Raw genomic sequence first — 94142 nt, forward strand, 5'->3', positions numbered from 1 at the left:
TTTCGTGGATAACTGTTCTCTCCTAGCTGTTTTCCCCAATGTGAGGAAGTTTTTGCCTCTTCGTGTGATCCTGTGGAAAATTTCAACTATATCATTTGAAAGCAAAGGCTTATGGAAATTCTCATTGATGAACAAGTTCGGGGAGATACTGGGGAGCCGAGCGTATGGCCAAGGTTATCCCGCAAGCCAGGGTTATCCTTGTCCAGACGGGATGGAACTCGCGGGACTCGGGTGAGATATTCGCGTTTTCCCCGGACTTGCACGTCAAGGCGAAAAGCATGAAAACCCATACTTGAGCAATCACCAGATTTCCCACGGGGTTTTCCACATGACTGTCCCCCTCATCCTGGCATCGGGTTCCGCCATCCGGGCCCAGTTGCTGGAAAACGCGGCCGTCCCCTTTACCAAGGATGTACCGCGCGTCGATGAAGAAGCGGTAAAGGCAGCCTTGCTGGCCGAGGGCGCGCCACCGCGCGATATCGCCGATGCGCTGGCCGAGATGAAGGCACGCAAGATCAGCGATAAACATCCCGGCGCCATGGTGTTGGGATGCGATCAAGTGCTCGACTTTCAGGGCAGGCTGTTGTCCAAGCCTGACCGCCCCGAGACCGCACTGGCCGAGCTGAAACAGATGAGCGGTCAGCGGCACATGCTCTTGTCAGCAGCAGTGATCTATGAAAACGGGCAACCCGTCTGGCGCCATGTCGGGCAGGTCCGTCTGCGGATGCGGGCATTGTCCGACAGCTATCTGACAGGCTATGTCACCCGCAATTGGGACAGCATTCGCCACGCGGTCGGCGGCTACAAGCTTGAAGAAGAGGGCGTGCGCCTGTTCTCGGCCATTGACGGGGATCATTTTAACGTTTTGGGTATGCCCCTGTTGGAACTGCTCAATTTTCTGGCATTGCGCGGAGTGATTGACACATGACCGAGACCCGGATTCCGCTGGCTGGCGTGATCGGCCACCCGATTTCGCATTCGAAATCCCCCCGGCTGCATGGCCATTGGCTCAAGACCTATGGCATCAATGGCCACTATATCCCGATGGATGTCGCGCCACAGGATCTGGCTCAGGTGGTGCGCACCCTGCCCAAGGCCGGGTTCGTGGGTGTCAACATCACCATTCCGCATAAAGAGGCGGTGATGGCGGTTGCCGATCAGATCACCGACCGCGCCACGCTGATCGGCGCGGTCAATACGCTGATCTTTCGCGAAGACGGGCGGATCCTTGCCGACAACACCGATGGCTATGGTTTCATGGAGAACCTGCGTGCCGGGGCGCCTGACTGGGACCCGAAATCGGGGCCGGCGGTGGTGTTCGGCGCAGGTGGCGCGGCACGGGCGGTGATCTCGGCCCTGGCCGAAGCCGGTGTGCCAGAGGTGATCGTCACCAACCGCACGCGGGTGCGGGCCGACAAGCTCAAGGATGATTTCGGCCAGCGGGTCACAGTGGCGGACTGGGTTCAGGCCGGCAACGTGGTCGAGGACGCACGCCTGGTGGTGAACACAACATCTCTTGGGATGATCGGAAAGCCTGAGCTGCGGGTGCCGCTGGACGGGTTGCGCGCGGATGCGGTGGTGACCGATCTGGTCTATGCGCCGCTCAAGACCCGTCTTCTGGCCGAGGCCGAAGAGATGGGATGTACCACGGTCGACGGGCTGGGCATGCTGTTGCACCAGGCGGTGCCGGGATTCGAGCGCTGGTTCGGCGAGCGTCCGGTTGTCGATGCGGCCACGCGCGCGGCCGCGCTCAGATGACATTTCGACTTGGGTTGACCGGCTCCATCGGCATGGGCAAGTCGACCACGGCGCAGATGTTCGTGGACGAAGGTTGCGCGCTTTGGGACGCGGATGCGGCGGTGCACAGGCTCTATTCCAGCGGCGGCGCGGCAGTTGCGCCAATGCGGGCGGCCTTTCCGGATGCGGTGGTTGACGATCAGGTCAGCCGCCCGGCGCTGAAACGGGTCATTGCCGAGGATCCGCAGGCTCTGAAACGGATCGAGGCGATTGTGCATCCACTGGTGGCCGAGGACCGCGCCCGGTTTCGCGACAGCGCGACGGCGGATATCCTTGTTTTTGACATTCCGCTTCTGTTCGAAACCGGGGGTGAGGCTGCGATGGACGCGGTCGCCTGTGTCTCGATCCCGCCCGAGGAACAAAGGGCCCGTGTCATGGCGCGCGGCACCATGACCGAGGCACAGTTCGAACAGATCCGGGCCAAGCAGATGCCGAACGAAGAAAAATGTGCGCGATCCGATTTCGTGATCGTGACCGACACACTGGACCATGCCCGCGCCCAGGTGCAGGATATCGTCAGGCAGATACGGGCGGGGATGAACCATGCGTGAGATCGTACTCGACACTGAAACCACCGGATTCGACCCTGAAACCGGCGATCGTATTGTCGAGATTGGTGCAGTCGAGCTGTGGAACCACATCGCCACCGGCAACACCTATCACCAGTATATCAACCCCGAACGCATGATGCCCGCCGAGGCCTTTGGCGTGCACGGGATCGGACCCGACATCCTGGAGCCGCCGCAACAGCCCGAACCGGGTCAGGTGACCCTGCGGGACAAGCCGGTCTTTGCGAAGGTTGGTCAGGCGTTTCGCGATTTCGTGGCGGATTCCCATCTGATCATCCACAACGCGTCCTTTGACATGAAGTTCCTGAATGCCGAACTGCGCTGGATGGGTCTGCCTGAAATTCCGTTTGACCGGGCCATCGACACGCTGGGCATGGCGCGGCGCAAATTTCCGGGTTCGCCCGCCACGCTGGACGCGCTGTGCCGCCGGTTCGGTATCGACAACTCGAACCGGGTGTTGCACGGCGCCTTGCTGGATGCCGAGATATTGGCCGAGGTCTATCTGGAGCTGATTGGCGGCAAGCAGCCCGATTTCGGACTGTCGACTGTGGCAAGCAGCGGTGGCACCGGTGCAGAGACTGCCTGGCGCCCGATGCCACGGCCAACCCCCCTGCCCGCCCGGATCACCGAGGCAGAGCGCGCGGCGCATGCCGAGTTTGTCGAGAAACTGGGGGAAAACGCGGTGTGGAAACGCGCCTGACCGGGGTCAGGCGCGCGTTCCGGATCAGGCGTCGGCCTTTTGTTCGGCCTGCGCGGCTGCCTGCTGGCGGGCCAGTTCGGAGCGGTACAGCGCCATGAAGTCGATATTGTCGAGGTTTAGCGGCGGATAGCCACCGTCGCGGGTGATGTCGCTGACGATGCGGCGCAGGAACGGGAACAGCATCCGCGGGCACTCGATCAGCAAGAACGGGTGCAGCTGCTCGTTCGGCACACCCTCGACATGGAAGATGCCGCAATAGTCGATCTCGAACACGAACAGCACATCGTCCATGCCCTTGGCCTTGGAGGTGATGTTCAGCTTGATCGCAACTTCGTACTGATTGTCGGTGCTGCGCTTCTTGGCATCCAGATTGACCTGGACATTGACGTCGGGCTGCACGTCGCCCGAGGCGCCGCGCTGTGCCATGACGTTTTCAAACGACATGTCACGAATGAACTGACCCAATACACGCATCTGGATCTGGGGCGGCTGCTGTGCAGCGGCGGCGTCGGTCTCGGCCATGAAATCCTCCGGATTAGCAAATTCGCCACTGCTTAACAGCTTGGCGCGGTCGGCTCAATGGCGGTCGGGCCCCTCGACCCAGCCAGACGGCCCGGCACCTCTTTCGCGATGCGGGCGCACCTCTTCCCATTCGCCGTCGATCACGTCGCCAGTGTCATGAAGCGGTTGGCGCATGCCTGGCCCCGGACCCATCTGAAAGCTGGAAACCTGAACGCGGGCGCGAAGATAGCGATAGACGGCAACCCGCACGCCCGGCACCAGCAAGGCAAATCCAAGCGCATCGGTGAAGAAGCCCGGTGTCAGCAGCAAAGCACCGGAAAACAGGATCATCGCCCCATGGGCCAGCGGCTCTGTCGGGTCGTCCAACTGGTTGAAGGCACGGTTCAATTGACCCAGCGCCATGCGGCCTTGTGTCCGGACCAGCCATGTTCCCAGCACCGCGGTCAGTACCACGATGGCAAGGGTCGGCCACAGCCCGATCAACCCGCCAACCTGAATGAACAGGGCGATCTCGATGATCGGAACCAGCAGGAAGGCCAGAAACAGATACATGCAACGCGTCCTTTCGCCTATGGTCAATGGTGGACTTGCCCCCAACCGTTGCCTACATAGTGGTTCTAAGACCAGGTTACAAAGTTTCTGGCCCGAGACCGAGGACATAATGAACTCTCCCCTGATCCAGCTTCTTGTGCTGGCCGGCATTGCCATTTTCCTGATTCTGCGCCTGAAAAGCGTGCTTGGAACCCGTGAAGGGTTCGAAAAGCCGCCAGTGCCGAAGCAGCCGGAAAACCGCGCGCGGCGCGATTTCGAAGTGATCGAAGGCGGCCCCGATCGCGACATCACCGACCATGTTCCCGAGGACAGCCCGCAAGCCCAGGCGTTGGCAGCGATGAAACGGATCGAACCGGCCTTTTCGGTCAGTGAATTCGTACAGGGAGCGCGCGGCGCCTACGAGATGATCGTGATGGGGTTCGAGCGCGGCAATCTGGACGAGATCGAGCCGTTTCTGGCCGAAGACGTCTTTGAAACCTTTGTCGGTGTCGTTGCAGCCCGCGAGGATCAGGGTCTTACGATCGAGGCGGAATTCGTCGGTGTGCGGGAAACCGCAATTCAGGATGTGCATTTCGACAAGGATGGCAACCGGGCCGAAATCACCATGCGTTTCGTGGGCGAACTGACCTCGGTTGTCCGCGATCGCGGCGGCGATGTGGTCGAAGGTAGCCCCACGACGGTGAAACGGCAAAAGGACGTCTGGACCTTTGCCCGCGTCATGGGCACCGATGATCCGAACTGGCTGCTTGTCGCCACGGACGCATGATTGGCGCGCTCCGGTCGGCTGTTCTGGCAGGTGCCATGATGACCGCCTCGGCCGGAGCGGCAGAGATAACGCATACCGTCTTGTCCTTTGACCAGCTGGACGGTTGGGTGGAAGACGACCACGCGTCCGCGCTGTCGACATTCTTGAACACCTGCGACCAGTTCAATGATCCCGATTGGCGCAGCCTGTGCGCCATGGCGCGCGAGGCAACGCCCGAGACCGCGCGTGGGTTTTTCGAGCTGCTGTTTCGCCCCGTCCTGATCGAGGATGGCGAGGATGCGTTGTTCACCGGGTATTTCGAACCTGAACTTGAGGGCGCCCGGTTCCCTTCGTCCCGCTATCGGTATCCGGTTTACAAGATGCCGCCCGAGGCGCGCGCCAGCAATCCATGGCTGGACCGGCGCCAGATCCTGACCAGCGGCGTGATGGACAATCGCGGGTTGGAGATTGCCTGGGTCGATGATCCGGTCGAGCTGTTCTTTCTGCAAATCCAGGGGTCAGGCCGCATCCGCCTTCCGGATGGGCAAACCTTGCGGCTGGGATATGGTGGTGCCAACGGGCACCCCTATCGGTCTATCGGGGTCGAACTGGTGCGGCGCGGCATCTATTCCGCCCATCAGGTGAGCGCCCAGGTGATCAAGAACTGGGTTCGGCGCAATCCCGAGGCCGGGACCGAGTTGCTCTATCACAACCCGTCTTATGTTTTCTTTCGCGAGTTGAAGCATCTGCCTTCGGATCAAGGGCCAGTGGGCGCGATGAACCGGTCGGTGACGCCGCTGCGCTCGATCGCGGTCGATCCAGCCTATACGCCGCTTGGTGCGCCGGTCTGGGTCGAAAAGAACGGCGCCGGCCTGATGCGGCGACTGATGATCGCGCAGGATACCGGATCGGCCATCAAGGGAGCGCAGCGGGCCGATATCTTTTTTGGCACAGGCGATGCAGCGGGACAGGCGGCGGGTACGTTGCGTGATCCGGGCCGCATGGTGGTTCTGCTACCGATCCAGCGCGCCTATGCCCTGTTGCCGGACGGGTACTGATGACCCGGAGAAAGCTGACACGGGATGAAATCGACCTCTGGCGCAAGGTCGTCCGGCAGGCCGACCGCCTGCACCCGGAACGTGTCGACGGGGTTCACCCGCAGACGCTGCCCAAGCCGAAACCGACCAAACCGCTGCCGATGTCGCTGGAACCTTTCGAGCTAGGTCAAGCCGCGCGCGTCAATTCCGCACGCCATGTGTTGACACCCTCGGTCACAGACCGGTTGTCGCGGGCGCCGGTGCAGATGGATCCCAAGGCTTATACCCGGATGCGTCGGGGCAAGCTCAAACCTGAGGGAAAACTCGACCTGCACGGCATGCGCGTAGATACCGCTCACCCCGCCTTGACCCGCTTTATCCTGACTGCCCAGGCCCAGGGCAAGCGGCTGGTACTGGTGGTGACCGGAAAGGGCAAGTATCGCGACGAACCCGGACCCATCCCCACTCCGCGCGGGGTGTTGCGTCATCAGGTGCCTCAATGGCTGTCGCTACCTCCATTGGCGCAGGCGGTGCTTCAGGTGACGCCCGCCCATATCAGCCACGGCGGCGAAGGTGCCTATTACGTTTATCTCAGGCGCAACCGCGGCTAGCGGTCGTTGTTTTCCATTACGACGTCAAGGTTGTCACGCGCATAGGTGACAATACCGGGAAATGCGCGCTCCAGCGGCACATTTCCTGCCTCAAACAGATCTGTCATGTTGCGCGCCTCGGCGATCATTGCCAGCAGAGTGGGAGAGGTGGCGGCGACGAAATGGCCCGATTCAGCCTCGTCCGAAAACGTGCTGGTATCGATCACCGACACCGGCAAATCGGCGATCAACGCGGCCGAACTGATTTGACCCAGCCGCTCGCTGCTTTGCTTGCCGCGCAGCCGGCGCGAGAGGTTCAGCACATTGTCCTTTTCCGAGGCCATAACCACGAATGGTTGTGGCACGGTCTTGATCCGGCGCATCTGGCTGCGGAACACGTCGAGGTCCAGATCGGGCGAGATCAGGATAATTCCGTCCAGATGTTGCGCCGACCAGCCTGGGCTGGCGATCTCGATCTGGCGCAGCGCTTCCATCAACAGGAAAGACCCCATGGAATGCGCAACGACCGAGATCCGGTCGATCCGCTCATTTCCCAGACTGCGCAATAAGATTTCCAGACCATCGCGGGCAAACACCGTGCTGTCGGCATCATAGGCATAGCCCAAGGTATGGCCCTTGCTGGGCCAGGAATAGACCATCAGCGACCCGGACATGTCGATGTCATGCGCCAGTTGTGCTGCGCGATAGGCGGTTTCGGTCTGCGTGGAATTGAACCCATGCACAAAAAGGGTCAACTCGCGATTGCCGACCGATTGCTGGGACAGGTCTTGCCGTAGCCGGTCGCGAAACGCATCTGGGCTGGCGAACAGGGTCTGGCCCGCAAGGATAAACTGTTTTTCCGGGTTGGCCTGCCCATAGCCGAAATCGAGCCGACCGGGACGACGGTCGGGCGGGATCGAGACAGTCAGCTCCAACAGGCTCAGGCTCTCGCTCCGGTCGGGACCAAAAGAGCCATCGACCTGCTGCATCCGGGTGGTTGCGGCAAACACGGTGGCGGGGCTGCCAACCTTCAACGCATCCGGCGTGATCGGCGTGTAACTGCGGTCGGCACAGCCAGTGAGCAGCGCGATATACAAGATGATCGCAACCCGAATCCGCATCTCAGATCCTCTTGCTGGGTAAACCCGGGTCGCTACAGAACGTATCGACTCAGGTCGGTCGAGCGTGTCAGCTCACCGAGGTTGGTGTCGACAAACGCTGCATCCACTTTCACCGTCTCGCCCGAACGGTCGGGCGCGGTAAAGGAGAGTTCCTCGAACACCCGTTCCATCACCGTATAAAGGCGCCGCGCGCCGATATTCTCGACGCTTTGGTTCACCTCGGCGGCGATCCGGGCCAGCGCTTCGATGCCGTCCGGCGTAAAGGTGACCGTTACGCTTTCGGTGCCCATCAGCGCGGTATATTGCCGGGTGAGGGCATTGTCGGTCTCGGTCAGGATGCGCACGAAATCCTCTTCGGTCAGCGCGCGCAGCTCCACCCGGATCGGCAGCCGCCCCTGCAATTCGGGCAGCAGGTCGCTGGGTTTGGCGATGTGAAAGGCGCCACTCGCGATGAACAGGATATGGTCGGTCTTGATCGGCCCGTATTTGGTGCTGACGGTTGTGCCCTCGATCAGCGGCAGCAGGTCGCGCTGCACGCCCTCGCGGCTGACATCGGCCCCGCGCGCGTCCGAGCGGGCGCAGACCTTGTCGATCTCGTCCAGGAACACGATGCCGTTCTGCTCGACCGCTTCCAGCGCGGTCTTGTTGACCAGCTCGTCATCCAGCAGCTTGTCGGCCTCTTCCCCGATCAGGATATCATAGCTGTCGGCCACGCGCAGTTTCTTGCGGGTGGTGCGCCCGGCAAAGGCCTTGCCGAACAGGTCGCCCAGATTCATCATGCCCATATTACCGCCGGGCTGGCCCGGGATCTCGAACATCGACATCGGGTTCGAACCGTCGGCGACCTCAAGCTCGATCACGGTATCGTCCAGCTCGCCGGCTTTAAGCTTCTTGCGAAACATCTCGCGGGTGCCTTCGCGAGCGTCTTCGCCTGCAATGGCCGTGATTACTCGGTCTTCGGCCGCCTTGTGGGCGCGGGCACGTACCTCGTCCCGCATATACTCGCGGGTCTGTACGATGGCCGCATCGGCCAGATCGCGGATGATCTGTTCCACATCGCGCCCGACATAGCCGACCTCGGTGAACTTGGTTGCCTCGACCTTTATAAAGGGCGCGCGCGCCAGTTTCGCCAGGCGCCGGCTGATCTCGGTCTTGCCGACGCCGGTGGGGCCGATCATCAGGATGTTCTTCGGGTACACCTCGTCGCGCAGGTCGTCAGCCAGCTGCTTGCGCCGCCAGCGGTTGCGCAGCGCCACGGCGACGGCACGCTTGGCGTCTTTCTGGCCGATGATGAAACGGTCAAGCTCCGAGACGATCTCGCGCGGGGTCAGGTCGGTCATGTGCTCTCAATCTCGTTGTGTCGCCCCGGAACCTAAGCATGGGGGCTGAAAACACAAGCCGGTCACGCGACGTTCACCGCAGGACACGTGCTTTCAGCTATGCGTGAGGGCACCTTTCCGCCTGCCGGGCACCGGTCTATTTCTCGTCTTGCGCATCAGACGCAAAGTCCAACCAAGGGAATTCACCACTCATGATCACCCGTCGTTCTTTGTTTGCCACCGCCGCCGGCCTTGCCGTGACACTTGCTTCCAGTACCGCCACCTTTGCGGGCGGGGCAAACGGTCAGTTCGAAGGTCGCTCCAACCACGTCACCTCTGGCTCGGTGAAGCTGGTGAAAGTCGGCGAACGCTATGTTGTCGAACTGGGCGACGATTTCTCTCTCGATGGTGGTCCGGATCCGCGCGTCGCATTTGGCAAGGACGGCCACTACGATCCGGACACCAAGCTGGGTGCGTTGCTGTCGCTGACCGGAAAGCAGCGTTATGCGGTGCCGCCGACCTGGGACGTTTCCGCCTATAACGAGGTCTACATCTGGTGCGACGTGGCCGGTGTGCCGCTGGGCGTTGCCAAGATTTACTAACGGGCGCCACCACTCACTCTCTCCGCCCGCGAGGCCGCGCCTAAGGCGCGGTCTCACTTATTTTGTGATCTTCTCGACCGTCAGATTGCCGTTGGTATAGACGCAGATATCAGCGGCAATCGCCATTGCGGCGCGGGCCACCTCTTCTGCACTCTTGTCGCTGTCCATCATCGCCCGCGCGGCGGCCAGTGCGAAATTCCCGCCCGAGCCGATGGCGGCCACGTCATGTTCAGGCTCCAGCACGTCTCCCGCGCCGGTGATCACGAACATGTCCTGCCCGTCGCTGACGATCAGCATCGCTTCGAGCTTTTGCAGGTACTTGTCGGTGCGCCAGTCCTTGGCCAGCTCGACCGAGGCGCGGGCCAGTTGCCCGGGGGTCGCCTCCAGCTTGGCCTCCAGCCGTTCGAGCAGGGTAAAGGCATCTGCCGTCGATCCGGCAAACCCCGCGACCACGTGATAGCCACCCGGCGACAGGCGCCGCACCTTGCGGGCAGTGCCCTTGATCACGGTCTGGCCCAGACTGACCTGACCGTCGCCCGCGATCACCACTTCGCCGCCTTTCTTGACGCCGATGATCGTGGTGCCGTGCCAGCCCGGAAATTGATCGTCTGCCATGAATGCCTCCATCCTCTGTTGCGCCCGTATATGGGCCGTCGGGGGCGCAAGGGCAAGCTATGCATACTGCCTAGAAGTTATGCACGGATTGCATTTCGGGGCTGTCGAGCGGGCATTTGTAAGACTCGGACCCATCCCCTAGATGAGCCTCACAACCGACGCAGGGTCGGCTGTTTCATTCGAAGGAACGCGCAAATGGCATATACCACCAGCACCACAGCGCCGCTCGGAGCAGTCACCGTTCTCCGCGTGGTGGATTTCTTCTACTCGGCGAAAGAGGCCGTGGCATCCTGGAACGACTCGCGCCGCACCCGCAAGGCGCTGTCGGTTCTGACCGACGCCCAGCTGGACGACATCGGCCTGACCCGTGCCGACATCGCCAAGATCTGATCCAATCCCCACGGATCGACGTTAGAATGGCCGCTCGTGTTTCGGGCGGCTTTTTCTATTTCAGGGGGCCGCCCTGTTGGAAGTTGCAGCATGCAACTGTCCGGCGGCCAGCGCGCTGAGCGCGACCATCACCGCCGCAGTTCCCAAGCAAGCGGGTACTCCGCCCAATTGATAGGTCAGCCCGGACAGCAGTGTGCCCAACAGGCGCCCCGCCGCATTCGCCATGTAGTAGAACCCCACGTCCATGGTGACCCGTTCGTCCTTGGAAAAGGCGAGGATCAGATAGGAATGCAGCGAGGAATTGACGGCGAAAAGCGCACCAAACACCAGCAGGCCCGATACCAGAACCACCGTCAGCCAGGGCTGTGGCCCGCCGGCCATCAAGGTTGCGCCCGTCAGAAGTGCCGGAACGAGGGCCAGCCAGGCCGCCCAATGGCGGGCAGCGGCGATCAGATCACCCTCGCCCCGCGATGCGGCGCGCAGCAGGCGCGGGGCCGAGGCCTGAATCGCGCCGTAGAACACGATCCACCCCGCCATGAACCCGCCGATCATGAAAAACGCGGCGCGGTTGCCCGCTGCGCTGCCGTCGGAAAGGACCGCGTAGAAATAGACCGGGATGCCGACCACGAACCACACGTCGCGGGCGCCGAACAGGAACACCCGCGCCACCGAGAGCCAGTTGATATTGGTGGATTTCGAGAAGACCTCGGAGAATTTAGCACCCTTGCGGCCCTTGGGCAGGCCTGCGGGCATGGCGACCAGCACTGCCAGCAGGATTACGGCCAGGATGGCGGCCATACCCAGCGTTGCCGCTGAGAAGCCAGCCAGCGCCAGCAGGACAGCGCCGAGCAGAAAGCCGATCCCCTTGACCGCGTTCTTTGACCCGGTCAGCAGGGCGACCCAGCGAAACAGACCATCGCCTTCTTTCGGCGCCAGCAGCTTGACCGCCGATTTCGATGACATCTTGGCCAGGTCCTTTGCCACGCCGGACAGGCCTTGCACGATCATGACAAAGACCACCGATGTGGCGATCTGCCAGCCCGGATCCAGTTGCGCCAAGGCGACCAGCGCGCCCACCTGAAGCGCCAGCCCGGCATAGAGCGTCGCCGCCAGCCCGAACCGCGCCGCGATCCAGCCCGCCGACAGGTTGGTGACCATGCCCGCGACCTCGTAGAGCACAAACAGATAGGCCAGTTGCACCGGGCTGAAGCCCATCATGTGGAAATGGAGCAGCACCAGCATGCGCAGCGCGCCATCGGTCAGCATGAAAGCCCAATAGGCGGCGGTGACGGCGATATAGGCCGACAGCCCGCCGCGCTCGGACGGGGCCCGGGTCACAGGCTGTCACCCACCATACAGGCCACATCCACCAGCCGGTGGGCATATCCCATCTCGTTGTCATACCAGGCATAGACTTTGACCTGGGTGCCATTAATCACCATGGTCGAGGGCGCATCCACGATCGAAGAGCGCGGATCGTTGGTGTAATCGGCCGAGACCAGTGGCCGCTCCTCATATCCCAGGATACCGTCCAGCGGCCCTTCTGCCGCGGCCTTGAACAGCGCGTTGACTTCTTCGGCGCTGGTCTCACGGGCGACTTCGAACACGCAATCGGTGATCGAGGCATTCAGCAACGGCACCCGCACCGCATGGCCGTTCAGCTTGCCCTTGAGCTCGGGATAGATCAGCGTGATCGCGGTGGCGCTGCCGGTCGTGGTGGGGATCAGCGAATTCAGCGCCGAGCGCGCCCGGCGCAGGTCCTTGGCGGGGCGGTCGACGATGGTCTGGGTATTGGTGACATCGTGGATCGTGGTGATCGAGCCGTGCTTGATCCCGATCCCCTCGTGCAGGACCTTGACCACCGGCGCCAGGCAATTGGTGGTGCAGCTGGCGGCGGTAACGATCCGGTGGCGCGCGGGCTCGTAGATATCGTGGTTGACGCCATAGACGATGTTTGCCGCATCGCCGTCCTTGACCGGGGCCGAGACCACCACCTTTTTGACGCCCGCGTCGAAATAGGGGGCCAGTTTCGCGTCGGTCTTGAAGACGCCGGTACAGTCGATCACCACATCCACCCCATCCAGCGGCAGATCCTCGATCCGGCGGCTTGTGTGGACCGGCATCCGGGTGCCGTCGATGGTGATCGACTGGTCATCCCAGCCGAATTCGGCCTGCCAGCGACCATGTACGGTATCGAATTCCAACAGATGCGCGAACATCTCGGGGCTGCCCACAGCATCGTTGATCCACGCGATTTGCGCGCCACGTTCCAGCAACGGCTTAAGGGCCAGCTTGCCCATGCGGCCAAGTCCATTCAGGGCGTAAACGGTCATGATAATTCCTTTGTGAAAACAGGTCGGATCGGGTCAGGCCTCGCGGCCCAGATCATCGACCGCGCGTTGCAGGGAGATCCGGTCAAGCTGCTCGAAAGGCAGGTTGGCAAAGGCCTGAATGCGGTTCTTCAGCGTGCCATAGACCTGTTGAAAGGCGAGGTTTTTCTGTGCGTCGTTGCCTTCGGCGCGGACAGGGTCCGGCAGGCCCCAATGGGCCGAGATCGGTTGCCCCTGCCAGGCCGGGCATTCCTCGTTTGCGGCGCGGTCGCAGACCGTAAAGACGAAATCGAACTTCGGCGCGTCTGGCGTGGTGAACTCAGCGATGTTCTTGGCGCGCAATCCGGTCACGTCATGACCCTTGGCGCGCAGCACCTCGACCGCGCGCGGGTTGAGTTCTGAATAAGGCTTGGTCCCGGCGGAAAAGACGTTGAACCGGTCACCGCCTTCGGCCCGCAACAGGGTCTCGGCAAAGATCGAGCGGGCGGAATTGCCAGTGCATATGAACAGGACATTGTATACTGGATGGGTCATGACGGAACTCGTCGCAAGAAGAGAGAGATCGTTGGGCAGGCACAATTCAGGGCGACCCCGGCAGCAATCGAGGAACAGCGCATTCATCGTCTCGCGCATGCCGTCCATATCCACCTGGTAAAGCAGCGAGGTGCCCTCGCGGGTCTGGGTCACCAGCCCCACCTGCACCAAAGCAGAAAGATATGACGATAATGTGCTGGGTTTCACATCCAGCGCGGCGCCGATTTCACCGGCGGCGACGCGGCCCGGATAGCGGCGCATCAGCAGCCGGAACACGGCCAGCCGCTGCGGGTGCCCAAGGGTGGACAGGCGAAGGGGGATCGTTATTTCCATATTTCGCGTTTTATCGAAATAAAGGATTCGCGCAAGCCTCTTTATGCTGCCCTTCCTGTTTCCGCTTGGCTGGGGGTGCTCAGGCCGGATCGTCCGGTGTCAGCTGATATTTGCCCGCAAGGGAGGGCAGATATGCCTCGATTGCCGCAGTTGCCACGACATGGCGGGTTCCGGCATCCGGGTCCGCCACGTCCAGCCCGCCCAGCACCGCGCGCACCGTGGCAACCCCGCGCGGCAGCTCGGCGGCGACGGCCTCGCAATCGACCTCGTCGGGCTGCTGTACGCCGATGGTTACCTGCACCCGCATCTGCCCGTGATCGATCCGCAGCTTCGAAAACAGCGTGATCGAGGAATGGTGCAGCGCATCTTGCACCGCCCGCTGCGCCGCCTTGGTATAATCCTGACCATAGAGGTCATTGCCGGTGCCCATCTCAAGAATCATCCGATGATCGCTCATCCCGCCGCCTCCATGTCAAAGGACACGACCACCGCCGCATTGGCGATGACCGTGCGTCCGCCGCCCTGCGGCTTGTCGATGTCCAGCCCGCCTTGCCGGACCGTGATATTGGGCTGGCCGTAGGGAAACACCGCCGCCAGAACCGTCGTATCCACCGCCTCGGGCCGCTGCACGCCAATCTCGGCATCGACGATCATCGCCTCTTTCGGAAAGCCGAACAACTCGGCCATGTTGACCGAGTTGTGCCACAGCGCGTCCTTTAGTGCGCGCAGCGCCGCCTCGGTATAATCCTCGCGCCTGAGCGACGTGCCCATGCCGAATTCCACCAAAACCCGCGTCTTAGCCATTCTGCCTCTCCTGCCATCGCCCGTAATCGGAACGAAAAAGAGGCGCCCGATGCGGGGCGCCTCTTGGTTCATAGCGTGAAACCGGCTTCAGATCGAGCTGTCGATCCAGTTCTGCAGCGCCGCTTTCGGTGCGGCGCCGGCGCGGTTCGACACGACCTGACCGTCCTTGAAGATGAACAGCGCCGGAATGCCGCGCACGCCCATGGCCGCGGCGGCGTTGGGGTTGCTGTCCACATCGACCTTGGCAATCTTCACCTTGCCGGCATATTCGGTTGCCAGTTCTTCCAGGGCGGGGCCGATCTGTTTGCACGGGCCGCACCATTCGGCCCAGAAATCCACCACTACGGGGATGTCCGAGTTCTTGACTTCGGCGTCGAAGGTTGCGTCGGTGACGGCTACGGTGGACATGGTCTGTCTCCAAAAAGGGATGCGCTTGGGCCGGAAAGGTAGGTTCCCGATGGGGGGAGGTCAAGATATCTGGATGCGACCCAGGGCAGCGGCCACAAGATCGTGAGGCAACCACATGATCTGTGCAGTGCGAGTCCAGAGGATGCCGGTGCGGATGGTGCGTCCGGGATAGACCTGTTCCAGCGCATGTGCATAGGCGCCCATCTGCCGCAACAGCCCCTCGGGGCAGGCTTCGGGCCGGTCTGGCACCACCGCGTTGCTCTTGAAATCGACGACGCCGATCTCGTTCTCACCGATCAGCAACCGGTCGATCACTCCGTGCAAGCGCCTTGCCCCCAGCGGTGCCGAGATCGCCACCTCGGCCAGGGTGCCGGGGGCAAAGATGTCAGCCAGTGCCGTGGAGCTGAGCACGCCGCGTGCCTCGGCCAGCAGTTCGTCGCGCAAGGGGGCATCAAGGTCTGGTAACAGGCGCAACGCGTGATCGGTCCAAGCCGCCGGTTCGGTTCCGGGCAGATGCTCCAGCAACAGGTGCAACTGGCTGCCGCGCGCCTTGGCTGCCTCTTCATCTTGGCCGGCATCGCCGGGCAGGGCCTTGGCACCGCCCAGATCCGAGGGCGCAATGGTTTTGACTGTGGATACGGGATCGGGCGCCGGGCGGCTCGCCCAATCGGGCAAGGTCACGGCCATATGAGGCGGGGCCGTTTCCTCGACCAGCTCAGGTGCGGTCCAGTCGCCATGTTCCAGCCGCAGGATATCGCCCTCGACCCCGGTCGCGCCAGCTTCGGCCATGGCGTCTGCAACCGCCTGATACCAGCTGCTGCCATCGCTGCCAAGATCGCCCGCCGCCGCCACGATCAACCACTTTTCCGCACGCGTCAGCGCCACATACAAGAGCCGTAGCCGTTCGTTCATCTCGCGCGTCTGCGCTGCCTCGCGCGCGGTCGAGAGCAGCGCCGGAGAGCTGTCACGCGGCACCCGCCATAGTGGTGTGCCCTCGGCCAACATGATCTCGGCATCGCGTGGCGCGCGGCGCTGGGCGGTGTCGGGCAGGATCACGATGGGCGCCTCCAACCCCTTGGAACCATGTACCGTCATCACCCGGATCATGTCGCCCACCCCGGTCATCTGGCGCTTGATCTCCAGATCGTCGGTCTGCATCCAGACAAGGAACCCGGTGAGACTGGGAATGTCCGAGCGTTCATAGGCCAGCGCCTGGCTGAGCAGGGCGTTGATCCCGTCCTCTGCCTCGGCGCCCAGCCGGCCCAACAGCTTGCGCCGCCCGTCATGCCGGGTCAGGATCCGCTCGATCAGGTCATAGGGGCGCAGGAAATCGGTCTGCCCGCGCAGGTCGTCGAGAATGGCCAGTGTCTCGGGAAACTCGGTTCGCCGCGCCCTGAGCGTCGCCCACAGGTAGCGGTCGTTCCGGCGATGCGCCAGATCGAAGAGCTGCTGTTCGCTCCACCCGAACAGAGGCGATTTCAGCACTGTGGCCAGCGACAGATCATCCTCGGGCGTGGCCAGAAAGCTGAGCAGGGCGGCCAGATCCTTGACCGCCAGTTCGGCCCCGACCTTGAGCCGGTCGGCCCCCGCAATCGGCAGGCCCGCCGCCTTGCAGGCGCGGATGATCTCGGCAAACAGATCGGATCGGCGCTGAACCAGGATCAGGAAATCGCCGGGCCGCACCAGTCGCCGCGCGAATGTGCCAGGTGTTTCGCCATCGATCGGGATGGTTTCGCCCCGGTCGATCATCTCGCGGATCTGCCCGGCCACCTGCTCGGCCAGGATCACCGTGTGATGGCGCGCGCCGGGCCGGTCCACCGGGTCGGTCCAGTCGCCGTCTTCCTCTTCCTCGACCTTGTCGATCAGCGGCCAAAGGTCGACCCGCCCCGGCAGGTCGGATTTGAAGGCCCGGTGCAGGGACTCTTTGTGAAACCCCGCCTGCGCCCGGTCCCGGAACACCAGATCGACCAGCCCAAGGATCGCGCTGGACGAGCGGAACGAGAATTCCAGCGTCAGATCTTCCAGGTTAGAGCCTGAATCGTGCAGCTTGCGCCCGAATTCGGCCTGCATCCGGTCAAACGCGTCCGGGTCGGCGCCCTGAAAGGAATAGATCGACTGTTTCTTGTCGCCGACGACAAAAATAGTGCGCTCAACACCCGAGCGCGCGCCTTCGCCGCTGGTGAATTCCTGCGCCAGCTTCTCGATCACGTCCCATTGTTCGGGGCTGGTATCCTGTGCTTCGTCCACCAGGATATGATCGATGCCACCGTCGAGCCGGTAAAGCACCCAGGCCGCGACGCCCGGATCGGTCAGCAATTGCCGCGCCTTCAGGATCAGGTCGTCAAAGTCGAGCCAGCCGCGCAACTGTTTGCGCCGGGAATATTCCGGCAGAAACGCGGCCGCGAACCGGTGCAGCGCCAGAGATTTCTCAGCGGCAGCCAGCGCAAGGCGCTGGTCGCGCGCTGCCTCGACCCGCAGCATCAGCGCTTCGAGCTGGGGCATCTGTCCAGCCAGCACGCCTTGGCGCAGACCCTTGGTGGGAAAGCCGTCGATCTTGGCCGAGAACGGCGATTTCGCGCTGGCTCCCGTCAGCAGCACCTGTTCCAGCACGATCAGCCCGTCAAGTGTCGGCCGGGTAAAGGCAGCAAGCCGCGCGGCGGCTTTCTGGTCATTGGCGCCACTTGCCAACAACACGGGGAGAATGGATTGAACCATCTCGACCTCGCCCCCCAGAAAGACAGTGGCCAGCAGCGCTTGGGTATCGAACTCCTCGGGCAGGTCGAACAGGGTCAGTAGCCCGGCCCAGTCCAGCGGTTGCGCAAAGGCCGCGCGCCTTTGGCAGATGGCGGCGGTCAGGCTGGCGAAATCGGTATCGGTGATGTGGCGGGCCAAATTCGAGATCAGCGCAGCCTGCGGGCCGGCGGCCATGTCTTCGACGATCTCTTCGCGCAGCAGGGCGGCGGCGCGGTCCTCCATTTCCGAGAATTGCGGGCTGACCCCCGCTTCCAGCGGGAACCGGCGCAAGAGCGTGGCACAGAACGAGTGGATGGTCTGGATCTTGAGCCCGCCGGGCGTTTCGATGGCGCGGGCGAACAGGGTGCGGGCATGGGCCAGCCGCGCATTGTCAATCGCCCCCGGCACCCCCAGATCGGACAGTTGCGCCCTGAGCGGCGCATCCGCCAGCATCGCCCATTCGCCCAAACGCTTGAACAGGCGGTTCTGCATCTCGCTGGCCGCCGCCTTGGTATAGGTCAGGCACAGGATGTGCTGCGGCTGCACATCGCTGAGCAACAGCCGCGCCACCCGGTCGGTCAGCACCTTGGTCTTGCCCGACCCGGCATTTGCCGCCAGCCAGGTCGAGGCGTCGGGCCGCGCGGCCTGTACCTGACGTTCGGTCGCTGCGTTGCGGGTGCTCATGTCAGATCCTCGGGTTCGGGCGTGGCGCTGCGGTCCCATTCTCCGAACCGCGCCAGATGATCGTAATCGCCGATATCGCTGTCCTTGTGCAGCATCCGGCGCGAGGTGAAACCCTGATCTGGCTCGAAATAGGCGCCGATCAGCTGGTGCAGCTCGGCCCAGACTTTGACCGGGGGCTCGGCGTCGAGCGGGGCCGGCACCTCTTTGTAGCTGCCACCCATGCCGATAAAGACCGCGCGCGCCACCGGGGCCGGGTCGATCCCCTCGAAGCCGCCCTCTTCGGCCAGCGCAGCCTCGATCAACAGCTGCCGGTCGAATTTCGCCTGCTGCCTTTCGCTAGGCGGTGCCCCTGTCTTGTAGTCGTAAAGACACAGCGAGCCGCGTTCGGTGCGGTCGATCCGGTCGGCCCGCCCGGTCAGGGTGAAATCCAGCCCGTCGAGCTGTTTGCGCATCCGTGCCTCGAAGGCGATCGGGCCGGCATCGGCGCGCCGGGCCTCTTCGGACAGCAAAAAGGCATCGGCCACCCGGTCGAGCCGTGCCAGCCACAGCGCCCGCGCCGTGGGCCAGGCGACCAGCTCCTCCAGCATCGTGGCCGCACGTTTCAGGAAGGTGTCGCGGTTGAGCAGGGCCATGTCCAGCACGCTGTCGCGCACGAAACTCTCCAGGACCTCGTGGATCACGATCCCCCTCAACAGCGCGTCGGGTGCCTGCACCAGCGGGTCCAGCGGTTTGAGCCGCAGCACATGCCGGGCATAGATCGCGTAAGGATCGCGGATCAGTTTCTTGATCTCGGTCACCGACAATTGCCGGGGCCGCGCGGCCAACGGGGGTCGGGGCGAGGGGCGCGGGGCCGGGGCGCTGCGCGGCGCCTCCTCCAGCGCCTCGGCCATGGACAGCCAGCGACGGCCGCGCGCGCGCATCTCGGACAGCGCCACGGCGCCGCCCTGATCGAGCAGGCCCTGCAACAGGTTGGTCAGCCGGTTCAGCCAGCGCGAGGGCACGGTTTCGGCATCGTCCGAGCGTTTGGCGCGGGTCAGCCAGACCTCGGGCGCGCCGATGGCCTGCTGGAAATCATGCGCCGACAGGCCGATGCGACGTTCCGGCAGCAACAGGCCCGCATCGTGGCGCATGCGCCGGTTCAGCCAGGGGTCGGGGGCAGGGGACTCGGGCCAGCTGCCTTCGTTCAGCCCGCCCAGGATCAGCAGGTCAGCCCCCATCACCCGCGCCTCGAGCGTGCCCCAGATCATGATACCGGGATAGGGGGCGTCGCGGTCGCGCACCTCGCCCGTGGACAACAGCCCGCCCAGAAGGTCGGCGAAATCGCGGGCGCCCATCTCGCCGCCATGCGGGGCCTCGTCGGCCAGAGCGGTGACAATAGCCAACGCCTCTTGCCCGGCCTTCTGTTCCCAAAGGTTGCCGCTGCCGCCCTCGGCGCCTGCCGACAGCGCCTCGGCCAGCTGGCGCAGGCGGTCGACCCATTCGGACAGCGGCAAGACGCCGTTAACATGCTGGTCGCAGAAACAGCGGGCGACCCAGTTGGTCCAGCCTTCGGGCACCTCGCGGCGGGTGGCGAAAGCGGCCAGATCCTCGGCACCGGGAAAGGGCGGGCCGTTGCGGCGCAGGTCCAGCTCCAGATCGCGGGTGTGGAGCAGGTGTTCGTTGCGGCCCTCTCCGGTGTGACACAACGGGTGTTTCAGCAGCGTCAGCAGTGCTTCGCCATCCAGCCGGGACGAGAACAGCCCCGCGACATGGCGGAGGAACCGGCCCGGTGGTGACAAGTGCAGTGGCAGGCCGGCGCTGTCATCGGGCAGGATGTTCCAGCGATCAAGCGCGGCGCTGACCTGCCGTGTCAGCATCCGGTCGGGGGTGATCAGCGCCGCGCTTTGCCCATCCTCTGCCGCCTGACGCAGGCGCAGGGCGATGGCCAATGCCTCGTCCCGCGGACTGGACGCCTCGATCAGGGTGACGTCGCGGGTGGCGGTATCGATACCTTTCAGCTGCGGCCCCTCACTCATCCAGGCGTCGGTCACCGGTGCGGGGCGAAGTGCCAGCGACACCAGCCGGTTGCGGCAGGGGCAGGGGGCCACGTCATCCGACCAGGGTGAGATCTGATCCGGCGTCAGGCCCAGCCGCGCCATCAGTCGGGCAAAGCGGAACTGGGGATGATCTTCGGCGGTCAGCGCGTCCTCGAGCCCGTCCCAGACCCGCCCCGGCTGGTCGAAGTCAAAGCCGGGCAGTACCACCGCGCCTTGCGGCAGGCGGGCAACCGCCTCCATCAAGAGCATCGTGGTCCCGCGCGACCCGGTGGAGCCGGCCAGGATCACCGGATGTTCAGGCGGGTGCTGCGCCCATTCGGCGATCAGCGCCTCGACCACGCGCCTTTGCCGGGCCTGCACGTCCAGTTCGTCGTCACCGCTGCGCAAATAGCGCTCGGCTATGGCGATGAATTGCTGCGCACGCGCCCAATGCCCCGACTGGTCGCTGACATCCAGCGCCCGAATGGCAGCGGGTGTAACCCCTTCGCCCTGCATCTCGTCGATCAGAGCGGCCAGGCTATCGGAAAGGTCGAAAATCGAGGCCCGCGCTGCCAGATCGGGCTGCTGGTCCAAAAGGCGCGTGATCAGCTGCACCAGTTCCAGCCGCCGCCGCAATGGTGGAACGGCGGGTGGAAGATGGGTGGCCGCGCCCAGCGCCGTCAGGTCGGTGACCAGCGACACCCGCGGCAACAGTGCCGCCGGCCCGGCATCGAACAACGCGCGGATGCGCCGCTCCATCCGGTGGGTGTTGACCACCAGCTGCACCCCCGCCAGCACATGCGGTGGCTGCCCGGCAACACGTTGGTGCAGCCCCTGCACCAGCGCGCGCGGGAAATCGACGCCGGGCGGCAGGGCAAAGATACGGGGGTGCGGGCAGGGGTCAAACATCGCGCAGCATCTCCTCGGCCAGAGCGATCCCGCCTGGATGGCCGACATCGCACCAGCGCCCCGGATATTCCAGCGCAAAGAGCCGCCCGGCCGCCCCGATCCTGTTCCAGAGAAGGTTCAGCGAAAAAGCAGGCACGTCAAAACCATGCAACCCGCCCGTCTTGACGATCTGCACCCCGCCATAGACCAGCCCCGGCCCGCGTTCGATCCGCCCCTGCGCATCAAGGCTGAAATCGCCGGTCCCTGCATGTCCGATGGCCTGTTCCAACGGCACGCACATCAAAAGCGCATCCATATGTGCCGGATCCCAAGCCTCGGCCAACAGGGCAAAGGGATTCGGCCCCGACCAGATCGCATCGGTATTGCTTGTAAACACCGTTTCGGCCCCAAGCATCGGCAAGGCTTGCCGCAACCCCCCGCCGGTATCCAGGATATCGGGCTGCTCCTCGGACAAGAGCACCCCCCGTGGCGCCAGATGCGCCGCCAGCATCGGGGCAAGGTAATGCAGGTTCGCTACGATCCGAGGCGGGGAAACTGCGCGAGCCAGATCCAGCGTGTGATTGACCAGAGGGCGGCCCGCCACTTCGATCAGGGGTTTCGGGCGGGCACGGGTCAGGTCGCCCATGCGGGTGCCGAACCCGGCGGCGAACAGCATTACGGGCAGGTCGGTCTGTGTCATCTCGGGTGCAGTCGGGCCAGGTTTTCGGGTGAGGGAGGCGGCAGCGTTTCGCGCAGCAAGTCTGCGATACCCGCCATGGCCGGATGCTCCAGATCGCGCATCACATGGCGCCAGACCGCGGCCATCAGCGCCAGATACCGGGTCTTGCCCATCTCGCGCGACAGCCGGGCAAAGACGCCCAGAATGCGCAGATTCCGCTGTACGCCCAGCACGGCATAGGCGGTGCGGAATTCGTGGTCGTCCGCACCGGTCTCGGTTATGAACCGGTCGATCATGCGCATTTCGATCCGGGCCGGCACATCTCGCCGGATGTCCTGCAACAGGCTGACCAGATCATAGGCCGGGTGGCCCACGACCGCGTCCTGGAAATCGAGCAGCCCGACCCGGGCCGTCCCGGCGCGATCCGGCAGCCAGAGCAGGTTCTCGGCGTGATAGTCCCGCAGGATCAGCACTTTGGGTCCCTGGATCGTCCGGTGCAGGACGCCTCCGAACCGGTCGATAAAGCGATCCCGCATCTCGGTGCTGTCAGCGCCTGTGATCCCACTCACATAGTGATCAAAGGCGATATCGGTCTTTTCGGCCAGCGGCGCCGGGCCATAGCTGTCGAGACCGGCCATCAGCGGCATGTCGCGCAGCGCTACCAATAGATCGGTCGCGGCCTCGTAAAGCGGCACTTCTTGTGACGGGTCGCGGGTGATGACGCGGGTAAAGAGGTCGTCGCCCAGGTCTTCGATCAGTAAAAAGCCCTGCGCTGGATCCTCGGCCAGGATCTCGGGCGCGCTCAGGCCCTGGGCGCGCAGATGCCGCGCCGTTTCGACAAAGCGGTGTACCGTTTCGCCCTGCGCGGGCGGGGCGTCCATCAGCACGGCGGTCTGGCCGGTTTCCGGGTTGCTCAACCGCTCATAGCGGCGAGCCGAGGCATCGCCTGCCAGCGGCGTTCGCGAGGCGCCGGCCCAGTCGGTTTCGGCCAGGAAAGCGGTGGCAAGCGCGCTTCGGTCACTCATTTCAACGCCTCGATGCGCGTGGTCCATTTTGGATCGGTCCAAGACAGGGTCAGGCGGCGTTTCAACTCGTCCTGAGGGTCGGTTTCGAAATGCAGATGCAGGGCATGATCCGGTGTCAGAGGGCCCAGCCGGTCTGGCCATTCAACCAGCGTGATCGCGTCCGAGAAGGCTTCGGACAGGCCCAGTTCCTCGATCTCGTCCAGTCCGGTCAGGCGGTAGAGATCGCTGTGCCAGATCTCGCCCCGGGTGCTGTCATAGACCTGTACCAACGTGAAGGTGGGCGAGGGGATATCCTCGGCCACGGGTAGCAGGGACTGGATCATGTGACGGGCGAAATGGGTCTTGCCGCTGCCGATCTCGCCCGACAGCAACAGGCAATCCCCCGCTGTCAAAGCGGCACCGAGAACCACCGCCAAACGGGCGGTTTCATCGGGGCTGTCAGGGTGCAGGATCAGGGGCAAAGCGGTCATGGCGCCACAATGACCGCGGTGCATTCCGGCTGCAAGGCGGTATCACCCCCCGGCGTGGGCGGGGCCGCGCGCGGCTGTCTCTACGGGTGCAGAAAAGGATACCAGGGTAGAGCCGTTCTGGATCGGGCTGACAGTGCAGATCAGATGCGCGCCGCTGCGCAATTGCACGCGCCCCCCCCATTCGGCCCGGTTTTCGCGGCTTTCGACAAAGTCTCGGATCTCGCCCCAGAGCGGCGTCGCGGCGCAAAGGTCCTGCCAGGTTCGGGTCGCATCCACGATCGTCACCTGTGCAAAGCTGAGATCGGGATCGGATTTCCACAGCCGGTGATAGGCGGCGTTGGAAAAGGCCAGCGACCCGTCGGCGGCGAACACCGCTATCGCCGCATCCAGATGGTCCAGCACCGCCTGCCCCAGCTCCAGTTCCGAGCGGAACCGGCGGGTCAGGGTGATCTCGGCGGTGATGTCCTCGAACAGGAAGGCCACCGCGCCATCAGGATGGGGCCGCCCGCTGACCGAATAGACCGAGCCCGAGGGCAGCGACCAGGTTTCCTGATAATTGCCGCTCGATGCCGCTTGCAGCAGGTCGTTCATCTGCTGGCGCCAGCCACCGTAATTCTTTGGCTCCGGCATCATGTTGAGATTGCGCAGCCTGTCAAAGAAGCTCGACACCTCGGGTCGGCTGCTGAGGAAATCGGCGGGCAAACAGGTCAGGTCGATCAAGGCGGGATTGAACAGGGCCAGTTGCCGGTTGCGGTCAAATATCGCCAGCCCGATGGACAGTTGGGCAAAGGTCTTGGCAAGGGTCTGCACGAAATTGCGCTGGGCGACTTCGGCATCGACGACCGCGTTGATGTCCATCGCGTAGCAGAGACAGCCTTCGTCCTGCGGGACGATAACAACGTCGAACCATAGTTTGGTGCCGGTATCGCCGGTCGCGATGGAAATCCGGGTTTTCTTGCCCGGCGCGCCTATGTCCGAGACGTCGGGAAACAGCGGGTCGAACAGTTCCGGCGAGCGACCTCGAACCTTTCGGGCGAGAACCACATAGGCGGCGTTACACCATCGGATGCCGCCATCTCCGCCTAGATACCAGACCGGATAGGGAGCCTGGTCCATCGCAAGTCGCAGCGGGTCGGTATCGGGGTTCTGCCGTTTACCATCTTGTGTCTGGCAATGCCTGCGCAGTTCGACCCGAATGATGCCGTCGATCCATTCGCAAAAGACATCGCGGTCAGCCCGTCCATCGATCGCGGTGACGACCAATTCTCCTTGCTGTTCCACGTGCTCGGGATCCGATGGGAATCCAGGGAATTCGTCAGCAAGCCTGTCGCGCAGGCCGTGCCAGTCATGAATACCTCTGTCGGTGCCTGGATGCGAGGCACCGATCAGGTCGGTGCCGTCAAATAGAAACACATGCCCTTGCCCGCCGCCCGGTTCGAATATCCGTCCTATTGGTTTGCCCGCGCGCATCGAGACGATCAGGAACCGTCCTGTCAGACCCGCAGACAACAGGGCAATTGCCGCCAGAGCCAGCCAATCCGCCATATTCGCAACCCGCCTTGTCCCGTCCGAATGGATCGATCCTGAGGGTCAGAGGTTAACACAAGTTTAACTAAACTTGAAACTGCTCATTCAACCCTAGCGGGACAGGATTCTCGCCGGTCTGAGCGTCGATCTGCGACCGGGGCCACACGACCAGAACGATTGCACCACGGCGTTCGGACTGATCGGTAAGCGTCTGGTAGGGATCCGAACCATTGGCAAAGCTCAATTCGGCTCCGCTGCGTTCCAGCAGGGTCTTGGCGATGAACAGACCCAGGCCCATGCCTTCGTATTCCGGCCGGGTGCGGCGGTCGATCTCGGCACGGCGACGGCGCACGAAAGGATCGCCGATCCGGCCGATCATGTGGCCGGGATAGCCGCGACCGTCGTCCATGATTGAGACCGTGATCGTCTCGGCTGTCCATTCCGCCTCGACCCAGACATTGGCACGGGCAAAGTCGACCGCGTTCTGGATCAGGTTGCGCAGCCCGTGGATGACCTCGGGCTTGCGCAGGATCGAGGGCTGTTGCAGATCGCCACCCGCTCCGGGACCTTCGTCGAAATGCACGGTCTTGCCGCGGTGCACATGCGGTTCGGCGGCCTCGTGGATCACGGTAGACAGCGGAGCCTGGCGCAGATGCAGATCGTCCTTTCCCGCCCGGCCCATGTCACGCAGGATATCGCGGCAGCGATCCGCCTGCTCGCGGATGAGCGCCGCATCCTCGCGCAGGTCGGGGCGGTCATCCAGCTCTTCGACCAGCTCGGAACTGGCCAGTTTGATCGTCGCCAGCGGTGTTCCCAACTCATGTGCGGCGGCGGCCACCACGCCACCCAGATCGGTCAGCTTCTGTTCGCGCGACAGCGCCATCTGGGTCGCAGCCAACGCCTCGGACATCGATTGCACCTCGGAGCTGATCCTGTAGGAATAGGCGCCCAGAAAGATGATCGCGATTATGATCGCCGTCCAATGGCCAAAGACGAACACATCCGGAATGCGCAGGACAAAGCCCATCTCGGTTCTCAACGGAACGTGATAGAGGCCCAGCAGCGTAACCAGAACTATGGCCGTGGTGCCGATGAACAGGGTCGAGCGCAGGCCCATGACATTGGCCGAGATGATCACCGGCCCGACCAGAAGCAGCGCGAACGGGTTGTGCAATCCGCCGGTCAGATACAGCAGGAAGCCCAGCTGCAACAGGTCGAACAACACCATCAAAAAGTTCTCGAACTCTCCCAAGCGCTTGTTTTCAGGGAAAAGAAAGATCGCAAGCAGGTTGCCGACGGCCGAAATGCCGATGGCCAGGTAGCACAGGCCCAGGTTCAGTTGCAGGTGATAGCTGTGCTGTGCGACCAGAATCGCGGCGACCTGCCCGGCAATGGCCACCCATCTGAGCAGGATCATCGTGCGCAGACGGATCCAGCTGCTGCGCTCTTGTCCGAGCACGAGGTTCATGTTGGAGTCCGGCATCGCGCGCCTATGTCCAGTTGCAACGGCTGGCTATCTTGATAGGTGTCCGGGCCGAGACGATCAACATCTCTGACCTTGAGGCCGAAAATGACCCGACTCTATGCCTTTCTCGCCGCGGTGGTCGCTGCCACCGCACTGGGCGCCACCTGGATCGCCACCCGAGGCGGTGATGGAGATGATCGGTTCGCCCAATGTCGCGCCGGGCAGATTGCCGGCGGGGCCGAGACCATCGGCGGCCCGTTCGAACTGGTCAATGCCAAGGGCGAGACCGTGACCGACAAGGATGTGATCACAGAGCCGTCGTTGCTCTATTTCGGCTATACGTTCTGTCCTGATGTCTGCCCGCTGGATACCTCGCGCAATGCCGAGGCCGTGGACCTTCTGGAAGACCGGGGCCAGAGGGTGACCCCGATCTTTATCTCGATCGACCCCGACCGGGACACCCCCGAGGTGGTTGGCGATTTCGCCGCCAACCTGCACGAGCGCATGATCGGCCTGACCGGTTCGCCCGAGCAGGTCAAGGCCGCAAGTCAGGCGTACAAGACCTATTACCGGGCACAGGACAAGAGCGACGAGTACTACCTGGTCGACCATTCGACCTTCTCTTACCTGGTGCTGCCCGAGCATGGCTTTGTCGAGTTTTTCCGCCGCGACGAGACGGCAGAGCAGATGGCCGACCGGATCGGATGTTTTCTGGACGCCATGTGATCACGACAGAGGCGTTTGACCTTGCCGCAGTCGCTGTTAATACTCGCCCTTAGGCAAAAACACGAAAAACAGCGGAAAGAATGAGCATGGTCGACGCCCCCCAGCCCGATATCGGACCCGACAAGTCGCTGTTGCTGGTCGATGACGACGAGCCGTTTCTGCGCCGGTTGGCCAAGGCGATGGAAAAACGCGGCTTCGAGATCGAGACCGCCGGTTCGGTTGCCGCCGGGCGCGCCATTGCCACCGCCCGGCCACCGGCCTATGCGGTGGTCGATCTGCGGCTCGAGGATGGTAACGGGCTGGATGTGGTCGAGGTGCTGCGCGAAAAGCGGCCCGATTGCCGGGTCGTGGTTCTGACCGGTTACGGTGCCATCGCCACCGCGGTTGCGGCGGTCAAGATCGGGGCCACCGACTATCTGTCGAAACCCGCCGATGCCACCGACATCACCAACGCCTTGCTGGCCACCGGCGACGAATTGCCACCGCCGCCCGAAAACCCGATGAGCGCGGACCGGGTGCGGTGGGAACATATTCAGCGTGTCTATGAACTCTGTGATCGTAACGTTAGCGAAACCGCGCGCCGGCTAAATATGCACCGTCGGACCCTGCAAAGGATTCTGGCCAAGAGAAGCCCGCGCTGAGAGGTTCGTTATGGCGCAAGCGCCTGAACTCGACCCCAACGATCCAACGACACAACCGCAGCCCAATGGCGGCTGGTCCGAGGGGCTAGACACTCTGACCGGCGCAATAGTGGTACCGCCCGAGGTCAGCGGTTTCACCCAAGAGGCTGGCGTGCTGTACAGCGATGGCCGCTATTGTCCGCAGGGTGCGCTTTGGCGTCGTTATCGCCCTCTGACGACCGAACCCCCGATGCCTGAAAGTGTGTCGGAAACCCTGTCCGGTCGCTGGCTGTGGGGTGGGGTATTGTGGGCGCATTTCGGCCATTTCCTGGTGGAAAGCACCGCGCGGCTTTGGGCGCTGGATCATATCGAAGGGCCGATAGACGGCGTGCTGTTTATCCCCAAACGCCCGCGTGTTGGCGATCAGATTCGTGGATTTCAGCGCGATTTCATCGACCTGATGCGACCTGATCTGCCAATCCATGTGGCCACCGCGCCGACCCGCGTCGAAGAGTTGATCGTGCCCGGGCAGGGTTTTGGCCTGGGTCCGATCACGCAGGGCACGCAGAAATTCCGCAACGCGATCCATGCCGGGTTCGGCAAGTCGGTCGAACCGGACGGACCCAGCAAGATTTATATCTCGCGCTCGGCATTGGGCCTCGGCAAGGGTGGCATGTTGGGAGAGGAACGGCTGGAGGACCTGCTGCGGGCCGAAGGCTATGACGTCTTTCACCCCGAGAAATACAATCTTGAAACCCAGTTGGCCCGCTACAAGGCCGCGACCCATGTGATTGCCGCCGACGGCTCGGCGCTGCACCTTTACGCCATGGTCGGACGGCCCGATCAGAAAGTGGCGATGATCCTACGCCGCAAGGCCGGGGCCACCAACCTACTGGCCAAGAATGTCGCCCATTTCTGTCGCTGCAACCCGATGGTGATCGACGCGCTTTATACCGAATGGGTGCGGGGCGAGGGTGGCAAATCGAACCGGCTCTCCTTCGGCGAGCTCGATCATGCCGTGATCGGGCGCGGCCTGGCGATGGGCGGTTTCGTGCGCCCGGACGTGGACTGGCCGCGCGCAACCGACGAGGAGCGCGCCCAGATGTTCCGCGACAAGGGGCTGGATCAGGCCGGCGATTTTGTCGAGAGCGAGGAATATCAAAAGCGCCGGCGCCGGATCATGCGGCAGGAGCGGCGCGCACGCCGTGCCGCGCGCGATGACGCCGCAGCGGATCAGACTTCGGAAATCAAGGCCTCGTAGCGGGCGGTAAAGGCGGCGCGCGTTTCCAGCGGCGGTCGCAGGCAGATGTCCAGGCCCTGCATCAGCTCGGGTTTCTGCCTGCCAAAGAACTTGTTCGCCTCGGCCTCGGTAAACCCGGCGATCCGTGTGGCCTCCATCCAGGCGCTGACCCGGTCGGCGCGTTTGATCTGTTTCTTGATCTGCACCGGCAGCACGGCGGGCAGGCCGAACCGGATGTGGATTGCCGCTGTCAGCCGTGCGTCAAGCAGCCCGTAATCGGCCCCGACCGCTGCCTTGACCGGAGAGATCATGTCGCCGATCACATATTCGGGCGCGTCGTGCAGCAGCGCCGCCAGCCGCCACTTCGCCTCGGCGCCGGGGACGATGCGGGCAAAGATATCCTCGACCAGCAGCGAATGTTCAGCCACCGAATAGGCGAATTCCCCTCGTGTTTGCCCGTTCCAGCGCGCGACAAAGGCCAGCCCATGGGCGATATCCTCGATCTCGATGTCGACCGGCGTCGGGTCCAGCAGATCCAGCCGCCGCCCCGACAGCATCCTTTGCCAGGCTCTGGGTTGTGTTGCCATTGTGCCACGTCCCCTTTTGCGTGCCATGTTTTTGCCACATTCCGGGCGCAGCCTGATCCCTGTTCCGATCACATGCTGCCAGCCCAACGAACAGGTGTCGCGTTCGCGGCCCGGTGGCTTGATCGGTCTATCGAAGAGCGGGGGGCGTGTTATCTCCTCCCGGCACGTCCCCCTACAGATCCGTTCCTCTATGCGAAAGGAGCTTGCGATGATCAAGCCTCTGTTGGGAGCATTGGCCGGCTTTGGCCTGATCCTGTCCGCCGGGACGGCCACCGCGCAATCCTGTGCCGCGCGCGCGGCGATCGTCGACCGGTTGCAGCAGAAATACTCTGAACGACTCGCTGCCGGTGGCTTGCAGCCCTTGTCTGATGGCGCCTCGGTGATCGAGCTTTGGGCCTCGTCCGAGACCGGCACCTTTACCGTGCTGCTGACCCGGGCCTCCGGCATCAGTTGCATCGTCGCTGCGGGCACCGACTATTTCCAGACCCCCGACACCCAGCCGGTGCCCGATATCCCCAGCTGAGCCACAGCCGCGATCATTCCCCCTGATCCTCGTTGCCAGTCGAAGGCAGGGGTGATAGGGCCTCTGGCGACCGAATTTGCCGGAATGGAGTGACAGATGGCCGGGGATTATATCGTCAAGGACATTTCGCTGGCCGGGTTTGGCCGCAAGGAACTGGATATTGCCGAAACCGAGATGCCAGGCCTGATGGCGCTGCGCGAAGAATATGGCGAGGCGCAGCCGCTCAAGGGCGCGCGGATTGTCGGTTCGCTGCACATGACCATCCAGACCGCCGTCCTGATCGAGACGCTGGTGGCGCTGGGCGCCGATGTGCGCTGGGCTTCGTGCAACATCTTCTCGACCCAGGACCACGCTGCGGCAGCGATTGCGGCGGCAGGCATCCCCGTCTTTGCGATCAAGGGCCAGACGCTGGAAGAGCATTGGGATTACCTCGACAAATCCTTCCTGTTCGAGGACGGCCCCAACATGATCCTGGATGATGGCGGCGACGCGACGCTTTACATCCTGCTCGGCGCCCGCGCCGAGGCGGGTGAGGACATCATTCCGGTTCCGTCGTCGGAAGAGGAAACCGTGATCAAGGCCCAGATCAAGAAGCGCATGGCCGCCTCGCCGGGCTGGTTCACCAAGATGCGTGACCAGATCCAGGGCGTGTCCGAGGAAACCACCACCGGCGTCAACCGCCTGTATCAGCTGGTCAAGGACGGCCATCTGCCCTTCCCGGCGATCAATGTGAATGACAGCGTCACCAAGTCGAAATTCGACAACAAATACGGCTGCAAGGAATCGCTGGTCGACGGTATCCGCCGCGCCACCGACACCATGATGGCCGGCAAGGTCGCCGTGGTTTGCGGCTACGGCGATGTTGGCAAGGGTTCTGCCGCGTCCCTGCGTGGCGCCGGCGCCCGCGTGAAGGTGACCGAGGTCGACCCGATCTGCGCCCTTCAGGCCGCCATGGACGGGTTCGAGGTGACCACGCTGGAAGATGAGGTCGGCAGCGCCGATATCTTCATCACCACCACCGGCAACAAGGACGTGATCCGCATCGAGCATATGCGCGCGATGAAGAACATGGCCATCGTCGGCAATATCGGCCATTTCGACAACGAGATTCAGGTGGCCGCGCTCAAGAACCACAAATGGACCAACATCAAGGAACAGGTGGACATGATCGAAATGCCCTCGGGCAACAAGATCATCCTGCTCTCCGAGGGTCGTCTGCTGAACCTGGGCAACGCCACCGGCCACCCCTCGTTCGTGATGTCGGCCTCGTTCACCAACCAGGTTCTGGCGCAGATCGAACTGTTCACCAAGGGCGACCAGTACGAGAACAAGGTCTATATCCTGCCCAAGCATCTGGACGAGAAAGTCGCCCGCCTGCACCTGGCCCGGATCGGTGTCAAGCTGACCCAGCTGAGCCCCGATCAGGCCAGCTATATCGGGGTCAAGCCCGAAGGTCCGTTCAAGCCGGAACACTACCGCTATTGAGTGTCGGCGTCAGCCGATGCCCAACCGTTCTGACTGGCCGCCCCGATACGATCGGGGCGGCCTTTTGATACCGATCGCAGCGATCCGATAAAGCTTGACGCGTTAATCCCTAGTCCGCTTATCTCATGCAACTGAGCCGAGCCGTCAGGCGGCATGCACCTCTAGGAATGTGATATGCGTATGAAGTTTCTTTTCCCCCGCCGTTTGGTGACGATGCTGTGTGTGGCGGCGTTGGGGCTTTCGGTCGGGACAACGATGGCCGAGGCGAAACCCAAGGTAACCGTTGTGAACAAGACCTATGTGGTGAATGCCACCACAGCGCAGGACCTGATCCGGGAGATGGATGCGCGGGGACCCAACGGGTTCTGGGCCTATACGGACTGGTATGTGAAATGGTCCGGCAGTTGCGACCTGTCAGTCAGTATCACCTATACGATGCCCAAGCATAAGAACGAGGCCAAGCTGGATCCGGAGCTGCGCAAAAGCTGGAAATCCTTTGTCACGGCCCTGAAGAAACACGAGGAGTTGCACGGCGCGCATGGTGTTCAGGCCGCCCAGGAAATCGAGAAAACCAAATGTGCCAATGGTGACGCGGTGATTAAGAAATGGGCCAAACAGGACGAGGTCCTCGACAAGCGTACCGACCACGGCAAGAAGGATGGCGTGGTCTTGAAGTGAGGCGGCCCGTCGCGTTGTCTCTCGCCTCGGGGCTGACTTGACGCGATGACAAGGCCGATCACGGCGACTTACAGGGAAAACCGGCCAAGTTTTCCCTTTGTGCGCGACCCGGCTGCCGCTACGCTCTCGCCAGTGCCGGATAGACTGGCCGAAAACAGAAAAACTCGGGAGAGTGAAGAGATGGGAAAACGCGACGACCTGATCGCCCAATATGCAGACGATCTGAAGAACAAGTGCGGGATGGAACCCGACATGGACCTGCTGACCAAGGTTACCATTGGCTGCGGTCCGGCGATTTATGATGCCGATGCCTCGACCGTCGCGTCGAGCCAGCCGGGTGAGCTGGAAACCGTCAAGAACAATTTCCTGATCAAGAAACTGGGCCTCGCCGACGGGCCGGAACTGGATGCCGCCATTGCCAAGGTCGTGGACACCTATGGCAAGTCCGAGCGCAACAAGTATCGCGCCGTCGTCTATTACATGCTGACCAAGCATTTCGGCAAGGAATCCGTCTACGGCTGAGCCAACGGCATGCTGTACACGCAAGCGCCCGCATTGGCGGGCGTTTCGCATTTTACGAATATTGTCAAAGCTTTGCCTTTGCGCCGGAACGGGTATCGGGCGTATAGGTAGTGTATGACCAGGACGGTCAGAACCTCGGTACAGAATTCGCGTGTGGTGTGTTGGGAGCACGCGGGGGTAGGGGAGGGTTCTGAACCGTCAGGACCTTCCCCTTTTTTGTTGCGCCGCCGCCCGAGACCGGGGTTCTAGAACAGCGTCAGGATCAGGCCCATCACCGCGCAGGCCAGTGTTGCATAACCCCCGTCGATCAGGCTGAGCCGCAGCGGGCGCATACCATAGAGATTGTTGAGCGTGATCCAGGGTGTGATGAAGAACAGCCCGATGCCGATCCCCGCCACGATCCCCGCCCCCGCACTGTCGATCCCCGAGAGGGCAAAGACATGCCGCATCATCCCCGCCACGACCAGTTGCAGCAGAAAGCTGGCCGCAAAAATGCCAGGGGTCATGCCGCCCTGGGGTTTGCCGTCGGGGCCGCGCGGCACTTTGGCATCCTGCATCCAGGGTTCTGCCAGAACCATGTACCAGACCGATCCCAGCGCAAATGCGCCAAACGCGGCCGCCAGCACATTCAACAGTTCCATCCTTGCCTCATCGAGTATCCGCGATGCGGCCAGAATGCATGATCAGTCGGGATCTGTCTGCCCCATTGCGCAGACTGCGCGCCATTCCGCTTCGGTCACCGGCTGCACCGACAGGCGCGAGTTGCGTACCAGAACCATCTCGGACAGGCGCGGGTCGGCCTTGATCTGGTCCAGCGTCACCGGCTGCTGAAAGGGGCGCACCGCCTTGATATCCACGCATTCCCAGCGCGGGTCATCCGCCTTGCTGTCGGGATGAACCTCGGCACAGACCTCGACGATACCGACCACCGCCTTGTCGCTTTGCGAGTGGTAGAAAAAGCCCCGGTCACCCAGCGCCATTTCCCGCATGAAGTTGCGCGCCTGATAATTGCGCACGCCATCCCATTCTTCACCCGCATCGCCCTTGGCGACCTGATCGTCCCAACCCCAGGTCTCGGGTTCCGATTTGAACAGCCAATAGGCCATCAGCCGATTACCTTTTTCCACGGGATCAGTTGCACCGACTGGAACAGCCCGGCCTTGGCATAGGGGTCATTTGCGGCCCAGTTCTCGGCCGCGGCCAGATCGGCCACATCAAGAATGACCAGCGAGCCGATCATCGCGTCACCGTCCAGCAGCGGCCCGGCCTGCGCCACAACGCCGGTTTCCTCGATATAGGCCAGATGGGCGGCGCGATTGTCGAGCCGGGTTTGCAGGGCGCCGTCCTTGTCCCGTGCGATCAGGGCAACCAGCATGTCATTCCTCCTTGAGCGGTCGGTTGAGTAGCGAACGCATCGCTTCGGCGACACTGTAATCGCCGTTTGAAAGCTGCGCCACCGTTGTGCTGATCGGCATCTCGATCCTGTTATCGCGGGCCAGTTGTGCCACCGCATGGGCAGTGGCGACACCTTCGACCGTGGTGGCGTGGTCGAACGGTTCCTGTCGGCCCAATGCCAGACCGAACCGATAGTTGCGCGACAGGTCGGACGAGCAGGTGAGCATCAGATCGCCAAGGCCAGACAGGCCCATCAGGGTCTCGGGCCGGGCGCCTTTCAGAGCCGCCAGCCTCTGCATCTCGGCAAAGCCACGGGTCAACAGCGCGGCGCGGGCGCTGTCGCCCATCCCGGCACCGATGCAGGCGCCGCAGCCGATCGCGATCACGTTCTTCAGCGCGCCACCAAGTTCGGCCCCGATCGTGTCGGTGGTCCGATAGAGCCGCAGGTTGGCGGTGGTCAGCTGTGCCTGCAAATCGCGACCCAGATCGGCCTCGGCGCAGGCCAGCGTCAGTGCCGTCGGCAGGCCACGCGCGATATCCTGGGCAAAGCTGGGTCCGGTCAGCAGCGCGGTGCAGGTGCCGGGCAGGGTTTCTGCCATCACGGCCATCGGGCCGAGGCCGCTATTCAGCTCGATCCCCTTGCAGCAGGCGACCAGAACCCGCCCGAGCAATGCAGCCGCATGATCTGACATCATGCCGCGCAGTTTCTGCATCGGCACCGCCAGGAGCAGCGTGTCGCAATGCGAAGCCTGATCCAGATCATCGGTAACGCTCAGCGCTTCGGGCAGCGGCAGGCCGGGCAGGCGCTGTTGGTTCTCGCGGGTCTCCTGCATCTGCCGCGCCTGTTCGGGGGACCGTGACCACAGCGTGACCGGACCCTTGCCCGCAAGCGAGATTGCCAAAGCGGTGCCGAATGCGCCCGATCCCAGAACAGCGACACTCATGCCTTGGCGCCCTTCTTGCCGCTGCCCAGCATCGCCGGGCTGCTTTGATCGAGTGGCCAGCGCGGCCGGGCGGTCAGGTCCAGCCCGTCGCGGGCGCCGCTGCAGAAGCGTTCGAGACCGGCATAGGCGATCATTGCCGCGTTGTCGGTGCACAGGCGCAGCGGCGGCGCGGTGAAGCGGGCACCCGCCTCGGCGCAGACCGTTTCCAGCGCCGCGCGGATGGCGGCGTTGGCCGCCACCCCACCAGCGACCGCGACAACCGGGTCTGCTGGGTCCTCTGCCAGATAGAGCGCCAGCGCGCGTCGGGTCTTTTCCGCCAGGGTATCCACCACGGCGGCCTGAAACCCGGCGCACAGATCGGCGCGATCCTGCCGGGTCAACCCGCCCTGTTCGGCGACCAACTGGTCGCGCATCCGCATCAGCGCGGTCTTCAACCCCGAAAAGGACAGGTCGCAACCGGGTCGGTCCAGCAAGGGCCGGGGAAAGCGGAATCGCTTGGGATCACCCTGCCGCGCCTCGCTCTCGACCGAAGGACCGCCGGGTTGCGGCAGGCCCAGCAGGCGCGCGGTCTTGTCAAAGGCCTCGCCCGGGGCGTCGTCGATGGTCCCGCCAAGCCGTGAGAACTGTTCGGGCCCGTGGGCGATCAGGTATTGGCAGTGCCCGCCCGACACCAGCAGCATCAGATAGGGATAGGCGATCTGGTCGGTCAGGCGCGGGGTCAGCGCGTGGCCCGCCAGATGATTCACCCCGATCAACGGCAGGCCGCTGGCGGCGGCGATCCCCTTGGCGCACATCACCCCCGACATCACCCCGCCGATCAGGCCCGGCCCGGCGGTCACCGCCACCGCATCCAGATCGGCCAGGGTAACGCCAGCCTCGGCCAGCGCCTGGCGCACGCAGATATCCAGCTTTTCGGCATGGGCGCGGGCGGCGATCTCGGGCACCACGCCACCATAGGCGCTGTGCAGGTCGGTCTGGCCATGCACGACCGAAGACAGGATCTCGGCCGCCTGCCCCTCGGTCTGGCGCACCACCGCGGCGGCGGTATCGTCGCAACTGCTTTCCAGCCCGAGTATCGTCAGGGTTTGCGCCATCGGCCCCACCGTTGCATGATGTTCGGCGAGCGGGGTATCACCCCCGCGACCCGCAAACAATCCCGCCACGCAGGAGCGCACCGCTGATCTATCTGCTGATGACCCGCCCGCGTGGCGCCTCGGAACGGTTTGTCGCCGGGTTGCGCCCCGAGATCCGGCAGGCGCTGAACGTGGTCTATTCCCCGCTGTTGCGGATCGAGCCGACAGTCGAGGCGCTGGATTTTGGTTCGGCGGCGGGTCTGATCTTTACCTCCTCCAATGGTGTGGGCATCGCCGCGCGCTTGACCGCAGACCGGTCGCTGCCCTGTTTCTGTGTCGGGCGGGCAACCACCCGGATGGCGGCGCAGGCGGGCTGGTCTGCCACCATGGCGGGCGAGAGCGCCGAGGCGCTGATCGCGGGGATACTCGCGCGGCGTCCGGAAACGCCTCTTTTGCATCTGCGCGGTGAACATGGGCGCGGTGAAGTGGCGGCAAACCTGACCCGGATGGGGTTGAGGACCGGCGAACAGGTGATCTATGCCCAGCGCTTGTTGCCCCTTTCGGACGAGGCACAACGGGTTCTGACGGGTGGCAAACCCGTTATTGCACCGGTTTTCTCACCCCGGACCGCGCGACAATTTGCCGGGCTGTTGAACGGCACGCCGTCGCTCAGCGTCGTCGCGATGAGTGAGGCAGTGAAAAAACCATTTGAAAACAAGAAGCTTTCCGATCTGATAGTTGCCAAGACTCCGGATGCCGACGCCATGCGGGACGCGATTGAAATTGCCGTGACTCGTGCCATTCGGGTTGAGGGGCGTCCGGGCGCGCATTAGTGTCGAACGGCATCCGGTATTTGAAGATTTTCAGATTCGAAAGGGACAGCGCGGTGGCCGAGAAGAAAGACCCAGAGCTGGAAACCGTCACCGACCCTATGTCCGAGACCAAACAGGAGTTGCCTGAACCAACGGTTGACGAGGCGAAGGCGGCGACAGAGGCGCCTTCCGAAGCCGAAGCCGAAGCCGAAGCCGAAGCCGAAGCCGAAGCCGAAGCCGAAGCCGAAGCCGAAGCCGAAGCTACCCACGCGCCCGAGCATGACCCACAGCCTGCGCCACAGGCCGAGGCGCGGCGTGGTGGTTTTGCCCCGGCCCTGATCGGTGGCATTGTCGCGGCAGTGCTGGGTTTTCTGGCCGGACGTGCCGACCTGATCGACCCTCTGCTGCCGCCAGGCCTGCGCGCATCGGACGGTGCCGAGGCTATCGCTGCGCTTCAATCGAAACTTGATCAGCAGCAGGCAGCGCTGAGCGCCCTGAAATCCGATCTCGGCAAGATCGAAATGCCCGATATCTCGGGCCTGTCCGCACAACTGGGCGATCTCTCCGCGCAGCTTGCACCGCTTGCCTCCACTGCCAAGGACCTGACCAGCCGTACCGATAGCCAGGCGCAGGACCTGACGGCACTGGCTGCCCGCCTGTCCGAGATTGAAACCCGCCCGGTCGCCGAAGGTGCCTCGCCCGAGGTGGTTGCCGCCTACGAGGCCGAACTGGCCCGCACGCGCGAGGCGCTGGCGGCGCAACGTGCCGAGGTCGAACAGATGGTGGCCGATGCGCAGGCGTTGAAGGCAACCGCCGCCGCCGATGCGCAACTGGCCGCCAATCGTGGTGCTCTGGCGCAACTGCGTGGCCAGCTTGAGGCCGGTGCACCCTATGCCGAACCGCTGGCGGCGCTGACGGTCGCCGGTATCGACATCCCTGCCGCATTGTCCGGCCCGGCCGCCAACGGAGTCGCCTCGCTGGCTGTGTTGCGTGACACCTTCCCGCCCGCCGCCCGGGCCGCGCTCGCCGACCTGCGCGAAACGACCAAGGGAACCGGTCTTCTTGCCTTCCTGGAACGCCAGACCGGCGCCCGCTCGGTCACGCCCCGCGCAGGAGACGACCCCGACGCGGTACTGTCGCGGGCCGAGGCAGCGGTGACCTCTGGCGATCTGGCATCGGCGCTTGATCTTGTCGCGGCTTTGCCCGAGACGGCGCAGGCGGCCCTAGCCGACTGGGTTGCCCAGGCCAGCAGCCGCCACCAAGCGATTGCGGCAGCGGATACGCTGGCGCAAAGCCTGAACTCGAACTGAAGGACAGCCCATGCTGTGGTCATTGCTCAAGATCCTGGTTTTCGTCGCGATCATCGCATTGCTGGCACTGGGCGCCGGTTTCCTGATGGAGGCAAGCGGCGGTGTTCAGATCACCGTCGCAGGCACCGAATACACGCTTGGACCGCTGCAATCGGTGATCGGGTTCGGGCTGCTGGTGGTGGCGGTCTGGCTGTTCTTCAAGCTTCTGACGCTGCTCATCGCCACGCTGAAATTCCTCAATGGTGATGAAACCGCCCTCTCGCGCTATTTCGACCGGGGGCGTGAACGACGCGGCTATCAGGCGCTGACCGAGGGGCTGATGGCGCTGGCCTCGGGCGAGGGGCGTCTCGCCATGGCCAAGGCCGCGCGCGCCGAGAAGCTGTTGCAGAAACCCGAATTGACCAATCTGCTGGTGGCGCAGGCGGCCGAGATGACCGGTGATACCAAGAAGGCGGCCGAAACCTATCGCAAGCTGGTCACCGATCAGAGCACCCGGTTTGTCGGGGTGCGCGGGATCATGAAGCAGAAACTGGCCGAGGGCGATGACGAGACCGCCCGCAAGCTGGCCGAAAAGGCGCTGGCACTGAAACCCCGCCACGAAGAAACCCAGGACGTGCTGTTGAAGTTGCAGACCCGTGCCCAGGACTGGGCCGGCGCACGGGCAACGCTGACCTCGAAGCTGAAGACGGGCACGCTGCCGCGAGACGTGTACAAGCGCCGCGATGCGGTGCTGGCGCTGTCGGAGGCACGCGATTTGTTGTCCGAGACTGCAAGTATCGACCAACAGGAACGCGCCATCGAGGCCAACCGCCTGTCCCCCGACCTGATCCCGGCGGCGGCCATGGCCGCGCGCGCCCATATCGCCAAGGGTAAACCAAAGAACGCGGCCAAGATCCTGACCAAGGCCTGGCAGGTACAGCCGCATCCCGATCTGGCCCATGCCTATGCCGAGATCGCGCCGGATGAGACGCCCGCCGCGCGGATCAAGCGCTTCGCCGCCTTGGCCAAGGCGCATCCGCAGCATGCCGAAACCCGGCTGATGATGGCCGAATTGAACATCGTCGCCGAGGATTTCCCCGAGGCGCGCCGGGCGCTGGGCGATCTGCTGGAACACTCCCCCGATGCGCGTGCCTATACGCTGATGGCCGCGATCGAGCGGGGCGAGGGCGCCTCGGACGCGGTGGTGCAGGGATGGCTGGCGCGCGCGTTGACCGCGCCGCGTGGGCCGCAATGGGTCTGCGACAGCTGCCAGCATATCCATGCCGCATGGGCGCCGGTCTGTGCCCATTGCAACAGCTTTGACACGCTCAGCTGGCGGGCACCGCAGGACACCGATGCGGGGTCCACGACCACGGCGAACATGCTGCCGCTGATTGTTGGCGCCATCGAACAGAAGGCGCCCGAGGCTGATGAAGTCGAGTTCGAGACCGATGCCGATGGCGAAGACGCGGTGGAGGCGGTGGCCGAAGAAGTCAAAGAGGCCAGCGAATCAGCCACCCGGTGAGGGTCTCACAGACCCGATGCCGGTGGCGCCATCCAAATGATGAGCCCGCACCCCTTGTGATCGGCGCCCAATTTGGGCGCCGGTTTGGGGTCAGTATAGGCCTCAGTAGACGACGACGGAGCGGATGCTTTCGCCGGCATGCATCAGGTCGAAGCCCTTGTTGATCTCGTCCAGGCTCAGCGTGTGGGTGATCATCGGGTCGATCTCGATCTTGCCGTCCATGTACCAATCCACGATCTTGGGCACATCCGTCCGGCCCTTGGCGCCGCCGAACGCGGTGCCTTTCCACACCCGGCCCGTCACCAGCTGGAACGGACGGGTCGAGATCTCGGCCCCCGCCGGCGCCACGCCGATGATGATGCTTTCGCCCCAGCCCTTGTGCGCGCATTCCAGCGCGGTGCGCATCACGCCCACATTGCCGGTCGCATCGAACGAATAATCGGCGCCGCCCCTGGTCAGCTCGACCAGATGCGCCACCATGTCGCCCTCGACCTCGGCCGGGTTGACGAAATCGGTCATCCCAAAACGCTTGGCCATCGGCACCTTGTCGGGGTTCAGGTCGACGCCCACGATCTGGTCGGCGCCCGCCAGCCGCAGGCCCTGGATCACGTTCAGACCGATGCCGCCCAGGCCGAACACCACCGCGCGGCTGCCGATTTCCACCTTGGCGGTATTGATCACCGCGCCGATGCCGGTGGTGACGCCGCAGCCGATATAGCAGATCTTGTCAAAGGGCGCGTCCGGCCGCACCTTGGCCAGCGCGATCTCGGGCAGGACGGTGTGGTTCGAGAAGGTCGAGCAGCCCATGTAATGCAGGATCGGCGTGCCATCGAGCATGGAAAACCGGGTGGTGCCGTCGGGCATCAGGCCCTGACCTTGGGTGGTGCGAATGGCCTGGCACAGGTTGGTCTTGCCGCTCAGGCAATACTCGCACTGGCGGCATTCCGGCGTGTAGAGCGGGATCACGTGGTCGCCGGGTTTGAGCGAGGTGACGCCCGGGCCGACCTCGAGCACGACGCCCGCGCCCTCGTGACCCAGAATGGCCGGGAACAGCCCCTCGGGATCGGCGCCCGAGAGGGTGAATTCATCGGTGTGACAGATGCCGGTGGCCTTGATCTCCACCAGAACCTCGCCGGCCTTCGGCCCTTCGAGGTTCACCTCCATCACTTCCAGGGGCTTGCCCGCCTCAATCGCTACCGCCGCGCGCGTCCGCATCTCGTCTCTCCTTGTCCCGATCCTTTGCGTCCCGACCCCGAGAGCCGGGTTTCTTTGATACCGGTTTCGTGTCAGGTTCCGACCGCACCTGACCACACGGAACCGACATTTGTCAAAAAAGGAACGCCAATGTATCGATTTACCCCGATCTTTCTTTTGCTCGCCGCCTGTGCAGATACGGTTGAGGAACCTCGCGCAGCGGAACCGGCGCCGGTCGATCTGAGCTTTTGCAAGGGAGATGACCTGGGGGATATCGTCGGTCAGCCGGTTGCCACTGTGAGCCATCTGCTGCCCGAAGGCGCTCGCGTGATCGGCCCCGATAGCCTTGTTACGCAGGATTATCGCCCGAACCGTCTGAACGTCTCGACGGACAAGGCGGGACTGGTGACCCGGCTGTCCTGCGGCTGAACCCGCAGGAACCGGGTCGCGAGCCATGGGCTTGTTGCGCGATATCTGCGGTATGTTCAGACTGGAGAGCCGCATGATCCGCATCACCGCATTGCAAACCGAAACCGTCCGCGCCTGGCAAAGAGGCGCAACCGACGCCTATGGCAACCACCCCGAGCGTGTCCTGTCAGACGGGGCTGGCAACCCGTGCCGTCATTGCCTTCGCTACATACCGCAGGGAGCGCCGATGTTGATTCTCGCGCATCGCCCGTTTGACGGGCTGCACCCCTATGCCGAGACCGGGCCGATCTTTGTCTGTGCCGAACCCTGTAACCGCCATGCCGAGGACAGCCCGTTGCCCGAGGTGCTGACCAGTTCGCCCGACTACCTGATCAAGGGTTATGGGCGTGACGACCGTATCGTCTATGGCACCGGGCACGTGGTGCCGGCAGACGGTTTGCAAGAGGCGGCAAAGACGATGCTGAGACGGCCTGATGTCGCCTATGCGCATGTACGATCGGCCCGCAACAACTGTTACCAGGCAAGGATCGACCGGGCATGATCGGGGCAGGTCAGGTTGATGACGTCAGTGCCAGGAACACATCCTCGAGATCGGCCTGTTCGGTGCGCACGTCGCGAATGCGGATGCCAGCGGAGCGGACCGCTTCCAGCACAGCCTCCGCGCTGGTGCTCTGGCTGTGATAGCGCAATGCCAGAGTGCCGTCGTCGCGCGCCTCGGCCTCGATTCCCGGGCCTTGCGGCAGATCGGTGATGGGCCCTTCGGGTTGGATCACCATTGCGCGCGCGTCGAGGCGGCTGAGCAGGTTGGCGGTGCTGTCCCGCGCCACCACCTGACCCTGGTTGATGATGGCGATCTGATCACACATCTCCTGCGCCTCTTCCAGGTAATGGGTGGTCAGGATGATGGTCATGCCTTCGGCGTTCAGCTTGCGCACATTGGTCCAGAGCATCTGGCGCAGCTCGATATCGACGCCGGCGGTGGGTTCGTCCAGCACCAGAACCTGGGGCCGGTGCACCAGCGCCTTGCCCAGCAACAGCCGCCGCCGCATGCCGCCCGACAGGGTACGGGCATAGGCCTCGGCCTTGTCTGTCAGGCCGATCATGGCGAGGATTTGGTCGCTCCAGCGCCGTGATTTGGGCACACCGTATAGACCGGCCTGAACTTCCAGCGCGGCACGCGGGGTGAAGAACGGGTCGAGGTTCAGCTCTTGCGGCATCACCCCGATGGCGGCACGCGACTGGCGCGGGTTCTGGTCCTGGTCGAATCCCCAGATCGTGACCTTGCCGGCGGTCTTGGTGACCAGCCCGGCAAGGATGTTGATCAATGTGGATTTCCCGGCGCCGTTGGGCCCCAGCAGACCAAAGACCGAGCCGCGCGCCACGCTCAGGTCGATCCCTTTCAGAGCCTGCTTTTCCGGCTGTCCGTGACTGCCGCGATAGGTCTTGGTCAGACCCTCGATCCGGATTGCGTCTTCGGTCATGCGCGGCTCTTGCTCCTGCTCGCCTTGTCGCTCATAAACGGACCTAATCCATGTCCGCAGTGCCGACAACCTGAAGAAAGGCCCCCGCGATGACCATCCAAGCGCCGGAAACCAAGATCGTTGAAAAAAGCCGCGTTGCCTGTGACGGGGGCGAAGGCGCTTTGGGACACCCGCGCGTCTGGTTGCAGATCCCCGAGGATAGCGGCTGGGTCGAATGCCCCTATTGCGATTGCAAATATGTTTTGAAGGGCACAGAGCAAGGCTGATAGCCTGCCCAACCGGGTTCCGCCCAAATCTCGCCCCGATTTTCACTTAGCCGCTTTGGTGCGACCATCGTGGGTAAGTGACATGACAGACATGACCGCTGCTGATACGGGCAACCCGGTTTTTGGTTGGACCGGATTCTTCCTTGCAGCACTAGCCTTGTTCGCGGCGCTTTTCGTGTTCTGGGCCGGGCCGTTTGCACCGCAACAATCCACCGGCGTTTCGCTGGGCGAGCTTGCTGCCGAGATCGGAAAATCGACTTTGAGGGCCGCCGCAGGCATGGAGCAACCCGAACCGGTCGCCCCCACCCGCGACCTGGATGACTACTTGCGTATCGGTGTCGCCATGTTGGGCGGTTTGGCAATTGTTGTCTCGGTGATTGGCATCCTTCGTCATGAAAAACGACGTCCGGCCATCGCCGGAGTGGTCATCGGAACGGGCGCGATCCTGTTCCAGTTTGTTACCGTAGCTTTTTTCGCCCTCCTCGGCGCGTTGGTCATCATGGCGCTGCTGAACAGTTTCTCGGATGTGTTCAGCGGTCTGTTTGGCGGTTAAGGCATGTTCCTGACTGGTCACCCGGCTGACCCTGTGGCAGAACCATCCCTGACCGACAGGGAGAGCGCGCATGAGCAATTTCGGGAAAGGCTGCCATCTGCATCTGATCGACGGATCGGCCTTTATCTTTCGCGCCTATCACGCGCTGCCGCCGCTGACGCGCAAATCCGACGGGCTGCCGATCGGGGCGGTGTCCGGCTTCTGCAACATGCTGCAACGCTATGTCGATGGTGATCACGGGCCCGATGCGCCGACCCATCTGGCGGTGATCTTCGACAAGGGCAGTCACACCTTCCGCAACGACCTCTACGACCTTTACAAGGCAAACCGCGAGGCAATGCCCGAGGACCTGCGTCCACAGATTCCGCTGACCCGGCGGGCGACCGAGGCGTTCAACATCCCCTGCAAGGAGCTGGAGGGATATGAGGCTGACGACATCATCGCCACCCTGGCGCATCAGGCGCGCGACGCGGGCGGGCGGGTGACCATCGTCAGTTCCGACAAGGACCTGATGCAACTGGTGGGTGACGGGGTCGAGATGTTCGACGCCATGAAGAGCAAGCGCATCGACCGCGACGGCGTGTTCGAGAAATTCGGCGTTTTCCCTGACCGCGTTGTCGATGTGCAGGCGCTGGCGGGCGACAGCGTCGACAACGTGCCCGGCGCGCCGGGTATCGGCGTCAAGACCGCGGCGCTGCTGATCAACGAATTCGGCTCGCTCGAGGAACTGCTGGACCGCGCCGAAGAGATTAAGCAGCCCAAGCGCCGCCAGACCCTGATCGACATGCGCGCCCAGATCGAGCTTTCGAAACGTCTGGTTGCGCTTGACGCCAACACCCCGCTCGATTTCACGCTCGATGATCTGGAACTGCGCGACCCGGATCCCGAGAAACTCCTTGGCTTCCTGGCCGAGATGGAGTTCCGCACCCTGACCAAGCGGATCGCCGACAAGCTGGGGGCCGAGGCTCCGGTGATCGCCGAGAAGGCCTCGCCAGAGGCCGAAGAGGCGCCCCAGCCCGAGCAGCCGCCATTCGATGCGTCCAGATACGAATGCGTGCGTGATGCGGCGGCGTTGGAAAAATGGATCGCACAGGCGCGTGAACGCGGCTGGGTCGCGGTCGATACCGAGACCACCGGCCTCAACGAGATGACCGCCGATCTGGTCGGTATCTCGCTGGCGGTGGAACCGGGCGCCGCCTGCTACATTCCGCTGACCCATCGCGACGGTGACGCGGGTGATCTCTTTGGCTCGGACAAGCTGGCCGAGGGGCAGATGCCGCTGCAAGAGGGACTCGATCTGCTGAAACCGGTGCTCGAGGATCCCGCGATCCTCAAGATCGGGCAGAACATGAAATATGATGCAAAGATCTTTGCCCGCTACGGTGTCGCCGTGTCGCCAATCGACGACACCATGTTGCTGTCCTATGCGATGCATGGTGGTTTGCACGGGCATGGGATGGACACGCTCAGCGAACGCTATCTCAGCCATACACCGATCCCGATCAAGCCGCTCTTGGGTTCGGGCAAATCGGCGATCACCTTTGACAAGGTGCCGATCGACGAGGCGACCGCCTATGCCGCCGAGGATGCCGACATCACACTGCGGCTCTGGCAGCTGTTCAAACCGCAACTACACCGCGCGCAGGTCACCACCGTCTATGAAACGCTGGAACGCCCGCTGGTGCCGGTGCTGGCCGAGATGGAGATGCATGGTGTCAAGGTCGACCGCGAGGTGCTGAGCCGGATGTCGAACGCCTTTGCGCAAAAGATGGCGGGGCTCGAGGCCGAGATTCACGACCTGGCAGGTGAGACATTCAACGTTGGGTCGCCTGCTCAAGTGGGCGAGATCCTGTTCGACAAGATGTCGCTTGAGGGCGGCAAGAAGGGCAAGACCGGCAAGTATTCGACCCCGGCGGATGTGCTCGAGGATCTGGCGACCGAACACGAACTGCCCGCGCGCATCCTCGACTGGCGGCAGCTGAGCAAGCTGAAATCAACCTATACCGACGCGCTCCAGACCCATATCAACCCCGATACCGGGCGGGTCCATACCTCTTATTCGATCACTGGCGCCAATACCGGGCGGCTGGCCTCGACCGACCCGAACCTGCAAAACATCCCCGTCCGCACCGAAGAAGGCCGCCGCATCCGCGAGGCTTTCGTGGCCGAGCCGGGCAATGTTCTGCTGAGCCTCGACTACTCCCAGATCGAGCTGCGCATCCTGGCCCATATCGCCGATATCCCGGCGTTGAAACAGGCGTTTGCCGACGGGCTCGACATCCACGCGATGACCGCGTCCGAGATGTTCGACGTGCCGCTTGCGGAAATGACGCCCGAGATCCGCCGTCGCGCCAAGGCGATCAACTTTGGCGTGATCTACGGCATCTCGGGCTTTGGTCTGGCGCGCAACCTGCGCATTCCGCGCGCCGAGGCGCAGGAATTCATCGACCGCTATTTCGAGCGTTTCCCCGGCATCCGGACCTACATGGACGACACCATCGCCTTTGCCAAGGAGCATGGCTATGTACAGACCCTGTTCGGCCGGCGCATCCATACACCCGAGATCAACGCCAAGGGGCCACATGCAGGCTTTGCCCGCCGCGCGGCGATCAATGCGCCGATCCAGGGTACGGCGGCGGATGTGATCCGCCGCGCCATGGTGCGGATGCCGGATGCCATTCGCGACCTGCCGGCAAAAATGCTGCTTCAGGTGCATGACGAACTTCTGTTCGAAGTGGCAGAGGACGCTGTCGAGGACACTATCGCCGCAGCTCGCGATATAATGGAGGGCGCCGCCGATCCGGCGGTGCGACTGGATGTGCGGCTGGTGGTGGATGCGGGCCGGGGCGCCAACTGGGCCGAGGCACATTAGCGTCCGCGGTTCGCGTAGCGCCCCGTCAACCTGACCTGGCCGGGTTCAGGTTTCGCTGCGCACCAGGGCGGCGACCAGACGACGGGTCAACGGCGCCACGAACAGCAGCACCACCAGCGCGATGGGCCAGGCCAGCATCCAGGCGCTCATCCATTTGGCGGCCATGCCCGGAGCCACTCCGACAGCTCGGACCGTGGCCACGCATGTCACGATACAAGACATCAGGCCGGACATGATCGCGGCAGAGAGCAGGGGGGCGAACCGGGCGGGAAACATAGATATCTCCTAATGCATTCAAAATACCGCATATAACATCACCATCCGCGATGCAATCGCTTCGGATCAGACGGCACTGACCCAGGCGATAAAGGCGGGTACGGTCAGGATCGAGACGGCGGTTGAGAGCAGGATCGCCGCTGAAGCGCGCTGTGGCGCCACCCCGTAATGGGCGGCCAGCATATAGACATTGCCCGCCACCGGCAGCGCTGCGGCGGCAATCGCGACCGAGGCCGAGAACGCATCGACCGGGAACACCCACAAAACCGCCAGCGCCACCAGAACCGGGTGGATGATCAGCTTGCACAGGCTCAGCCAGGCGGCGATCTGTACCCGTTCGGCCGAGCGTCCAGCCAGCGAGGCGCCGATTGCAAACAGCGCGCCGGGGGTCGCCGCCCCACCGAGAATGGTCAGAAAATCGTTCAGCGGTCCGGGGATCGGCAGGCGCAGCGATGACCAGATCAGCCCGGCGGAGATGCTGACGATCATCGGGTTCTTGAGCAGCCCCAGACCGATCAGGCGCAGCGTCCCAAGGCTCAGCCGCCCGTCACGCCCGCCATTGATCAGGATCACGATGAGCGAGGAAAACACGATCAGATCGACCGACAGGACCAGCATCACCGGGCCGATCGCCGCCTCGCCAAACAGCATGGCAAGCATCGGCAGGCCTAGAAAGCCGACATTGCCGATGGCGGCGCATTGCGCCTCGACCGCTGCGGTCGGCACGTCCAACCGGCGCAGGAACGCCACCAGCGAGGCGACGCCATAGACACCGGCGGTGCCCCAAAGATAGCCCATCACCAGTTGTCCGTTGAAAATCTCGGCAAAGGGCAGGGTCGCGGCAAACCGGAACAGCATCGCCGACAGGGCAAAGAAGAACACGAACTTGGTCAGATAGGCGGTCGCCTCGGGCGTGAAGAACCGTGTGCGACCGGCCCAGAACCCCAGGCCGATGATCACGAAAAATGGCAATGTGCGCAGAAAGATCTCGACCATTCGAAACTGGTAACATGATTTGACCGGATGACAAGGCCGCTAGCCGCTGCCGATCAGCACTCCGGCGGCCAACACCAGCGCGCCGCCCACCACAACCTGGAATGCGGCGCGGAAGAACGGCGTTTCCATATATTTGTTCTGGATCCAGGCAATGGCCCAAAGCTCGAAAAACACGATGAAGATCGCGATGCTGGTCGCGGTCCAGAAATCGGGGATCAGATAGGGCAAGGCATGGCCCAGCCCGCCCAGCGTCGTCATGATGCCCGAGGCAAAGCCGCGCTTGACCGGAGAGCCCCGGCCCGACAATTCGCCATCGTCCGAGGCGGCCTCGGTAAAACCCATCGAGATGCCGGCCCCGACCGAGGCGGCGACACCGACCAGAAAGGTGGTCCAGGTGTCCTGAGTGGCGAATGCGGTGGCAAAGATCGGTGCCAGTGTCGACACCGACCCGTCCATCAGCCCGGCCAGTCCCGGCTGTACCCAGGTCAGGATGAACTGGCGATGCGCGGTTGCTTCCTCTGTCGCGCGGGTCTCGTCGTCCAGATGGGTCAATTCAAGATCGGACGCGGTGGCCTGATGCCCTGCCTCTGCGGCGGCTAGATCTCCCAGCAACTTGCGGGTGGCGGCATCGGTCGAGCGGGCGGCGGCGGCCAGATAAAACCGCTCGGCATCGCGCTCCATCGCGGTTGCCTCGGTGCGAATTCGTTCGATCCCGAGGTTTTCGACCAGCCAGACGGGCCTGCGCGCATAATACCCGGCTACATGCTCGCGCCGGATCAGCGGGATCACCGCGCCAAAGCGGCGTTCATGCAGGGCGATCAGTTGGGCCCGGTGTTGATCCTCTTCGGCGGCCATGCCGTCGAACAGTTTGGCCGTCGCCGAATAGTCGGCGCGCAGCATTTCAGCATACGAGCGGTAAATACGAGCATCGTCCTCTTCGGACGAGATCGCCAAGGCGATAACCTCTTGTTCCGACAGATCGCGGAAGTGTTTGCGATAGGAGAGAAACCGCATGCTCGACCTCTGTTTTAGAATGATTCCAAGATAACGCGGGCCAACGCGGTTGCAACCCGTTTCGCCCGAATCGTTGAAACTCCACCCGTCGCAAAATAGGTTGAAAAAACCGAATATCAGCGGAGACGGAATGACCCAGGCTGCGACCATCCTGCGCACGGGACGCAAATTCGACCAGGTGCTCAGGGGTGCGCGCGACGTGTTCATGAGCGATGGGTTCGAAGGTGCCAATGTCGATGACATTGCCCGCGCGGCCGGGGTGTCCAAGGCGACGCTCTATAGCTACTTCCCCGACAAGCGCCTTTTGTTCGTCGAGGTGGCGCAGACCGAGTGTCAGCTGATGGCCGAGCGCATTCTGGCGATGGTCGATGAAACGCGCCCCGTGCGCGAAGTGCTGACCATCACCGCGACTCAGCTGGTGGCATTTCTGACGTCGGATTTTGCGCAGCAGGTGTTCCGAATCTGCCTTGCAGAACGCGAACGTTTCCCCGAACTGGCGCGTGCCTTTTATGCGGCGGGTCCCGAGAACGGGCAGCGCCAGATTTGTGAGTATCTGGAAAAGGCGGTCGAAAAGGGCGAACTGGTGATCCACGATATTCCGATGGCCGCCGAGCAGTTCTCGGAACTGTGCAAGACGCGTCTGTGGACACGCGCCGTATTCGGCATCCAGACCCGCTTCAGCCAGGCCGAGATCGACGAGGTTGCTTTGGCCGCCGTCGATACATTTCTGGCGCGTTACGGGGCCTGACGGCGGCAAGTGGCCAAATGAAAAACGCCCGCCAGTGGCGGGCGCTTTCCCAAATCCGATTGCGGACCCGATTAGCGGCGCAGGCCCAGACGCTCGATCAGCGACTGATAGCGGGCTTCGTCCTTGCCTTTCAGATAGTCCAACAGCTTGCGGCGCTGAGCCACGAGCTTGAGCAGACCACGGCGGCCGTGGTTGTCTTTCTTGTGGGTCTTGAAATGCTCGGTCAGGGTCGAGATGCGCGAGCTGAGGATGGCAACCTGGACCTCGGGCGAACCGGTGTCGCCTTCCTTGGTGCCATATTCCTTCATCACGCGTGCTTTTTCTTCGGCAGTGATCGACATCGGGGTCTCCTTGTCAGGTTAGAGTGAATGGCGCAGGCCGGGATGTCGTCCAGCACAGGCCCATGGAGAGTTTCCGCACCAGAGCGATTCCGATGCGGATGCGCGCGTATACGCGGAATAGTCAGAGAGAGCAAAGGCTTTCTGCGGTTGCAGCTCAGGCGGCGGTGCCGGCAAGGGACAGGTCGCCCGGACGCGCCAGCACGATATCGCCGACACTCTCCGGTGCACCGCCACGCAGCAGCGCAACCTCGTGTCCGTCCACGGTGACCCGGCTGATGTCGGGATTCTCGGCATCCCTGCTGATCTCGATCTCGGGGGCCTGCCCCTCGGGACCGTCCCAGATCACCATCAAGCGATCCTCGTCAGGGTCGAAATCCATGACCTCGATCGCGGCACCATCCGACGACCAATCGCCGGCGATGATGTTGTCGGCACCGTCGCCACCGGTGACAATGTCGCCCGCCCCGGCCCAGATCGTGTCGTCGCCCTGCCCGCCATTGAGGTAATCGGGGGCCTGGTCCTCGGGCGCGGCCGGGATGCCATCTCGTCCCTCGACCCCGAGGATCAGATCATTGCCGAAACCGCCGAACAAGCTGTCCCGACCCGCGTCGCCGGACAGGGTATCGTCGCCATATCCGCCATGCAAAGCGTCGTTGTCGTCGCCACCATCCAGAAGGTCGTCATCCTGCCCGCCATAAAGCGTGTCGTCGCCGCGGCCGCCTTGCATCTTGTCATTGCCGAAATGGCCGAACAGGTTGTCATTGCCAGCACCGCCATCCAGGCTGTCATCGCCGTCCTCGCCATGCAACAGGTCGAACCCGTCGCCGCCACGGATCTCGTCGTCGCCGTTGGCGCCATGCAGCGTGTCGTTGCCTTCTGCCCCGTCGATGGTGTCGTTCAGATCGTACCCGTTGATCTGATCGTCCCCGTCTTCGCCGGTCAGAACGTCGCCCGCCTTGCCACCGGACAGGACAAGCCCATCAGCGCCGATGATGACGTCCGACATCAAGAGAGGTTCAGGCGCGGGGCCGCCGGAAATCATGCCCAGCGTTTCGGTGCTTTCGCTCTCCTGCTGGTCCTCTTCCGGCAGAAGCTCGTCATCACCGTTTTCTTCGCTTCCCCCCGTCATGAGCACGACGCCGCCAACGGCGGCCAGCCCCAACAGACTTGCGAGCATCAACATCCCACTACTCCAGACACACGTCACCCCTGTCTGCAAATATCCCACTATTGCAAGGGGTTCGTCAAAGTCGATCAGGATGGATGGTTAACAAGTGCCGGGTCCGGGCCAGAGCGCAGGTTGCTGCGCATACCCGATATAGAGCGGGTGCTTGGGATGCCCGTCCTTGGTCAGTCCCAGGTGGAACAGCGGCAGCCCGGTCCCACGCAGCAACCGTTCAACTGCTGGTCCACGGTCCAGATGGGCGCCATGCGTGCCCCAGGCGGCGACGATCTGATCTGCCCATTCGGTGCCCGCCAGGATGGCCGCATCGTTCTCTGGCCCGACCGGATCGGCGGCGGCGCGCATTTTGCGGGGATCGGTGTCGCGCCAGGCAAAGATATTGGTCACCTGAAAGGCGCCAAATCCCAGCGTGCGCGCCCGCCGCTCGCAGCGTTCAACCGTTGGATCGTTTTGCACCTCGGTCGCGGTCGAGGGGTTCAGCATCACGAACAGCGCCTTGCGCCCGGCCGGGTCCCAGACACGGGTCAGGCTGTAGCGGTAGCGCTCGCAGTCGGAATAGATGGCGGTCGACGGTGCGTCGCCCTTGGTATGGGTACGGGTGATCATGGGCGTGCCCTAGCACGCGCTGCGCCTTGCGTCACGCCCCGGAGGTTACTCGGACAAGGCAAAGACCCGCGACGGGTGCAGCTCGCCGGACTTGTATACCCCCACCGCCACCGCGCGCCCCTCGAACGAGGCCCAGGCCTCGTCGCCATATTCCGCGTCACCGGGATAGACCATGCCGGGATTGCCGTTGCGCAGGCGCTGGGCGCCTTCGGGGCTGCATTTCAGCTCGGGCAGGTCGGCCAGACCCTCCTCGAGCGGGCGCAGATAGCTGTCGAGTTCGGGCGTCTTGGCCAGCGCGTCGACCTGTTCGATCGTGATACCGTCCTCGGCCTCGAACGGGCCCGACCAGATGCGGCGCAGCTCGCGCACATGGCCGTGACAGCCCAGCGCGGTACCTAGGTCGCGGGCGATCGAGCGGACATAGCCGCCCTTGCCGCAGGTCATCTCCAGTACAACGTGGTCGGCGTCGGGCCGATCCACCATCAACAGTTCCTCGACCCAGAGCGGGCGGGCGGCCAGTTCCACATCCTCGCCGTCGCGGGCCAGCTTATAGGCGCGTTGGCCATCGATCTTGACCGCCGAGAACTTGGGCGGCACCTGCATGATATCGCCCAGGAACGGTGCCAGCGCTTCCTTAATCTGTTCATCCGTGGGGCGCAAGTCGCTAGAGGCGATCACCTCGCCCTCGGCATCGTCGGTATTGGTGGCTTGGCCCAGACGCACGGTAAAGACATAGGCCTTGAGCGCGTCGGTGATATAGGGAACCGTCTTGGTCGCCTCTCCCAGCGCGATGGCCAGAACGCCGGTGGCCTCGGGGTCGAGTGTTCCGGCATGACCGGCCTTGTTGGCGCCCAGCGCCCAGCGGACCTTGTTGACGACGGCGGTCGAGGTCATGCCGGCGGGCTTGTCCACCACCAGCCATCCCGAAATGTCGCGTCCCTTGCGTTTGCGTGCCATCCTGCCCTCGTCCAGATCTGAGGCGCGCGACCTATCTGATCCGGGCCGGGCTGTCAATTTGTGCCGCGCGGGTGCGGTTCAGCGATCGTCGACCGCGACGCCAACGATCGGGCCCATGGAAAAGCCCAGATCGGCACGGTTCTGCGACGGCGCGTAAAGGCGCGAGATATTGCCGTCGAAATAGAGCGCGTTTGGCGTTTTCAGTACATCGCGGAACAGGGTTCCGAATTCGTGAAACGTCACCGAGTTTCCCGAGATCGCAAATACGGCGCGTGTGCCATCGGCGCTGGTGCCAACCCCGTTGCGGATATAGCGCGAGGTCGAATCGGGCAGGAATCGCGGGTGCAGTGCGCCATCGATCACCAGCATCGGCCCGGATTGGGTGGCAAAGCGGCAATCCGGTTTCGCGGCCTGATAGTCGAGTGTCTCGATCACATCCGCCCGGCCCGGACGCAGGCAGAACACCCCGTTCGGCAACAGGCCGAAATTGCCTGGCCCGGCATTGGCGATCACCCGCTTTTGTTCGACCCCGTTCTCGACATAATGCCCGACAGGCGAGCGGTCGTCGTGATACATGCCCGCGTTCATGGCAAAGGCCAGCCGCTTGCCCTCGGCCCGCAGCGTCTGGTCGACGGTCGAGAACTGACCCAGCAGTGTCCCGTCCGCGTCATTGAGAAACAACCGCAGGTCCGCGTTGCGGGCATCCACCTCGCACACGGTATAAAGGTTGCCGCCATGGGTCAGGTCGCGGCACTCCACCGCCGCTGCCTGACCTGCGCCGGTCAACAGGGCGAGGACAGCCGCCGCCCGGATCACTCGTCCAGATCGCGGCGCACCGCGTCCTGATCGAACATCCGCCGCGTATCGTCGAGCCGGTCGAATGTCTCGTCCAGCCGGAACCGCAGGTCGGGGGTGAATTTCAGCCCCAGTTTCTTGCCGATCACCCGGCGCAGCTCTCCCTTGTTGCGGGACAGCAGTTGCACCACATCCTCTTGCCCCTTGCCACCCAGCGGCAGCACATAGGCGGTGGCGATCTTGAGGTCGGGAGAGGTGCGTACCTCGCCCACTGTGATCGACATCCGGTTCAGGTCGGGGTCATGCACGTCGCCGCGCGCCAGCACCTCGGACAGGGTGCGGCGGATTACTTCGCCGACACGCAGCTGACGCTGCGACGGGCCTGGGCCATCGTGGAACTTGTTCTTTGCCATGGCTTCGATCTAAGCGCAAAGCGAGGCTTTGCCAAGCGGTGCCGAACACGGTAGGAGGCATCACGCGCAGGAAAAGAAGGACCAAGCCATGACCCATATTCCAGGTATCGTGATCACCGGCGCCTCGGGACGCATGGGCCAGATGCTGGTACGGACCGTCACCGACAGCGACAAGGTGCGCCTGGTGGGCGCGCTGGAACGCCCCGGGCACGACTGGATCGGGCGCGATGTGGGCGAGGCGATGGGTGGTCAGGCGCTGGGTGTTGCGGTGACCGACGACCCGCTTGAGGCGTTTGCCAAAGCGCAGGCGGTGATCGACTTTACCGCACCTGCCGCGACGCTGGAATTTGCCGCCCTCGCGGCGCAGGCGCGTTGCGTGCATGTGATCGGCACCACCGGCATGACGGCGGAACAGATCGCGGCGCTGGAACCGGCGGCGCGTCATGCGGTGATCGTGCGGGCGGGCAACATGAGCCTTGGCGTCAACCTGCTGGTACAGCTGACCAAGAAGGTGGCCGCCGCGCTGGACGAGGATTTCGATATCGAGGTGATCGAGGCGCATCACCATCACAAGGTCGATGCGCCCTCGGGGACCGCGCTGATGCTGGGCGAGGCCGCCGCCGAAGGGCGCGGCGTGCGTCTGGACGATGTGGCCGACCGTGCCCGCGATGGCATCACCGGCGCGCGCCAGCGCGGCCATATCGGGTTTCACGCCATTCGTGGTGGCGACATCGTGGGCGAACATGACGTGCTGTTCGCCGCCCCGGGCGAGCGGATCGTGCTGCGCCACGTGGCCACTGACAGGGCAGTGTTTGCGCGCGGCGCGCTCAAGGCCGCGCTCTGGGGTCAGGGAAAGGCCCCCGGCCAATACGACATGGTCGATGTGCTCGGGCTCTGAACCCTGAGCCGTTAAGATTGCACTGTTATTTGGCAGTTGCCCATGACGGTGCCGTTGACCGCAAAACGGAGATTGTGTTTTCCCTTGACCTGCATAGACTTGCTTGCATGGAAAACGCGATCTTTGATGAAATGTGGGGACGGGACGGCGCGCTGCGCGAGGCCTATTCCGATTTCAACGGCTGGTTCGAGCAGGAGGATCCGGGTCGCCTGCGCAAGAAACAGGCAGAGGCTGAACGGCTGTTTCGTCTGACCGGCATCACCTTTAACGTATATGGACGCGCCGAGGCCGCAGAGCGGTTGATCCCCTTCGATATCATCCCGCGTATCATATCTGGTCGCGAATGGTCGCGACTGGCGCGCGGGATCGAACAGCGGGTCCGCGCGATCAACGCCTTTTTGCATGACATCTATCACCGCCAAGAGATCGTGCGGGCGGGCCGTCTGCCAGCCGAGATGATCTCGCGCAATGAAGCATTCTTGCCGCAGATGATCGGGGTCTCGCCACCGGGCGGGGTGTACACCCATATCGTTGGTATCGACCTGGTGCGGACGGGCCCGGACGAGTTCTTTGTGCTCGAGGATAACGCGCGCACCCCCTCGGGTGTCAGCTATATGCTGGAGAACCGGGAAACCATGCTGCACATGTTTCCCGAGCTGTTCTCGCAGAACCGGGTGCAAGCGGTACAGAACTATCCCCGGCAACTGCGCCGGTCGCTCTCGGCATGTGCGCCCGCCTCCGCCTCGGACAAGCCTACCGTCGCGGTGCTGACGCCGGGCATCTACAACTCGGCCTATTACGAACACAGCTTCCTTGCCGACAAGATGGGTGTGGAACTGGTCGAGGGGCACGACCTGCGGGTGATTGACGGGCGCGTGGCGATGCGCACGACCCGCGGGTACAAGACCATTGATGTCCTGTATCGACGGGTCGACGACGATTTCCTCGACCCTCTCAATTTCCGCCCCGACTCGGCTTTGGGCATACCTGGCATCATGGATGTTTACCGCGCTGGCGGCATAACCATCGCCAATGCTCCGGGGACAGGGATCGCCGATGACAAGGCAATCTATTCCTACATGCCGGATATCGTCGAGTTCTATACAGGGGAAAAGGCACTGTTGAAGAACGTGCCGACCTGGCGCTGCAACGAACCCGACAGCCTGGCCTATGTGCTGGACAACCTGACCGAGCTGGTGGTCAAGGAAGTACATGGGTCGGGTGGTTATGGAATGCTGATCGGTCCTACTGCCTCCAAGCGAGAGGTAAACGAGTTCCGCAAGAAGCTGATCGCCAATCCGGGCAACTATATCGCCCAGCCGACCTTGTCGCTGTCGACCGTCCCGATCTTTACCAAGGCGGGGTTGGCGCCACGCCATGTCGATCTGCGCCCCTTCGTGCTGGTATCGCCTCAGGGGGTCGATATCACCCCCGGCGGGCTGACCCGTGTGGCGCTGAAAAAGGGCAGTCTGGTGGTGAACTCGTCGCAGGGCGGCGGCACCAAGGACACCTGGGTGCTGGAGGACTAGAACATGCTGGGAAAGACCGCCGGCGGGCTCTTCTGGATGTTCCGCTATCTCGAGCGCTCCGAGAATACCGCGCGCCTGATCGAGGCAGGCCAGCGCATCGCGCTGACCAGGTCCGGTTCGGTCGACGATGAATGGACCAGCGTGCTGCAATCGGCCGGCGCATATGCCGGTTATGTCGAAACCCATGGTCCCGAGGTCACTCGCGACGGCGCCATCGACTGGATGCTGCGAGACAAGGACAATCCCTCGTCCGTGCTCAACATGGCCGAAGCCGCGCGCAACAACGGCAAGACGGTCCGGACGGCATTGACGCGGGAGGCCTGGGAAAGCGTCAACGAAAACTGGATGACGCTGAAAGAGGCCCTGAAGCGCAAGGTGCCGGAGCGCGATCTGCCCGACGTTCTGACCCTGATCCGCCAACGCTCGGCCTTTGTGCGCGGGGCGATGCACGGCACGATGCTTCGCAATGACATCTACGATTTTGCCAGGATCGGCACCTTCATCGAACGTGCGGACAACACCGCGCGAATCCTTGATGTGAAATACTATGTGCTGCTGCCTTCGGTCGTTTCGGTGGGCAGTTCGTTGGACAACGTGCAATGGCAGACGATCTTGCGGTCTGTTTCCGCCGAGGGCGGATTTCACATGACCTTTGGCCAGGACCCTCGCCCGCGCGAGATCGCCCAGTTCCTGATCCTTGACCGCCGCATGCCGCGCAGTCTCGCATTCTGCGTCGACAAGATACGGTCGAACCTTGGCTATCTGGCGGACGACTACGGCGTGCGATTGCGCTGTCATTCGATGTGCGACCAGCTGGCCGATCACACCATGTCCCGTGACATCGATGAAATCATCGAAATGGGGCTGCACGAGTTCATCACCGATTTCCTCAAGTCGCTATCCGCTCTCGGTGGCCAGACGGAAATCGATTACAGGTTCTATAACTGACCCATGCGCCTCAAGATCAATCATACCACCCACTACACATATGATGAGCCGGTGCCCTATGCCCTGCAACAGCTGCGCTTGACACCCAAGACCGGGCATGGGCAGACGGTCCTTGACTGGACAGTGCGCGTTGAGGGTGGCCAGAAGCAACTGAGCTTCGAGGACCAGCACCACAATACGGTCGATCTGATCAGTTTCGACGCGGGCACGACCGAGATCACGGTGCACTGCGAAGGGACGGTAGAGGTAGAGGATAACCATGGCGTGATCGGCCAGCATGGCGGCTTCATGCCGATGTGGATGTTTCTGCGTTCGACCGATGCCACCCGTGCCGGGCCACTGGTGCGTCGCCTGGCAAGCGCTGTCGAGGGCCAACCCGGAAGCCTTGCCTGGCTGCATGGTCTTTCGGCGGCGACTCGCGCGGCGGTGAGCTATGAGACCGGACGTTCCAATGTCGACTGGAGCGCGGAAAACGCGCTGGATGCCGGGCACGGTGTGTGTCAGGACCATTCCCATGTCTTCATTGCTTGCTGTCGGCATCTGGATGTTCCGGCCCGCTACGTGTCCGGTTACCTGATGATGAACGATCGCATCGATCAGGAAGCAACCCACGCCTGGGCCGAGGCCTGGATCGAAGGGCTTGGATGGGTCGGTTTTGATGTCTCGAACGGCATTTCCCCAGACACTCGATATGTCAGGGCCGCAACCGGTCTGGACTATGCCGAGGCTGCTCCGGTATCTGGAACACGATTCGGCACTGCGGGCGAAGCGCTTTCGGTGCAGGTTCAGGTCCAGCAGCAGTAAAGGCATGCGATGACATATTGCGTAGGGATGCGGCTCGAACGCGGGCTTGTCTTCATGTCTGACACGCGCACCAACGCCGGTGTCGACAACATCTCGACCTTTCGCAAGATGTTCACCTTCGAGAACCAAGGCGAGCGTTGCATCACCATCCTGACCGCAGGCAACCTGGCGACCACACAGTCGGTGATCTCGATCCTTGAGGAACGTACCAAGGCACCCGCCGACCGCAAGCCGTCGATCATGGAGGCGCCAACCATGTTTCAGGTGGCGCAATTGGTCGGTCAGACCCTGCGCGAGGTGATTGCCGCGAACTCGGAAGAAGGGCAGCGCGCGGACGCGGCGTTCAACGCGACCCTGATCGTGGGGGGGCAGATTGCGGGCAGCCCGCCGCGCCTGTTCCTGATCTACCCCGAGGGGAATTTCATCGAAGCGGGCGAGGACACGCCGTATTTCCAGATCGGCGAGACCAAGTATGGCCGCCCGATCCTGGTGCGCGCCTACGAGCCGGACATGAGTTTCGAGGCGGCGGTCAAGTTGCTGCTGGTGAGTTTCGATTCGACGATAAAGGCCAACCTTTCGGTGGGTCTGCCGCTGGACCTGCAACTCTACGAGGAAGGCAGCTGCGCGCGTGGCCTGTCCCGCCGGATCGACGCTGACGACCCTTATTTCCAGGCCATTTCCTCGGGTTGGGGAACGGCCCTGAAATCGGCCTTTGACAGCCTTCCCGATGTAGAGCTCTGAACACCCGCCGACTGTCGTCGGCGGGTACTGTCGTCATTTCTTGCGGCGCGGCGGTGCATCACCACCCTTGTTCAGCGGCTTTCCCGCTGGCCGTGCAAAGGGCTTGCCCGGGCGGTTGGATTTACCTGCGTCTGCCTTCTTTTTGCGAAACGACTTGCCGGGATCCGATTTGTCCGATTGGTAAGGCTTTGCGCCGCTGCCCAGTGGCTTGCCAGAGCGATCGGGTCTGCCTTCACCACCCTGCGGCTTGTCCGAACGCAAGGATTTGGCGCCCTTGGGCGCATCCGCACGATATCGTTTTTCTCCTTGCCCGCTCTCGGACTGACGCGGTTTGGCTTCGTCAACTCGCGCTGGACGGAACGCCTTGGCGCTACCGGGCTTGGACGGACGCTTGGGCGTATGGTCCGGCCGTCCCTCCGGCTTTGACCGAGCGTAAGCCGGTTTCGACGGCTTGGGTGTCACGGCCCTAGCAGGCCTCGCGCCTTTGTCCCTGGTCCCGCTATCCGGCTTTGGCTTGCTCCGGGGTGCCGCAGGTTCGGAGGCAGGATTTTTCGCTTCCGTCCGGTCTTGGGCCCGGACATCATGCGAAGCTTCAGATGCGGTTTCCGTTCTGGGCGCGCGCGGTGTTCTTGGAGCAGGCCGAGCAGGCCGTTCGAAATCATGGTCTCGGCTCTTCTTGGGCGCGCGCGCGCGCGCAGTGTCGGCGGGAGGGCTATCGAGCAGCCGCGCGGTGATCTCACCCTCGACGACACCGGACGGGCCGATCTGGTCGAGGAACCCCTGAACCGCCGCTTCGGCCAGTTCGACATGGGTTTCCTGCGCCTGCATGGTGATCTTGCCGATCTGGCTTTTCTCCAGATTGCCAGCCCGGCACAACAGCGGCAGCAGCCAGCGCGGTTCGGCCCGCTGTTCGCGTCCGACCGACAGCGAGATCCAGCGCGACGGGCCGAAACTGGCCGCCGCCGAGGCCGCGCTGCGCGCGGGTGGCTGGTTCAGTTCCTCGGGCGCGGTCAACCCGGCACGGTATAGACGCAGACAGGCCACAGCGATCTGATCGGGCGTGAATTGTTCCATCAGGCCGGCGGCGATGCGGGTTTCCTCGTCCTCGACCGGATCGGTCCAGAGCGGATCGGAGAGGAGCCGCGCTTCGTCCTTGGCCAGAATGTCCTCGGGCGTGGGGGCCTGGGTCCATTCGGCCTCGATCTTGGCCCATTTCAGCAGGCGCGAGGCTTTTTTGGAAATCTTGTCCGGCACGATCAGCGCCGAAATCCCCTTGCGCCCGGCGCGTCCGGTGCGGCCCGACCGGTGCAAGAGCCCTTCGGTGTTGGTCGGCAGATCGGCATGGATCACCAGGTCGAGATTGGGCAGGTCGATGCCGCGCGCGGCCACATCGGTGGCGACGCAGACCCGGGCGCGCCCGTCGCGCATGGCCTGCAGCGCATGGCTGCGCTCGTCCTGGCTCAGCTCTCCCGACAGGCTGACCACGGCAAAGCCGCGATTGGCCAGACGCGCGGTCAGCCGCGCCACGGCGGCGCGGGTATTGGCGAACACGATGGCGGTGGGCGCATCGTGGAACCTGAGCAGGTTGATGATCGCATGTTCACCGTCGCCGCCCGAAACCTGCACCGCCTGATACGAGATATCGGCATGCTGGCGTTCGCCGCCCAGGGTCGAAATGCGCGCGGCCTGGCGCTGATAGGTCTTGGCCAGTTCCGCGATAGCCGGAGAGACGGTTGCCGAGAACAGCAGGGTGCGGCGGTCTTCGGGTGCCTCGCCCAGCATGAATTCCAAGTCTTCGCGAAAGCCGAGGTCGAGCATCTCGTCGGCCTCGTCCAGCACCACGGCGCGGATATCGGCCAGATCAAGCGCGCCGCGCGTGATGTGGTCACGCAGGCGACCCGGCGTGCCGACGACGATATGGGCGCCGCGTTCCAGTGCCTGGCGCTCGGTACGGGCATCCATGCCGCCGATACAGGTGGCGATACGGCCGCCCGCCTTGGCGAACAGCCATGACAGCTCGCGACTGACCTGCAGAGCCAGTTCGCGGGTGGGGGCCACGATCAGCGCCAGCGGCGCGGCGGGCGGACCAAGCGTTTCGGCCTCACCCAGCAGGGTGGGTGCGATGGCCAGGCCAAAGCCCACGGTCTTGCCCGATCCGGTCCGGGCCGAGACAAGCAGGTCGGCGCTGGCCAATGCGGGGTCGGTGACCGCCTGTTGCACATCGGTCAGCGTGTCGAAGCCGCGCTCGGCGAGGGCATCGAGAAGGGGGGAAGTCATCAGGGGAATGTCCAATAGGGCGCGGGACTCACCCCGGCGCAAAGATTGGGCCATCTAACGAAGAGAGGCGCATTTGTCCATGCCTGACGGAACGAATGCAGGGAATACCGGCTATGTCGCGGCCAGATGGGCGTCTGCTAGCCGATGGCGCGGCAGACATGATCGGCGCAGGCCAGATCCTGCGCCGCGATGCCGAGCGAGCGGTAAAGCGTGATCGCGTCGGGGCCGCTGCGCCCCGGAACCTTGCCCGAGAGAACCTCGCCGATCTCGCCCCTGACATGCGCCTCGCTCATCGCGCCCGTTTCCAGCGCCGAGATGATCTCGCGCGCCTGGGCAAAGGCCGAGGGTCGGTAATCGACGAACAGCTCGGATTTCAGCAGCAGCGTTTCGTCGATTTCCTGCATCGAGGGGATCGAGGCGCCGACCGCGTTCACATGCGTGCCCGGCCCGATCCAGTCGCCGTGCAGCACAACCGAGGGCGATGAGGTCAGCGTGCAGACGATATCGGCCCCATTGACCGCCTGTTCGGCAGTGGCGGCGGCGGTGAAGGCGATGTCGGGATAGTGCACCGACATCCGGTTTGCGAAATCGGCGGCGCGGTCGGGCGAGCGCCCGGCGATCCTGATTTCGGAGACATGGCGCACCAGTGTCAGCGCCGCGATATGGCTTTCGGCCTGTTCGCCCGTGCCGATCAGCGCCAGCACCCGCGCGTCAGACCGGGCCAGCGCCCGCGTTGCCACAGCGGTTGCGGCGGCGGTGCGGATCGCGGTGATCGCATCGGCATCCAGTGCCGCGCGGGGCTGTCCGGTCTCGGCATCGAAAAGCAACACCGTACCGATATGCGAGCTGAGCCCCTTGGCGGGATTGCCGGGAAACAGGCTGAGAACCTTGATGCCATAGAGCGTGGGATCGCTCAGTGCGCCCGGCATCACGCCCAGACGGTTGGTGCCGTCGATGTCCATCACCATGCGCAGCGGCAGATTGGCCTGCCCGTCCGAGACCCGGATCATCGTCAGTTCCACCACCTCGATGGCGTCGCGCATCGGCAAGTGCTGGCGGATTTCTTCGGCGGTGATGACCTTCACAACCTACTCTCCTCTCCGGCAGGCCAGATCGCGTGATCTACGGACAGACCCAGCACTTCGCGCAGCAATCCGGTATAGGCGTCGGGACGGGTGACATAGGGAAAGTGGCTGGCCGCCCGGAACCTGTAGGCGCGAACAGGGTCCAGCGCGGCGCGCAGGCTCTCGCGCATCGGTGGTGAGATCAGATGGTCGTCATCGCTTTGGACGGTAAAGATGCGGTCGCGGGGCAGGCTTTGCGCGGGCAGTTCCGGCGCCGTTTTCAGCGCCTGCAATCGCGCGCGCAGCTCATCTTCGGGAATGCGTCCGCGCACCTCTTGCAGCAAGAGCGGCGCCAGATCGCGATAGGGGTGGTCGGGTGCCTGCCAAGCGCTCAGCCCGGCCTCGAACCCGGCGCGCAGGTCGTCGATGGGCGTCGTGGCAAGGTCCAGCGCATAGGGCGGCACCTGGTCGATCCCGCGAACCGAGGCCAGCGTGTTGGCCGCCACCAGCCCGCAGTCCAGCGCCGGTTCGGTGGCAGTCAGATACTGTGCCAGATAGCCGCCCAGCGACGAGCCGAGAACGGTCGCGCCCTGCATTCCGGCATCTGCGATCATTTGCGCCAGATCCGCCGCCCAATCGCTGATCCCGCCCGAGGCCGGATAGCTCACCGCGAGGATGCGCGCCTCACCCGACAGGGCCGTGATTTGTTGCCAGAAAATATCGGCCCGGCCCAGCGTGCCGGGGATCAGCACCAGCGCGGGGCCGCGCTGTCCTGCCCGGATCACTCCCCAGTCGCGGCCATTCACAAGATGGCGGATTTCCGGGTGCAGGGCCGCAAAATTGTCGCGTTCGGCTATCAGGTCTCGCGTGCCCACACCTCAACCCTTTGCCGCCATCTGCGCCAGCGTCACGCAGGTGCGGGTGGCCGTTGCCATGTCCTGAACCGAGATCCATTCCAGCGGCCCGTGGATACACTGCATGCCGGTAAAGACATTGGGCGTCGGCACCCCCATCTCGGTCAGGCGCGAGCCGTCGGTGCCGCCCCGGATCGGGACCGAGATCGGCTCTATCCCCTCGGCCTCGGCCGCAGCGCGGGCCAGGTCGACGGGCGTCATGTCCTTTTCCAGCCAATAGCGCATGTTGCGGTATTGCGGATAGATCTCGCATTTGATCGCCGCGCGCGGTTCGCCTGCCTGCACGGCGGCGCAGACCTGGCGCAGCAGCTCTCCCTTGGCGGCCAGCCCGTCCCGCTCGAAATCGCGCAGGATGAACTTGATGACCATCTCGGACGAGCCGCCCTCCATATCGGTGGCGTGGATGAATCCGTCACGCCCGTCGGTGGTTTCGGGGGTCATTGTCGCCTGTGGCAGCGTCTGCACGATCTTCGAGGCGAGGTGGATGGCGTTGACCATCTTCTCCTTGGCCCAGCCGGGATGGATCGACACGCCCGTCACCGTCACCACCGCGCGGTCGGCCGAGAAGCTTTCGTATTCGATTTCTCCCACCTTCCCGCCATCCAGCGTATAGGCGAAATCGGCGCGCAGATCGGCGGGCAGACGCTCGCTCACCCCGCGCCCGATTTCCTCGTCGGGGGTAAAGGCCACTCGGATCGGGCCGCGCGCGATATCGGGGTTGTTCAGCAGATGCCGAGCCATGGTCATGACGATGGCAACGCCCGCCTTGTCATCGGCGCCCAAGAGCGTGGTGCCCGAGGCGGTGATCAGGTCGTGACCGATCTTTTCCGCCAGATAGGGGTGTTCGGCGGGAGACAGCACCAGCGCGGGATCGTCGGGAAAGGTGATGTCGCCACCGTTATAGCCGCTGATCACGCGCGGCTTCACGCCGCTGGCGTTGAATTGCGGTGCGGTGTCCACATGGGCCAGAAAGCCAACGGTCGGCCCCGGCGCGGTGCCGGGAATGGTGGCCAGCACAACGCCATAGTCGGTCAGTTCCACATCCTGGGCGCCCATTTCGACAAGCTCGTCACGCAGCAGGTGCAGCATGTCGAACTGACAGGCGGTGCTGGGTGAAGCGGGCGCAGTTTCGTCGCTCTGGCTGTCGATGGCGGCATAGCGCACGAGACGGTCCTGAAGTTCCTGATCAAATGGGTTTTGCATGTCACCTCCTGCGGTTGCCGCGATCAAAGGCGCAGGCCGGGGGCAAGTCAAGCGGGCCGCTACGCTATCACTGAGTGCCGCAAAAAGACGGGGCGGACCGGTCGGCATGCTTTACCTCTGGTCCCCGGACCGCTAGCCATTGCAGGGAACCAGAGGGAAAGGACCGCGTCATGATCGAAACCGTCTCGGAAAACGCCTGTTTCGGCGGTATTCAGGGTGTCTATCGCCATGCCTCGGCTGCGACCGGCTGTGACATGACCTTTGGCCTGTTCCTGCCGGCCGAGGCCAAGGACGGCCCGGTACCCGTGCTGTGGTACCTGTCGGGTCTGACCTGCACCCATGAAAACGCCATGGTCAAGGCGGGTGCGCAGGGATGGGCCGCCGAGCAGGGAATCGCGCTGGTCTTTCCCGATACCTCTCCACGCGGCGAAGGGGTTGCGGATCACGAGGATTACGATCTGGGTCAGGGAGCCGGGTTCTATGTGAACGCCACGCAAGAGCCCTGGGCACCGCATTTCCGCATGTGGGATTACGTGGCCGAGGAACTGCCCGCGCTGTTGGCGGAACATTTTGCCATCGACCCTGCGCGGCAGGCGATCACCGGCCATTCCATGGGCGGGCATGGGGCGCTGACACTGGCAATGAACCTGCCGGGGCGCTATCGCTCGGTTTCGGCCTTCGCGCCGATCTCGAATCCGACAGGCAGCGACTGGGGCCGCAAGCAGCTGACCGCTTATCTTGGGAATGACGAGTCGACCTGGGCCAAGCATGACGCGACATTGATGATGAAACAGGTGGGCTTTGACGGTCCGATTCTGATCGACACCGGGACCAGTGACCAGTTCATCGACCTGCTTCGCCCCGAGGCGCTGGCCGCCGCCATCGCCGAGCGCCGCCAGCAGGCCACCGTGCGGCTGCAACCGGGGTATGACCACTCCTATTTCTTCGTCTCCAGTTTCATGGAAGACCACGTGTCATTCCACGCCGAAGCGCTCTATCGCGATTGAGCAGCGGCATGAGCACGTTCGACTATGACCTGATCATCATCGGTTCCGGCCCCTCGGGTCGGGCTGCCGCGATCCAGGCGGGCAAACTGAAACGCCGGGTGCTGGTGATCGACCGCAAGGACCGGCTGGGCGGTGTCTCGGTCCATACCGGCACCATCCCGTCCAAGACCCTGCGCGAAACGGTGCTGAACCTGTCGGGCTGGCGCGAGCGCAGCTTTTACGGGCGCTCCTACCGGGTCAAGGACCGGATCAGCGCCGAGGATCTCAAGGCGCGGCTGCACATGACGCTCGATTACGAGGTCGACGTGCTGGAGCATCAGTTCAACCGCAACCATATCGACACGCTGAACGGGTTGGCCCGCTTTCTCGGCCCGCACGAGATCGAGGTGGCGACCGAGGCGGGCGATACCACACGCCTGACCGCCGCCAAGTTCCTGATCGCGACGGGTACCAAGACCTATCGCCCCGATTACGTTCCTTTCAACGGCAAGACCGTTGTGGATGGCGATGACTTTCTGGAGATGGAGCGGATCCCGCGTTCGCTGGCCGTGATCGGCGCCGGGGTGATCGGGGTCGAATATGCCAGCATGTTCTCGGCGCTGGATGTGCGGGTGACGCTGATCGAACCGCGCGAGACCTTTCTCGATTTCATCGACCGCACCCTGATCCAGGAATTCACCCATCAGATCCGCGAGAACGGTGTCGATCTGCGGTTGGGTTCCGCGGTGGAGAAGATCGAGGATACCGGCAGCCATATCGAGATCAGCCTGGCCAATGGCCGCCATATCCGGGCCGAGATGCTGCTGTTCGCCGCCGGGCGGATGGGCGCGACCTCGGCGCTGAATCTCGACGCGGTGGGGCTGGAAACCGATCACCGCAACCGGATCACGGTGGATCGCAAGACCTATCAGACATCGGTGCCCCATATCTATGCCACCGGCGACGTGATCGGGCACCCCTCGCTTGCCTCGACCTCGATGCAGCAGGGGCGGGTCGCGGCCTGCCACGCGCTGGAAACGCCGACCCTGCCGGAAAGCCCCTGGTTCCCCTATGGCATCTATTCGGTGCCCGAAATGTCCACCTGCGGCATGTCCGAGGAAGAGTTGCAGGAACGCGGCATCCCCTACGAGGTGGGCGTGGCGCGGTTCCGCGAGACCTCGCGCGGGCATATCATGGGGCTGGAACATGGTATGCTGAAGATGCTGCTGAGCCTCAAGACCCGTCGCGTGCTGGGGGTGCAGATCGTGGGCGAGGGGGCGACCGAGCTGATCCATATTGGTCAGGCGGTGATGAACCTGAAAGGCACGGTGGACTATTTCGTGCAGAACACGTTCAACTATCCGACCCTGGCCGAGGCCTATCGCACCGCCGGTCTGGACGCGTTCAACCGGATGCCCATCCCCGAGGAGTTCAAGGTAAAGCGCAAGAACGGCAAGGCCGAGACCATCGACAAGAAACCCTCGGCCAAAGAGAAATGACAACGCTTTATATCGATGCCGATGCCTGTCCCGTGAAGGCCGAGGCCGAGCGGGTGGCGACCCGGCACCGGCTGCGCATGGCCGTGGTGTCGAACGGGGGGCTGCGCCCGTCGCAAAATCCGCTGGTCGAAACCGTGATCGTGCCCGATGGGCCGGACGTGGCCGACATGTGGATCGCCGAGCGCGCCGGGCGCGGCGATGTGGTGATCACCGCCGACATTCCGCTGGCCGCCAAATGCGTCGAGGCCGGCGCCCGGGTGCTGCGCCACAATGGCGAGGCCTTCACCCCCGCCAATATCGGCCAGCAACTGGCGATGCGCGACCTGATGGCCGACCTGCGCGCTGCCAACCCGCTGGGCGCGGGCGGTGGCGGCAAACCCTTTTCCAAAGCCGATCGCGCCCGGTTTCTTGACGCGCTGGAGCGCGAGATCCGCGCGGCCCAAAGGGACGCGCAGGGTTGAAAACCGGCCCGCAATCCCCTTGGCGGGTGGTATTTTGGGGAAAAGCGACCGCATCCCGCCAGCGGGGGCCAAAACCCCTTGTCAGCCATCCCGACCCCTAGTATAGCGCGCGGGTTCTCGATGAGAATTTGGCGGCGGGGTGATTCCCGCCGTTTGGGTTCGACGAGGGTTTGCGATGCGCGCGGATCCTCCTCTCAACCCCAACGCCTGACAAAAAGGCATGACAATGCAAAGCCAAAATATCCGTATCCGGCTGAAGGCATTTGACTATCGCGTTCTGGACGCCAGCACGCAAGAGATCGTCAACACTGCCAAGCGGACCGGCGCGCAGGTGCGCGGCCCGATCCCGCTGCCGAACAAGATCGAGAAGTTCACGGTTCTCCGTGGCCCTCACGTCGACAAGAAAAGCCGTGACCAGTTCGAGATCCGCACCCACAAGCGGCTCCTGGATATCGTGGATCCGACCCCGCAGACGGTGGACGCGCTGATGAAGCTCGACCTCGCCGCCGGCGTGGACGTCGAGATCAAGCTGCAGTCGTAAGATCGGAGGGTAGAGAATGCGTTCCGGTATTATCGCAAAGAAAGTCGGCATGACCCGGCTGTTCATGGAAGACGGCAAGCAGATCCCTGTGACCGTTCTTCAGCTGGACAACCTGCAGGTCGTCGCCCAGCGCACCACCGAGAAGGACGGCTATACCGCCGTTCAGCTGGGTGCAGGCACCCCCAAGATCAAGCGCGTATCCAAGGCCATGCGCGGCCACTTCGCCGCACAGAAGGTCGAGCCCAAGCGCAAGCTGGCCGAGTTCCGCGTGTCCGAAGACGCGCTGATCGAAGTTGGCGCCGAGATCTCGGCCGAGCATTTCCTGACCGGCCAGAAGGTCGACGTGTCGGGGACCTCGATCGGTAAGGGTTTCGCCGGTGCCATGAAGCGCCACAACTTCGGCGGTCTGCGCGCCTCGCACGGCGTGTCGATCAGCCACCGTTCGCACGGCTCCACCGGTCAGTGTCAGGACCCGGGCCGCGTGTTCAAGGGCAAGAAGATGGCCGGTCACATGGGTGCTGCCCGTGTCACCACCCAGAACCTCGAAGTCGTGAAAACCGACGCCGAGCGTGGTCTGGTCTTCATCAAGGGCGCCGTGCCCGGTCCGAAGTCCGGCTGGGTCACCGTCAAGGATGCCGTCAAGAAGAAAGCACCGGAAGGCCTGCCCTTCCCGGCTGCTGTGAAATCGGCCGCAACCGAAGCACCTGTTGCCGAAGCGCCCGCCGAAGGGGGTGAAGCATGAAACTCGATGTGATCAAACTCGACGGCTCCAAGGCCGGTGACATCGACCTGGACGAGGCCCTGTTCGGGCTGGAACCGCGTGCGGACATCCTGCACCGCGTGGTCCGCTGGCAGCGCAACAACGCGCAGGCCGGCACCCACAAGGTTCTGACCAAGTCGGAAGTCAGCTACTCGACCAAGAAGATCTACCGCCAGAAGGGCACCGGTGGCGCGCGTCATGGCTCGCGCAAATCGCCGACCTTCCGTCACGGTGGCGTCTACAAGGGTCCGACCCCGCGGTCGCACGGCCACGACCTGACCAAGAAGTTCCGCAAGCTGGGCCTGCGCCACGCGCTGTCGGCCAAGGCCAAGGCAGGTGAACTGGTCGTGATCGAGAACGCCGAATCCGAAGGCAAGACCGCAGCTCTGGCCAAGCAGGTTGCAAACCTGGGCTGGAAGCGCGCGCTGGTCATCGACGGCGCCGCGGTCAACGAAGGGTTCGCCCGCGCCGCGCGCAACATCGAAGGTCTGGATATCCTGCCGTCGATGGGCGCAAACGTCTATGACATCCTCAAGCGTGACACCCTGGTGCTCACCAAAGCGGCTGTCGAAGCACTGGAGGCTCGTCTGAAATGAGCGCGAAAGCACAACATTACGACGTGATCCGCAAGCCGATCATCACCGAGAAATCGACCATGGCATCCGAAAACGGTGCCGTGGTGTTCGAAGTGGCGATCGACAGCAACAAGCCGCAGATCAAGGAAGCCGTCGAAGCGCTGTTCGGCGTCAAGGTGAAGGCGGTCAACACCACCGTCACCAAAGGCAAGGTCAAGCGTTTCCGCGGCCAGCTGGGCAAGCGGAAAGACGTGAAAAAGGCCTATGTGACCCTCGAAGAGGGCAACACGATCGACGTGTCGACCGGCCTCTGAGCGACCCAGCTCTTGCAACAGATCGAACCCCGGCTGCCCCGCGCAGCCGGGGTTTTTCGTTTCGCGGGTTGGTGCGGATGTTTCGGGTTGATCATCCGGCCCGCTCTTGGTTCAGTCCGACGCAGGGCCGCTGGTCTGCATTCATTCAGGGCAAGAGAGATTTCAGATGACAATCGAGGCGGTGGTTTTCGACATCGGCAATGTGCTGATCGAGTGGCAGCCGGAACGGTATTATGACCGCGTTCTGGGCGAGGAGCGGCGGCGGCAGATGTTTGCCGAGGTCGATCTGCATGGCATGAACGACCTGGTCGATCAGGGCCATCATTTCACCGATACGATCTATGGCTGGGCCGAGAAATACCCCGAATGGCGCGATCAGATCCGGGATTGGCACGACAACTGGATCGAACTGGCGTCGCCTGAAATCCCGCATTCGGTGCGCCTGCTCAGGGCGCTCAGAAACAAGGGCGTGCCGGTCTTTGCGCTGACCAATTTCGGGGTACAGAATTTCGACTACGCCTGCACGGTTTACCCGTTCCTGACCGAGTTCGACCGGGCCTATGTCTCGGGCCGGATGCAGATGGTGAAGCCGCACGCGCCGATCTATGCTGCGGTCGAGGATGATTGCGGGCTGGCGCCCGGGACCTTGCTATTCGCCGATGACCGGGTCGAGAATATCGATGCCGCGCGTATGCGCGGCTGGCAGGTACATCATTTCACCGGGCCTCAGGGCTGGGCCGCGCGCCTGGTGGCCGAGGGGCTGTTGACCGAAGGAGAGGCCGCATGAGCATACCCCATATTCCCTTTGCCGAGGGCGAGGCCAAGCTGGACTGGCTGGAACTGACGCGGGCGCTGGCCGATGGCCACAGCCTGCCCAAGGCGCAGATCGGCGATACGTTCCTGTATCGCGATCCCGACACGATGCTGACGCGGTCGGCCTGGATCGACGGGCTGGGCATTGCGGTCAAGACCGCCAATATCTTTCCGCGCAACCCCGAGCGGGGCGACCCGATGATCAACGGGGCCGTGAACCTTTACAGCGACCATGACGGGGCGCTGTCGGCGCTCGTGGATTTCCACCTGGTGACCAAGTGGAAGACGGCGGGGGACAGCCTGCTGGCGGCGCTGCGGCTGGCCGACCCCGACGCGCGCGAGGTGCTGGTGGTGGGCGCGGGCACCGTGGGCCTGTCCCTGTGCGAGGCGTTTGGGACGGGGTTCCCCAAGGCGGCCCTGAAGATGTGGAACCGCACCCGGTCCAAGGCCGAGGAGGTAGCGGCGCGGTATGACGGGCTGGAGGTGGTCGACGATCTGGCCACGGCGGTGAACCGCGCCGACATCATCGTCACCGCCACCATGTCGAGCGAGCCGGTCATTCGCGGCGAATGGCTGCGCCCGGGTCAGCACCTGAACCTGATCGGCGCCTATCGGCCCGACATGCGCGAGGCCGATGACGAGGCCATGCGCCGTGCGCGCATCTTTGTCGACAGTTTCGATACTACGGTGGACCATATCGGCGAGTTGATGATGCCGCTGGCCGATGGGGTGATCACCCGCGCCGATGTGGTGGCCGATTACTACGATCTTGATGCTTTCAAAGCGTCGCGCGACGACATCACAGTGTTCAAGAATGGCGGCGGTGCGCATCTGGACCTGATGACCAGCCGCTACATTCTGGACAAGTGGCAGGGCTGACCCTGCCACCCTTTGTTCATGCGGGCACTGGCGCCCGGTTCTCGCGGATCGGCAGGTGGACGATGGCACTGAAAGCTCCGACGCCGACGCCGATCCACCAGACCATGGTGTAATCGCCGTATAGGTCGTACATCCGCCCGCCCAGCCAGACGCCGAGGAACCCGCCCAGCTGGTGGCTGAGGAAGATGATGCCATAGAGCGTGCCCATGTAGCGCAGCCCGTAAAGATGCGCGACAAGGCCCGAGGTCAGCGGCACGGTGGCAAGCCAGAGCGAGCCCATCGCCACCGAAAAGAGGATCACCGACAGCGGGGTGATCGGCAGCAGGATGAATGCGGCTCCGATCACGGTCCGGGCGGTGTAGATACCGGCAAGCAGGTATTTCTTGGGGAAATGCTTGCCCGCCCAGCCCGCCGTCAGGGTGCCTGCGATATTGGCCAGCCCCACCAGCGAGATCGCCACCGCACCCAGCGCCGAGGTGGTGGTGATCCCCATCGAATGTAGAACGCCGCCGGGCAGGATCGGCCCGCACATCTCGGTCACGAAGGCGGGGAAATGCGCGGTGATGAACGAGAGCTGATAGCCGCAGCTGAAAAAGCCCAGAAAGATCAGCGTATAGGACGGGTCGCGAAAGGCGCGGGACAGGATCTGGCCCATGCTCTCTTGCAGCTCGGCCTTGCTGGCCGGTTCGGGCGCGCGCAGCATCGGCAGGGTCAGCACCAGCGCCAGAACCGCCACCGCAAAGACGATGAACACCTGTTGCCAGGGCAGGAAGGTCAGCAGCCATTCCGCCGTGGGCGCGCCGATCACCTGCCCGACACTGCCCGCGGCGGTGATGAGGGCGAGGCTCATCGAGCGGTTGTCGTCGCTGGAGGCGCGGGCGACCACCGCGAGGATCACGCCAAAGCCGGTGCCCGCGATGCCGAACCCCACCGCCCAGGCATAGATCTGATGTTCGAGCGGTGTGGTCGACCAGGCGCTGAGCACCATGCCGCCAGCATAAAGGAGCGCACCGAGAAAGATCGCCTTGCGGTCTCCGATCTTTTCCGAAATGGCGCCAAAGATCGGCTGGCCGATGCCCCAGGCGAGGTTCTGGATGGCGATGGCCAGTGAGAAATCCGAGCGCAGCCAGCCGAACTCCTCGGCGATCGGGATCTGGAACACGCCGAACGAGGCCCGGACAGCAAAGCTGACGGTGATGATGACGCAGCTGACGATCAGGATCGGATTGATCAGGCGGGCCGAACGGTCCATTGGCGGTCTCCGTGGTATTGTTCGCCGGACCCTAAGCTGAAACATGGCGGCGTCAATTCAGGAGTTTTTCGGGCATCATTAACGAAAATTGATGCGAGCAGCGTTAACGGGCCGCTTCTCAAGGCCGGGCAGGTTGGGTATGGCTGCAAAATGACCGTTGTTTCCGATCTTTACGCCGCCCGTGTGGCCGAGGGCACCCTGCATGCCGATACCGCGCAAGAGGCGGCACTGGCCGAGTTCGACCGGATTCACCAAGCATTGAGCACACCGGTAAAGCGCGGGTTGTTCCGCAAGGCGCCGCCGCCGCCTCGGGGCCTGTACCTGTGGGGCGGGGTCGGGCGCGGCAAGTCGATGCTGATGGATCTGTTTGTCGAGGCGCTGGGCGACACGGTGCCGGTGCGCCGGGTGCATTTCCATGCCTTCATGCAGGAGATCCACGCAGGCATGCATGTTGCGCGCAATGAAGGTGTCGCCGACGCGCTGGCGCCTGTCGCCGACGCGGTGATCCGCTCGGTCAAGGTGCTGGCCTTTGACGAGATGCAGATCACCGATATCACCGATGCGATGATCGTGGGGCGGCTCTTTGAGGCGCTTTTCGCTGCGGGCGTGGTGGTGGTGACCACCTCGAACCGCGTGCCGGACGATCTGTACAAGGACGGGCTGAACCGGCAGTTGTTCCTGCCGTTCATCGAGTTGATCAAGGAACGGATGCGGGTGTGGGAAATGATTTCTCCCACCGATTACCGGCAGAACCGGCTGGAAGGGAGCCGCGTCTATTTCACCCCGATCGGACCTGCGGCGCGTGGCGAGATCGAGGCGATCTGGCGCGACCTGACGGGTGGTGCAAGCACGCCGCTGATCCTGAAGGTCACTGGTCGCGACGTGGAACTGCCCGCGTTCCGCAACGGGATCGGGCGGGCCAGCTTCTATGACCTGTGCGGGCGGATGCTGGGACCGGGCGACTATCTGGCCATCGCCGGGGCGGTCAAGGTTCTGGTGCTCGAAGACATCCCGCGCCTTTCGCGCAACAACTTCAACGAGGCCAAGCGCTTCGTCACGCTGATCGACGCGCTCTACGAGGCGCGGGTACGGTTGATCTGCTCTGCCGCCGCCGAGCCGGAAATGCTCTATGTCGAGGGCGAGGGGACGTTCGAATTCGAGCGCACCGCCTCGCGCCTGCGCGAGATGCAGGACAGGGATTGGGGGCAGGCAGGCGATGATCGTCCGTGACACACCCCGCCGACGAGAGATTTTTCTGATCCTGAGCGGATCAGTGGTACCACGCATTCTGCCCAACATCATTGGTTCCGCGCTCTGGGCGCTGCTGGTCCTTGTGCTGCATCGGTATGTTGTCGCGATGCCGCAGATTTCGATTGCTGCGATGGGGGTCTTTGGCCTGTCGTTGTCGCTCTTTCTCGGTTTTCGGAACAACGCCGCTTACGAACGTTGGTGGGAGGCGCGGCGAATCTGGGGCCGGATGGTCTCGGATGTACGGAGCCTGGCGCAAGAGTTGCGGATATTTGCGGGCAAGGGGGCGGATGAAGAATTCATCCTGACCCGTATCCTGGCCTTTCATCACCTGCATCGCGCCCAGCTGCGCGGTGATGAGGTGACTGAAACCTTGAATCACTGGGTTGGCGCGGAGGCGGCCGAGGTGCTGATGCGCAATGCGAATCCGCCTAATGCCGCGCTACAGGACATCGCGACCCGCCTGCACGAGATGGCGGAAGACGGGCGCATCAATGGCTTCGGTCAACGCGCTCTGGCTGAACGGCTGGCTGCTTTCCCCATCGCTCAAGCAGGGAACGAGCGGCTGCTGACCACGCCGCTGCCCTTTGTTTATTCGCTGCTGGTCTGGCGCACGACCTATCTCTACTGCTTGCTTTTGCCCTTTGCCCTGCTCGACGATGCCGGTTGGTTCGAACCCCTGGTCGCGGCGGTGGTGGCTTATGTTTTCTTCGGGTTTGCCGAGGTCACGCATGAACTGGAACATCCGTTCCGCAAGCAGGCGAATTCGGTACCGCTCAGCGCCATGTGCCGGGTGATGGAGATCTCGGTCTGTAACGCACTGGGTCGCGATGTGCCCCCGAAACTTGAACCGGTAAACTACGTTCTCGACTAGGCCGGAGCCAAGCCCCCTCTCTTGAACAGCAAGGGTGCTGACGACGGGCAAGAGCGCCTCGCCCGCCGCGTCTTGGCTCTCAGCCGTTCTCGCGCAGGATGTTCCCGGCCAGGTAAAGCGAGCCGCAGATCAGAACGCGGGCCTCGGGCTCGATTTCGACGATGCGGGCAAGGGCGGTGGCAACATCCGGCGCGGTGCTTGCGGCGAGACCCACCGACCGGGCGGCCTCGGCGGTCTGATCGGCGGTCAGGGTATTCGCTTCGCCCGGGATCGACACGGCGGTGAGGCTGCCCGCCTGGGAGCTGAGCGGGCGCAGATAGCCGGTCACGTCCTTGGTGTTGAGCATGCCGCAGATCAGATGGGTGGGGCGTCCGGGCCGGCTGGCCAGCAGAGCGGCCAGCGCCACACCGGCGGCGGGGTTATGACCGCCGTCAAGCCAGAGCTCGGCCTGGGGCGCGGATTGAACCAGCGGGCCGGTTTTCAGCCGCTGCATCCGGGCGGGCCAATGCGCGCGGGTGACGGCAGCCTCGCAGGCGGCCTCACCCAGGTTCAGGTGACGCAGCGCCGCCAGCGCCGCGCCGGCATTCTCGATCTGATGAGCGCCCAGCAGGTTGGGTAGCGGCAGGTCACACAGGCCAGTCTCATCCTCGAATATCAGGCGGTCGCGCTCCTGACGCACATGCCAGTGCTGGCCATGAGCCAGGACAGGCGCGCCGAGCCGGGCGGCGGTGGCCTCGATCACCTCCAGCACCTCGTCGGGCTGGGGGCCGACAACAACCGGAACGCCGCGCTTGATGATCCCGCCCTTTTCACCGGCGATCTTGGCCAGCGTGTCACCAAGGAACTGTTCGTGATCCATCGAGATCGGGGTGATGATCGACAGCGCCGGGCGCGCGATCACATTGGTGGCGTCGAGGCGGCCGCCAAGACCGACCTCGAGCAGGGTGTAATCGGCGGGCCTTCGGGCAAAGGCCAAGAGGGCCGCGCAGGTGGTGATCTCGAAATAGGTGATCGTTTCGCCGCCATTGGCGGCGTAGCATTCGTCCAGAACGGCCACCAGGTCGGGTTCAGAAATCAGCTCTCCGGCTACCCGGATCCGTTCGTGAAACCGTGCCAGATGCGGCGAAGTATAGGCATGCGCACTCAACCCCGCGCCCTCGATCCCGGCGCGGATCATCGCCTGGGTCGAGCCTTTGCCATTGGTTCCGGCGATATGGATCACCGGTGGCAGACGGTCTTGGGGGTTATCCAACGCAGCCAAGAGGCGCCAGACCCGATCCAGCGTCAGGTCAATGATCTTGGGGTGCAGCGCCATCATCCGCTGGAGGATGAGGTCGGAACCGGGATTGGTCATGATTTGGACGGTTTCGCGGTCTGGGCAGGCTGTTCTTCGGCCTTGACGGGCGTTGCCGTCTCGGGCGCGGGCAGGTCGCCGCGGACCGCGGGCGGCAGGTTCAGCAACATGCGGGTGACGGTGATCAGCTCTTCGCGCAGGTCGGTGCGCTTGATCACCCGGTCCAGCATGCCGTGATCCAGCAGGTACTCGGCGCGCTGAAATCCTTCGGGCAGTGTTTCACGGATGGTCTGTTCGATCACGCGCGGTCCGGCAAAACAGATCAGCGCGTTGGGCTCGGCGATATGCACATCACCCAGCATGGCATAGGACGCGGTCACCCCGCCCGTGGTCGGATGGGTGAGTACAACGATATAGGGCAGGCCCGCCTCTTTCAGCATCTGCACCGCCACGGTGGTGCGCGGCATCTGCATCAGGCTCAGGATGCCCTCTTGCATGCGGGCGCCTCCAGCGGCCGAGAACAGGATCAATGGCCGCTTCAGGTCGACCGCCTTTTGCGCCGCGGCGATGATCGCGTTGCCGACATACATGCCCATGGACCCGCCCATGAACGAGAAATCCTGTGCCGCGGCCACGATTGGTGTGCGACCGATCTCGCCGGTGGCGACCAGCATCGCCTCTTTCTCGCCGGTCCCTTTCTGGGCCGCCTTCATCCGTTCGGGATATTTCTTCTGGTCGCGGAAATGCAGCGGGTCGGCGACCGGCTCGGGCACCTCGACCTCGGTAAAGATGCCGCCGTCAAACAGCGCCTGGAACCGGGCGCGCGGCGTGATCTGCATGTGATGGCCGCATTGGGTGCAGACATTCAGGTTATCCGCCAACTCGCGGTGGAACAGCATCGTTCCGCACTCGTCGCATTTCTGCCAGAGGTTCTCGGGCACTTCGCGCCGGGAGAAGATCGAGTTGATCCGCGGCCGGACGTAATTCGTGATCCAGTTCATGTGGACTCCCCGTGATGCTGCACCCGCGTCAAATAAGGCGATGTGCGCGGAAATGCAATCAGCGTCGCAAGGCGAGCCGGGCCAGCAGCCAGGTAACGAACATGGTGGCAAAGTCGACCGCCAGCCAGGCGCGCAGATGTTCGGTATCGGCCATCGAATAGGGCAGCAGATACAGTGACAGGCCCGACAGGCTGTCGGGCAGCGAGACGATCAGCAGAGCGATCATGTTGTTGAACAGATGCAGCGCGATGGCCGGGCCGAGCGTGCCGGCCCGTGCAGTGATATCGGCCATTAGGATGCCGAACACCCCGGACCAGAGTGCGATGGGCAGCGCGTTTGCCCCCGCCTCTTGTGGCAGGTAATGGCCCAGGGCAAACAGAACCGAGGGCAGCACCATCCAGATCAGGGCCGAACGAAAGCGCGCCGCCAGCGCCTGTTGAACATAGCCGCGAAACAGGATCTCTTCGGCGCCGGTCTGGATCAGCAGCGCCAGGATCGACAGCGGCAGCAACAGCAGCCAGCGCCCCGGCGGCAGGTTCTCTTTCAGGGGCGCGCCCATGTCATAGGGGGGCAAGATCAAGAGCAGCGCCCCCAGCACCAGCAGCAGGCGAAACACTCGCCAGAACTGTTGCAACGCCAGACGAGGCGGGCCGATGATACCCAGCGGTGCGCGGTGTTGAAACAGCCGTGCGGCGATGCCAACGCCCAGGATGACAAAGCCGAAACTGGCGAGCAGCACCAACAGCCCATCGGCCGTGGTGCCACTGGTGAAGCCGGCAGACCATTCCGGGCTGGCGAGCATGTTGACCAACCCGTAGAGCACCATATTGGCGCCCATCACGATGACCCCGATGGCGATGAGCCCGGCGATCAGTCGCCACAACTCGGGCCGGGCCCGCCCTGGCGCGACCAGTTGTTCATGCGGGGCATAGGTGCGGCGATCAGGCATCGGGCTCCTTTCCGCCGTTCGGGAGCGATGCCGGGCGGAGCGATTGGCCGGTGAAGTCTGTGATATTGATCCGTGCCGCGCGCAGGATGTCGCCGGCTTCGACCAGATGTCCTGCCACGGTCTGCAACAGATGCAGCGAGACACCGGCATCGTGCTCGATGACGGCACGAAACTCCTCGGCACCGATACGCAGGAACCGGCTTTCGGTTTCGGCGATCAGGTCCATCGGGCGCGGCTGGCGCGTGATGATAGACAGATCGCCGATCAGTCGGCCCGGTTCGATCAATGTAATGGGCCGCTCGCCCGGTGCATCCTCGGGCCAGCGCAGCGCGGCCCGACCCGACAGACAAAGATATGCGGCGTCGGCGGTCTGTCCGCTGGAAAAGATGACCTGTCCAGCCTGCGCCCGATACCATTGCGCCGAAAAGGCCAGTAACCGCTGGTTGCGGGCATCCAACCGCGCAAAGAGCGGTGTCGCGGCGATGATCTTCAGTTTGCGGTCCAGATCGGCAGTGGCACCGGCGGCAAGGTCTGGCTGGGCCCTGGTCACGCCGTCGATGCGACCGTGCTTGATCTCGACAAAGAGGTCGTAGGCTTCGGGGTTGGCGAAACTGTCTTCCATGAAGATCATGATGGCACGGGGCAACAACTCGCGCAGCCGCTGCCTTGTCCGTAGGCGGCTTTCGGAGTCGTGGCTGGCCAGCGCATTGTCCAGTATCAGGATATCGGGCCGCTTGATGCTGGCGCGGGAAAACGCGGCACGCTCCTGAAACACCGTTGGCAGGTTGGCGCCGCCCAGACCGGCGGGCATGTCATAGATCAGCGCGGCAATACGGCGGCGCAGTCCCGCCTCGGCCAGCACTTCGGCGACCGTGTCCTCGATTGCTTCGGCCTGGGCGCCCGCAACAATCGAGACCCGCCCAAAAAGCGCGTTTTCCAGAACGGTGAGCCGGGGGATATAGACTTGCGGATCGACGGCGACGAAATCGCTGCCGACCAGGGTGCGCAGACGGCTGGCACGGTCGCGGCGGATGGCAAGGATCTTGTCCTTGTACTCCTCGGGGAAGGCGGGGCCGATCTGCTCGGCGGTCAACAGAAATGGCACGGTCATCAGCTGAGCGCGTTCCTCGTCGGACAACGCCTCGACGCCGCCGGAGGCGTGGCGGTCGGCAATGTCGAGCAGGCGCAGATAGACCGCGTCCTCCATACCCATGCGCCGGAACAGCGGGTGCTGTGTCCCGTCGCGCCCAAAGGTCTGGCGCAGGGTTGCCACCACACCCAACGCCATTTCCATTGCCTCGTCGGCCAGACCTTCGTCCCGAAGCATCTGGATGAAACGTCCGTCACCGATCAGCTGTTCTTGCGATATCTCGCGGGCCGGGGCGGCAAAAAGCAGGTTGCCCCCCAGCGGGACCGCAGGGTTGAAACGGTCCGGGTCGAACCGGTGTACCATCGCGGCCAGCCCCCGTTCAGACAGGCGGCGCGCAACGATGTCGCGCTGGGCGACGATCTCGGCGGTGAGGCGCTCGTGCAGGCGTGGGTCGATCCGGCTGCGCAGGGTGCGGCGGAACATGTATTCGTCCAGGCCCATTGCCTCGACCAGTTGGAACCACCAATCGCGGATCTGGTCGCCGTCGGTGAGCCCGGCGAGGCTCGGGTCGATCCAGTCGACATCCAGCGTATCGCCACTGTTGCCGGCCTGGACCGCCTCGACCAGCCGGCGGTCCGGCCGGGTGGGCGCCAAGGGGTCGGCCTGCGGCCGGGTGCGCAGCGGCATCAGCAGGTTGTCACCCAGCGTGCCGTCGAACAGATACGGGCGCGAATGGGCATAGCCGATCCGGGCTGCGATCACCGTCTGGTGCAGCGTGCTGAGTGGATGGCCCGAGATCACCACTTCGCCCCTGCTGGGCAAGCTCTCGCGCGTCAGGAGCTGTGCAAGAGCCGCCCGCTCGGCGGGCCGGTCCGAACGGATTGCCACCCGGGCGCCGGGCGGGATCGTCAGGTCGATATCTTCGAGGATGGTGTTGCCGTCCTGATCATGTACGGTCACGTCGCGCAATTCGATGGCGCCGGTCAGACGCGGAACCTCGTCGGGTTCGCCGTCGAAGAGTGCCGCTGGAATCATGCCCTGGGGAGCAAAGCGTTCGGTCACCACCTGCCAGCGCAGCGACATGTCCTGCACCTGGTTGTAATAGGTCAGCAACTCTTTCCATGGGCTGGACAGATCCTTGTAGGCCGCCAGCGCCGCCACCAGCGCACCCACTGTGATCTGGCCCTTGATCGCCAGATAACCGCCCACCGAATAGAACAGGAACGGGGTCATCTGCGAGATCAGGTTGTTCAGGAACTTCATGAAGAATTTCTTCTGATAGATCCGGAACCGGATATCGTAGAGCCGCCCCAGCCGGTCGGTGATCTGCGCCAGCCGATAGCGCCAGCCACCATTGGTGCGCAGATCGGCGATACCGGCCGCGCTTTCTCCGATTTCGGAGCTCAGGCGGCGCACCTGCTGGATGCGGGCCTTGTTCAGCAGGTTGATTTGCCGCTGCAGGCGCGGGATCAGCCAGGCCTGAAGCGGGATCAGCGCGACCGAGGCCAGCCCGAACCAGACATTCTGCATGAACAAAAAGGTCACGATGGTCAGCATCTGGCCGGCCTGGAACACCGGTTGCGCCACCGCATCCCCCATCAAACCGCCCATCGGCTCGGCCTCGGAGGTGATCATCGACACCAGCTCTCCCTGACTGGTGGTCGTGTAGTAAGCGCGTGGAAAGCGCATCATCCGCGCGATCAGCTGATAGCGCAGACGGCGCAGCATCCGCTCGCTCAACACCCCTTTCATGGTGTTGATCTTCATCTTCATCAGCCCGCTGAGGACCACCATCGCGAGAAAGGCAAGGCAGAGCGCGAACAGGTACTCGATCTGGCTCAGTTCGACGCCCCAAAGGTCGATCCGGTCAACCTGTGCGCCGATGGCATCGTTGATGATCCGCTTGGGCAGTTCGAGCGTGGCGTAAAGAAAGGGAAACGAGATCACCGTCAGCGCCAGCAACGCAATCTGCTGGCGTTTCGAATGTTTCCAGATGAAGGAAAACAGACTGGGCTCCATCACCCACCTCTTGCCGCGGCTGACCCTGAACGACATTTATGCCGACTGTGCGACCCTGGCCGCCCTTTGGACGGTAAGCACTGACCGGCCCGATTACAAGGTAGCCCCCGCGAGGGGCCGCCGCGGTTGGACGGCGGATTGTTTCCATAACAAGAATTTTTCCCAAGGGATCGAGTTATTGGGTTTATTTAGTTAACATCCTTTCGCTAAACAGAGAAAACAGCGCGACACCAATAGCGGCGGACGGGAATGGGCAGGGTTCTGGACAGATTGTTTCATCTGCGGGAGATGCGGCGCTGGCGCCGGGCGGCCCGCAATGCGCTGTCCACCCCCTTGTCCGAGCTGCGTCGCCAGCGCAACCGGGCGCGCGACCTGCGCACCCATCTGGACCGGCTGATCAACGTGGCCGACGGGCGGCTGGCGCTGCCTCTGATCGGCTCGTCCTTCTTTCCCAAGCCACATGGGACCGACTGGTCCTGGCGTCCCGAGCTGTGGCGAGGGCCGCTGGCATCACCGGGTCTGTCCTCGGTACCGACGCGGTCGACCCTCGGGGGCGAGGTGACGCTGTTTCATGATTGCGAATTCTCCGAGCTGACCCTGCGCCAGCTGCGTAACCTGCGTGAGGCTGACCTGGCGCCCTACGGGTTGCGCATGGATGTTTTCAAGTTCGACGGTTCGTTCCTTTCGCTTGTGATCGACCTGCCTGATACGGCGGCAGAGGGGATGACGCGGGCGCATCTGCTGCGGGTCGATACCATCATCGAAAGCGAGAAACCGTTGGAGATCTTTGCCCGTCTCAACATCCGCCACGGCCCCAATACCGAACAGATCGTGCGTGAATTGCCGTTGCACGAACAGGATGTGATGGTGGAATTCGATCTGGCCTATTCGCGGCTGAATGAGAAACGGATCGAGAAGATCTGGCTGGACCTGATCTTTGAAGCGCCCGAGATGAATCAGGTCATTCTGCGCGACCTGACATTCTGCCGCCATCGGCGCGCGGCCCTGTGAGAGGTGACAGAATGAGCGACCTGACCCTGACCAAGATCCGCCTGCGCAACGGTGTGTGGGAGGGGCGGCTGACCGGTGCCCCCACAACCGGCAAACGCCCCAACATCCTGGTCACCCATCTTGATCTGCCAGTCCCGGATGTGGAGCTGGTGGAGGGCACCGACAGCAGCTTCTGGACCCTGACGATCCCGGTGCCGGACTATGCCGTCGCCGATGGGGTGCAAACCTTTCTGATTGTCGATGGTGAAACCGAGAAGAAGCTGGGCGACTTTACCCTGATCGCGGGCGAATCCGTTCCCGATGATCTGCGCGCCGAGGTGGAACTGCTGCGTGCTGAGCTTGACATGCTCAAGCGCGCCTTTCGCAGGCATTGCCTGGAGACAAGTTGACCCGAGCACACAGCTGCGCATTCGGTAGGAGCCTAACCGAAAACGGCCGCACCACCGGAAGGTGATGCGGCCGTGATGTCTGGTCTGCTCGGATCAGTCTGCCGGGGCGAACGCCGAGAGACCTTTGAGGATGTCGATGGCATAGGCCAGTTGATAGTCCTCTTGCCGCAGTTCGGCAGTAGCCTCGGCCTTGGCGCGGTCTTCCTCGATCTGGCGGATCTCATCCTCGCTCAGGCTGTCATTGTTCAGGCGTCCGCGCAGATCGGCCTCCGAGCGCGAGCGTGGCGTGACCCGCTCTTCCTCGGCTTCGGGTTGGCGGCGCGGTTGCTCGACCACGATATCGGGGCTGACACCCAGTGCCTGGATCGAGCGGCCAGACGGCGTGTAGTAGCGTGCGGTGGTCAGGCGCATGGCGCCGTCACCACGCAGAGGCATTACTGTCTGCACCGATCCCTTGCCAAAGCTCTTGGTCCCTACCACGATGGCGCGGCGATGGTCCTGCAAGGCGCCGGCCACGATTTCCGAGGCCGAAGCCGAACCGCCGTTGATCAGGACAACAACCGGCTTGCCCTGGGCCAGATCGCCAAGTGTGGCGTTGAACCGCTCGCCGTCTTCGGGGTTGCGACCGCGCGTAGACACGATTTCACCGCTGTCGAGGAAGGCATCCGATACCTTGATCGCCTGCGTCAGCAGGCCGCCGGGGTTGTTGCGCAGGTCAAGCACGAAGCCGTTGACCTTGTCGATGCCGCCCGCGGCTTCGACCTGCTTGGCGAGCCCCTCTTCGAGGTTGGGATAGGTCTGGTCGTTGAAGGTGGTCACGCGCAGCACCACGCTGGTGCCCTCGGTGCGGGCGCGCACGGCGGTGAGCTTGATGGTGTCACGGATGATCGAGACGTCGAACGGCTCGTCCTCGCCCTCGCGCACCACGGTGATCACGATCTCGCTACCCACCGGTCCGCGCATCAGGTCGACCGCCTTGTCCAGGGTCAGGCCCAGCACGCTTTCGCCATCCACATGGGTGATGAAATCGCCCGCCTCGATCCCGGCCTCATCGGCGGGGGTGCCGTCGATGGGCGACACGACCTTGACGAAACCTTCTTCCTGGGTGACCTCGATACCCAGGCCCCCGAACTCGCCTCGGGTCTGCACCCGCATCTGCGCCGCGTCATCGGGCGAGAGATAGCTGGAATGCGGGTCGAGCGAGGTAAGCATGCCGTCAATGGCTGCCTCGATCAATTCGCCTGCATCGACCTCTTCGACATATTGCGCGCGGATACGCTCGAAAATGTCGCCGAACAGGTCGAGCTGTTCGTAGACGTTGGAATTTGCCTTTGCCTCTTGTGCGACCAGCGGTCCGGCGACTTGGGTTGTGGCGATGATCCCTGCCAGAGTCCCGGCCAGTCCGGCCAAAACGACTTTTTTCATGCTCGTCTATCCATCCTTGTCGGTTTGGAACCACGTTTCCGGGTCCACCGGGCTGTCGCCCTCTCTGACCTCTATATAGAGCGTTTCTGATCGCTCTGTACCAGAGCCATCACCGCTTGTTGACAGAATCGCGCCGATTTCCTGGGTTGCACCGCCCATCAGGCCCACAGGCGTGCCCGCCGGAACCACTTCACCCGCCGCGCCATAGACCTCTTGCAGGCCGGAAAGCACGATCAGCAGATCAGGCTGCGGTTCAAGGATCACGACATTGCCGAGATCAAGCAGCGGGCCACGATAGCGGATCGTCGCGGCGGTGGGCGTGGCGACCAGCGCGCGGGGACGGGTGGCCACGATGATTCCCTCTCGCGTGATACCGGCGGCATCTGCCTGCCCGGCGCGGCGCAGCAGAACCCCTTGTACCGGGAGGGGAAGCTGGCCCTTCAGGGCCGAGATATCAGCCGAAGAGGCGGCGATCTCGCCCTCGGCGATCTCGGACAGCCCGCTGGCAAACCCTTCGAGCGTTTCGGTGGACGAGACGAGGATGGCGGTGCGGACCGGATCCTCGGTGAATCGGCGCGGCAGATCGGTGCGGTCGGCGATGGCCTGGCTCAACTCTGCCCGCGCCTGCTGGATGCCGGTCAACCCCTCTTGCAGGGTGCGCGCGGCGTTCTGTTGCAGCGTGCGCAGGGTTCGCACCTCGGTCAGGTCACGCGCCAGCGCGTTGGCGCGGGCCTGCAATTCCGGGGTCATCTCGGCGAGGGTCATCGCCGAACGCGCGGCACCCAAGGGGCCCGACGGGTGCAGCATCAGCACTGGCGGCGGCGCGGTTTCGATGGTTTGGAGTACCCCGAGAAGCTGCGCCACCTCACCCTCGCGTGCATTCAGTTCCGCGGCCAGTTGCCCCTCGCGGACCGAGGCGCGGCGCAGCCCGTCGCGCATCGCGGCCAGCCCCGCCTCGTAGGCCTGTACGGTGCCGGTCAGGGCGCGTACGCGATCGCGCGCGCTTTCCGCCTCGGCCAGCGCGACCGAGGCCTCTTCGAGCATTCGCGCCGCCGCCTGTGCCGCCTCGGCAGGGTCACCTTCGGCCGGGGCCATGGTGGACCAGAGCATGAGAGACAGCAAAAGCACGGTTCGGCGGATCATGTGATCAGGCTCTCTCCGGTCATTTCGGGCGGTTTGGGCAGGCCCATCAACGCCAGCACGGTGGGGGCCAGATCGCTGAGCCGCCCATCGCGCAGGGTCGCGCCCTCCGGGCCGCCGACCAGTGCCACCGGCACCGGGTTCAGCGTGTGGGCGGTATGGGGTCCACCGGTTTCGGGGTCGATCATCATCTCGCAATTGCCGTGATCGGCGGTGACGATCATGGCGCCGCCGGCCCGTTCCAGCGCGTCGATGACCCGGGCCAGGCCCTGATCCACCGCCTCGCACGCCTTGATCGCGGACTTCAGGTCGCCGGTATGGCCGACCATGTCGGGATTTGCGTAATTGGTGACGATCAGATCATAGCCCGCGCCGATCGCCTCGACGAACTTGTCGGTCACCTCGGGGGCGCTCATCTCGGGTTGCAAGTCATAGGTCGCCACCTTGGGCGATTTCGGCATGAAACGATCCTCGCCCGGTTCCGGGTCTTCCTTGCCTCCGTTGAGGAAGAAGGTGACATGCGGATATTTCTCGGTTTCGGCCAGGCGAAACTGGCGCAAGCCGTGTTGCGCCACCCAGGCACCCAGCGTGTTGACGATGTCGCGCTTGGGAAACACGGTGGTCATGTAAGCATTGTGGCCGTCCGAATACTCGACCATGCCCAGCAGCGCCGACAGCGCCGGGCGGGGCCCGGTGTCGAAATCGGCAAAGCCCGGCTCGCCGATGGCACGCAGGATCTCGCGGGCCCGGTCGGCGCGGAAATTGAGGCAGAACAGGCTGTCGCCATCCTGTACCCCCTCATAGCCGGATAGCACCGAGGCGGTGATGAATTCGTCGGTTTCCGACTGGTTATAGGCGTGGTCGATGGCCGAATGGGCAGAGGTGACGCGACGCCCCTCGCCCTTGATCATGGCGTCATAAGCCTCTTGCACGCGCTCCCAGCGATTGTCGCGATCCATCGCGAAATACCGCCCGGTGACGGTAACGACACGGGCGCCCTTCGGCAGGCGATCTTCCAGTTCGGCCATATACCCGTAGGCCGATTTCGGGGCGACGTCGCGCCCATCCGTGACGGCATGCAGGGCCACCGGCACGCCGGCATCGGTGATCGCTTGGGCGGCGGCGATGATATGGTTCAGATGTCCGTGCACACCGCCATCCGAGACCAGACCCATCAGATGTGCAGTACCGCCCGCTGCTTTGGTCTTCGATATGAACTCCAGCAGCGCGGCATTGTCGAAGAACGAGCCATCCTCGATCGACAGATCGATCTGGCCAAGGTCCATGGCGACCACCCGGCCTGCGCCGATATTGGTGTGTCCCACTTCGGAATTGCCCATCTGGCCGCTGGGCAGGCCCACATCCGGCCCATGGGTGATCAGCCGGGCATGCGGCCCCCTGGTCATGATCATGTCGAATGTCGGGGTCTTTGCCAGATAGGGCGCGTTTGCGGTCTTGTCGTCTGAAAGGCCCCAGCCATCGAGAATGCACAGGACGACGGGTTTGGGGGCGCTCATGTTCGGACTCCGGCAACTGCTCTGGCTGCCTTCTATCCTGTGCCCGGCGGGGGGTGAACCGTCTTTTTCCGCGCAGGCAGGACGTTAGCGTTCACGGCGATAGTGCCTGTGGCAGGCTAGACATGTGGCCATCAGATCCGGCAGGCTGCGGCGCAGCGCCGGAAGAGTGTTGGGGCGCAAATCGCGCGCGGCGCGCGCGGCGGCCCGGGCCAAGGCGGAAAACTGGCCCCAGTCCTGCCAGATCAGGCTGCGCGCGCGGCTGTGCCTGTCCATATGAGGTTCCGAGAAGCGTTCGGGCAGCGTATCGAGCACGTCGACCAGATCCGCCTGCGCCGCGCGGGCCGTAGGCCGGTCAAAACGGCGGCGCTGGGCGATCATGTCCATCAGAACCCCCAGTGCGGCCTTGGCCTGACGCATGGTGGCCTGACGCGCCAGTACCGCCTCGTCCCGGACCACCGGTTCATCGGCGCCCAAAGGCGGCGAACCTGAAAGAGCAGTCAGGCAGACCAGCAGAGCGCCCAACAGGCACAACCGCCTGAAGAGACGGCGCAACAAATCGGTCTGGATCGGTCGGGGCACGCGCCTGCCCTTTCTGGTGGTTGCCTCTGTCGCGGCTCCAGCATCGGTGAGGCAGGTTACCGGGCAGTTAAACCTGGCGAATTCCCTCAGTCCGCCGGCGAAGCGTTTTCTCTGTCGGGCCCGTCGTGCTTGCGGCTAGTCTGTTCGCATGACCCTTACACCCCGTCTCGATATCCTGGGCGCCGCCCTTGCCGATTCCAGCCGCGCGCGGATGCTGTGCGAGCTGATGGACGGCCGCGCCTATACCAACAAGGAACTGGCCAGCGCCGCGGGTGTCACCCCGCAGACCGCCACCGCGCATCTGCGCCGGCTGGAGGAGGCGGGGCTGATCCGGGCCACCCGCAGCGGGCGCTGCCTGTATCACCGCATCGCCGGGCCCGACGTGGCCGAGGCGCTGGAAACCCTTTCGGCGCTGGCACCCAGCGATCACCTTTATCGCGCGCAGCAGCGCAAGGGCGCGCGGCTCAAGATGCTCGAGGCGCGCAGCTGTTATGACCATCTTGCCGGGAGGCTGGGGGTCGCGATTACCCAGGCGTTGCTGGATCAGGGCGATCTTGTGCCGGACGGGGCGCAATACCGGGTCGTTCCCTCCGAGCGTTGGGGCAAGCTGGGCGTGACCCTGACCGGGCGGGCGCCGCTGGCACGGCCCTGTCTGGACTGGACCGAGCGGCTGTCACATGTGGCGGGGCCGGTGGGGCGCGAGATGCTGTCGTATGCGCTGGCGGCGAATTGGCTTCGGCGTCTCCGGGGCGAGCGCGGGTTGGATGTGACACCCGCCGGTGCAGCAGCGTTGCGCCAGATCCTCGGCATCAGATGGGAAGGCGGAACATGCTGCCGGCACTGACATCCGACCGCTTCACCACCCAGACAGGCTGGCGGTTGCTGGTGCAGGTGCCCGAGCCGGATTGCCCTAGGGTGATCGCGGCGGTGACCGCCGAGGACCCGCTGGTCTGGGGCGACTATGACCGGGTGACCTTTGCCGCCCCGGGGCAACAGAGCTTCCGCTCGCTGCCCGGCGGCGCCAATGCGCCCACCGCCGATGCGGTGAGCGTGCCCTGTCTGGAGCTTTCGTTCTTTTTGTCGGGCGATGCCGCGCGGCTCGACGCAGTGCTGAACGCGATCTATCATGTCCACCCCTATGAGGAGCCTGTGGTTCTGGTGGTTCCGGCTCTGCGAACCTGTCATATCCGGGGCTTGGACGAGGAAAATCCGAACCGGTTCTGGAACCGCGAGGCGGCTGACTGGGTGCCGGACACACATCGCCGCGATGTGGCCGGGCCACCCCAATCACAGGGAACTGTGTCGCGACAGGCTTGATTTGCCCGCGATTTCCGGCAAGCTGGGCGTATGAACATGTCGCCTCCCAGCCCGTTCTCTGCCGGTCAGGCCCCGGCGCAGGTTGCCTTTGACAGACGCGAAATGGCCGTCATCCTTGGTCTATACGGGCGCATGGTCGCCGCAGGCGAATGGCGGGACTACGGCATTTCGATGCTGAGCGACATGGCCGTATTCTCTGTCTTTCGCCGTACTGCCGAACATCCCCTTTACCGCATCGAGAAACGCCCGCGCCTGCGCAACCGTCAGGGCATGTACGCGGTGGTCGGAATGGACGGGCAGGTGCTGAAACGGGGGCAGGACCTGAAATCGGTGCTGCGGGTGCTGGAGCGCAAGCTGATCCGGGTGGTCAACCCGGACTGATTATTCTGCATTCGAGCCGGGGATGCCTCCGGCGGGAGTATTTGCGACCAGAAAGAAGCGTCTCAGCTTTTGCCTGCGTGGCGCCTAGGCGTTGTCTTTGAGCAGGCGCTGTTTCTGCCGGTTCCAGTCGCGCTTGGCCTCGGTCTCGCGCTTGTCGTGGATCTTCTTGCCCTTGGCGATGCCGAGCTTCATCTTGGCGATGCCCTTGTGGTTGAAATAGAGCACCAGCGGCACCAGGGTCATGCCCTTGCGCTGGGTTGCGTTCCACAGATTGGCCAGTTCCTTGCGCGAGACCAGCAGCTTGCGCCGCCGCCGTTCCTCGTGCTTGAACATCTTGGCCTGCTCGTAGGGCGGGATATAGGCGTTTACCAGCCACAACTCGCCGTTTTCCACGGCGGCATAGCTGTCGGCGATGTTGGTGCCGCCCGCACGCAGCGCTTTGACCTCGGACCCCTCCAGAATGATGCCGCATTCGAGATCGGACTCGATCGCGTAATCGAACCGTGCCCGCCGGTTTTCGGCGATCACCTTGTAATTGGGGTCTGAGTTCTTCTTGGCCATGGGGCGCAGATGTAGGCGGCTTGGGCCGCCCTTGCAAGCGCGCCTGTGTGCAAGGGCGGCTGGTTTCAGCTGTTGGGGCGCACGCGCGCTGCGGTCTTGTTGGCGAATGCCTCCAGCCGTTCGCGGGCGGCGGGCTGGGTGTTCACGATGCCGCCGACATATGCCTCGGCATAGGCGGCGTCCAACCCGGACATGTTCTGCATGTGGCTGATCGCGGAACAGATGGCGAAGTTGGTCAGCGGCAGGTTGCTTGCGATCTTGTTGGCCAGTTCCATCGCCATGTCAAAGCTCGACCCTTCGGTGATGTACTGCGCCAGGCCCAGATCGGCAGCCTCTTGTCCCTGATAGACACGGCCGGTCAGGATCATGTCGATCATCCGGTATTTGCCGATCATGTCCGACACGCGGATCGTGGCGCCGCCCCCGGTAAAGATACCGCGCTGGCCCTCTGGCAGGGCGAAATAGGTGCTCTGGTCCATCACCCGGATATGGGCGGCGCTGGCCAGTTCCAGACCGCCGCCGACAACGGCGCCCTGAAGCGCGGCGATGATCGGCACACCGCCATATTCCATCTTGTTGAACGCCTCGTGCCAGCGCAGGCAGACATGCATGAAATCGTCCGCGCTGCGGTCGGCCTTCCAGTGTTCGACAAGGTCGAGACCGGCGCAGAAATGATCGCCTGCACCGGTCAGCACCACGGCGCGCACGCCCTTGCGATGGGCCGTGCTGAAGAAGGTGACCAGCTCTTCGATGGTGGCGACATCCAGTGCGTTGCGCTTCGTCGGGCGGTTCAGCGTCACGATGCAGACGCCATTGTCGCGCAGGTCGAGGTCGAGGTTGGTATAGCCGGAAGTTACATCCTGGGTCACGGGCATGTCCTTTCGAATGGGGGCGGGCCCGATTTGCGGGCCGGTATCGGGTTCTGGATCAGAGTGTTGCGGTCAACAGGCTGTCGCCGGTATCGGTGATGCGGCTGTGCTCGGCCGAGCATTCGACCAGCACCTGCTGGGCAAAGATATCGGCGGTGGCGATCTTGGCCTGTAGGAATTCGGCATCGCCGCCCTTGGCCAGTTCGGCCTCGGCGGCCAGCGCCGACAGGCCAAGCTGCCAGCCTGTGGCCAGATTGCCGGTCAGCATCAGGAAGGGCACGCTGCCGGCATAGGCGCGGTTGGGGTCCTGCCCGGCGGTTGCCAACAGATGGTCGAGGCTGGCGGTAAAGGCCAGGCGAGCCTCGGCCAGGCGCTGGGCGATCCGTTGCGCTGCCGCGCCACCGTTGGACAGGTCACCCTCGGTCGCGGCGATCATCTCGGCAAAGCGGCGCGCGGTACGGCCGCCATCGCGCAGCACCTTGCGACCCAGCAGGTCATTGGCCTGAATGGCGGTGGTGCCCTCGTAGATCGGCAGAATGCGGGCATCGCGATAGAACTGCGCCACGCCGGTTTCCTCGATAAAGCCCATGCCGCCGTGGATCTGGACACCCAGCGAGGCGACCTCGACCGCGCGCTCGGTGCAGAACCCCTTGACCAGCGGCACAAGGAATTCGGCCATGGACTGCGCCTCGGCACGCGCCGCTTCGGGTCCGTGTTCGGCCAGGTCGAGCCAGCCACCGGTGGCAATGGCCAGCGCGCGGCCACCCTCGGTCAGGGCCCGCATCCGCAGCAGCATCCGGCGCACATCGGGGTGCTGGATGATCGGCACCGCATCCTGGGCCGAGCCGTCTACGGGTCGGCTTTGTACCCGGTCACGGGCATAGGCCAGCGCATGCTGATAGGCGCGTTCGGCAATCGCAACACCCTGCACACCCACCGCATAGCGAGCCGAGGTCATCATGATGAACATGTAGCGCAGGCCGCTGTTCTCCTCGCCCACCAGATAGCCGGTGGCGTTGTTGTATTCCATCACGGCCGTCGGGCTGGCGCGCACACCCAGCTTGTGCTCCAGGCTGACGCAGCCCAGCGTGTTGCGCAGTGCGGTCTCGCCGCCCTCACCTTCGAGCAGTTTGGGCACCACGAACAGGCTCAGCCCGCGCACCCCTTCAGGCGCGTCAGGGGTGCGGGCCAGTACCAGATGCACGATGTTTTCCGACAGGTCATGTTCGCCAAAGGTGATGAAGATCTTGGTGCCGCTGATCGCATAGGTGCCGTCATCCTGCGGTACCGCCTTGCAGCGCACCCGGCTCAGGTCACTGCCCGCCTGCGGCTCGGTCAGGTTCATGGTACCCGACCAGCGCCCGGTGATCAGCTTGTCGAGATAGAATGCCTTTTGTGCCTCGGACCCGGTGATCGACAACGCGTCGATGGCGCCGTTGGTCAGCAGCGGGCAGAGGCCAAAGCTCATGTCGGCGCTGTTGACGATCTCGGTCGCGGCGGCGCCAACCACCTTGGGCAGGCCCATGCCGCCATGTTCGGTCGGGTGGCTAAGGCTTTGCCAGCCCATTTCGACGAACTGGTCATAGGCGGCCTTGTAGCCCTCGGGCAGGACGACCCGGCCATTTTCCAGCCGCGCGCCCTCGGTGTCGCCGATGGTGGAAAGGGGGGCGATCATCTCGCCGCAGAAACGGCCAAATTCTTCCAGCGCGGCGCGGGCATCGTCCAGCTCGATCTCGGAATAGGGTTGCAGCGCTTCGACCTGCGACCATTGCGAGAGGTGTTCGATGGCGAACATGATGTCACGGACCGGCGCCTGATAGGTCATTCCCAATTCTCCATTCCTGTTTCAATGTGCCAGCTAGAGGAGCCGAAACTTGCGATCAACGTCATTGTGAGACAAATTCCTTTCCAATCGCGCCAAACCAATGAGGGGCCCGGACCATGCGCAGACCGGATACCGCCAGCCTGGCGACCGTGTCGCAGCCGTTTATCGAGGATTGGCTGTCAGCGCTGCGCCGCTGCTCGGCCGAGGCCGAGATGGCCGGTTTTCTGGAGCGATCCGGGCTGGGGGCGATACATGACCAGCCCGGCGCGCGGGTGACGCTGGACCAGATCGTGCGCCTCTACAAGATCGCCGCTGTCGAGACCGGCGACGAGATGACCGGATTATGGAGTCGCCCGATCCGCCATCGTACCTTGCAGCATCTGCTGGCCACGGTGCGGGAAAGCGGCTCGCTGCCCTCGGCACTGCACCGGTTTTCGACCTTCTGGAACCTGCTTCTGGATGATTTCCAGTTCGAGTTGCGCACCGAGGGTGAGCGGATCGACCTGTTGCTGCTGCCGCAGGGCGATGACCAGGTGCAGCGCTTTGGTCACATGCTGATCCTGAAACTGGCGCACGGGCTGCTATCCTGGCTGGCCGGGCACGAGGTTCCGGTGCGGGCGGTGCATTTCGCCTTTGACCGCCCGAGCTTTGCCCAAGACTATTCGGTGATCTTTCCCGCACCGGTGCATTTCGACGCTTCGGCCTCGGGCCTGTCCTTTGATCTGGCGCAACTGTCGCCGCCACAGACACGCAGCAGCGCCGAGATGGATGCCTTTCTGGCGCGGGCCCCGCGCGACTGGATCTTCACCAGCTATCACGAGCACAGCCAGTCGCTGCGGGTGCGCGCCTTTCTGTTTCGTTCCGACTGGGTCGGCTGTTCCCTGTCCGACACGGCGCAGGCGTTGGGCATGAGCAGGCGCACCCTGACCCGGCGGATGGAAGAGGACGGAACCAGCTTTCAGGCGATCAAGGACGCACTGCGCCGCGACATTGCCATCCGCGACCTGCGCGAGGGCCGCAAGAGCATCGAGGAGATCTCACAGGATGTGGGGTTTTCCTCGGCGGCGAATTTTCACCGGGCCTTCCGGCGCTGGACCGGTTCGACACCGCGCTCTTACCGTTCGGGGGCTGAGCGGGCCAGCACGGTATAGACGGCAAGCGCCGCCATGGCCGGCAAGAGCAGCGTGTCTTCGATCCGTGTCAACGTCTCGGCCGGATAGCTGTACGCCTGATCGAGCAGGTTCACCGTCGCAACCGTCCGCCCACCCAGCACGATGGGCAGATTGACCACCGCGTCGCATCCAAGGCGGGCAATCAAGGGCTGATCGGGGAAGACGGCGGCAATCTCGGCGGCAGTGTTGTCGACAAAGCTGCGTTGTTCCTCGATCACCTGCCGGAACCAGCCATCCTGCGTCACGGGCTTGCGACCCGAAACCGGGTAGCTGTCCGGCATGTTGGAATAGACACGCAACGCTTGCCCCGCATCGAGGTCGATCAGCGTGACCGTAAACAGGCGGGCGGGAACGCTCGCGCGCGCGAGACCACAAAGAGCGTCCAGAGCCTGAGACCCATCAAGGGCCACGGCGAGCCTATTGGCAAAGGTCGGCAGGGGCGTGTCTGTCATGTCGATCGATCCCGTCTGCTGTGTCCGCTCTTGGGGCTGAGTGCTGGTGTCCGTGTCGAGGTTAGGTGCGATTCCTTCGCCGGTCACGCGGCTTGGCAATGGAATCGGTGACTCGATTCACTGTCGATCAGCCGGTGAATGGTGGCGCTCGCATAAAGGGCTACTATATATAGATGACGCCCTGAAAATTTGCTCGGTTCTTCGCGGCTTCGCGCCTTCATGAGGGTGTTCAACCTTCCGTGCAGGCTTCCAAGGCCAAATTCTAAGTAATTGATAATAAGCAATGAATGAAGATTTTCGCCTGTTTTGTGAGTTTTTTGTGAAATTGGGGTTGCGGGTCCCGGAGGGAGAACGTAGATAGCCCCTCACCGGCGCTGCTGAGGCAGGGTCGGACGGAGAAAGCGGCTCAGGCCGCCGACTTCGGAACAAAAAACGAGATGAGGTTGACGCGGTTTGCGCCAGAAAGATTTGGCGCTTCGTGTTGATTTTTGTCTCACGCTCTTTGACATTATTGGATGACTGAAGAGATATGTGGGCGGTTTGGTTCGTTTCGACGGATTGATCGTCTGTATAT

At 63.5% G+C, this 94142-nt stretch carries 100 protein-coding genes; 47 read left to right on the forward strand and 53 right to left on the reverse strand.

What is annotated here, in order from left to right:
• Positions 1–328: 328 nt before the first annotated feature.
• Genes AC2FLM_RS08120 through dnaQ form a run of 4 tightly spaced genes read left to right on the forward strand, consistent with a single transcriptional unit; the run spans position 329 to position 3066 of the window.
• The gene (locus AC2FLM_RS08120) at positions 329–928 is read left to right on the forward strand and encodes a Maf family protein (RefSeq protein ID WP_496857120.1); all 600 of its coding nucleotides are present in this window, start codon (positions 329–331) and stop codon (positions 926–928) included.
• Positions 925–1758, forward strand: coding sequence for a shikimate dehydrogenase (locus AC2FLM_RS08125; protein ID WP_234139146.1), 834 nt, complete (start codon positions 925–927; stop codon positions 1756–1758). Before AC2FLM_RS08120 ends, AC2FLM_RS08125 begins: the two co-directional genes overlap by 4 nt.
• A complete protein-coding gene (gene coaE, locus AC2FLM_RS08130) occupies positions 1755–2348 on the forward strand; it encodes a dephospho-CoA kinase (RefSeq protein WP_234139145.1) in 594 nt (197 codons plus the stop codon). The genes AC2FLM_RS08125 and coaE overlap by 4 nt, the downstream gene beginning before the upstream one ends.
• Positions 2341–3066, forward strand: coding sequence for a DNA polymerase III subunit epsilon (gene dnaQ, locus AC2FLM_RS08135; protein ID WP_234145355.1), 726 nt, complete (start codon positions 2341–2343; stop codon positions 3064–3066). The genes coaE and dnaQ overlap by 8 nt, the downstream gene beginning before the upstream one ends.
• Before the next feature lie 24 nt (positions 3067–3090).
• Here the strand turns inward: dnaQ and secB are convergent, their stop codons facing one another.
• Together secB and AC2FLM_RS08145 are read right to left on the reverse strand one after the other, a co-directional pair.
• Positions 3091–3588, reverse strand: a complete 498-nt coding sequence (gene secB, locus AC2FLM_RS08140) for a protein-export chaperone SecB (RefSeq protein ID WP_496857123.1) — start codon at positions 3586–3588, stop codon at positions 3091–3093.
• 54 nt (positions 3589–3642) lie between these two features.
• Positions 3643–4140, reverse strand: coding sequence for an FxsA family protein (locus AC2FLM_RS08145; protein WP_496857125.1), 498 nt, complete (start codon positions 4138–4140; stop codon positions 3643–3645).
• Positions 4141–4249: 109 nt separating this feature from the next.
• On the opposite strand from AC2FLM_RS08145, the gene AC2FLM_RS08150 reads away from it, so the two are divergent.
• From AC2FLM_RS08150 to AC2FLM_RS08160, 3 genes are read left to right on the forward strand one after another with little or no spacing between them, the layout of a single operon-like run.
• Positions 4250–4906, forward strand: a complete 657-nt coding sequence (locus AC2FLM_RS08150; protein ID WP_234139141.1) for a Tim44/TimA family putative adaptor protein — start codon at positions 4250–4252, stop codon at positions 4904–4906.
• Positions 4903–5943: a murein transglycosylase A gene (gene mltA / locus AC2FLM_RS08155; RefSeq protein ID WP_496857127.1), complete on the forward strand. Its 1041-nt coding sequence runs from the start codon at positions 4903–4905 to the stop codon at positions 5941–5943. Before AC2FLM_RS08150 ends, mltA begins: the two co-directional genes overlap by 4 nt.
• Positions 5943–6533 carry a Smr/MutS family protein gene (locus AC2FLM_RS08160; protein ID WP_496857129.1) on the forward strand — a complete coding sequence of 197 codons (591 nt, stop codon included), beginning with the start codon at positions 5943–5945 and terminating at the stop codon, positions 6531–6533. The genes mltA and AC2FLM_RS08160 overlap by 1 nt, the downstream gene beginning before the upstream one ends.
• Here AC2FLM_RS08160 and AC2FLM_RS08165 read toward each other — a convergent pair.
• Together AC2FLM_RS08165 and hslU are read right to left on the reverse strand one after the other, a co-directional pair.
• The gene (locus AC2FLM_RS08165) at positions 6530–7633 is read right to left on the reverse strand and encodes an alpha/beta hydrolase (RefSeq protein ID WP_496857131.1); all 1104 of its coding nucleotides are present in this window, start codon (positions 7631–7633) and stop codon (positions 6530–6532) included. The genes AC2FLM_RS08160 and AC2FLM_RS08165 overlap by 4 nt on opposite strands.
• A 32-nt stretch (positions 7634–7665) precedes the next feature.
• Complete coding sequence (gene hslU, locus AC2FLM_RS08170; RefSeq protein WP_234220907.1) at positions 7666–8973, reverse strand: ATP-dependent protease ATPase subunit HslU; 1308 nt, start codon at positions 8971–8973, stop codon at positions 7666–7668.
• A gap of 191 nt (positions 8974–9164) precedes the next feature.
• On the opposite strand from hslU, the gene AC2FLM_RS08175 reads away from it, so the two are divergent.
• Positions 9165–9554 (forward strand): DM13 domain-containing protein, encoded by a 390-nt coding sequence (locus AC2FLM_RS08175; protein ID WP_496857133.1) that lies wholly within the window; start codon positions 9165–9167, stop codon positions 9552–9554.
• 57 nt (positions 9555–9611) lie between these two features.
• On the opposite strand, the gene hslV is transcribed toward AC2FLM_RS08175, so the two are convergent.
• Positions 9612–10169: an ATP-dependent protease subunit HslV gene (hslV, locus tag AC2FLM_RS08180; RefSeq protein WP_496857135.1), complete on the reverse strand. Its 558-nt coding sequence runs from the start codon at positions 10167–10169 to the stop codon at positions 9612–9614.
• Positions 10170–10364: 195 nt separating this feature from the next.
• On the opposite strand from hslV, the gene AC2FLM_RS08185 reads away from it, so the two are divergent.
• Positions 10365–10559, forward strand: coding sequence for a DUF1127 domain-containing protein (locus AC2FLM_RS08185; protein ID WP_234139135.1), 195 nt, complete (start codon positions 10365–10367; stop codon positions 10557–10559).
• Positions 10560–10619: 60 nt separating this feature from the next.
• Here AC2FLM_RS08185 and arsJ read toward each other — a convergent pair whose 3' ends face one another.
• The 13 genes from arsJ to regB all read right to left on the reverse strand — a co-directional run bounded on the left by arsJ (position 10620) and on the right by regB (position 26472).
• Positions 10620–11897 carry an organoarsenical effux MFS transporter ArsJ gene (gene arsJ / locus AC2FLM_RS08190; protein WP_496857137.1) on the reverse strand — a complete coding sequence of 426 codons (1278 nt, stop codon included), beginning with the start codon at positions 11895–11897 and terminating at the stop codon, positions 10620–10622.
• A complete protein-coding gene (locus AC2FLM_RS08195) occupies positions 11894–12892 on the reverse strand; it encodes an ArsJ-associated glyceraldehyde-3-phosphate dehydrogenase (protein ID WP_496857139.1) in 999 nt (332 codons plus the stop codon). Before AC2FLM_RS08195 ends, arsJ begins: the two co-directional genes overlap by 4 nt.
• Before the next feature lie 33 nt (positions 12893–12925).
• A complete protein-coding gene (locus tag AC2FLM_RS08200; protein WP_496857140.1) occupies positions 12926–13756 on the reverse strand; it encodes an arsenate reductase/protein-tyrosine-phosphatase family protein in 831 nt (276 codons plus the stop codon).
• 79 nt (positions 13757–13835) lie between these two features.
• Positions 13836–14213, reverse strand: coding sequence for a Lin0512 family protein (locus AC2FLM_RS08205; RefSeq protein WP_234220916.1), 378 nt, complete (start codon positions 14211–14213; stop codon positions 13836–13838).
• Positions 14210–14560 carry a Lin0512 family protein gene (locus tag AC2FLM_RS08210; protein ID WP_496857141.1) on the reverse strand — a complete coding sequence of 117 codons (351 nt, stop codon included), beginning with the start codon at positions 14558–14560 and terminating at the stop codon, positions 14210–14212. The genes AC2FLM_RS08205 and AC2FLM_RS08210 overlap by 4 nt, the downstream gene beginning before the upstream one ends.
• An 87-nt stretch (positions 14561–14647) precedes the next feature.
• Positions 14648–14968 carry a thioredoxin gene (gene trxA / locus AC2FLM_RS08215; protein ID WP_011049545.1) on the reverse strand — a complete coding sequence of 107 codons (321 nt, stop codon included), beginning with the start codon at positions 14966–14968 and terminating at the stop codon, positions 14648–14650.
• A gap of 60 nt (positions 14969–15028) precedes the next feature.
• Entirely contained in the window at positions 15029–18385 is a 3357-nt protein-coding gene (addA, locus tag AC2FLM_RS08220) for a double-strand break repair helicase AddA (protein WP_496857143.1), read from the reverse strand.
• Positions 18382–21309 (reverse strand): double-strand break repair protein AddB, encoded by a 2928-nt coding sequence (gene addB / locus AC2FLM_RS08225; protein ID WP_496857145.1) that lies wholly within the window; start codon positions 21307–21309, stop codon positions 18382–18384. The genes addA and addB overlap by 4 nt, the downstream gene beginning before the upstream one ends.
• Positions 21302–21988 (reverse strand): nucleotidyltransferase family protein, encoded by a 687-nt coding sequence (locus tag AC2FLM_RS08230; RefSeq protein ID WP_496857147.1) that lies wholly within the window; start codon positions 21986–21988, stop codon positions 21302–21304. Before AC2FLM_RS08230 ends, addB begins: the two co-directional genes overlap by 8 nt.
• Positions 21985–22992 carry an aminoglycoside phosphotransferase family protein gene (locus tag AC2FLM_RS08235; protein ID WP_496857149.1) on the reverse strand — a complete coding sequence of 336 codons (1008 nt, stop codon included), beginning with the start codon at positions 22990–22992 and terminating at the stop codon, positions 21985–21987. Before AC2FLM_RS08235 ends, AC2FLM_RS08230 begins: the two co-directional genes overlap by 4 nt.
• Positions 22989–23462 (reverse strand): tRNA (adenosine(37)-N6)-threonylcarbamoyltransferase complex ATPase subunit type 1 TsaE, encoded by a 474-nt coding sequence (tsaE, locus tag AC2FLM_RS08240; protein WP_496857151.1) that lies wholly within the window; start codon positions 23460–23462, stop codon positions 22989–22991. The genes AC2FLM_RS08235 and tsaE overlap by 4 nt, the downstream gene beginning before the upstream one ends.
• Before the next feature lie 42 nt (positions 23463–23504).
• On the reverse strand, positions 23505–25007 hold the full coding sequence (locus tag AC2FLM_RS08245) for a PAS-domain containing protein (RefSeq protein WP_496857153.1): 1503 nt from the start codon (positions 25005–25007) through the stop codon (positions 23505–23507).
• Between the two features lie 67 nt (positions 25008–25074).
• On the reverse strand, positions 25075–26472 hold the full coding sequence (gene regB / locus AC2FLM_RS08250) for a sensor histidine kinase RegB (protein WP_496857155.1): 1398 nt from the start codon (positions 26470–26472) through the stop codon (positions 25075–25077).
• Between the two features lie 87 nt (positions 26473–26559).
• Here regB and AC2FLM_RS08255 point away from each other — a divergent pair, with 87 nt between their 5' ends.
• From AC2FLM_RS08255 to AC2FLM_RS08265, 3 genes are all read left to right on the forward strand, one after another.
• Positions 26560–27180 carry an SCO family protein gene (locus AC2FLM_RS08255; protein ID WP_234182114.1) on the forward strand — a complete coding sequence of 207 codons (621 nt, stop codon included), beginning with the start codon at positions 26560–26562 and terminating at the stop codon, positions 27178–27180.
• An 86-nt stretch (positions 27181–27266) separates the two neighbouring features.
• Positions 27267–27821: an ActR/PrrA/RegA family redox response regulator transcription factor gene (locus tag AC2FLM_RS08260; protein ID WP_234139263.1), complete on the forward strand. Its 555-nt coding sequence runs from the start codon at positions 27267–27269 to the stop codon at positions 27819–27821.
• A gap of 10 nt (positions 27822–27831) precedes the next feature.
• Complete coding sequence (locus tag AC2FLM_RS08265) at positions 27832–29061, forward strand: glycosyltransferase family 61 protein (protein ID WP_496857157.1); 1230 nt, start codon at positions 27832–27834, stop codon at positions 29059–29061.
• On the opposite strand, the gene AC2FLM_RS08270 is transcribed toward AC2FLM_RS08265, so the two are convergent.
• The gene (locus AC2FLM_RS08270; RefSeq protein ID WP_496857159.1) at positions 29034–29627 is read right to left on the reverse strand and encodes an HD domain-containing protein; all 594 of its coding nucleotides are present in this window, start codon (positions 29625–29627) and stop codon (positions 29034–29036) included. The two genes, AC2FLM_RS08265 and AC2FLM_RS08270, sit on opposite strands and share 28 nt — an antisense overlap.
• A gap of 208 nt (positions 29628–29835) precedes the next feature.
• Between AC2FLM_RS08270 and AC2FLM_RS08275 the strand changes: the two genes are divergently transcribed.
• From AC2FLM_RS08275 to AC2FLM_RS08290, 4 genes are all read left to right on the forward strand, one after another.
• On the forward strand, positions 29836–30150 hold the full coding sequence (locus AC2FLM_RS08275; protein ID WP_496857161.1) for a hypothetical protein: 315 nt from the start codon (positions 29836–29838) through the stop codon (positions 30148–30150).
• A 96-nt stretch (positions 30151–30246) separates the two neighbouring features.
• Positions 30247–31635, forward strand: coding sequence for an adenosylhomocysteinase (gene ahcY, locus AC2FLM_RS08280; protein ID WP_496857162.1), 1389 nt, complete (start codon positions 30247–30249; stop codon positions 31633–31635).
• A 174-nt stretch (positions 31636–31809) separates the two neighbouring features.
• The gene (locus AC2FLM_RS08285; protein ID WP_496857164.1) at positions 31810–32313 is read left to right on the forward strand and encodes a DUF922 domain-containing protein; all 504 of its coding nucleotides are present in this window, start codon (positions 31810–31812) and stop codon (positions 32311–32313) included.
• 180 nt (positions 32314–32493) lie between these two features.
• Positions 32494–32835: a DUF2853 family protein gene (locus AC2FLM_RS08290; RefSeq protein ID WP_234145376.1), complete on the forward strand. Its 342-nt coding sequence runs from the start codon at positions 32494–32496 to the stop codon at positions 32833–32835.
• A gap of 245 nt (positions 32836–33080) precedes the next feature.
• On the opposite strand, the gene AC2FLM_RS08295 is transcribed toward AC2FLM_RS08290, so the two are convergent.
• From AC2FLM_RS08295 to tsaD, 5 genes are read right to left on the reverse strand one after another with little or no spacing between them, the layout of a single operon-like run.
• Positions 33081–33476, reverse strand: a complete 396-nt coding sequence (locus AC2FLM_RS08295; protein ID WP_234139115.1) for a DUF1761 domain-containing protein — start codon at positions 33474–33476, stop codon at positions 33081–33083.
• A gap of 42 nt (positions 33477–33518) precedes the next feature.
• On the reverse strand, positions 33519–33941 hold the full coding sequence (locus tag AC2FLM_RS08300) for an EVE domain-containing protein (protein WP_496857166.1): 423 nt from the start codon (positions 33939–33941) through the stop codon (positions 33519–33521).
• On the reverse strand, positions 33941–34210 hold the full coding sequence (locus tag AC2FLM_RS08305) for a YciI family protein (protein ID WP_234145378.1): 270 nt from the start codon (positions 34208–34210) through the stop codon (positions 33941–33943). The genes AC2FLM_RS08300 and AC2FLM_RS08305 overlap by 1 nt, the downstream gene beginning before the upstream one ends.
• Position 34211: 1 nt before the next feature.
• Positions 34212–35174 carry an NAD(P)H-dependent glycerol-3-phosphate dehydrogenase gene (locus AC2FLM_RS08310; protein ID WP_496857168.1) on the reverse strand — a complete coding sequence of 321 codons (963 nt, stop codon included), beginning with the start codon at positions 35172–35174 and terminating at the stop codon, positions 34212–34214.
• Positions 35171–36268 (reverse strand): tRNA (adenosine(37)-N6)-threonylcarbamoyltransferase complex transferase subunit TsaD, encoded by a 1098-nt coding sequence (tsaD, locus tag AC2FLM_RS08315; protein ID WP_496857170.1) that lies wholly within the window; start codon positions 36266–36268, stop codon positions 35171–35173. Before tsaD ends, AC2FLM_RS08310 begins: the two co-directional genes overlap by 4 nt.
• A 98-nt stretch (positions 36269–36366) precedes the next feature.
• Here tsaD and AC2FLM_RS08320 point away from each other — a divergent pair, with 98 nt between their 5' ends.
• The 3 genes from AC2FLM_RS08320 to AC2FLM_RS08330 are packed head-to-tail and all read left to right on the forward strand — an operon-like array spanning position 36367 to position 39873.
• Complete coding sequence (locus tag AC2FLM_RS08320) at positions 36367–37080, forward strand: uroporphyrinogen-III synthase (RefSeq protein ID WP_496857172.1); 714 nt, start codon at positions 36367–36369, stop codon at positions 37078–37080.
• Between the two features lie 53 nt (positions 37081–37133).
• Positions 37134–38369 carry a hypothetical protein gene (locus AC2FLM_RS08325; RefSeq protein WP_496857174.1) on the forward strand — a complete coding sequence of 412 codons (1236 nt, stop codon included), beginning with the start codon at positions 37134–37136 and terminating at the stop codon, positions 38367–38369.
• A gap of 10 nt (positions 38370–38379) precedes the next feature.
• Positions 38380–39873, forward strand: a complete 1494-nt coding sequence (locus AC2FLM_RS08330) for a heme biosynthesis protein HemY (protein WP_496857176.1) — start codon at positions 38380–38382, stop codon at positions 39871–39873.
• 102 nt (positions 39874–39975) lie between these two features.
• Here AC2FLM_RS08330 and AC2FLM_RS08335 read toward each other — a convergent pair whose 3' ends face one another.
• Positions 39976–41088: an S-(hydroxymethyl)glutathione dehydrogenase/class III alcohol dehydrogenase gene (locus tag AC2FLM_RS08335; protein WP_496857178.1), complete on the reverse strand. Its 1113-nt coding sequence runs from the start codon at positions 41086–41088 to the stop codon at positions 39976–39978.
• 129 nt (positions 41089–41217) lie between these two features.
• On the opposite strand from AC2FLM_RS08335, the gene AC2FLM_RS08340 reads away from it, so the two are divergent.
• Positions 41218–41496 carry an I78 family peptidase inhibitor gene (locus AC2FLM_RS08340; RefSeq protein WP_234145783.1) on the forward strand — a complete coding sequence of 93 codons (279 nt, stop codon included), beginning with the start codon at positions 41218–41220 and terminating at the stop codon, positions 41494–41496.
• A gap of 73 nt (positions 41497–41569) precedes the next feature.
• Positions 41570–42037: a DUF1203 domain-containing protein gene (locus AC2FLM_RS08345; RefSeq protein WP_496857180.1), complete on the forward strand. Its 468-nt coding sequence runs from the start codon at positions 41570–41572 to the stop codon at positions 42035–42037.
• A gap of 10 nt (positions 42038–42047) precedes the next feature.
• Here AC2FLM_RS08345 and AC2FLM_RS08350 read toward each other — a convergent pair whose 3' ends face one another.
• The gene (locus AC2FLM_RS08350; protein WP_496857182.1) at positions 42048–42977 is read right to left on the reverse strand and encodes an ABC transporter ATP-binding protein; all 930 of its coding nucleotides are present in this window, start codon (positions 42975–42977) and stop codon (positions 42048–42050) included.
• A gap of 89 nt (positions 42978–43066) precedes the next feature.
• Here AC2FLM_RS08350 and AC2FLM_RS08355 point away from each other — a divergent pair, with 89 nt between their 5' ends.
• From AC2FLM_RS08355 to polA, 3 genes are all read left to right on the forward strand, one after another.
• On the forward strand, positions 43067–43243 hold the full coding sequence (locus AC2FLM_RS08355; protein ID WP_234139101.1) for a zinc-finger domain-containing protein: 177 nt from the start codon (positions 43067–43069) through the stop codon (positions 43241–43243).
• A gap of 82 nt (positions 43244–43325) precedes the next feature.
• Positions 43326–43796, forward strand: coding sequence for a hypothetical protein (locus tag AC2FLM_RS08360; RefSeq protein WP_234139100.1), 471 nt, complete (start codon positions 43326–43328; stop codon positions 43794–43796).
• 70 nt (positions 43797–43866) lie between these two features.
• Entirely contained in the window at positions 43867–46668 is a 2802-nt protein-coding gene (polA, locus tag AC2FLM_RS08365; RefSeq protein ID WP_496857185.1) for a DNA polymerase I, read from the forward strand.
• 45 nt (positions 46669–46713) lie between these two features.
• On the opposite strand, the gene AC2FLM_RS08370 is transcribed toward polA, so the two are convergent.
• From AC2FLM_RS08370 to mbfA, 3 genes are all read right to left on the reverse strand, one after another.
• Positions 46714–46944 (reverse strand): DUF2798 domain-containing protein, encoded by a 231-nt coding sequence (locus tag AC2FLM_RS08370; protein WP_234145787.1) that lies wholly within the window; start codon positions 46942–46944, stop codon positions 46714–46716.
• A 66-nt stretch (positions 46945–47010) separates the two neighbouring features.
• Positions 47011–47940, reverse strand: coding sequence for an AEC family transporter (locus tag AC2FLM_RS08375; protein WP_496857187.1), 930 nt, complete (start codon positions 47938–47940; stop codon positions 47011–47013).
• Between the two features lie 39 nt (positions 47941–47979).
• Positions 47980–48954 carry an iron exporter MbfA gene (mbfA, locus tag AC2FLM_RS08380; RefSeq protein ID WP_496857189.1) on the reverse strand — a complete coding sequence of 325 codons (975 nt, stop codon included), beginning with the start codon at positions 48952–48954 and terminating at the stop codon, positions 47980–47982.
• 130 nt (positions 48955–49084) lie between these two features.
• On the opposite strand from mbfA, the gene AC2FLM_RS08385 reads away from it, so the two are divergent.
• Complete coding sequence (locus AC2FLM_RS08385; RefSeq protein ID WP_234221966.1) at positions 49085–49702, forward strand: TetR/AcrR family transcriptional regulator; 618 nt, start codon at positions 49085–49087, stop codon at positions 49700–49702.
• A 71-nt stretch (positions 49703–49773) separates the two neighbouring features.
• Here the strand turns inward: AC2FLM_RS08385 and rpsO are convergent, their stop codons facing one another.
• The 6 genes from rpsO to rbfA all read right to left on the reverse strand — a co-directional run bounded on the left by rpsO (position 49774) and on the right by rbfA (position 53997).
• Positions 49774–50043: a 30S ribosomal protein S15 gene (rpsO, locus tag AC2FLM_RS08390; protein ID WP_234145791.1), complete on the reverse strand. Its 270-nt coding sequence runs from the start codon at positions 50041–50043 to the stop codon at positions 49774–49776.
• 154 nt (positions 50044–50197) lie between these two features.
• Positions 50198–51226: a calcium-binding protein gene (locus tag AC2FLM_RS08395; protein WP_496857192.1), complete on the reverse strand. Its 1029-nt coding sequence runs from the start codon at positions 51224–51226 to the stop codon at positions 50198–50200.
• An 84-nt stretch (positions 51227–51310) separates the two neighbouring features.
• Positions 51311–51832, reverse strand: a complete 522-nt coding sequence (locus AC2FLM_RS08400) for a DUF1643 domain-containing protein (RefSeq protein WP_496857194.1) — start codon at positions 51830–51832, stop codon at positions 51311–51313.
• Between the two features lie 45 nt (positions 51833–51877).
• Positions 51878–52789 carry a tRNA pseudouridine(55) synthase TruB gene (truB, locus tag AC2FLM_RS08405; RefSeq protein WP_496857196.1) on the reverse strand — a complete coding sequence of 304 codons (912 nt, stop codon included), beginning with the start codon at positions 52787–52789 and terminating at the stop codon, positions 51878–51880.
• Positions 52790–52867: 78 nt separating this feature from the next.
• On the reverse strand, positions 52868–53605 hold the full coding sequence (locus AC2FLM_RS08410) for a phosphodiester glycosidase family protein (protein WP_496857198.1): 738 nt from the start codon (positions 53603–53605) through the stop codon (positions 52868–52870).
• The gene (rbfA, locus tag AC2FLM_RS08415; RefSeq protein WP_234139090.1) at positions 53602–53997 is read right to left on the reverse strand and encodes a 30S ribosome-binding factor RbfA; all 396 of its coding nucleotides are present in this window, start codon (positions 53995–53997) and stop codon (positions 53602–53604) included. The genes AC2FLM_RS08410 and rbfA overlap by 4 nt, the downstream gene beginning before the upstream one ends.
• A gap of 88 nt (positions 53998–54085) precedes the next feature.
• Here rbfA and dapB point away from each other — a divergent pair, with 88 nt between their 5' ends.
• The 5 genes from dapB (at position 54086) to AC2FLM_RS08440 (ending at position 58917) form a co-directional block, all read left to right on the forward strand.
• Positions 54086–54895 carry a 4-hydroxy-tetrahydrodipicolinate reductase gene (gene dapB, locus AC2FLM_RS08420; RefSeq protein WP_234145795.1) on the forward strand — a complete coding sequence of 270 codons (810 nt, stop codon included), beginning with the start codon at positions 54086–54088 and terminating at the stop codon, positions 54893–54895.
• A 107-nt stretch (positions 54896–55002) separates the two neighbouring features.
• The gene (locus AC2FLM_RS08425; RefSeq protein WP_234139088.1) at positions 55003–56424 is read left to right on the forward strand and encodes a circularly permuted type 2 ATP-grasp protein; all 1422 of its coding nucleotides are present in this window, start codon (positions 55003–55005) and stop codon (positions 56422–56424) included.
• 3 nt (positions 56425–56427) lie between these two features.
• Complete coding sequence (locus AC2FLM_RS08430; RefSeq protein WP_496829946.1) at positions 56428–57372, forward strand: alpha-E domain-containing protein; 945 nt, start codon at positions 56428–56430, stop codon at positions 57370–57372.
• 3 nt (positions 57373–57375) lie between these two features.
• Complete coding sequence (locus tag AC2FLM_RS08435; protein WP_496857201.1) at positions 57376–58176, forward strand: transglutaminase family protein; 801 nt, start codon at positions 57376–57378, stop codon at positions 58174–58176.
• 9 nt (positions 58177–58185) lie between these two features.
• Positions 58186–58917, forward strand: coding sequence for a proteasome-type protease (locus AC2FLM_RS08440; protein WP_234139085.1), 732 nt, complete (start codon positions 58186–58188; stop codon positions 58915–58917).
• Positions 58918–58950: 33 nt separating this feature from the next.
• On the opposite strand, the gene AC2FLM_RS08445 is transcribed toward AC2FLM_RS08440, so the two are convergent.
• The 4 genes from AC2FLM_RS08445 to pepT form a co-directional block, all read right to left on the reverse strand.
• The gene (locus AC2FLM_RS08445) at positions 58951–61194 is read right to left on the reverse strand and encodes a DEAD/DEAH box helicase (protein ID WP_496857203.1); all 2244 of its coding nucleotides are present in this window, start codon (positions 61192–61194) and stop codon (positions 58951–58953) included.
• Positions 61195–61331: 137 nt separating this feature from the next.
• Positions 61332–62279: an ornithine cyclodeaminase family protein gene (locus AC2FLM_RS08450; RefSeq protein ID WP_496857205.1), complete on the reverse strand. Its 948-nt coding sequence runs from the start codon at positions 62277–62279 to the stop codon at positions 61332–61334.
• A complete protein-coding gene (locus AC2FLM_RS08455) occupies positions 62276–63133 on the reverse strand; it encodes an alpha/beta fold hydrolase (protein WP_496857207.1) in 858 nt (285 codons plus the stop codon). Before AC2FLM_RS08455 ends, AC2FLM_RS08450 begins: the two co-directional genes overlap by 4 nt.
• Before the next feature lie 3 nt (positions 63134–63136).
• Positions 63137–64375, reverse strand: a complete 1239-nt coding sequence (gene pepT / locus AC2FLM_RS08460; protein WP_496857209.1) for a peptidase T — start codon at positions 64373–64375, stop codon at positions 63137–63139.
• Between the two features lie 173 nt (positions 64376–64548).
• Between pepT and fghA the strand changes: the two genes are divergently transcribed.
• From fghA to AC2FLM_RS08505, 9 genes are all read left to right on the forward strand, one after another.
• The gene (gene fghA / locus AC2FLM_RS08465) at positions 64549–65382 is read left to right on the forward strand and encodes an S-formylglutathione hydrolase (RefSeq protein WP_234184709.1); all 834 of its coding nucleotides are present in this window, start codon (positions 64549–64551) and stop codon (positions 65380–65382) included.
• Between the two features lie 8 nt (positions 65383–65390).
• A complete protein-coding gene (sthA, locus tag AC2FLM_RS08470) occupies positions 65391–66860 on the forward strand; it encodes a Si-specific NAD(P)(+) transhydrogenase (protein WP_496857211.1) in 1470 nt (489 codons plus the stop codon).
• Positions 66857–67321, forward strand: a complete 465-nt coding sequence (locus AC2FLM_RS08475) for a YaiI/YqxD family protein (RefSeq protein WP_234165223.1) — start codon at positions 66857–66859, stop codon at positions 67319–67321. The genes sthA and AC2FLM_RS08475 overlap by 4 nt, the downstream gene beginning before the upstream one ends.
• Before the next feature lie 226 nt (positions 67322–67547).
• Complete coding sequence (gene rpsJ / locus AC2FLM_RS08480; RefSeq protein ID WP_005621947.1) at positions 67548–67862, forward strand: 30S ribosomal protein S10; 315 nt, start codon at positions 67548–67550, stop codon at positions 67860–67862.
• A 16-nt stretch (positions 67863–67878) separates the two neighbouring features.
• Positions 67879–68604, forward strand: a complete 726-nt coding sequence (gene rplC, locus AC2FLM_RS08485) for a 50S ribosomal protein L3 (protein ID WP_011049497.1) — start codon at positions 67879–67881, stop codon at positions 68602–68604.
• Positions 68601–69218, forward strand: coding sequence for a 50S ribosomal protein L4 (gene rplD / locus AC2FLM_RS08490; RefSeq protein WP_234139078.1), 618 nt, complete (start codon positions 68601–68603; stop codon positions 69216–69218). The genes rplC and rplD overlap by 4 nt, the downstream gene beginning before the upstream one ends.
• Entirely contained in the window at positions 69215–69511 is a 297-nt protein-coding gene (locus AC2FLM_RS08495) for a 50S ribosomal protein L23 (RefSeq protein ID WP_093029010.1), read from the forward strand. The genes rplD and AC2FLM_RS08495 overlap by 4 nt, the downstream gene beginning before the upstream one ends.
• A 166-nt stretch (positions 69512–69677) precedes the next feature.
• Positions 69678–70298: an HAD family hydrolase gene (locus tag AC2FLM_RS08500; RefSeq protein WP_234139077.1), complete on the forward strand. Its 621-nt coding sequence runs from the start codon at positions 69678–69680 to the stop codon at positions 70296–70298.
• Positions 70295–71203, forward strand: a complete 909-nt coding sequence (locus AC2FLM_RS08505) for an ornithine cyclodeaminase family protein (RefSeq protein ID WP_234139076.1) — start codon at positions 70295–70297, stop codon at positions 71201–71203. Before AC2FLM_RS08500 ends, AC2FLM_RS08505 begins: the two co-directional genes overlap by 4 nt.
• Before the next feature lie 16 nt (positions 71204–71219).
• Here AC2FLM_RS08505 and AC2FLM_RS08510 read toward each other — a convergent pair whose 3' ends face one another.
• Positions 71220–72455 carry an MFS transporter gene (locus AC2FLM_RS08510; RefSeq protein WP_234172271.1) on the reverse strand — a complete coding sequence of 412 codons (1236 nt, stop codon included), beginning with the start codon at positions 72453–72455 and terminating at the stop codon, positions 71220–71222.
• Positions 72456–72605: 150 nt separating this feature from the next.
• On the opposite strand from AC2FLM_RS08510, the gene zapE reads away from it, so the two are divergent.
• Both zapE and AC2FLM_RS08520 read left to right on the forward strand, forming a co-directional pair.
• Complete coding sequence (gene zapE, locus AC2FLM_RS08515; protein WP_496857215.1) at positions 72606–73685, forward strand: cell division protein ZapE; 1080 nt, start codon at positions 72606–72608, stop codon at positions 73683–73685.
• On the forward strand, positions 73672–74577 hold the full coding sequence (locus AC2FLM_RS08520) for a bestrophin family protein (protein WP_234145804.1): 906 nt from the start codon (positions 73672–73674) through the stop codon (positions 74575–74577). The genes zapE and AC2FLM_RS08520 overlap by 14 nt, the downstream gene beginning before the upstream one ends.
• Before the next feature lie 79 nt (positions 74578–74656).
• Here the strand turns inward: AC2FLM_RS08520 and AC2FLM_RS08525 are convergent, their stop codons facing one another.
• From AC2FLM_RS08525 to AC2FLM_RS08540, 4 genes are read right to left on the reverse strand one after another with little or no spacing between them, the layout of a single operon-like run.
• Positions 74657–75931, reverse strand: coding sequence for a bifunctional folylpolyglutamate synthase/dihydrofolate synthase (locus AC2FLM_RS08525; protein WP_496857217.1), 1275 nt, complete (start codon positions 75929–75931; stop codon positions 74657–74659).
• On the reverse strand, positions 75928–76872 hold the full coding sequence (gene accD, locus AC2FLM_RS08530; protein WP_234145806.1) for an acetyl-CoA carboxylase, carboxyltransferase subunit beta: 945 nt from the start codon (positions 76870–76872) through the stop codon (positions 75928–75930). Before accD ends, AC2FLM_RS08525 begins: the two co-directional genes overlap by 4 nt.
• A gap of 58 nt (positions 76873–76930) precedes the next feature.
• Positions 76931–77821, reverse strand: a complete 891-nt coding sequence (locus tag AC2FLM_RS08535; protein ID WP_496857219.1) for a CPBP family intramembrane glutamic endopeptidase — start codon at positions 77819–77821, stop codon at positions 76931–76933.
• A complete protein-coding gene (locus tag AC2FLM_RS08540) occupies positions 77814–80930 on the reverse strand; it encodes an ABC transporter transmembrane domain-containing protein (protein ID WP_496857221.1) in 3117 nt (1038 codons plus the stop codon). The genes AC2FLM_RS08535 and AC2FLM_RS08540 overlap by 8 nt, the downstream gene beginning before the upstream one ends.
• 249 nt (positions 80931–81179) lie before the next feature.
• Between AC2FLM_RS08540 and AC2FLM_RS08545 the strand changes: the two genes are divergently transcribed.
• Together AC2FLM_RS08545 and AC2FLM_RS08550 are read left to right on the forward strand one after the other, a co-directional pair.
• Entirely contained in the window at positions 81180–81941 is a 762-nt protein-coding gene (locus tag AC2FLM_RS08545) for a DUF6478 family protein (RefSeq protein ID WP_496857223.1), read from the forward strand.
• Positions 81942–81952: 11 nt separating this feature from the next.
• Positions 81953–82330, forward strand: a complete 378-nt coding sequence (locus AC2FLM_RS08550; RefSeq protein WP_496857225.1) for a hypothetical protein — start codon at positions 81953–81955, stop codon at positions 82328–82330.
• A gap of 93 nt (positions 82331–82423) precedes the next feature.
• Here AC2FLM_RS08550 and AC2FLM_RS08555 read toward each other — a convergent pair whose 3' ends face one another.
• The 4 genes from AC2FLM_RS08555 to AC2FLM_RS08570 form a co-directional block, all read right to left on the reverse strand.
• The gene (locus tag AC2FLM_RS08555) at positions 82424–83755 is read right to left on the reverse strand and encodes a S41 family peptidase (protein ID WP_234139067.1); all 1332 of its coding nucleotides are present in this window, start codon (positions 83753–83755) and stop codon (positions 82424–82426) included.
• A 6-nt stretch (positions 83756–83761) separates the two neighbouring features.
• Positions 83762–84898: a murein hydrolase activator EnvC family protein gene (locus tag AC2FLM_RS08560; RefSeq protein ID WP_496857227.1), complete on the reverse strand. Its 1137-nt coding sequence runs from the start codon at positions 84896–84898 to the stop codon at positions 83762–83764.
• A complete protein-coding gene (gene gpmI / locus AC2FLM_RS08565) occupies positions 84895–86412 on the reverse strand; it encodes a 2,3-bisphosphoglycerate-independent phosphoglycerate mutase (protein ID WP_496857229.1) in 1518 nt (505 codons plus the stop codon). The genes AC2FLM_RS08560 and gpmI overlap by 4 nt, the downstream gene beginning before the upstream one ends.
• Before the next feature lie 84 nt (positions 86413–86496).
• Entirely contained in the window at positions 86497–86991 is a 495-nt protein-coding gene (locus tag AC2FLM_RS08570; RefSeq protein WP_496857231.1) for a c-type cytochrome, read from the reverse strand.
• A gap of 148 nt (positions 86992–87139) precedes the next feature.
• Between AC2FLM_RS08570 and AC2FLM_RS08575 the strand changes: the two genes are divergently transcribed.
• The 3 genes from AC2FLM_RS08575 to AC2FLM_RS08585 are packed head-to-tail and all read left to right on the forward strand — an operon-like array spanning position 87140 to position 88689.
• Positions 87140–87835, forward strand: coding sequence for an ArsR/SmtB family transcription factor (locus tag AC2FLM_RS08575; protein WP_496857233.1), 696 nt, complete (start codon positions 87140–87142; stop codon positions 87833–87835).
• Positions 87820–88308, forward strand: a complete 489-nt coding sequence (locus tag AC2FLM_RS08580) for a YqfO family protein (RefSeq protein ID WP_496857235.1) — start codon at positions 87820–87822, stop codon at positions 88306–88308. Before AC2FLM_RS08575 ends, AC2FLM_RS08580 begins: the two co-directional genes overlap by 16 nt.
• A gap of 30 nt (positions 88309–88338) precedes the next feature.
• Complete coding sequence (locus AC2FLM_RS08585) at positions 88339–88689, forward strand: DUF2794 domain-containing protein (RefSeq protein ID WP_234139061.1); 351 nt, start codon at positions 88339–88341, stop codon at positions 88687–88689.
• A gap of 84 nt (positions 88690–88773) precedes the next feature.
• On the opposite strand, the gene smpB is transcribed toward AC2FLM_RS08585, so the two are convergent.
• The 3 genes from smpB to dmdC all read right to left on the reverse strand — a co-directional run bounded on the left by smpB (position 88774) and on the right by dmdC (position 91944).
• A complete protein-coding gene (gene smpB, locus AC2FLM_RS08590) occupies positions 88774–89250 on the reverse strand; it encodes an SsrA-binding protein SmpB (protein WP_234139060.1) in 477 nt (158 codons plus the stop codon).
• Positions 89251–89315: 65 nt separating this feature from the next.
• Complete coding sequence (gene dmdD / locus AC2FLM_RS08595) at positions 89316–90119, reverse strand: methylthioacryloyl-CoA hydratase (protein ID WP_234165269.1); 804 nt, start codon at positions 90117–90119, stop codon at positions 89316–89318.
• Between the two features lie 58 nt (positions 90120–90177).
• Positions 90178–91944 carry a 3-methylmercaptopropionyl-CoA dehydrogenase gene (gene dmdC, locus AC2FLM_RS08600; RefSeq protein WP_496857238.1) on the reverse strand — a complete coding sequence of 589 codons (1767 nt, stop codon included), beginning with the start codon at positions 91942–91944 and terminating at the stop codon, positions 90178–90180.
• A 116-nt stretch (positions 91945–92060) separates the two neighbouring features.
• On the opposite strand from dmdC, the gene AC2FLM_RS08605 reads away from it, so the two are divergent.
• Positions 92061–93095: an AraC family transcriptional regulator gene (locus AC2FLM_RS08605; protein ID WP_496857240.1), complete on the forward strand. Its 1035-nt coding sequence runs from the start codon at positions 92061–92063 to the stop codon at positions 93093–93095.
• Here the strand turns inward: AC2FLM_RS08605 and AC2FLM_RS08610 are convergent.
• The gene (locus AC2FLM_RS08610; RefSeq protein ID WP_496857242.1) at positions 93059–93568 is read right to left on the reverse strand and encodes a GAF domain-containing protein; all 510 of its coding nucleotides are present in this window, start codon (positions 93566–93568) and stop codon (positions 93059–93061) included. The two genes, AC2FLM_RS08605 and AC2FLM_RS08610, sit on opposite strands and share 37 nt — an antisense overlap.
• 365 nt (positions 93569–93933) lie before the next feature.
• On the reverse strand, positions 93934–94142 hold a 209-nt coding region (locus tag AC2FLM_RS08615), incomplete at its 5' end, for a hypothetical protein (RefSeq protein WP_496857244.1).

This window comes from Ruegeria sp. SAZD011 (assembly GCF_059612545.1).

Bases quoted from the DNA above. Each gene is read 5' to 3' on its own strand.
- AC2FLM_RS08330 (WP_496857176.1), top strand. From the start codon at position 38,380: ATGCTGTGGTCATTGCTCAAGATCCTGGTTTTCGTCGCGATCATCGCA.
- AC2FLM_RS08585 (WP_234139061.1), top strand. From the start codon at position 88,339: ATGAACATGTCGCCTCCCAGCCCGTTCTCTGCCGGTCAGGCCCCGGCG.
- AC2FLM_RS08245 (WP_496857153.1), bottom strand. From the start codon at position 25,007: ATGGCGGATTGGCTGGCTCTGGCGGCAATTGCCCTGTTGTCTGCGGGT.
- AC2FLM_RS08345 (WP_496857180.1), top strand. From the start codon at position 41,570: ATGATCCGCATCACCGCATTGCAAACCGAAACCGTCCGCGCCTGGCAA.
- AC2FLM_RS08285 (WP_496857164.1), top strand. From the start codon at position 31,810: ATGCGTATGAAGTTTCTTTTCCCCCGCCGTTTGGTGACGATGCTGTGT.
- AC2FLM_RS08120 (WP_496857120.1), top strand. From the start codon at position 329: ATGACTGTCCCCCTCATCCTGGCATCGGGTTCCGCCATCCGGGCCCAG.
- dapB (WP_234145795.1), top strand. From the start codon at position 54,086: ATGACCCATATTCCAGGTATCGTGATCACCGGCGCCTCGGGACGCATG.
- AC2FLM_RS08545 (WP_496857223.1), top strand. From the start codon at position 81,180: ATGGGCAGGGTTCTGGACAGATTGTTTCATCTGCGGGAGATGCGGCGC.
- dmdC (WP_496857238.1), bottom strand. From the start codon at position 91,944: ATGACCTATCAGGCGCCGGTCCGTGACATCATGTTCGCCATCGAACAC.
- zapE (WP_496857215.1), top strand. From the start codon at position 72,606: ATGACCGTTGTTTCCGATCTTTACGCCGCCCGTGTGGCCGAGGGCACC.
- AC2FLM_RS08255 (WP_234182114.1), top strand. From the start codon at position 26,560: ATGACCCGACTCTATGCCTTTCTCGCCGCGGTGGTCGCTGCCACCGCA.
- rplC (WP_011049497.1), top strand. From the start codon at position 67,879: ATGCGTTCCGGTATTATCGCAAAGAAAGTCGGCATGACCCGGCTGTTC.
- AC2FLM_RS08350 (WP_496857182.1), bottom strand. From the start codon at position 42,977: ATGACCGAAGACGCAATCCGGATCGAGGGTCTGACCAAGACCTATCGC.
- smpB (WP_234139060.1), bottom strand. From the start codon at position 89,250: ATGGCCAAGAAGAACTCAGACCCCAATTACAAGGTGATCGCCGAAAAC.
- AC2FLM_RS08160 (WP_496857129.1), top strand. From the start codon at position 5,943: ATGACCCGGAGAAAGCTGACACGGGATGAAATCGACCTCTGGCGCAAG.
- addB (WP_496857145.1), bottom strand. From the start codon at position 21,309: ATGTTTGACCCCTGCCCGCACCCCCGTATCTTTGCCCTGCCGCCCGGC.
- AC2FLM_RS08540 (WP_496857221.1), bottom strand. From the start codon at position 80,930: ATGGAGCCCAGTCTGTTTTCCTTCATCTGGAAACATTCGAAACGCCAG.
- AC2FLM_RS08580 (WP_496857235.1), top strand. From the start codon at position 87,820: ATGCTGCCGGCACTGACATCCGACCGCTTCACCACCCAGACAGGCTGG.
- AC2FLM_RS08445 (WP_496857203.1), bottom strand. From the start codon at position 61,194: ATGACTTCCCCCCTTCTCGATGCCCTCGCCGAGCGCGGCTTCGACACG.
- AC2FLM_RS08385 (WP_234221966.1), top strand. From the start codon at position 49,085: ATGACCCAGGCTGCGACCATCCTGCGCACGGGACGCAAATTCGACCAG.
- AC2FLM_RS08275 (WP_496857161.1), top strand. From the start codon at position 29,836: ATGATCAAGCCTCTGTTGGGAGCATTGGCCGGCTTTGGCCTGATCCTG.
- AC2FLM_RS08400 (WP_496857194.1), bottom strand. From the start codon at position 51,832: ATGATCACCCGTACCCATACCAAGGGCGACGCACCGTCGACCGCCATC.
- AC2FLM_RS08310 (WP_496857168.1), bottom strand. From the start codon at position 35,174: ATGAGTGTCGCTGTTCTGGGATCGGGCGCATTCGGCACCGCTTTGGCA.
- AC2FLM_RS08555 (WP_234139067.1), bottom strand. From the start codon at position 83,755: ATGAAAAAAGTCGTTTTGGCCGGACTGGCCGGGACTCTGGCAGGGATC.
- AC2FLM_RS08605 (WP_496857240.1), top strand. From the start codon at position 92,061: ATGCGCAGACCGGATACCGCCAGCCTGGCGACCGTGTCGCAGCCGTTT.
- AC2FLM_RS08230 (WP_496857147.1), bottom strand. From the start codon at position 21,988: ATGACACAGACCGACCTGCCCGTAATGCTGTTCGCCGCCGGGTTCGGC.
- AC2FLM_RS08535 (WP_496857219.1), bottom strand. From the start codon at position 77,821: ATGCCTGATCGCCGCACCTATGCCCCGCATGAACAACTGGTCGCGCCA.
- AC2FLM_RS08295 (WP_234139115.1), bottom strand. From the start codon at position 33,476: ATGGAACTGTTGAATGTGCTGGCGGCCGCGTTTGGCGCATTTGCGCTG.
- AC2FLM_RS08290 (WP_234145376.1), top strand. From the start codon at position 32,494: ATGGGAAAACGCGACGACCTGATCGCCCAATATGCAGACGATCTGAAG.
- dnaQ (WP_234145355.1), top strand. From the start codon at position 2,341: ATGCGTGAGATCGTACTCGACACTGAAACCACCGGATTCGACCCTGAA.
- hslU (WP_234220907.1), bottom strand. From the start codon at position 8,973: ATGACCGACCTGACCCCGCGCGAGATCGTCTCGGAGCTTGACCGTTTC.
- AC2FLM_RS08300 (WP_496857166.1), bottom strand. From the start codon at position 33,941: ATGGCCTATTGGCTGTTCAAATCGGAACCCGAGACCTGGGGTTGGGAC.
- addA (WP_496857143.1), bottom strand. From the start codon at position 18,385: ATGAGCACCCGCAACGCAGCGACCGAACGTCAGGTACAGGCCGCGCGG.
- hslV (WP_496857135.1), bottom strand. From the start codon at position 10,169: ATGGCAGACGATCAATTTCCGGGCTGGCACGGCACCACGATCATCGGC.
- AC2FLM_RS08335 (WP_496857178.1), bottom strand. From the start codon at position 41,088: ATGCGGACGCGCGCGGCGGTAGCGATTGAGGCGGGCAAGCCCCTGGAA.
- trxA (WP_011049545.1), bottom strand. From the start codon at position 14,968: ATGTCCACCGTAGCCGTCACCGACGCAACCTTCGACGCCGAAGTCAAG.
- ahcY (WP_496857162.1), top strand. From the start codon at position 30,247: ATGGCCGGGGATTATATCGTCAAGGACATTTCGCTGGCCGGGTTTGGC.
- AC2FLM_RS08560 (WP_496857227.1), bottom strand. From the start codon at position 84,898: ATGATCCGCCGAACCGTGCTTTTGCTGTCTCTCATGCTCTGGTCCACC.
- AC2FLM_RS08185 (WP_234139135.1), top strand. From the start codon at position 10,365: ATGGCATATACCACCAGCACCACAGCGCCGCTCGGAGCAGTCACCGTT.
- regB (WP_496857155.1), bottom strand. From the start codon at position 26,472: ATGCCGGACTCCAACATGAACCTCGTGCTCGGACAAGAGCGCAGCAGC.
- gpmI (WP_496857229.1), bottom strand. From the start codon at position 86,412: ATGAGCGCCCCCAAACCCGTCGTCCTGTGCATTCTCGATGGCTGGGGC.
- tsaD (WP_496857170.1), bottom strand. From the start codon at position 36,268: ATGGCGCAAACCCTGACGATACTCGGGCTGGAAAGCAGTTGCGACGAT.
- AC2FLM_RS08440 (WP_234139085.1), top strand. From the start codon at position 58,186: ATGACATATTGCGTAGGGATGCGGCTCGAACGCGGGCTTGTCTTCATG.
- AC2FLM_RS08610 (WP_496857242.1), bottom strand. From the start codon at position 93,568: ATGACAGACACGCCCCTGCCGACCTTTGCCAATAGGCTCGCCGTGGCC.
- AC2FLM_RS08235 (WP_496857149.1), bottom strand. From the start codon at position 22,992: ATGAGTGACCGAAGCGCGCTTGCCACCGCTTTCCTGGCCGAAACCGAC.
- AC2FLM_RS08525 (WP_496857217.1), bottom strand. From the start codon at position 75,931: ATGACCAATCCCGGTTCCGACCTCATCCTCCAGCGGATGATGGCGCTG.
- AC2FLM_RS08495 (WP_093029010.1), top strand. From the start codon at position 69,215: ATGAGCGCGAAAGCACAACATTACGACGTGATCCGCAAGCCGATCATC.
- mltA (WP_496857127.1), top strand. From the start codon at position 4,903: ATGATTGGCGCGCTCCGGTCGGCTGTTCTGGCAGGTGCCATGATGACC.
- rpsJ (WP_005621947.1), top strand. From the start codon at position 67,548: ATGCAAAGCCAAAATATCCGTATCCGGCTGAAGGCATTTGACTATCGC.
- truB (WP_496857196.1), bottom strand. From the start codon at position 52,789: ATGGCACGCAAACGCAAGGGACGCGACATTTCGGGATGGCTGGTGGTG.
- AC2FLM_RS08270 (WP_496857159.1), bottom strand. From the start codon at position 29,627: ATGGCAACACAACCCAGAGCCTGGCAAAGGATGCTGTCGGGGCGGCGG.
- AC2FLM_RS08320 (WP_496857172.1), top strand. From the start codon at position 36,367: ATGACCCGCCCGCGTGGCGCCTCGGAACGGTTTGTCGCCGGGTTGCGC.
- AC2FLM_RS08500 (WP_234139077.1), top strand. From the start codon at position 69,678: ATGACAATCGAGGCGGTGGTTTTCGACATCGGCAATGTGCTGATCGAG.
- AC2FLM_RS08145 (WP_496857125.1), bottom strand. From the start codon at position 4,140: ATGTATCTGTTTCTGGCCTTCCTGCTGGTTCCGATCATCGAGATCGCC.
- AC2FLM_RS08430 (WP_496829946.1), top strand. From the start codon at position 56,428: ATGCTGGGAAAGACCGCCGGCGGGCTCTTCTGGATGTTCCGCTATCTC.
- AC2FLM_RS08165 (WP_496857131.1), bottom strand. From the start codon at position 7,633: ATGCGGATTCGGGTTGCGATCATCTTGTATATCGCGCTGCTCACTGGC.
- AC2FLM_RS08205 (WP_234220916.1), bottom strand. From the start codon at position 14,213: ATGAGCGATCATCGGATGATTCTTGAGATGGGCACCGGCAATGACCTC.
- AC2FLM_RS08575 (WP_496857233.1), top strand. From the start codon at position 87,140: ATGACCCTTACACCCCGTCTCGATATCCTGGGCGCCGCCCTTGCCGAT.
- pepT (WP_496857209.1), bottom strand. From the start codon at position 64,375: ATGCAAAACCCATTTGATCAGGAACTTCAGGACCGTCTCGTGCGCTAT.
- rbfA (WP_234139090.1), bottom strand. From the start codon at position 53,997: ATGGCAAAGAACAAGTTCCACGATGGCCCAGGCCCGTCGCAGCGTCAG.
- accD (WP_234145806.1), bottom strand. From the start codon at position 76,872: ATGAACTGGATCACGAATTACGTCCGGCCGCGGATCAACTCGATCTTC.
- AC2FLM_RS08195 (WP_496857139.1), bottom strand. From the start codon at position 12,892: ATGACCGTTTACGCCCTGAATGGACTTGGCCGCATGGGCAAGCTGGCC.
- AC2FLM_RS08510 (WP_234172271.1), bottom strand. From the start codon at position 72,455: ATGGACCGTTCGGCCCGCCTGATCAATCCGATCCTGATCGTCAGCTGC.
- AC2FLM_RS08375 (WP_496857187.1), bottom strand. From the start codon at position 47,940: ATGGTCGAGATCTTTCTGCGCACATTGCCATTTTTCGTGATCATCGGC.
- mbfA (WP_496857189.1), bottom strand. From the start codon at position 48,954: ATGCGGTTTCTCTCCTATCGCAAACACTTCCGCGATCTGTCGGAACAA.
- AC2FLM_RS08355 (WP_234139101.1), top strand. From the start codon at position 43,067: ATGACCATCCAAGCGCCGGAAACCAAGATCGTTGAAAAAAGCCGCGTT.
- sthA (WP_496857211.1), top strand. From the start codon at position 65,391: ATGAGCACGTTCGACTATGACCTGATCATCATCGGTTCCGGCCCCTCG.
- AC2FLM_RS08435 (WP_496857201.1), top strand. From the start codon at position 57,376: ATGCGCCTCAAGATCAATCATACCACCCACTACACATATGATGAGCCG.
- AC2FLM_RS08210 (WP_496857141.1), bottom strand. From the start codon at position 14,560: ATGGCTAAGACGCGGGTTTTGGTGGAATTCGGCATGGGCACGTCGCTC.
- AC2FLM_RS08265 (WP_496857157.1), top strand. From the start codon at position 27,832: ATGGCGCAAGCGCCTGAACTCGACCCCAACGATCCAACGACACAACCG.
- AC2FLM_RS08125 (WP_234139146.1), top strand. From the start codon at position 925: ATGACCGAGACCCGGATTCCGCTGGCTGGCGTGATCGGCCACCCGATT.
- AC2FLM_RS08395 (WP_496857192.1), bottom strand. From the start codon at position 51,226: ATGTTGATGCTCGCAAGTCTGTTGGGGCTGGCCGCCGTTGGCGGCGTC.
- AC2FLM_RS08305 (WP_234145378.1), bottom strand. From the start codon at position 34,210: ATGCTGGTTGCCCTGATCGCACGGGACAAGGACGGCGCCCTGCAAACC.
- AC2FLM_RS08175 (WP_496857133.1), top strand. From the start codon at position 9,165: ATGATCACCCGTCGTTCTTTGTTTGCCACCGCCGCCGGCCTTGCCGTG.
- AC2FLM_RS08360 (WP_234139100.1), top strand. From the start codon at position 43,326: ATGACAGACATGACCGCTGCTGATACGGGCAACCCGGTTTTTGGTTGG.
- AC2FLM_RS08200 (WP_496857140.1), bottom strand. From the start codon at position 13,756: ATGGAAATAACGATCCCCCTTCGCCTGTCCACCCTTGGGCACCCGCAG.
- AC2FLM_RS08340 (WP_234145783.1), top strand. From the start codon at position 41,218: ATGTATCGATTTACCCCGATCTTTCTTTTGCTCGCCGCCTGTGCAGAT.
- AC2FLM_RS08150 (WP_234139141.1), top strand. From the start codon at position 4,250: ATGAACTCTCCCCTGATCCAGCTTCTTGTGCTGGCCGGCATTGCCATT.
- AC2FLM_RS08520 (WP_234145804.1), top strand. From the start codon at position 73,672: ATGATCGTCCGTGACACACCCCGCCGACGAGAGATTTTTCTGATCCTG.
- AC2FLM_RS08260 (WP_234139263.1), top strand. From the start codon at position 27,267: ATGGTCGACGCCCCCCAGCCCGATATCGGACCCGACAAGTCGCTGTTG.
- coaE (WP_234139145.1), top strand. From the start codon at position 1,755: ATGACATTTCGACTTGGGTTGACCGGCTCCATCGGCATGGGCAAGTCG.
- AC2FLM_RS08550 (WP_496857225.1), top strand. From the start codon at position 81,953: ATGAGCGACCTGACCCTGACCAAGATCCGCCTGCGCAACGGTGTGTGG.
- rplD (WP_234139078.1), top strand. From the start codon at position 68,601: ATGAAACTCGATGTGATCAAACTCGACGGCTCCAAGGCCGGTGACATC.
- AC2FLM_RS08370 (WP_234145787.1), bottom strand. From the start codon at position 46,944: ATGTTTCCCGCCCGGTTCGCCCCCCTGCTCTCTGCCGCGATCATGTCC.
- polA (WP_496857185.1), top strand. From the start codon at position 43,867: ATGAGCAATTTCGGGAAAGGCTGCCATCTGCATCTGATCGACGGATCG.
- secB (WP_496857123.1), bottom strand. From the start codon at position 3,588: ATGGCCGAGACCGACGCCGCCGCTGCACAGCAGCCGCCCCAGATCCAG.
- AC2FLM_RS08425 (WP_234139088.1), top strand. From the start codon at position 55,003: ATGGAAAACGCGATCTTTGATGAAATGTGGGGACGGGACGGCGCGCTG.
- AC2FLM_RS08475 (WP_234165223.1), top strand. From the start codon at position 66,857: ATGACAACGCTTTATATCGATGCCGATGCCTGTCCCGTGAAGGCCGAG.
- tsaE (WP_496857151.1), bottom strand. From the start codon at position 23,462: ATGACCGCTTTGCCCCTGATCCTGCACCCTGACAGCCCCGATGAAACC.
- rpsO (WP_234145791.1), bottom strand. From the start codon at position 50,043: ATGTCGATCACTGCCGAAGAAAAAGCACGCGTGATGAAGGAATATGGC.
- AC2FLM_RS08505 (WP_234139076.1), top strand. From the start codon at position 70,295: ATGAGCATACCCCATATTCCCTTTGCCGAGGGCGAGGCCAAGCTGGAC.